This is a genomic window from Aminipila sp., assembly GCF_032051575.1.
Taxonomy (GTDB): Bacteria; Bacillota; Clostridia; order Peptostreptococcales; family Anaerovoracaceae; genus Aminipila.
Window position 1 is genome coordinate 115343 of sequence record NZ_DAMBYD010000008.1, and the last position, 94886, is coordinate 210228.

Here is a 94886-nt window from a genome sequence, read left to right on the forward strand (position 1 = left end):
ATGTTACTGCCAAGAAGTACGCCTATCGAAGAGGGTGTAGTTGAGGAAGACCCAAGGACAGAACTGGTTGAAAAAATTCTAGAATATAAGAAATTTAAGGCAGCAGCAGAACTTCTTGAAACTCATGAAAATGAAAAAACTTTATGCTTTGAAAAGCCAAAAGAAGATTTAGAACGATATACCAATGAAGCTGATGAGTATTTGTCACTGGATATTAAACAGTTTGTATCTGCTTTTAATCTTTTTCTGAGAAAGAAGCAGAGAATTGAAGAGGTTAGAAAACATTACACAAGAGTTGAAAGACAAAAACAAAGTATTGAAATGAAAGTAGAACATATTATAAATTTCTTTAAAAATCATGGATTCAGAAAACTTTTTTTTAAAGAATTATTAAATAAAGAAAGTGATAAGTATGATGTTGTACTTACGTTTACCTCAATGCTTCAAATGATTAGAGAAAGACTAATCAGGGTAGAGCAGCAAAGTGCTTTTAGTGAAATGGAAATAGAAATGGTGCAGCCTGGGGAAGAGGATACACCTGTAATAGGAGAATGGGATGACAACTAAAAAGACAATGAAATCGGCTTTTGAGTCTATGATGTTTGTTTGGGGAGAACCCTTAGATGTTAAAACTGCAGCAGAAGTTTTTAATATTAACTGGAAAGATGCCTACGACTATTTTTTGGAGTTAAAACAGGAATATGACCAGGAAGGCAGAGGTATAAAGATAATAGAAATCAATAAGAGCTTTCAGTTTGTAACGAATGCAGAAAATTCTTCTTATGTTGAAAGGCTATGTACTCCAGTAAAGGAGAAGAAACTGTCGCAGTCAGCATTAGAGGTTCTTGCCATTATTGCTTATAAACAGCCAATAACAAAGGGCGAAATTGATTCTATCAGAGGTATAAAGTGTGACAGGGTTATAGAGGGACTTGTAAAAAAAGAATTAATTCAGGAAAAAGGACGTTCTAGTGCAATTGGCAGACCTATACTTTATGGGACCACTGATGCTTTTCTAAAGCATTTTGGATTTGAGACGTTAAAAGATTTACCGGATATAGAAAACATTGAAAGCGCTGTTGTGGCAGACGATCCTGAGGATGAGGTGTATGCCCAACAAATCTCTCTAGAGTTTGATATGTAAATAAATTTTTAGTAGTGGAGGTAAAAATGAGAGAAAAATCTTATATGATGGCAGTACCTGAAAAAGATCAGGATTTAATGGATTTAGCGGGAATGCTCAATAGATTGTCGCAAGCGAGAGGTATTCAGGTTCTTTCTAAAAATATGGAAGATGATGTCATGAAGCTTGATTTACTAGTTGAAGAACATGAATATCAGATAGAAGTTTACCCTACTGGTTTTGAACTTCCTGAAATGTACCGCATACAGCATTTTTTCCCCGATGTAGATATAGAAGCTTTGAAACAGGCTGAGGCTGGCCTGGCTGTAGAGATGATTTATGGTGAAGATGCGTTGTTGTCATATCATGCCCAGCTTCGGATCATACAGGCACTGTTACCAGACAAGCTAGCTATATTTGATGATAGCTCAGAAAAGATACTTTCTGGACAGTGGGCAGCACTTGCTGCTTCATCGGAGATTCCCCCTGCCCCAAGATATATTTATACCGTTCAGGCAGTCAGTGGAGACGATGACATTGTGTGGCTTCACAGCCATGGACTGAATCGCTGCGGCTTGTCAGAATTGGAAATACTAAATTCTACAAAGGCTGTATATCAGGATCATTATGCAGTTATTGAAACCATGGCAAACCGCATGTTGGAAAGGGAAGAACCTTTGCAGGCAAAGGAGGCGCTTTATCTGGCACGTTTGACGGGGGAAATAAGTGTGGTAACTACATTGGTTCCATGGGAGGAAGCAATCAATCATTATGATAATGATATGTTAGGCGGAAAATTGGATAGGGAAGAAAGTCATAATGAAGATACTAGTGGAATATTTGTTTATCCAACCTCTGAGGATTATGAAAAAGGTCAATATGCTCCGATTTCAATCTATGATGAGTATTTACATGAGAATCCGATTTATATGATTACAACAAAAGAAACTGAAAGAATGAAGGCCTTGGCAAAGGAAAGAATCGAGTATATGAAAAAGGCTTTTGAATGCAAGGATAATCATATCATAGTCAAACTGGGGCTGGAAGTTGATGATGAATACAAAACAGAAGATAACTTCAGGGAACATATCTGGTTTGAATTACTGGATATTAAGGAAGATGGCCTGACAGCAAAGCTGACTCAAGAACCGTATTACATAGAGAATCTTCATGAAGGATATACAGGGGATTATGCTTTGCATGAAATAACAGATTGGATGATTTATACACCAGAGCGCAGAATTACACCAGATGATGTGTATCTGATGGAGGTTAAGGAACTACCAGAAAAGAATAAACTGAATTAATGAATAAGTTCTGATAAAGTGTAAATGACAGAATGCAACAAGCATCTATCATTTACATTTTTTTATGGAAGAATTATTTTATTTAAAGAGTTTCACAGACACTTGCACTTTTTATGTATTGTGCCGTCAGGGTCTACACAACTGCAGGCCCCACATATACCTTCTCCACAGCATATATTGGCATTATTGCTGTGAACGAATGCAGGAGGCTCAGGTAATTGCATAATTATTTTTCTCATTTCTTCTATATAATAGTCTGAAGCTAGAACCACAACAGCCGTATAGTTGCCTTCTGTAATTTTTTCAGTTAAAGGTAAACTTAAGCATTCTGGAAGGCTTTTTATTAAAACTTTATTTGCAGTAGAAGGCTGCAAATAATCCCAGATTACTTGAGTACAGATTTTATCCTCATCTATAATAATTTCGGTTTCTGTGTCGCTTCCCACCCAGTTGAGAAAATTTATTGCGGGGGCAAATCCCACGCCCTTAGTTAAAATAAGCACTTTTGAATCGGGGATAATTCTGCTGAAACGTCCTATTATTTTAGGCATTCCAGAGATACCCCCCCTATAAACGCCCCGAACTATAAGTTTATCTTCCTGTGCACAAATAGCTTTTGTTTTGGCAGATATGCTTTTTACAAGAACAGTAATGAAACCATTTTCTGTGTCAGCATGCATAATGGAAATTGGTGTTTGGTAATAGTTTTGAAAATCTGGTGATTTCAAAAAAACGTAGCTGCCAGGTATTGCTGCTTTTAAGGCAAAACCACGACCAACTTCCAGCGTTATAACATACAAATCGTCTAAGTATTGCTTTCTTGAGACTATTTTTGAGGCAAAATCTTTTCTTGGGTTATTTATCTTCTGATTGTTTTGAATAAATTCGTTATATATACAGACTCCTTTCCATAAGCAGTCGCAGTATTCTTTTCCCTGCAGTCTGCTACATATAAGACAATCTCCAGTGGCTGCCAAATAGCAGGGGCAGTTTTCCGTACCACTGTCAATGCAGTCGATATTATTAGTAGAATCCATGAGTTATCCTCCCCACCCAATTAATTAATTACTATTATTATATTTTTCAAGTGGAGAAGAGGTGATATTATTTTAGAGAAAATCCATAATCCATTAATTTATAAGAATCATTAAACCAATCAGGAGCTCCCATGACAACACATATTAACTGCTTTCCATTACGCTCAGCTGAGGCTACAAGAGTTCGGCCGGAAGCTTTAGTATAACCGATTTTTATACCATTGCCGCCTTCGTATTGGTGAACCACTTTATTTTTGTTGTAAAAATAATTATATTTGTCAGGATCTCTGCTTGCTTCCCAGGTTTCTGCAGCAGCAATTTTTTTAAAGGTTTCATTTTTCATGGCAGTTTGAGCAATTAACGCCATGTCAGCAGCGGTGGTATAATGCCCTTCATCAAAAAGCCCGCTGGGATTTAAAAAGTGTGTATTTGTGCAGCCTATTTCTTTGGCCCTTACATTCATCATATCAATAAAATTCTCCTGGTTACCGCCTATGATTATTGCTAAAGCTGTTGCTGCATCATTACCAGAGCGAAGCATTAATCCATAAAGCAGATCTTCAATGCTTACAGATTCCTCCGGTGCTAAATAAATCGAAGAACCTTCTACGCCAACTGCTTCAGCAGGGATTTTTACTTTCTGCGTGAGGTCACTGTCCAATTCCTCTACAGTTTCAATAGTAAGCAATGCAGTCATGATTTTTGTAGTACTTGCAGGGTAAGCCTTGCTGGTGGCGTTTCTTTCATAAAGAACTTCTCCTGTTGCTGCATCCATAAGGATGGCCTGCTTTGCAGAGATAGAAGGGCACGCTGCGGTGGAGGTTTTTTGAGCGGGGTTATGTATGAGAGGATATAAAATAAATAAACCTATAGCAGCAGCACAGATAATGCTTATAGGTATAAGGCCGGCAGAAAGTTTCGTTTCCCTTATTTTAAATGAGTTTTTAAATTTATTATTTTTTTTTGAATTCATCAGATAACCCTCCATTTTAATATATTTACGATAAAAACAAGAGCTTTATGCAATGAAATAAAAGATAATCATGTATTGGAGTATTATGGAACTAGACGATGTCTGTCGAAAATGGTAAAATAAAGTAAAAAAATAGTTTAGGCGATTGCTATTACGAACGTACATAGCAGAATGGGAGGTATAAGTTTCCGATGATTAATGTAAAAAATGGACAAATTGACCTAGTGAGCTTAGAAGTTGAAGATATCATTGATATTCGTGTATTACAAAACTTTTTAGATAATTTTGCAATAGGTATGAATTGTGCGGCAGTTTCAGTTAACAGACAGGGAGAAGAGATTACTAGACCTAGCCATTATAGAGCCTTTTGTAATGACTATATACATTCTAACAGAATAGGAGATCAGAGGTGCGCGGAGTGCCACAGCCAGATGGGAGATCAGGCTGTAAAGCAGGGGAAGCCTTATGTAGGAAAGTGTCATGCGGGATTAGTGGATTTTGCAGCACCTATTATAGTTAATGGAGAACATCTTGGAACAATTTTAGGCGGTCAGATACTTGATGTCACACCGAATGAAGGTAATATCCGTCAAGTTGCCAGAGAAATCGGCCTGGATGAAGATGGATTATGGGAAGCCGCAGAGAGGATTGATATAGTTAACAAAACTAATATTGATGCAGCTGCTGAAGTACTACATATTATTGCAAATACATTTGCACAGGATGGATATAAAAGGATTGAAACGGAATTTTTATCAACAGAATTGGCAAACAACTTTGTAGAAATTTCTAAAACAATAGAATCACTGGCAATATCCGCGGTAAATGTTACTTATAGCCAGCATGAACTTTCAGAAGAAATACATAGCATAGATAAAGTTACAAAGGAGATTGAATCCGTTTTAAAGGATATAACCAAAGTAGCAAATAACACAAAACTTATTGGGTTTAATGCAGCCATAGAGGCTGCCAGACTTGGAAATGATGGGAGAGGATTTGCAGTAGTGGCTAATGAAATTCAAGCATTGGCAGATAATTCAAAGGAAACAGCAGCTCATATTGCAGAACTAAATAAACAGATAAATGGGAAGCTTGATTCTACGGTACAGAATTCTGAGAAAACACTTAGTATCACGGAAGAGCAATCGGCGGCTATGGAGGAGTTATCTGCTACGGTTCAAGCTGTAACAGAGTTAGCAGGACGATTAAAAACATTATTTGATATAAAGTAGTCTGAAATTCCGAAAATCTTTTTAAGTACTTTATAGCTTGATAAAATGGCGTATCTGTGATAATATATTGAAGGTAATTTTAAAAATAATTATTCTTGGTGAAGTTTAGGCAGCAGCCTTACTAGCCGGGTTGGAGGTAGAAAAATGAAGAGAATACATACTATTGAAACAAGAAATCTTGTTGAATCAGCTAAAAAAGGTGGATGTGGTGAATGTCAGACATCTTGCCAGTCAGCAAGTAAGACTTCATGCAGCGTTGCTAATCAGCAGTGCGAACAGCTAAAGAAATAAGCTAAACTTTCAAATCGCTATAAGCTGTAAAGCTTATAGCGATTTTTAACATTCTGTCCAATTTCTGAAGGAAATTGTTTGACAGAATTTACACTAGAAAATCGCAAATCTTCGATTTGTAGATTTTTATCGTACCACCAATTTTCGTAGAAAATTAAATGGTGGAATTTACATATATTTATGACGAAGAAAGGATACCGGATATGGTACATACTTATAAAAGTAACGGCTATAACATCGTTTTAGATGTAAACAGTGGTGCTGTCCACTGTGTAGATGAAGTGGCTTATGATATTATTGAAATGCTTGCAGCTGGGATTGATAGAGATATGATTACAGCGGATATATTGCAAAAGTATAAAAACGTTCCTGAAGTAACAAAAGCAGAAATTAAAGATGTATTTGAAGATGTAGAAGAATTGAAAAAACAAGGGAAACTTTTTTCTGAAGATATTTATGCTAAGATGTCTCACGAATTTAAGGAACGTCAGTCCGTAATAAAGGCTATTTGTTTACATGTAGCCCATGATTGTAATCTTGCATGTAAGTACTGTTTTGCAGAAGAAGGCGAATATCAGCAGGGACACCGCGGGCTGATGTCTTATGAAGTGGGAAAAAAGGCATTGGACTTCCTAATTGAGAATTCGGGCACAAGAAAAAATTTAGAGGTAGATTTTTTTGGCGGTGAGCCTCTTATGAATTGGGAGGTTGTTAAAAGACTGGTAGCTTACGGCCGCGAACAAGAAAAAATTCATGATAAGAACTTTAGATTTACTTTAACCACTAATGGCATTTTGCTTGATGAAGAAGTGATGGAATTTGCCAATAAGGAAATGAGTAATGTAGTGCTTAGTCTTGATGGTCGAAAAGATGTGAATGATAAATTGAGAGTTTCCAGAAATGGCAAGGGATCCTATGATATCATTCTGCCTAAATTTTTAAAGATGGCAGAATCCAGAAATCAGGAAAACTATTATATCAGAGGGACGTATACACATTATAATACAGATTTTGCAAATGACATTTTACACATGGCAGACTTAGGCTTTAAGGAACTTTCCATGGAGCCGGTGGTTGCTCCGCCTACTGCGGATTATGCTTTAACTGAAGAGGATATCCCAAAACTTCTAGCAGAATATGACCGCCTTGCATGTGAAATGATTAAGAGAAAGAAGGCGGGCAAAGGGTTTAATTTCTATCACTATACCATAGACCTTACAGGGGGGCCATGTATTGTAAAACGTGTCTCTGGATGTGGTGTTGGCACAGAATATATGGCGGTTACTCCTGAGGGAGATTTATATCCATGCCATCAGTTTGTAGGGGATGAGCATTTCCTTCTTGGTAATGTCTTTGAAGGAGTGAAGAATGCCTCTGTATGTGATGAATTTAAGTCTTGTAATATTTATTCTCATGATGAATGTAAGGATTGCTTTGCACGAATGTATTGCAGTGGAGGTTGTGCAGCAAATGCTTATCACACAACGGGTATGATAACAGGGGTTTATGACTTTGGCTGTGAACTTCACAGAAAGAGAATCGAATGCGCCATTATGATTCAGGTGGCAGAAAGATTTGGAGAAAACTAGAGTGTAATTCTTGGGACTATAAGCTACAGAATGAGAAATTAATTGGAAATTAGTTGAGTTAAAATTATCTGCTCATAATTTCTTTGAAAAATACCTAAAGCTTGCAATTGTAGTAAAATACTGCATTGCAAGTTTTTTTATATAATTACAATATGAAATTAACGGATGTATGTAGCTGAAACGTCTAAATTAGCGTTATATTTTATTGTCTAAATTTAAAATACTCATTTGACAATTTAAGAAAATAGGCGTATCCTTATAAAATTGGTAGGACCAATTTAGAGGAGTGGATATGAAATATTTAAAACAGTTTGGAGTAATTTTACTCATCACATTTTTAGGAGAAATTTTAAAAAACATAATACCTTTGGCTATCCCGGCAAGCATTTATGGGCTTGTACTGATGCTTATAGCATTACAGACTAAACTTATTACACTGGAACATATTCAAGATGTGGGCGTGTTTCTTATAGAAATTATGCCTATTATGTTTATACCTGCTGCGGTAGGCCTTATGGATTCATGGGAAATACTGAAACCTATTTGCGTTCCGATAATTGTTATTACGGTAGTTACCACTATAATTGTTATGGTGGTAACAGGGAGAATAACGCAATTGGTAATAAACATGGAAAAGAGGGAGCAAGATGAGTAGTGTTTTAAGTGATTCCACTTTTTTTGGAGTGGTAGTGAGTCTTATAGGGTATGAGTTTGGAATAATTTTAAAAAAGAAATTTAAAAGTGCTATTTTTAATCCGTTGTTAATCTCTATTGTATTTGTGATGCTGATGCTGCTGATGTGCAATGTGGAATATAAGAATTACAACGAGGGTGCGAAATATATAAGTTATCTGCTGACCCCTGCTACCGTATGCCTAGCACTGCCTTTATATCAGCAAATGGAATTACTGAAGCGCAATGCTAAAGCGATTTCCATAGGGGTTGTGGCGGGGGTAATTTCTGCACTTGGCAGTGTTCTGATTTTAGCGAAACTATTTGGATTAGATCATAGGGAATATGTTACTTTACTTCCTAAATCAATAACAACAGCTATAGGGATGGGAGTTTCAGAGGAACTTGGCGGCATTGTTACGATTACCGTAGCAGTTATAATTATTACGGGAGTCCTAGGAAACATTGTTGGTGAAACGGTATGTAAAGTTTTTAGAATAAAACAACCTATAGCAAAAGGTCTGGCATTAGGAACGGCAGCACATGCCATAGGAACATCAAGGGCCATGGAAATGGGCGAAGTCGAAGGGGCTATGAGCAGTTTGGCTATAGCAGTTGCAGGATTACTGACAGTAGTTGGTGCAGCAATATTTTCACATTTTATGTAGTGGGGTGAAGAAGATGATAATTACCATAGGAAGAGAATATGGAAGTGGAGGACACGATGTTGGCGCAATGTTGTCTGGAAAACTGGGAATTGTATTGTATGATAAAGAAAATTTGGCTGAAAATGCAAAGAGGCTAGGGTATTACGATGAAATAAAATGTTTTTATGAAGAAAAGCCTGCAGATAGTCTTCTTTATGCCATAGCTAAGAGCGACGAGAATGGGAGAATGGGGGAAAAGCCTTTTAAACATATAAAAGAAGTAACGGAAGATCAGTCCTGTGTCATAATAGGCAGATGTGCAAACTATATTTTTAGAAATGAAGAGGATCATATAAGCGTTTTTATACATGCGGATATGGACAAGCGGATAAAGAGAATAGCGCAAAATAATAACATAAGTGAAAAACAAGCAAAAAATTTAATTTGTGAAACGGATAAAAAAAGAGCAGAGTTCCATAATCAATATACCAGAGAGAATTGGGGTGACTCCAGGGGGTATCAATTGTCAATTGACAGTGGTATGATAGGTATTGAACAGACAGTAGAATTAATATGTGGTTATATTGCAGCCAAAAGGCAGTGGGGACAAAGTGGAAAATAGAGAGTATAAAAAAGTAATAGAATACGTAAAAAGCGAAATCGCAAAGGGCACGTTACAACTGAAAAATAAGCTGCCTACGGAAAGAGTTTTGGCAGAAGAGCTTAGTATGAGCAGAAGCTCCATAAGGGAAGCTTTAAGGACTATGGAAAACATGGGTATGTTAGAGAGTACACAAGGGTCGGGAAACTATCTGACTGGGAATTTAAATAAAATGTTTGCTGAATCTATAGGGATGATGCTTTTGCTGAAGCAAGTAAGCTACAGTGAAGTAAATGCTGTGAGAAGAGCTTTGGAGACTGATGCCTATGTTTTAGCTATGGGTAATATAACCGAAGAGATGGAGGAAAAGCTTAAAGAACTTTATCAAGGAATGGAGAATTCAGAAGGTGATCAGAAGATTCTCAAAGATAAAGAATTTCATTACCTAATTATCAGAGCTTCAGGGAATAAGTTGATCATAAGCATTATGGAGGCATTAGAAGAAATCTATGAAGAATCAGTAGGGCATATCCTGAAAACTTCTTCCAAAGAAACAAAAGATCAACTTATGCGTTGCCATAAAAAAATGCTGGAATGTATCATAGGAAAAGACGAAATAAATGGCCGTAGGGCACTTGACGAGCATTATGGCATTATTGAAGGGCAATGCTAAATCTTATTAATAAAAGTCAAGTATATACATGTAAAATTGTTATAAATAAATATGTATGAATGAAAGCCAATAGATGAACTACTGGCTTATGCATCCTAGATTACATGCTTGCCATTTTTTTGCACTCTTCTGCGCACATATTACAGATATCTGAACACTTTTTGCAGTGCTCATCCTTAAACATAGCGCATTCTTGTGCACATTTTTCACAAATTTGCGCACATAATTGACAATGCTGTGCTGAAAATTGACCGTTCATAGACATCATTCCAACAGACATTTGGCACATCATAGCACATTCAATTAGCATGCTTACGCAATTTTTTCTTGCATTTAAATCAGGCTCATTCAGGCAAGCCGTGAAGCACTCGTAGCAAGCTTGTGCACATTTTGAACAAGCATCGATACATGCTTGATGCTTATCGGTTATATTTGTTACTATACCCATTTATACTACCTCCAAAAATATCTTTCTTACTAGGTAGTATTTGATTATATTCAAATACTATACAAATTTTGAATAATGTAAAAGAGTTTAATGTTTAGTTTGACATAGAACTCTTTATTTTTTTTATTTAATAGGAATGCAATATATGACTCATGAGGAGAGCGTTGATTTATGTATAAATAGATTTCAAAGAATTAATAATATAGTACAGCTCATTTAGATGAATTTTGTAAAAACACGAATAAATTAAAAAGACATCGCTTTTAAAGTTCGTGTTTTTAACAAATATTTTCAGACGAAGAAAGAAAATTCTTGTCTAAAATAAAAAAATATGCTAATGTTTAAGCATAAAGATAAACTGTAAAATAAAAAGACGAACAATGATAAGAAAAAATCCTATAATTATACGGAGAAAGGAACACTCATATGGTAAAACGTATATTTGTTGAAAAAAAGAAAGGGTTTGATGTTGAGGCTCAGGGGCTGGGAGAAGACATCCGACAGAACCTTCATCTGGAAGGATTAACGAACGTTCGAGTTTTAAATAGATATCATATAGATGGAATAGATGAAAATACTTATGAAGGTTCCAAATACACAGTATTTGCAGAACCTGCTATTGATTGTGTATATGAAGAAAATATACCGGAAGGCTTAGGTGAAAACATATTTGCAGTAGAGTTCTTGCCAGGACAGTATGATCAGAGGGCTGACTCAGCAGCACAGTGTATAAAAATGATGAATGCACAGGCTCAACCGCTTGTAAAATTTGCAAAAGTTATTATCTTGCAAGGAAACATTACAGAAGAACAATTTTTAGCGGTTAAGAATTACTGCATTAATCCAGTAGATTCTCAGGAGGCTTCTATGGAAAAGCCTGAAAATCTAAATATGGAAAGTGTGGTTCCTGAAGATGTGGCAGTGGTAAAAGGTTTTACAGACTTACAGGCAGAAGAACTAGAAGTCTACAGAAAAGAAAAAGGTTTCGCAATGAGTAATAAGGACATCCTGTTTATTCAGAATTATTTTAAGAATGATGAAAAACGTAATCCTAGTATTACAGAGTTAAAAGTGATTGATACTTACTGGTCTGATCATTGCAGACACACGACTTTTATGACGAAGCTGACTGACATTCAGTTTGAAGAGGGTGAATATGCTCATTTAATTGAAAAAGCTTTTGATGAATACCTTGCTATGAGAAATGAAGTTTATGGAGAAAGAGCGTACAAATCTTCGGAAGAAGGCGGCAAAGACATTTGCCTGATGGATCTTGCCTGCATCGGAGCAAAGTATCTAAAGAAAAAAGGTCTGGTTCATGACTTGGATGAGTCTGAGGAAATTAATGCATGCAGCATAAAGGTAAAGGCTAATATTGATGGCAAAGATGAAGATTGGCTGGTCATGTTTAAAAACGAAACCCATAACCATCCTACTGAAATTGAACCATTTGGTGGAGCTGCTACTTGTCTAGGGGGAGCTATCAGAGATCCGCTTTCAGGAAGAGTTTATGTTTATCAGGCTATGAGAGTGACTGGCTCAGCAGATCCTAGAAAACCGATTGAAGAAACATTACAGGGCAAGCTGCCTCAAAGAAAAATTACTCAGGGGGCAGCAGCAGGATATAGTTCTTATGGAAATCAAATTGGGCTTGCTACAGGCCAAGTATCGGAGATTTACGATGAAGATTATGTAGCAAAGCGTATGGAGATTGGGGCTGTTATTGGCGCTGCTCCAGCGTCACATGTTAGAAGAGAGACTCCTTTAGAAAGCGATGTTATAGTGCTCGTGGGTGGAAGAACTGGAAGAGACGGCTGTGGCGGTGCTACTGGTTCTTCTAAGGAGCACACGGAAGATTCTATTCTAAACTGTGGAGCAGAAGTTCAAAAAGGAAATCCTCCAGTAGAGAGAAATATCCAAAGAATGTTCAGAAGAAAAGAAGTTGCAACCTTAATCAAGAGATGTAATGACTTTGGAGCAGGCGGTGTTTCTGTGGCAATTGGAGAACTGGCAGACAGTCTTGATGTAAATCTTGATTTGGTCTTAAAAAAATATGAGGGCCTTGATGGAACAGAACTTGCTATTTCTGAGTCACAAGAAAGAATGGCAGTTGTAGTTTCCAAAGAGTATGCAGATCAATTTATTAACTACGCTCATGAAGAAAACCTTGAAGCAGTGGCTGTAGCGAAAGTTACAGATACAGGACGCTTCAGAATGTTCTGGAGAGAAAAATGCATTTTAGATTTAAGCAGGGCGTTCTTAAATACAAATGGGGCAACTCAGGAAGCAAAAGTATTCGTAAAAGATAATATAAATATTTCAGCTATAGATAACGAAAACCTTGAAACGGTTACACAGCATTTAGATGACCTGAACTGCTGTAGCCAGAAGGGCTTGATTGAACGATTTGACAGCACAATTGGGGCTTCCACTGTTCTGATGCCGCTGGGTGGTAAATATCAGCTTTCCCCAGCAGCCGGTATGGCTTGCAAACTTCCTGTTACTAAGGGAGAAACAACAACAGCTACACTTATGGCTTATGGATTTGATCCACAGATTGCTAAACTCTCTCCTTATCATGGGGCTTTGTATGCAGTTATTGATTCTGTAACAAAGATTGTTGCAATGGGAGGAGATTATAGAAAAGTCAGGCTTACTTTCCAGGAATATTTTGAAAGGATGACCGATAATCCTGAAAGCTGGAGCAAACCTTTTATGGCACTTTTAGGAGCATTAAAAGTACAGAAGGAATTGGGTATTCCTGCTATTGGTGGGAAGGATAGTATGTCTGGTACATTTATGGACATTAACGTTCCACCAACGCTAGTATCTTTCGCGGTGGCTGTAGCAGATGCATCAGAGGTCGTTTCTACAGAATTGAAGCAAAAGAACAGTAAGCTGGTATATCTTTCAACCAAGTACAATAAAGATAAAATCTTAGATTTTGATATGTATAGAAAAAATATGACAAGAGTTTGTGAGCTTACCAAAGAAGGCAGAATTCTTTCAGCAAACACGGTTGGAAGAGGGGGCATATTTATTTCTGTGGTTAAGATGGCCGTTGGAAATAAGATTGGTGTTACACTTAAGCATATCAGTAAAAAGGAACTGCACGAACAGGCTTACGGGTCATTGATTCTTGAAGTAACTGGTGATAGCAATGTAGAAGAGATGTTCGACGGGCTTAGTTACAAAGTTATTGGGCATACTGAGGAAAGACAAAGAATTACGGTTCAGGCAGCGGATGAAAAGAACAATACGGAATCAGTTGGCTTTGAAATGGAACTGGATGATATTATAATGCAGTGGACAAAACCATTGGAAGGTGTATTTCCTGTAAAAACTGCTGATTTTAAGAATTCACTGGATAAGACAGCGGTTCCAAGTATTGCTTATGAAGCCAAGAATAGAGTAGCACCTGCTATAAAGATTGCAAAGCCAAGGGTGTTAATACCTGCGTTCCCTGGAACTAATTGTGAAATGGATTCAAAGAGAGCGTTTGACAGAGCGGGAGCACAGGCAGATATCCATATCATGAGAAATATGACGCAGGCTCAGTTAATTGATTCTATAAATGAGCTTGAACAGAAGATTAGACAAAGTCAGATTATATTCATCCCTGGAGGTTTTTCAGGTGGAGATGAGCCAGATGGTTCTGCTAAATTTATTACTGCAGTATTTAGAAATCCTGCAGTCAAGGAGGCAGTAACGGATCTTCTGGAAAATAGAGATGGTCTGATGCTGGGCATTTGTAATGGATTTCAGGCTCTTATAAAGCTGGGTCTTGTACCGTATGGAAGGATTGTGGAGATGGATGAAAATGAACCAACTCTTACGTATAACAAGATCGGACGACATGCATCCTGCCTAGTGAACACGAGAATTGCTTCTACGAAGTCTCCTTGGCTTTCAGGAGTAGAGGTAAATGATATTCATACAATTGCCATTTCCCATGGTGAAGGTCGATTTATTGCGAAGGATGAAGTAGTTAAAAAACTAATTGAAAATGGTCAAGTTGCAACACAGTACGTTGATTTTACAGGACAGCCATCTATGGACATAACTTTTAATCCAAACTACTCAGCTTTGGCTATCGAAGGGATAACTTCCCCTGATGGCAGAGTATTTGGAAAGATGGGACATTCTGAACGAATTGGACAATATGTATATAAGAATGTTGAAGGAAATAAGGATCAAAAGATATTTCAATCTGGAGTTGAGTATTTTAAATAGGAGGACTGGATAAATGAAGGTAGCAATAGTAATGGGAAGTAAATCGGACTACCCTGTAGTACAAAAGGCAGAATGTATATTGAAGGAATTTGGTGTGGAGTATGAAACAAGAATTATTTCAGCGCACAGAACACCAAGAGTTGCCGAAGAGTTTGCAAGAACTGCAGAAGAAAAAGGAATAGAAGTAATTATTGCAGCAGCAGGAAAGGCAGCACATCTTGCAGGTGTGTTAGCAGCAACGACTCCTCTTCCTGTTATAGGTATTCCAATGAAATCAAGCACTATGGACGGTCTTGACTCTCTGCTTTCGGTAGTTCAGATGCCAAAAGGTGTGCCTGTTGCCACAGTGGCCATCGATGGAGCTGAAAATTCAGCACTATTGGCCATTCAGATGTTAAGTATTAAATACCCTGAACTCAGACAGAAAATAAAGGATTATAAAATAAAAATGGAAGAAGATATTATTGCACTTGATGCAGAATTTAATAAATAGGAACTTATTAATGGAGAATTTAATAAATAGAAATTTGAGGAAAGGTAATAAGGAGGAACGAAAATGAAGAAATTAGAAATGGTATATGAAGGAAAAGCTAAGAAGGTATATAAGACGGATGATTCAAAGCTGTTTATTGTTGATTATAAAGATGATGCGACTGCATTTAATGGACTTAAGAAAGGCCAGATTGCAGGTAAAGGCGTAGTAAACAATACTATGGCAAATATTATTTTTAAAATGTTAGAAGAAAAGGGAATTCCTACACACCTGGTAGAGCAGCTAAGTGAAAGAGAAACACTAGTTAAAGCTGTAAAGATTCTTCCGCTTGAAGTAATTATCAGAAATGTATCAGCAGGTTCCTTCTCAAAGAGATACGGTGTAGAAGAAGGTATTGTTTTCAAACAGCCCGTACTTGAATTCTCTTATAAGAATGATGAATTAGGAGACCCGCTGATTAATGATGACCACATTCTGGCACTGGAATTATCAACAGCTGAGCAGCTTGCCGATGTAAAGAAGTATGCCTATGCAGTAAATGAAGCATTAAAGGGATTTTTCTTAGAAAGAGATTTAAAGCTTATTGACTTTAAGATAGAATTTGGACTATATGATGGAACTGTAATTCTTGCAGATGAAATTTCTCCTGATACTTGCAGACTTTGGGACGTAAATACAAATGAAAAAATGGACAAGGACAGATTCAGAAGAGATCTTGGAAATGTTGAAGAGACTTACCAGGAAGTATTTAACAGAGTGCAGAAATAAGCATTGTCTAAGTTCTGGCACCTGAGATTTGGGCTTTATTTAGTAGAATAGAAAATTGGAGAAGATTAATGATTGATATTAACCAAGAATTAAGAACTTTTGAAGATGAAAAGTTTCACGATGAATGTGGAGTAGTAGGGGTTTATGAGCCTGGTAATAAGCATAATGCACGTTCCGTTTATTTTGGACTACATTCATTACAGCATAGAGGACAGGAGAGTGCAGGCATTGCAGTGAATCTTGGAGGAAAAATACAGTACTATAAGGAAATGGGACTAGTACAGGAGATTTTTAACGACGAGATTATTGAAAGACTGCAGGGAGATATTGCTATTGGTCATGTAAGATATAGTACTGCAGGGGAAAGCCATGCATCTAATGCAATGCCTTTGGTTGTTTATCATAAGGGAGGGGCTTTGGCACTGGCGCATAATGGAAATTTGGTAAATGCCAGAATACTAAGAGAAGAAATGCAGGACAACGGTGTTATCTTTCAAACTTCCATAGACTCTGAAGTCATTGCAGCGCTTATTGCAAAGCATTTGAAGAACAGCAGCATCGAAGAGGCGATAACCCAGACTTTACAGGTTGTAAAGGGAGCATACGCATTAGTGATAACCTCTGGAAATAAGCTCATTGGTGTGCGTGACCCAAATGGAATCAGACCTCTTTGCATAGGAAAGACGGCCAAAGGGTTTGTGCTATCTTCAGAAAGTTGTATTTTCTCACTTTTGGGAGCACAGATGATTCGTGACGTGGAACCTGGCGAAATGGTTGTCATTGAAAACAATGAAATTAAATCCTATACTTACGCCAAGGGGTGCAGAAGAGCTTCTTGCGCTTTTGAATACGTATACTTTTCAAGACCTGACAGCGATATAGATAAAAGAAATGTCTACACTGCAAGAAATCTTTGCGGCAAAATTCTTGCAAAGGAACATCCAGTGGAAGGCGATGTAGTCATATCAGTACCTGACTCCGGGACTGTAGCGGCAATTGGATATGCAAAAGAATCTGGTATACCTTATGGAGAAGGTTTTATAAAGAACAGATATGTGGGAAGAACCTTTATTCAGCCAGATCAGAGAATGAGAGAATTGAGTGTAAAATTAAAGCTGAATGTTCTAAAGGAAAATGTTGCTGGAAAAAGAGTAATCATGATTGATGATTCTATTGTCAGAGGAACCACAAGTGCTAAAATTGTAAAAATGCTAAAGGACGCGGGGGCTAAAGAGGTACACGTGAGAGTGGCTTCACCTCCAGTAACAGATCCTTGTTTCTTTGGAATAGACACACCAGACAAAAGCAAACTAATAGCGGCTACTCATACCATTGAAGAAATTAGAAAAGGTATGGGGGCGGATTCATTAGGATATATCAGTGTGGAAGGAATGATAGAAGCAATAGGCTTAGGCAGGGAAAATGTTTGTACAGCCTGTTTTACAGGTGATTATCCCATGGAACTGCCTGAATTAGGGCTGAGATTTGAAGATTAACGGAGGAAACTATGGATACCAAACTAACTTATAAAGATGCTGGAGTGGATACTAAAGAAGGCGAAAGAGCCGTAGATTTAATGAAACCTCATGTAAAGAAAACTTTTAATGAAAATGTGCTTACAGGACTTGGTGGATTTGGAAGTTTATTTAAGCTTGACACCTCCAGCATGACTGAGCCCGTTTTAGTTTCAGGAACAGATGGTGTTGGAACAAAGTTGAAGATTGCATTTCTAATGGATAAGCATGATACAGTTGGTATTGACTGCGTGGCCATGTGTGTAAATGATGTACTTTGCCAGGGTGCAAAGCCTCTATTCTTCTTAGATTATATAGCAACTGGAAAAGTGCAAGCTGAGAAAATTGCAGAAATAGTTAAGGGAATTGCAGATGGCTGTTCTCAGAGCGGAAGCGCACTGGTAGGAGGCGAAACTGCTGAAATGCCTGATTTCTATCAGGATGGTGAGTATGATATGGCGGGTTTCTCTGTAGGCGTTGTAGACAGAAATAAAATGATTACTGGAGCCAATATTACAAAGGGGAACAAAGTTATAGGTATAGCTTCTAGCGGCATTCACAGTAACGGTTATTCACTTGTAAGGAAAGTGTTTTTTGATAAGATGCAAATGAAAGTTACCGATTATGTTGAGGAGTTAGGTATGACTTTAGGAGAAGCATTGCTAACTCCTACAAAAATATATGCAAATGCTTGTAATGCTGTTTTAAGTAAGCATCAGGCAAATGGAATTATCCACATCACTGGAGGTGGCTTCTTTGAAAATATTCCAAGGATTATTCCAAAAGGGCTTGGGGTAAAGATAAATGTTGGAACATGGGAAGTTCCTGCTATTTTCTCTTATATCAAGCAGTGTGGAAATATTGAGCAAATGGATATGTTTTCAACGTACAACATGGGCGTAGGAATGATGATGATTGTTCCTGAATCGGATGCAGAAGCAGTAATTGAAACCCTTAGAAATGCAGGAGAAACGGCTGATCTTATCGGAGAAATCATTGAGGGTGAAGGGGTAACTTTATGCTAAGGATTTCTGTATTAGTTTCCGGTGGGGGTACGAACTTACAGGCGGTTATTGACTCAATAGAAGCCGGCAGAATTAAGGGTGCAGAGATTGCATGTATTATCTCCAGCAATTCAAAAGCCTTTGCTTTAGAAAGAGGAATAAACCATGGTATTAAGACCATGGTTATTGATAAAAGCCAGTACCCTGTCATGTCACTAAGAACGAAAGCAATTATTTCAGCATTACAGATGGAAAAAACAGATTTAGTAGTGCTTGCAGGGTATATGAGTGTTCTTGAACCAGAACTGGTAAAAGCATACAAAGGAAAGATAATAAACATTCATCCATCTCTTATTCCTAAATATTGCGGCAAAGGGTTTTATGGTCATCACGTACACGAGGCGGTTATTGCTGCAGGTGAGAAGGAAAGTGGTGCTACTGTTCATTTTGTAGATGAGGGAGTTGACACTGGTCCTATAATCATACAGAGAAAGGTGCCTGTTTTAGAAGGAGATACTCCTGAGAATTTAGGTACACGAATACTTAAGGTAGAACATGAGATTTTGACAGAGGCAATAAATAAAGTTATTTTGGAACTAAATGCTGGGTTGTAAAAAATAAAGTATTATTTAATTGACATATTTGGAGGATAAAAAATGAGAGCATTAATAAGCGTTTCTGATAAAACGGGTGTAGTTGATTTTGCTAAAGCATTATCAGAACTTGGAGTTGAGATTATATCTACAGGTGGAACTCACCAGAGACTGGCTGATAACGGTATAAAAGTTATGGGGATTTCTGAAGTTACAGGTTTCCCAGAATGCTTAGATGGCAGAGTGAAGACCCTGCATCCTGCAGTTCACGGCGGTATTCTTGCTATGAGGGATAAGCCTGAACATATGAAGCAGCTTGAGGATTTACAAATAGAAACCATTGATATTGTTGCAATTAACTTATATCCATTTAAAGAGACTATTTTAAAACCAGGGGTAACTCTGGAGGAAGCCATTGAGAATATTGATATAGGTGGACCTACCATGCTCCGCTCTGCAGCTAAGAATCACAGAGATGTGGTAGTTATTTGTGACCCTGCAGATTATAAAAGGGTTATTGAGGAGCTAAAGCAAAGCAATAGCGTTTCTATGGATACAAAGTATAGATTAGCTTTAAAAGTATTTCAACATACAGCTGCTTATGATGCCATGATCTCAGATTACTTAAGAAAGCAGATTGGGGCAGAACTTCCAGATAACTTAACCTTAACTTTTGAAAAAGTTCAGGATTTAAGATATGGTGAAAACCCTCATCAAAAGGCGTGTTATTACAAAGAAATACAGAGTGCTGAAGGTGTTCTTGTCAATGCGGTTCAGCTTCACGGAAAAGAATTATCGTTTAATAATATAAATGATACACAGGGTGCGCTTGCTACTCTTAAGGAGTTTGAAGAGCCTACAGTAGTTGCAGTAAAACATGCTAATCCATGTGGGGTTGGAACAGGATTTGATATTCTTTCGGCCTATAATAAAGCTTATGAATGTGATCCTACCTCAATTTACGGGGGCATAGTTGCAGCCAATAGAACGATTGATGCAGGTACTGCAGAACAAATAAGCAAGATTTTTCTTGAGATTATTATTGCTCCTGATTTTACAGAAGAGGCTATGGAAATTTTAACTCAGAAGAAGAATATCAGGTTGTTAAAGCTTGAAGGTATTTTAAAGAAGTCAGAAGGTCAGATTGACATCAAAAAGGTTTCAGGGGGATTACTGGTTCAGGACACAGATGATATTTTGTTCGATGAAGATGAAATGAAAGTTGTAACGGATAGGATCCCTACAGAACGTGAAATAGAAGATATGAAACTTGCCATGAAAGTGGTTAAGCACATAAAATCAAACGGTATCGTAATAGCAAAGGATAACAAGACTCTTGGAATTGGACCGGGACAGGTAAACAGAATCTGGGCAGTTGAAAATGCTATCAAGCAGTCCAACTTTCCACTTCAGGATTCTGTACTCGCTTCCGATGCGTTCTTCCCATTTGATGATTGTGTAACAGCGGCAGCCGCTGCAGGAGTAACCGCAATCATTCAGCCGGGGGGGTCCGTTAGAGATGAGGAATCGATTAAGAAGGCTAATGAGTTAGGTATAGCTATGGTCTTTACTGGTGTTCGTCACTTTAAACACTAAAAAGTTATAGCGCTAAGTAAATTGGATTTATGAGAGGGATTTGTTATGAAGGTACTTATAGTAGGCGGCGGCGGTCGTGAACATGCTATTGCATGGAAGCTGACACAAAGTCCTAAAGTAAATAAAATCTATTGTGCACCTGGTAATGCAGGTATAGCAGACGTTGCAGAATGTATAGCTGTAAAAGCAGAAGATATAGATGGAATATGTAAATTTGCAAAGGAATCCGAGATAGATTTGGCTGTTATAGGACCTGAAGTCCCTTTAGCCATGGGCATTGTGGATGAACTTGAAAAAGCGGGAGTCAAGACCTTTGGACCAAATAAAAAATGTGCTCAGTTAGAAGCCAGCAAGGCATTTACTAAAGCCTTCTTGGACAGACATAACATTCCAACAGCAGGATACAAGGAGTTTACGGACAAAGAGAAACTATTGAAATCAGTCGGAATCTATGGCTATCCTATGGTAATAAAAGCTGACGGGCTTGCGGCAGGAAAAGGTGTTGTTATAGCAGAGACTGAAGCAGAAGCTGTTAAAGCCATTGAAGAAATGATGGGAGAAAAGGTATTTGGTTCTGCAGGAGACAAGATTGTAGTTGAAGAATACCTTACTGGGATTGAGGCTTCCATGCTATGCTTTGTTGATGAACATACTATCATCCCTATGGAATCTGCACAGGATTATAAGAGAATTTTCGACGGGGACAAGGGACCAAATACAGGCGGTATGGGGACTTATTCACCAAGTCTTGTTTTTAATAAAGACCTGGAAGAAAGAATCCGTACTGAAATTTTAAACCCTACGCTGGAAGGTTTCCAGAAAGATGGTCTGGATTTTAGAGGAGTGTTGTTTATTGGTCTGATGATTGGTGAGGATGGGCCAAAGGTTATAGAATTCAACAATCGTTTTGGAGATCCTGAAACTCAGTCAGTATTGCTTCGATTAGAAACCGACTTATTCGACATTTTTGATGCTGTAGTTGACAATAAATTGGCTGATGTAAACATAAAGTGGAGTGATCAGAAAGCAGTATGTGTTGTCCTTGCTTCAGGAGGATATCCAGGGGATTATGAAAAAGGGAAAATCATTCACGGGCTTAACCGAGTGGATCAGGACGTGATGGTATTTCATGCTGGAACGAAGTCAGAAGAAAGAACGGTGCATATGGGCGACAACGGCTGCGGAATCATAGCTAAAACTGAAAGTGTTGTAGTTACTGATGGAGGCAGAGTTCTAGGTGTTGCTGTTTTAGGAGACACCCATGAAGAGGCTAGAGAGAAAGCTTTTGATAATGTAAAGAAACTTAGTTTCGATGGAATGCAATATAGAAACGATATTGGGCTGATTGTAAGAAAATAAAAATTAAATAATAGCAGAACTTGAAAATGGCTGCACACTAATATTTAGTGTGCAGTTTTTGTATACAAAGAAAAATCTTAATTATTATACCCATTCCCAGTCCGTTAGCCATTTATTATAAGTTTTAGACCATAAACGTTTTTGAACTTTGTCGTCAACTGTGCGATATTTCCAAACTGTCTGCTCAGATCGAGGGGAAAGGACGTTACTTTGATCTACAGAACTTATTTTCAAACTTCCGTTGGATGTTGCATATGTATAGCTGTCTTGATCTAATACAGATATAAAGGATGTAACAACTAAACATACAAGCAAAATAACTAAAACACTTTTCAATTTCATATAGTTTCCTCCTTTTTAGGTAAAAAAATTATTTTATAGGTAGTGATAAAAATGGCTCAATGCTAATATCTTCAACGACGGCTCTATATTTACCATCTGCATATAAATCATATGAGTTGTTATGATTTAGCTTTAAATAAGCGTTTTCAGGTGTAATATCATATAGTTCAGGTTCCGTATACGATGCTTGAGTTGGTTCATAGGAAGGTTGAAGTACAAACATATAGGAGGATAAAACCAGAAATAAGGTTAAAACACAAAAAGAAACAGTAACAATATTAAAGTTTTTTTTGTACTTTTTATTTAACACTATATAGAATCTTTGATAAATCTTATTTGTATTAGTAGTACTTATTAAGGCAGATATGCCGGCTATTCGAGTAAAGTCCCGAGTGGAACCAAGATTAAGATTATTTTTAGCAACTTTTAAAAGGGTTTCCAAATACTCTGTACGTTGTATATTACTCATGTTAGAGGTGACCCTTATGTCGCATCTTACCTCTAATATATGGTTTAAGCTTTCCGATAATATGTGTACAAACGGATTCCACCAGAATACAGAACTAATAAGACATGTAATCAGTTTAATCCAAGAATCTTTATTTAAGAAATGAGTCCATTCGTGTGATAGGATATGTTTTAATTCTTTTTCTGAAAACGGGATGTCAGGTAGATAAATTGCCGGGTTGAAATACCCTGTGATGAGCGGAGTATTTATATGTTCATTTTGTATAATCTTTACTTTGCCGTGTTTCCCACTAAGGTTCATAACTTCTGTAATACAAGCAAGGATTACAGGATTATTAGTACCTTCACAGTTGCAAACGCATTTGTTTATATTCATAGACAAAATAACGTAGTTAAACAAAAAAAATACAATTCCAATTATCCATATCGCAAGAAAAATATTAAGAAGAGAAATAGGAATATTAAACCATGGCACCTGTAAAAATGAAAATGTAAAGAAGTCTATGGTATTTGTGAAAACATACTTTGAAGGGAGTACCATTGTATAGGGCAATTCGAAAAAACAAAATAATCTTAAAAAGCATACAAGTATGAAAAAAAGTAATAAAGTAATGTTAAAATTCAGTATTACCATGGTGTATTTTCGTAGTAAGGTTATTATTATAATAAATATGTTAAACCAAAAAATAGACATTATAAAAGAAAATGCTGTAATAATCATTTATCGTGTTCCCTTCTAGCTTGTAAAATCTCTTCAAGTTCTCTTAAAGTATTGTTGTCAATATCTTCATCTTCAATCAATGTAGACACAAAATTAACGATTGCAGATGATTTGGAGTGCAAATAAGATTTACTGTTTTTGAAGTGTATAACTTGATATTCTTCAGGCGTAATGGCAGCGGAAAAAGTACGGCCGTAGTTTTTCCCTGTTTTAACAAATCCGTCCACTTTAATTGCTTTCTTTTTTAATAGTTGATTAATCAATATATGGATGGAACTGGCTTTCCAGGTTCGTTCAGTAGACAGTTCTATGATTTGAGAACGTGATAATGGTTGGTTCTCTGACCATAAAAGTTCCATTATTTCCTGCTCATTTTTTGTTAGCGTGAAAGTATTTGAATTCATAAAAGAGTCTCCTTAAAAAATAATATCATATAAAATACTATAAATTATGTCACTAATAATGTCAATATATATCATATCATAAAATGATGTGTTGACAAAGCGTATTGAATAATATTATTATATAGTTATGTTAAATATAAATGTATAATTTAAAAGATTACAATAGAAGGTATACAAAAATTCAAATGCAAATCTGGAGGTGAAAATATTTACATAATTTGAGTTTTAAGGAAAAAGTAAATATATGTGAGCTTATTCAATTAGAAAGTTGGTGAAAAATGTTTAAAATAAGCACGAAAAAATTAATGGTTATAACCATATTGTGCATTTTCATTCTACTGCTTTTATGTTTGACCTTTTTTAAAGTCAATGCAGATTTATCTCAAAAATATATTGACAAAAAGATTGAAGGAAATCGCGATTTAATAAACCAATTAATCTCTGATAAAGAAAAAGAAAGAGAAGATTATAAAAATAATTTAACATTTATAACAGAGGATGAAGATAAGACTATTATACCAAAAGCAACAGGTTCAAGTATTGGTGAGCCAACAACAGATACTTTTATTATAGAGGACAAGGTTTCATTACCTCACATATTAGATAATAATGATAAAGCATATTACTTGAATTCAAAATCGAAACCTTGGTATTTAAAAAAAGGGGACACCTTAGAAATTGAAATTTATGCGGATGAAGAGTATTTTAACAGTCCGGGGGGGCTGATATTTGGGTATTGTTTGGATAAACAAGAAACATCCATTGAGAAGTTTAAAATCAATAAATATAAAAAGATTACATTTAAAGCATCAACACCGGGGGATTATAGCTTTTATTTACATTGCGTATCCTCTGATCCAATTATAATAGAAGGTGTAGTTATAAAGTAATGTTATTTAGAAAGGAAGAGTTATGAAAATTAAAAAAAATCTTATTGCTATGTTAGCCATAGTTTTAACTATCACTTGTATGCCAATGGCATCTTTTGCAGACTCTGATTCTGAAATTGAAATGCAAAAAGGTAAAATAATAATGATTCACGATGGAAAAACTACAGCGATTGATATGGGTAGTGTAATCATTTTTGATGAAAAAGGAAAGATAGTTCCAAAGACGAGAGCAGATTGGCAGTTTAATACTAGTGTAACTCTAAAAAATGGTTATGGTGCATTAATCACTGCAAAGCCTGTTTATTATTCGGCTAGTCCAATTACTATGTATGCAAGCTGTTCTGCGGGAAAAGTGACTGGACTACAAGGGGAAGGACGACTCGATGTAGACAGTAATTCTGAAATAATGGGTAAATTTAAAGCCACAAAGGGAACATGGTATGGAACACTAAATTATAATTTAGGTTGGGTGGGAAATACACTCTTATATATAAGAAATGCAAGTTCTGAAACAATTACCGTAGATTCAGTAACTTATTATTTTTAGCCTAATGAGTTATAATTGGGTTAGCTATTAATTAGATAAAAATATGGTCATTCTTCTTTGGTGTTGGGACGTAATGGCGGAATAAAGTAATACTAAAAACAAACAAAAAATAGACTAGACTTAAAAGGCGAGAATGTAAGTCAGATATGTGTTTACAGTTTCGCCTTTTTTGTGCCTTGTTTTACAATTTATGATAACTTTGAAAGAAGTTCCAAATTAGCTGGAAAGTATTTTAATGCTTTAAATCTGTTGGTTAGTGAATTAATAAGTAATCTATGATAGAATGATAACCATTGACATATAATATAGTAAACAGACGGAGGATACGACTTTATGATTATAGGAACCATGATAATAGAACTACATGCTCCATGGGTACATTCCCTAAAGGAAAAACGCATGGTTGTAAAAAGTATATGTGCAAAGGCAGGAAACAAATTTAACATATCAATAGCAGAGGTGGATAAGCAGGATATGCATCAGGCAATTGTTATAGGAATATCCTGCGTAACAGATGAAACGGCTCATGCAAACAGTATTCTGGATAATGTCCTGAACTTTGTAGAGAGTAATACTGAGGCGGAAGTAGTTTCTGTTAACCGCGAAATTTTATAATTTGTCTATACGTTTTTTACCACCTTATAACCTAGTCCACGCACAGTTTCTATGGTAAATTCGGGATATTTTTCAAATCTTTTTCTTAACCGATTGATATGGACATTTACTGTATAATCTGTCGATTCTGATTCCATACCCCATATTTCATCCATCAGTTGAATACGGGTAAATATTTTATTAGGATAAGCTAGTAATTTATATAATAAATAAAATTCCTTTTGCGGTAATGTCTGATTCTCGCCGTCTCGTGATACAGTTAAAGCGTCATAGTCTAACACAACTTCTCCAATAATAAGTTTATGGTCATTTACAATCTGTGCCCGTCGCAGCAGGGCTTTAATTCTTAGAAGCATTTCCTCTTCGTCTACGGGCTTTGTCATATAGTCATCCGTACCTACAATAAAACCCTTTTTTTTGTCAGCAGGCATTTGTTTGGCCGTTACCATTAAAATAGGTAATTGATAGCCAGAAGCCCTCAGCTCTTCTGTAAGCTCATAACCATCCATATTAGGCATCATAACATCAAGAATAATTAAATCAATATGCTCTGTATCTAAAATTCCTAATGCTTCAAGTCCGTCAGAGGCGGTAAATGTCATATAACCATTAGTTGATAAAACAGCTTTCATTAACTTCCTTGTGTTTGTATCATCTTCTACTATTAATACTCGAAACATTATTCTACCTCCTGCTACAGTACAATTTTACAATAAAATATCTTTATTACCAATCAATATTATTAAAATACTTTTTTATTATCATAAATGTAAAAGATTAATTGAAGATAAACTTTTGGAAAATTTATCTTCAGTTAATCTTTCTTTTATACAATACTACATATTGAAAGTAGTTTAGTGGGCAAGCTTTTGCTCCTTTATCTAAAAATTCTAGAAATTAAAAGGAGAAATTAAGAATGAAGAAAAAGTATGTTATGTGGATTTTATCAGCATGTATGGTATCAACAATGTTTATCCCTATACTGTCTTCGGCTGAAACAGTGGATAGTGTAAAGGCAGACAGCTTAACTACACAAAGTGCGACGACAGGAAGTGCAATAACACAAGTTGAAACAACTCAGCCAGCAATCAAGCTGGAAAAAGTAAACTTGTCTTTAGACGATGCCTATAAAAAATTGGAAGGCAGTAAGACTATGGAATTGATAAAATTACAAAAACAGACGGATCAAAGTGTGGCTAAAGGCTACAGCGAAACGGCAAGTAGTTTTAGTAAAATGGAAAAGTCAGATGCTATTATTGCTGGATATGATTCTTCCAATAAATTAGTGGCTCAAGAAAGACGTGATTTTGCAAACTTAATGCTTGAGTCCAATAATCAAGCAAGGGTAAATGCAATGAAGCAGGAGGCTTTTCAGAAGTATTTTACATTAAAGAATACAGAAACTCAGGTTGGAATTGCGAAAGAAAGTTTACAACTGAAGAAAGACTTTTTAGAGACTACTAAGCGAAAATATCAGGTTGGAACGGTATCTAAAAGTGACGTAGATAATGCTGAAAGAGCTGTAAAAGATGCTCAAACTCAGTTAGAAGCAACTCAAAACGGCTTGCAGCAATTAAGCTTAAATTTTAATTCATACTTAGGATATGATATTTCTCAGGAGGTGGTTCTGACTGACCAAATTCAGGAGATTGAATTACCAAAAACAAGTTTGACAGACGCAATTGCATCTGCTTTAAAGAATAGACTTGAAATGAAAGAAGCAGCTTACAATGCTAAAATCTCCCAATTAAATCTCAACAGCTACAAGGCGTATCCTTCCAGTTCATCTAAATACATAAGTGCTAAAACACTACTTTTAAATGCTGAAATTGCTAATCAAAATAAACCTACAGATATAGAACTGGACGTAAGAAAGAAATATGACTCCATGATGGATGCCTATAATTCGGTTCAAACAGGGAAGAGTACGTTAAAGAGTGCGGAGGATACATTGAATACGACAACTAGAAAGTATAATTTGGGAATGGTAACTATTTCTGATGTTCAGCAGGCACAGCTTGCTTTAAATAATGCAAAACTAAATCAGGCAAATGCATTGCTTTCTTTTAAGCTTGCAGTAGAGACTTATAACTTATCCATGGGAGTTGGGACGGTAGCAGCAAATTTATAGAACAAAAAATATGATTGTAAAGCGATTTCCGCAAGTAAAATCAAGCAATGCTATTTTCATTACGTTATAATTCTTATAGGGTGATTGAAACGAGGTGAACAGACGAATGTACGAGTGGCACAAGAAAATTCAAATAATGGTTGATGAAATTGACGAGTGTATCAGACATCATCACGATGAAGCACTGACGCTACGGGTTCTTTCTCACAAGCTGGGTTATTCTGAATTTCATACTACCAGAAAATTTAAGGAAATATCGGGTATACAGTTTAGAGATTATTTGCGACTTAGAAAGTTAGCCTTTGCGCTAAAAGAGGTTCGGGATAGTGAAAAAAGCATTTTGGATATTGCTTTTGATTATGGTTTTTCATCACATGAAGCTTTTACCAGAGCTTTCAAGGGGTCATATGGTATAACTCCAAGTGAATATCGAAAAAAGCCTAAGCCTGTGGTCCTTCGTACAAAAATGAACCCTTTCGACCGCTACTTTTTAGGACTTGGAGAGATTGGCATGATGAAATCTACAGAGGATATTAAAATTTATTTTGTAACCATTCCCGCACACAAATTTTTGCACATTAAAAACTATGAGAGTAATGGTTATTGGGATTTTTGGCAAAAGCAAAGTTTTATTCCGGGACAGGACTGCGAAACAATTTGTGGCTTACTTGATAGTATCAAGGGCAAATTGGATGATGATGGTGGGAGTGAACCTAACAGCGGCAACGGTCAGATTATGGCATACAATAATGACCCGGACGGCAGACTCTGCGATTGGGGTATTCCCCGTACAGAGTGTTATGGTGTACGCCTTCCTTTTGATTATAAAGGCGAAGTACCATCACAAATGCTAATGATTGATGTTCCCGAAGCCGAGTATATTGTTTTTGAACATGGACCATTCAATTATGAGCAGGAAAATCGTAGTGTGGAGGAAAAGATGGAAAAGGCAATGGCAACTTTTGATTTTGCAGGCACCGGCTACTGCTTTGATACTTCCCCAGGCAGAATAATTTACTTTTCATTTAATCCGGAGCGGTTTTGGAAGTATATCAGACCGGTGCGGAAGTAGGCGCTGCTAAAGCTAATCTTCATTACTACGAAAGTGTGGGCAACCTCGCCGTTATTGGCTTGGCTGCCCACTTTCTATTCTCACCATCCTTGTTCAAGTATCGGCTATCCTTAAAGAGGAAGCGTTACCGTAAACACGGTGCCAACTCCAGCTTCACTTTCTATTATAATTTTGCCACCATGAAGTTTAACAATTTTATTTACAATAGCCAGGCCTAAACCATTACCCTCTGTTGAATGAGATTGATCACCTTGATAGAACTTGTCAAAAATATGTTTTTGCTTTTCCTCATCTATGCCATAGCCATTATCCATAACTTTGAAAATAATCTCCTTCTCGCATGTTTTAAGTTTGATTTTGATTTTTCCATTCCCAGGAGAAAACTTAATTGCATTGTCGATCAGATTAATCCATATTTGATTTAATAAATCTTCATTGCCAATATAAGAAATATCATCTAAATCTATAATTAGTTCTAGTTTTTTATCAGACCATTTAGATTCAAGCATTAATACGCTTCGACGAATTTGTTCTGATAAATCAAATTCTGATTTTGAAGAAATAATATTTAGATTTTCTATAGCCGTAAGCGTTAAAACATTAGTAGCAAGTTCGGATAAACGGTCGGATTCACTAATAATAATATCTAAGTATTCATTCCGTTCTTCTTCTGTTAAATTGGAATTTTTTAAAATCTTAGCAAATCCCCGGAGTGAAACAATGGGCGTTTTAAATTCATGAGAAAAATTGTTTACAAAATCAGAACGAAGCATTTCTAAGCTGCCCAGCTCTTCTACCATACGATTAAAGCTTTTTGCAAATACATTAAACTCTTCAATTGAAGAGATGGGAAGTCTGACAGTAAAGTCACCATTGGCGACTTTATTAAAAGCCTTTACTATGTTACGGATAGGCTTTAATGGAATTCTGCTTAACATTGCTGTTAATGTAGTGCCTACAATGGTACTACTTATTATGAGGACTATAATTGGTCCTAATATGCTTGGTTCAGATAGTTTATTTAAAAGACCGTGTTTAAACATAAAAAATATAGTAAAACCTACAATGGTCATGGTCAATAACAGTACTATAAAAACATGAAGTGACAGGACCAATGCCAGGGCCTTTTTGCCTATGTTAAAAAAAATCTTTGATCTCAGCCGCATCAAACGGTTTTCCATTCTATACACCATCCTTTAACTTTAAATTAAGACTATTTTAGCATAGCTTTATTACACCAATGTAAACAAAATTAAATGAACAATAAAATAATTATTAAAATTTACCATTTTGTTTATATTCAGTTTCTAATTATACTTTATTGTTGTATATGTGGCAGATCCAAGACCATTATTTGTAATAAAGTTTACCCGCTAAAATACAAAGCCCAATTTCGTTATAAGTTTTGGCTGCCACTCTAATAAACAAAAACTATGGAAAAAGAAAACGCAAATGTAATAATGAAGGGAGTATATATGAAAGGTAAATTAAAAGGCAAGATGAAAATAATAATTATTGCCGTAGTAATAATTGTGCTTGCTATAGCAATTGCGCCTAGAATACTTGAGGGAAGGCAGTCAACATATGAAGAAGCTACACCGCCAACAGTGGAGGTTGTAAAACCTAAGACAGGCAATATAGAACTCACAAGTTCTCTTATAGGAACGGTAGAACCTTCTAAGGTGGAGGAAGTTTACCCAGAGATATCAGGAGAAGTGACTAGTGTAAAGGTTAAAGCCGGTCAGACTGTTGCAGCAGGACAGGTGATATGCACTATTGAAAATAAACAGTTAGAATCAACGAGAATTAGTATGCAGACCCAGCAGGTAACCTTATCAGATGCAAAGACTGCCATGGAAAGAGCACAAGCACTTTATGCAAGTGGAGATATTTCTACTCAAAGTTATGAAGACGCTAAAAATGCATTATCAAGGGCACAATTATCCTATGAATCAGCGGTAAATGATTATAATAACCAGTCAGGTTACAGCACAATTACAGCTTCAACCAGTGGCTTGCTGGAATCATGTGATGTAGAGGTTTATGATAATGTTGGCCCACAGACAAAGCTTTGTGTTATATCAGGTGGCAGTGAAAAAGTTGTATCTTTTGATGCGACTGAAAGAATTATAAAAAAGATGCAGATTGGAGATAAGCTGGTATTAGAGAAGAGTGGCACTAAATATGAAGGGACTATCAGCGAAATCAGTACTATGGTAGATCAAGCTTCTGGTTTATTTAAAGTAAAAGCAACTCTTGATTCCAAGGCTCCTTTAGCAACAGGAACGTCAGCAAAGGTTTATGTGACATCAGATAAAGTAGAAAATGTAATGACTATACCTGCAGATGCTGTTTATTATGAAAATGGCAAGGCACTTGTTTATACATATGAGAAAGAAAAGGCACATAAAGTCTTTATTGAAGCTGGAATATCCGACGATAAAAATATAGAAGTTATTTCGGGTTTGAGTAATTCTGACAAGGTTATATCAACATGGAGTTCGGAACTTTATGAGGGGGCATCTGTAAATGGGGTTAACTAAATTTGTATTGAAAAGGCCTGTAACCGCAGTATTATGTGTACTTTGTCTGGTTGTATTCGGATTATCTTCAGTAGCCAGCAGCACTTTAGAGCAAATCCCTGAAATGAATATGCCCATTATGATTGTAAACACTGTTTATGCAGGAGCAAGTCCTGAAGATATAGATGAGCTGGTCACTCAGCCTATAGAAGATGCGGTTAATACTTTAAGTGGATTAGATAGTGTAACCTCTACTTCTAATGAAAATAGCTCTATTGTTATGATTCAGTACGAATATAGTACGGATATTGATGAGGCTTATATAGATTTAAAGAAAAAAATAGACGGGCTTACAGATGAACTGCCGGATGATGCAGGAACTCCTAATATTATGGAGCTTAACATCAATGATTCGCCGGTAGTAACCATGTCTGTAAGTAATAAAGCTCAAACTAATCTTTATGACTATGTAGATAAGAAAATTGTCCCTGAATTTGAAAAAATCAGCTCTGTAGCCAGTGTTGATGTTTCTGGAGGGCAGGGTTCATATATAAAAATTGAACTTAATTCAGAGAAATTAAATCAATTTGGAATTAAAATGAGTGATATATCTCAGGCAATTGCAAATGGGGATTTTTCATATCCAGCAGGAAGTACTAAGACTGGAGACATGAAATATTCTGTTACTACTGGTGCTGATTACGATGATTTGGAAAGTTTGAATGAGATTCCTATTAATGTACCAAACGGTAGTGTAGTGCAACTACAGGATGTAGCTACAGTTTATGAGGCATTGGATGATCAAAGCAGTATCAGCCGATATAATGGTGAAGATACGATTTCTGTATCCATTAAGAAACAGCAGAGCAACAGTGCAGTAGAAGTTTCTAATTCAGTAATGAAGGTAGTTGAGCAACTGGAAAATGCCGATAAAAATCTTGATATCATAGTGGTAAGTGATACAAAAGATGATATTATGAGTTCGTTGACTTCAGTACTTGAAACTTTAATTATGGCTGTTGTGGTTTCAATGTTTATTATATACCTTTTCTTTGGTGATATAAAAGCTTCAATGATAGTAGGAAGTTCAATTCCGGTTTCTATATTTGTTGCTTTGATTATGATGAATCGATTAGGCTTTTCATTAAATGTCATAACCATGGGAGCTCTGGTGCTTGGGGTTGGTATGATGGTAGATAACTCAATAGTAGTGCTGGAAAGCTGCTTTAGATCTATCACTTCAATTCCTGATGATGAGTATGATTCAGGGTATATAGATGCGGCCAACAAAGGGAGCTTGTTAAGCAGAAGTTATAAATCTGCAGCTATTGATGGAACAAAAACAGTAATGATGTCAATTCTTGGATCAACAGCTACAACTTGTGTTGTATTCCTTCCACTGGCATTTTTAGAAGGCATGACAGGTCAAATGTTTAAACCATTAGGGTTCACTATAGTATTTTGTATGTTAGCCTCATTCCTTTCTGCGGTTACTATAGTACCACTTTGTTATTACATGTACAGACCACAGGAAAAATTAAAAGCACCTGCTCAAAGACCAATTAGGATACTGCAGGCAAAATACAGAAGGATTATGAAAGCTATTTTGCCAAAACGTAAAACAGTAATGCTTGTATCTATATCACTTTTATTAATTGCATTTGTATTGGCTTCACAGTTAGGTATGGAATTGATGAGCACAACTGATGATGGATCAATTTCTGTATCGATAGAGACGAGACCAGGTCTAAGTATAGAAAATGTAGATAAAATATTAAAGCAAGCTGAAAAAGTAGTGGCGAAAGATAAAAATGTAGAATCATATATGGTTACATATGGAGGTGGAGGACTTTCCTTAGAAGGAACTTCAAAAGCAACCTTAAAAGCATATATAAAGGATAATGTTAAAGATCTGGAAGCTGTGAAGAATTCATGGAAAGCGCCTATGAATGCTATCAAGAATTGTAACATTACTTTAGAAGTAGGTTCCTCTATGTCAGGTATGAAAATGAGTGAAGGATATGAATTGATCATAAAAAGTACACAATATGATGACGTAAAACAGGCTTCAGACAAAATTGTTAAAGAACTGATGAAAAGATCAGAAGTGACAAAAGTTCATTCAAGTTTAGAAAACGCTGCACCAGTAGTGAAAATATCGGTAGACTCTGTACAGGCTAAAGCTGAAGGACTATCGCCAATACAGATTGGACAGTCCGTAAACAATATGTTAAGTGGAGTAAAAGCTACCAGTATGAAAGTTAACGGGGAAGATACAGATGTAAAAGTTGAGTTTGCAGAGGGTGAATATGATACCCTTGATAAGGTTCAGGGCATTGTACTTTCGGATGGAAAAGGCGGTGCCGTGGCTTTATCGGATGTAGCGGATATCCATTATCAGGACAGTCCTAGTTCAATCTCAAGGGAAGACAAACAGTATAAGGTAACTATAAGTGCAGATTATACAGATAAAGCAGGTAAAGATACTAAGATGATTCTTGATAAAGAAGTTGCCCAAAAATATATGACAGGAACTGTTTCTATGGGATTAAACTCTGTAAATAAGTCAATGAATAAAGAGTTTGCATCTTTAGGTACAGCTATAGCAACTGCAATATTCCTTATTTTTGTAGTAATGGCAGCTCAATTTGAATCCCCAAGATTTTCATTTATGGTTATGACCACCATCCCATTCGCATTAATAGGATCGTTCTTACTGCTGTTCCTATTTAATGTACCTATAAGTATGGTTTCTCTACTAGGGTTCTTGATGCTAGTGGGAACAGTAGTAAATAATGGAATACTATATGTGGACACAGTGAACCAGTATAGAGCAGAAATGCCTCTTGAAAAAGCACTTATAGAGGCAGCTGTAACGCGTATGAGACCAATTTTTATGACTACATTGACGACTATCGTATCTATGATGCCAATGGCTATGGCTATTGGTGACGGCGGGCAAATGATGCAGGGCCTAGCACTGGTAAATGTTGGGGGGCTAATAGCATCAACCATATTGTCTCTAATTATGCTGCCAGTATACTATTCAATCATGTATAGGAAAAAAGCGCGTAAACAAGATATTATTCGTGAACAGGATATGAAGGTAGGCATATAGAGGGCAATGTTTAAATATACAAGGAAAATTTAAGGATAAATAAAAAACTGCTAGGAAACTAGCAGTTTTTTAAGTATTCAATTTCTTTAGGTGCAAGTTTGCGGTAATGGCCTACCATCAGTCTGCCTAAATACAGTTCTCCGATTGCAATTCTTTCAAGTTCCTGAACTTTGTTGCCCACTGCGGCAAACATTTTTCTCACCTGTCGGTTTTTTCCTTCATAAATCTGAATTTCCACGATAGCAGAGCGGTCACCTTGTTTGATAACTTTGACATTTGCTTTTGAAGTAACAAAACCTCCAATATCAACACCATTTTTAAGTTTTGCAATCCTTTCGTTCGAAAGTACTCCAGATACTCTGGCACGATAAGTCTTATAAATGTGATGTTTAGGATGGGTTAGTTTATAGGCCATATCTCCGTCATTTGTCATAAGCAGCATACCAGAAGTATTATAATCCAGTCTGCCTATAGCAAAAAGTCTGGCATCCACATCAGAAACTAAGTCCTGAACCGTAAGACGGCCTTTTTCATCTTCCGAAGTGGTGATGTATCCAAGAGGCTTATTTAGCATAATGTAAACTGGCTTTTGTTTTAGAGTATCTATTTTTCGGCCATTTACTTCAACTACGTCACCATCCTTCACATCATATCCAAGTTCTTTGACTACTAATCCATTTATTTTAACGTTTCCGTTGGCAGTAAATTCGTCTGCCTTACGTCTGCTGGCCAAACCAGCCTGCGCAATGTATTTATTCAATCTCATGATATAAATTCTCCTACCTATTAGTATGGATGTAGTATATCAAAAAAATACACAAAAGTCCATCTATATGCTTATATGCTATCTGGTAGTTTCGCAATTTCTTCAATAGCTTCCTCTTTATAGGATGGCAGAATGGAGGCAATGACGGTGCCTATGATAATCAGTATTGCGCCTAATATTCCCTTTACAGATAATGTTTCCCCTAAAAGAGGGTAAGAAGCTATAGCAGTAAAAATGGGTTCCATACAAAAGGACAGGGATACAAAAACTGCAGAGACTTGTTTTAATGCATGATTCTGCAGCATATAGGCTATGCAGGTGCACCCTAAAGCTAAATAAATAAGCGTTCCCCAGCCTGAGGCTGGAATACTAAATAAAATAGTTGAGTCTTCAAAAAATAAAGCAAAAACTAATGAAATAAGCGCAGTAAGGCCCGCTTGTGCGGTGGAAAGAGCCATAGGACCTATGCTGCAGACGTACTTTGAGCTATATGTTAAAGTAACAGCCAATGATACAGAGCTAAGTAGTGCAAAGAACTCACCCATGCCAAATTGAAATCGACCGCTGTTTCCACAAAGAAAATACATTCCTACCACTACAATTGCAATAGCGCCGACGACATGAATATTCGTTTTTTTCTTAAGGACCACAGCAGACAAGAATGGAGTAAATACTACGGATAAAGCCATTAGAAAGCCGGAAATGTTAGCTGCAGTAGCTAGTAACGATAAAGTTGAAAAAATAAAAGATACAGCATTAAAAAGACAGATAATAAATAACCCTGGCAGGCTTTCTTTTGTAATATCTTTTATTATTTTTTTCCTGAATAACAGGATGAATACCAAAAAAGCAAGAGTAAATCGTATAGTAAGAGAATAAAAGGGAGTGACTGAGTTTAGGCAGATTTTCGTGATGGGGTTGCCTATTCCCCATATAAGACATTGTAATAGGATAAAACTTTTATACATATATAATTTTTGATTATTTTTCATAATAATTACCACCTTGTTTAATTTCAAAAAATAAAAAAGCTATCGGCTTATACTCCGATAGCAAATATTTGAAATCACAAGACGCAATCTTCTCTGCCAAAAGAGCACAAGCAAATTACGCAGTTATCCCCTTACGAAAATAAGAGTATAACTGCTTGGCTCTGTAGTGATATTTATTGTTCAAAATGTGCATTATAGATAACATCAAAAACTTTCTCCTTATTTGATTTACCATCCATTGTACCTATTGTAAACGAATATGTCAAATGAAATTATTTATTTACAGTACATTCTAGTGATAGCACCCAATAAAAGCAGGTTCTTGAATATCATTATTAGCCTGGCTGCAACCGCTAATAGTGTATAAATTATAAGCGCTTAATTCTTCTTTTGTAAAATTTTTTTCTAATACAACTTTCTTTGGGTTTTCTTTCATAACAGTTAACATAATTTTAATCCTCCTGTTTTTATTAATATGAAAAAGCATCACAGCAATTGTTTACTACGTTATTATAATAAAGCGATAAACCAAAAAAGTCAAGAGAAAATTATGATTTTATTAAAAATCTTATTAATCCAAAAAATAAAAATAGATTTATGTTATAATTTTATTACTGATCTTGATTGGAGGCTGTTACAAAAATGATTAAGCAAGTGCAGAAAAAAATAATCATACTGGCTTTATTCGCTGGGGAAATTATGATGAAAAGCGGTGCAGAAATCTATAGGGTAGAAGATACGATTACAAGAATATGCAGAGCTTGTAATATTCCATATGTGGAGGTTTTTGTTACTCCAACAGGAATTTTTTTGTCTTTAGATAAAGGCGATGATAGTGAAATGTTCACCTTTATTAAAAGGATAAAGGGAACGGGAACTGACTTGGGTAAAATATCTGAAATTAATCAGTTCTCAAGAGATTTTGTAAGTACGGATTTATCTATTGAAGCTGGCATGGAACGTCTGAAACAGATAGGACAAGGTAAACCGTATAATATTTGGATAAGAAGTCTGGGTGCGGCTTTCGCCTGCGCTTTTTTCTGTTTAATGTTTAAGGGGAGTCTTCAGGATTTTGCCTGTGCTTTTGTAATAGGGGCTTCTAGTTATTTATTGTCATTAGGTTTTGATCAGATTGAAACGAATTATTTTATAAAAGGTTTTTGTTGTACAGCATTTGCCGCATTTCTAGCATTGCTAAGTACCACAGTAGGACTGGGAAACAACTCTGGACCTATTACTATTGGGGCCCTTATGCTCTTTGTTCCAGGGGTAGCAATCACCAATGCAATAAGGGATTTTCTTGCAAGTGATATGTTATCTGGATTAGCAAGAGCTGCAGAAGCATTTTTTATAGCAGTTTCACTAGCTACGGGAGCCGGCGTTGTGCTTAGGCTATGGGTTCTATTCGGAGGTGATATCATATGACATACTTTTTACAATTTGTATTTGGATTTGTATCAACTGTAGGTTTCGCCATATTATTTCATGTTCCAAAGAGAAACATTCTTATGTCCAGTCTGGTTGGGGGAATAGGCTGGGTTGTATTTGCCTATTGTCGTAATGATTATGGAAGTGCCTTACTTGGGTGCTTTTTAGGAGCATGTATGGTAGGCTTACTAGCCGACATATTTTCCAGGGTATATAAGGAAACAGCTACGGTGTATATAATTCCAGGAATTATACCTTTGGTACCTGGTGCAGGTATGTATTACACCACTTTGTATCTTATAAATGGAGAGCTTGAAAAGGCTGCAACTACAGGCACAGAGACACTTCTTATGGCAGGAAGCATTTCTGTAGGCCTATTAGTAGTTGGTTCCTTTTTTAGAATGCATTATACAATAAAAGGAAAATTCAAAAGAATTATTAGAAAAACATAGAAAATATGCTATAATTAAATATTATCTTCAAACTTGGAGGAATGACTATGAAAAGTATTTTAGTTGTGGATGACAGCCAATTTAACTTAATGGTTGTACAGAAAGCATTAGAAAAAGATTATGAAGTTACTACAAAGCTAAATGGAAAAGAAGGCATTAAATTTGCTAAAAATAATGCGGTGGATTTGATTTTGCTTGATATAGAAATGGCGGAAATTAGCGGAATTGATACGATTAAGCTGTTAAAGAAGGATTCTAGACTTGCTAAAATACCTACTATATTTTTAACGGGCTTAACAGATCATGAAGTGGAAAGAACTTGTCTGGACTTAGGAGCAAGAGATTTTATTACAAAGCCTTTCAATGAACCGGTTATGTTACAAAGAATAAAAATGGTTCTGGAACTTGAAGATTTAAGAAAGAATCTTGAGAGGCAGGTTAGATATAAAACCGAGGAATTAGAAAAACTAACGGCTAAAATTATTACTACATTTGCAAATAGTATAGACCCTATTACTGATTTGTGGAGCAGGATGTATATTGAAGAAAAGACCAACTCTGCAATCAGCCAATTTTCTCTCACAGGGGCGCTAGCAGTTATAGACATAGATAATTTTAGACTGATTAATGATGCATTAGGATATGAACAAGGTAATATCTGTTTGAAAACGGTTGGTGAGACAATTAGAAGTATTATTAGGGAACCAGATGTTGCAGCAAGGGCTTCTGCTGATGAGTTCCTAATATATTTTCCTAAGGCTAATACCAGGGAAGAGGCTCTTGTCAAAGTTAAAGAGATTTTCCATCAAGCAGCAAACATGCTAGAAAAAAATAAATTCCATGGGATTACATTATCAGCAGGAATTGCGATGACAATTGAGGTGGGAGAAAGTTTTGACCTGCTTTATTATAGTGCAGAAAAAGTTTTACACGGAATAAAACTGAATGGCAAAAATAGTATTGGATTCTATAGTCAGAAAGAAGAATAAAATGGAACAAGTTAGACCATGGATATTTTGACGCACAGATTTTAAGGCCGTATAACGACAGAATATGGAAATATGGCGGCTCATGGGAAAATCGAAGCCGCTTATTTCATTGGGGAAACTACTGTATAGAAAGTGGATATTTTCATATGATTGCTTTAGGAAGACAGTTACTGGCACAGCAAAGACCTGTAGAGTGCATTATTTATAATAAGTAATGACCTGCTGAATGATAAATAATTAAATATGCTTTTCTATTTTAATTAGTATTTCAGTAACAAAGCAATCTGTATTTTGCGTTGTCCAATAATCGATAAGAAAACGCTCGTAGGATTCTTCATCGCAGATATAATTGTTCTCGGAAGCCCAATTATAAATCTTATCATAAGTGTTTTCAATGGTTTCATGAGCTCCAATGTGATAACAGCAAGCATAAACCTGCCCACCAAATGTTTTTGTCTGGGTTTCGGGCGTAACGTTTAAAACGGGTTGCTGCATAACAGTAACTTTAGTTTTTTCTCTACCTAATTTTGATTTAGACGAAGGAAAGTTTAATATGATGACACCAGCAACTTCATTTCCTATGGCTTCTATATAATTAGTAAATTCAATGTTTATGATAGCTTCTTTATAATTATAATTAAAATTCTGTTCCATACAGCAAAAAGTCGAAGGTTCAATATATTTTACAGCAACTTCATGAACATCATTTTTTCTTATAAGTTCCGCTTCTGTAATCAGTTGTAACCAGCCTTCTATGGCAGCATATTTCTGATATATGCCATTTTCCATTTCTTTTAGCCGTTCTAATTTTTCTTTAAACAGCTTTTCGTGAATGACAAATGAATTTTCATCCACAAGGTCTTTTATTACTTCAAGAGAGAACCCCATTTGCTTATAATATTTTATAACAGGAATATAAGCTAAGGTTTCTTTGCTGTAGAATCTGTAGTTGTTTTCTCCGAGTTTATCCGGGTGAATAAGGCCAATCTTATCGTAATATCTTAAAGTATTTGTAGGTATATTACAGATTTTACTAAATTCCCCGACAGAATAAAATTCTTTTATATCCTTCATAGTAAATCCTCAATATTATATAAATTTTAACTTATATTATAGCATACAAGGGTTTTAGACAGTTGAATTTTCTTGAAAATAAATTAAAAGCATACTATGAAGGTCGAATACATAGTATGCTTTTAATATGAACGAAGTTTTTTTTAGGTTAGTTTTATCATCTACTATAGTATAAGCTGTTCCCTAAGGTATAAGGTCAAGAGCTTTTTAAAATATATTTTGGATATGTTATTGGTAATATTTGAGGGATAAAATGAAACGATTTTATAATATAAGCTTACTTAATAGGATTAAATTCTATAAATTTACAGTAAAAATTCAGGATATATTATAATTATTACATAATGAGGTAAATCTAAAACATTACCCTAGGATTAAGGTTATAAAATATATTCCATGATTTTCTTGACAGATATATATTTGTTTATTATTATGTAAGTAAGTACTTACTTACATAGGAGGTTAATTATGTTTCAAGATATTCATCCCACTAAATTATCAATTCTTAAAGCAGCTGTGGAAGTGTTTGGGCAGAAGGGTTTTAATGGAGCAACCACAAAAGAAATTGCGCAGGCTGCAGGTATTTCGGAAGGAACCATTTTTAGACATTTTACTAATAAAACGGAAGTTCTATATGAGGTGGTTAACAGTATGGTACCGTCAATAGGTGTTGAGACACTGAAAAAAACCATTGAAGAAAGCAAGAGCCTTGATGCAAGGAAAGCTTTACAGCATATCATGCAAAACCGGTTTAAAACCATTAGTGAATCAAAAGTATTTATGCGTATTATTTTTACTGAGATACAGTATGATGCAGATTTACGTAATATCTATTTAAAGCGGGTGTATGAACCCATTTGCATGATCCTAAGGAGCTTTTTTGAAGAAAGGATGGAAAAAGGAGAGTTTAAAAAGCTGGATTCAGAGCTTATAATAAATGTCTTTATGTCTTATATCTTTTTTTCTATAGAAACTCAGGAGTTATTAGAAGATGCGCACAAACGTGAGTTTTTAGATCAGATTTCATCAATAGAATTCACTGATTTATTGTTAGATGGAATAAAAGGAAGTGAAAGAAATGAAGAAATTTAGAAGTTATATTTTGTTCCTCTTCGTCATGATTTTTCTTCTTAGTGGATGTGCATCTTTTCGAGAAGAAGCTAAAACTGTTAGCTCAGAACAAAAAGATGGAAATCAGGTAGTTCAGGATTCCAATACAGTTGAAGAAGGTGAATTGAGCGGTAAAGCAGAAGCGGGGGAAAGCGTCATAGTAATGAGCAAGTCAACTGGCAAAGCTGCAGAAATATTAGTAGACGTTGGTTCAGAAGTTAAAAAAGGTCAGGTTTTACTTCACTTGGATTCCCGGGATCTAGCTGCAAGTGTGGAGGTGGCTAAAGCAAACTTGCAAAATGCAAATATTGCTTATAAGTATGCTTTAGAAAATGAGCAGAGGGCAAGGCAGCTTAATCAGGAAGGCGCAATGAGCAACGCTGATTATGATAATGGCTATGCCAGTGTTTTAGAACGTGCAGAAAGTACAGTAGCCCTGGCTCAGGCGAATTTGGATAAAGCACAAATTGCGTATGATGATAGTATAGTTACTGCACCAATGGATGGGACTGTAACAAAAGCAAATGTCAAGGCTGGGGAATTAGTAAATCCTCAGACACAAGTTTTTACTATTGTTAATTTAAATCAAATTAAAATCGACCTTTTTGTTAATGAAAAGAAAATTAATTCTTTAAAAGTAGGTCAGAGTTACAAAGTTAACCTTGCTGCAATCCCAGACCAGACATTCAGTGGTATAATTGCAGATATTTCACAGGCAAAGGATACAGCTTCTAAAGCTTATCCAGTACGGATCACTGTTGAAAATCCTAATCATGTGATAAAGGATGGTATGTTCGCACAGGTATATTTATCCTCCACAGATGATGGCAAGATAAGCAGACCGGGAGGTGATGAGTAAAATGAAAAATAAAAAAGTAATCATTATTCTTAGTTCATTAGTTATTATATTAGTTGCAGTCTGGTTATATTTTGCTTATCAGGACAATCATTTTATTGTAACCGAGGATGCTAAGGTGGATGCTACCATTGTCAAGGTAAGCCCTCAGATCAGTGGTAAAATCACGGATGTTAATTTTGATGAAAATCAGCTTGTAGAAGAAAATCAAATGATTGCCAGACAGTCAGATGAGACTCTTGCATCAGGTGCCAATGTAGATATGACTGTCATAAGAACTCCCATCAGTGGCCAGATTATTAAAAAAATGGCTAGTGCGGGCGAAATGGGGTCCCCTTCTAATCCCATTGCATTAATGGTGAATCCAAATGAATTATACATAACTGCTAACATTGAAGAAGATAAAATTGAATTGGTGGAAGAGGGACAGGAAGTCCGTTTTACGGTGGATTCATTCCCAAAGGTATGGTTTAGAGGAAAAGTGGAATCTATTGGGAGTGCTTCTACTTCAGTTTCTTCACTGTTATCTACGCAGAGTAGTGGAAATTCATTTATAAAAGTGACCCAGCGAATACCAGTAAAAATTAGCTTTAGTGGTAAATATGAAGAAAAGCTGCTTCCAGGAATGAATGCTAAGATAAAAATCTATTTGTAGGGGGATATATTTATGAATTCATCTATTCCGTTGAAAGAAGAGGCTAAACTGCCTGTCCTCCCACTTACAGTGGTGGTTATTGGCGCTTTTATGTCCTTCCTAGATAGTAGTATCGTAAATGTTGCACTTCCACATATGATGTCTGTTTTCGGTGTATCAAGTAGTGATATGCAATGGGTTTTAACTGCCTACATGCTTACGTCGGGTATTGTTATTCCTACTAGTGCATTTCTATGTGAACGATTTGGACATCGTCGGGTTTATATTGTTTCATTGATTATTTTTACTATTGGTTCCGCTTTGTGTGGGATTTCATGGAGCCTTAACATGATTATTGCTTCCAGAATTATTCAGGCCATTGGAGGTGGATTGATTATTCCTGTCAGTATGGCAATTGTATATAATTTGGCACCCCGTGAAAAAATGGGAACAGCAATGGGAATTTGGGGCCTGGCCGCCATTTTGGGACCATCTGTGGGCCCTACATTAGGAGGGTATTTGCTGGATACCCTAAGCTGGGAATGGATATTCTTCGTTAATTTGCCTATTGGACTGATTACCATTCTGCTTTGCCCATTCTATTTAAAGGAAACAACGATTAATAAGAAAATAAACTTTGATATGTTAGGAACTCTGTTTATTGCAGTTTCGTGCTTTTCTCTACTACTGGCGCTGAGCAAAGGCACTGAATGGGGGTGGAAATCTCAAAGTATCATTTCTTTGCTGCTTGTATGCCTGTTTACATTAGCGGCATTTATTGTATGGGAGGGTTCCATAGCTAATCCACTTATTGATATCCGGGTTTTTAAAAATAAAGTGGTTGTTTCCAGCATGATATCCATGTCTTTGATAACGATAGGAATGATGGGAGTTATCTTTATTATTCCAATTTATGCTGAGAATCTGTTAGGCTATTCTCCTCTGAAAACTGGTATTATAATGATGCCTATGGCATTGGTTTCGGCATTCCTTATGCCAGTCAGTGGGAAAATATATGATAAGTATGGGGCATTTTATGTTGGGATTATTGGTGTGTTAATCGCTATAATAACCACGTATAACTTAAAGGCTCTGAGCTTGGACACATCATATAGTAATTTACAGATTATGCTGGCGGTACGTTCCATTGGATTTGGCTTGGCACTAATGCCAATTTCAAATGCTGCCATGGGTGCGGTACCTGAAGCTTTAGCGCCCACTGCGTCTGCAGTGGTGAACACAGTTCGTCAGGTTGCCAGTTCTCTGGGAATTGCCATTATGAATTATGTTCTTGTGGTGAAGCAAGCCTATCATCAGGATGTTTTACATGATCTTATTAATTATGGCTCATTTACTGCATGCCAAGCCATTAATCGATTACAGGCACTGCTGATGTCAATGGGAACAGATAGCCCTTCAGCCAATATTCAGGCTTTGGGTATTATAAAAGGTCTTATAGTTCGCCAGGGTGCCATGGACTCGATTATTGATAGTATCATGACCTTAGTATTCATGTTGCTAATAACCGTACCATTTATTTTCTTCTTAACACCAAAAAAAGTTGAAGGAGCGCGGCTTCGTCAACAAAAGCAGCTGGAGGAGGATATCTAAGGATTCCTTGTATATTTTTAGGATTGCTTATAGTATAATGAGCAAAAGAAAGTCTGAAAGGAAGGGGTATATGCTGACAAGATATTTGGAAAAAATGACATATATATATGATACCATGGATTCCGTTTTAATTACAAATGTCGACGGAATCATTGAATACTGTGCCATTTTTAATGAAAAAGATAATTCTATTAAGAATGAAGGGTACACTGGCAAATATCTTTTAGATGTTTACCCTGAATTAACGGAGCAAACCAGCACTCATTTTAGAGTTATGAGGAGTGGCGAGGCAATTATTGAAGAAATTCAAACTTTAACGGACTTCAATGGAAAAAAGCTGGCATTTGTAAGCAATACATATCCAATTGAGGTGGATGGAAAGATAGTAGGAGCCATAGAAGGAACCGTTATACTTTCCGAATCAGGACTTCCATACAGCAAAAGATTTAAAGAAAAAAGGGAAAATAGCGAAAAAAATCTTTATACAGTAGACAATCTAATAGGAGAAGACAACAGAATGCTTGTTGTAAGGGAAAAAATTTTGCGTGCAGCGGAGGGTGACTCTTCTGTAATGGTAACAGGAGAAACAGGAACGGGAAAAGAAATAGTAGCTCAAGCTATTCATAGCCACAGTAGAAGGAAAAAGCAAGCGTTTATTTCACAGAATTGTTCAGCTATACCAGCGAGTTTATTAGAAAGTACCTTGTTTGGAACTGTTAAAGGTAGCTATACTGGAGCAGAGGATCGAAAAGGTCTTTTTGAATTGGCAGATAAAGGCACTATGTTTCTTGATGAATTAAACTCTATGGATGTTGAATTGCAGGGGAAGATTTTAAAAGCAGTAGAGGAACAAAAAATTAGAAGACTGGGTTCAGAAAAAGAAAGAAAAATAGATGTAAGAATTATTTCTGCTATGAATGAAGAAGCTAATGAGGCCATAGAAAAAGGTAAAATAAGGAAAGATTTGTATTACAGATTGGGCGTATTTCAAATAAAATTACCCTTGTTAAAGGAACGAAAACAAGATATCCCTTTACTGATAAAGTACTATATTAATTTTTACAACGAAAAGGAAGGGCGCACTATTGAGGCTTGTAGTGAGCTGGCAGAAAGACTCCTTGTAGATTATGAATGGCCCGGAAATGTGAGAGAGTTAAAAAACGTTATTGAATACGCATTTAATATGACAAAAGCAAAGACTATAACAATAACAGATTTACCAGATTATCTTCTCTATGAGAAAAAAGAAGATACCCATTACGGGAATCAGTCAGACTGGGAAACAGCTTTGGAAGATGGAGAGCCTCTGGCCCTCATCATTGATAATTACGAATGTAAAATCATAAGGACAGTGCTTCGGGAAAGCGCTAATATCACAGAGGCTGCAAATAAGCTTGGCGTAAGCAGGCAGGCATTGAATTATAAGATCAAAAAATATAAATTAGAAATTAAAAAATAAAATAAGGCGATTACAAAAGAGAAAAAAATTTTGCAGGACATATGCAAAATTTTTTTCTTTTTTATTGGTTTTTAAAGAAATAGAGGCTCAAAGTTTAATGTGAGCAAAACATATATAACCGGAAAGGCTTGAAAACAACAGGATAATTAAGATATAGTATAAAATATAATGAAAATTCGCAATATTGGCATAACGCTTGCTTCATATAAAGGTAAAATATAAGACAAAATCTAAGGAGGAAAATTATGATGAAATATGGTTGTCAGTCAATGGTAGAAGAAATTGAAGCAATATTAATTAAAAGACCTCAGGAAGCATTTATTAATCAAGAAAATCTTAATAACACATGGGAAGAGTTTAAATATTTCGGATGTCCTGATTATGAAACCGTGTTAAAGGAATATGAGGTGTTTGAAAAAATCATCAGGGATAATGTAAAAGACGTTTATACACTTCCATATGATTCAAAGACCGGATTAGACTCTATTTATGCGCACGATCCACTAAAGATTACGAGAAAAGGGGCTATTTATTTTCCTATGGGTAAGGTATTAAGAGGTAAAGAATATCTTGCAACAAAAGAATATCTTGAGAAAATAGGTATACCTACATTAGGTGAGATTAAAGCTCCAGGAAAAATGGAAGGCGGAGATGTTCTTTGGATAGATGAAAAAACCGTTGCCATAGGAAGAGGATACAGAACCAATGATGAGGGAATCAGACAATTTAAAGAATTGACGAAGGAAGTCGTAGATGAATATATAATTGTGCCAATGCCTCATGGAGATGGTGTGGATGCTTGTCTGCATTTAATGAGTATTATCAGTTTTGTAGATTATGATAAGGCAGTTGTTTATTCTAAATACATGCCAGTTTTCTTTAGAGAATATTTAATGGAAAAAGGCATCACACTGGTTGAAGCTGATGATGACGAATATGATTATTTAGGAACAAACCTGCTAGCGTTAAAGCCTGGCAAGGTAGTATTAATTAAAGGCTGCCCTAAAATCCAGAAAAAGCTTGAGGAATTGGGAGTAGAAGTACTGACTTATGAGGGAAAAGAACTTTCTTACAGAGGAACAGGAGGTCCAACCTGCTTAACAGCTCCTTTGTTAAGGAAATAAGCGTATAAGAGGTATTTAGCATTTAATTCAGAAAGGCAGTGTCTGTGATGGAAAATAAAAATCATGTGTTAGAAGGAATCGGACCAAAAATTGAACATATACTTCTTAATTATATTGAGGCGCAAAGCTTTACTTTCACTGAAGGTGAGAAAGATGCTGAAAGATATTTAATGAAATTTTTTTCCAATATAAAATATTTTAAAGATTATCCTCAATATTATGGAACTTATAAAATTGAAGGAGACCCATTCAACAGAGCTGTTTCATATGCAATGGTAAAAGGTGAAGGGAATGACGCAGTTGTATTAGTACATCATAATGATGTTGTTGAAGTTGAGGACTATAAATTGCTTGAGCCTTTTGCTTTTTCACCTAAGCCTCTTGAAGAAGAACTTATGAAAATTAAGGACTCATTGCAAGATGAAGCCCAAATAGATCTAATGGAGGGAAGCTATTTATTTGGGAGAGGGACTTGTGATATGAAGGGTGGCGGCGCTATACAACTTGCCCTTTTGGAAAGATATAGTGAGATTAAAGGCTTTAGGGGGAATGTGATCGTTATTGCCGTTCCGGATGAAGAGAATTTGTCAGCAGGAATGCGTTCTGCAGTTAGCTTGTTAAAAGTTTTAAAGAATAAATATAATTTTAACTATAAGCTCATGATAAATTCTGAGCCGCATCAAAGAAAAGATAAAGAAAAAGGAGTGTTCTCACAAGGATCTGTAGGAAAAATAATGCCGTTTGTATATGTAAGAGGGTATTTATCACATATTGGAAAGGTTTTCGAAGGTTTTAATCCTCTAAACCTTATGAGCGAAATTGTAAGAAATACGGAACTCAATATAGACTTCAGTGATATAGTGGGCAGTGAAATGGCACCGCCTCCTACTTGGCTGTACCTTAAGGATAATAAAAAGCAGTATGATGTATCCATGCCGTTATCTGTAGCAGGCTGCTTCAGCATATTGACACTGAATCGCACACCACAAGAAATCATGGAAAAGGTTAAAGATATCTGCTTTAAATCATTTGAAGACATTCTTGAGCAAATGGGGCAGAGTTATAAAGCATTTGCCAAGGTGAAGAAGCTTCCCTCAGGGACTTTGCCATGGAAAGTAAATGTGGTGGCTTTTGCTGAGCTTTATGAAGAAGCATGTAAAAACTATGGAGAAAAATTTATTGAAAGCTATAAAGTTATTGCTAAAAGTATTGAAACAAAATTTAACAGAGGGCAATGCACCATAATAGAATGTAATTTTGAATTAGTTGAATTTGTTTACCAATATATTAATGATATCTCACCAAGAGTAGTATACGGATTGGTTCCACCATACTATCCAAATGTATCAAATGTATATTACAAAGGACTAAGTAAAGAAATTTCAAATTTATCTGAACAGCTATGTAACTATACTAAAAACGAGTTTGGACAGATATATGAAACCGAGGAGTTTTATACAGGAATTTCTGACCTTAGCTATACCAGTATCGGAGACGGAGAGGAAACGGTTAAAACTTTGGAAACGTATATGCCTTTATTTGGAGATTTTTACTCCATACCAGTCAGTGATATTGAAGAGATTTCAATGCCTTGTATAAATATCGGGCCGTGGGGAAAGGATTTCCACAAGCTTACGGAGAGAGTTTATAAAGATGATTTGTATAATCGCACACCCAAAATAATAAATAAAGCCATTGCCTTGCTGTTTAATATTCCTGAATTATTATAAGGAGGAACAATTATGGATAACAAACCAAGAGAAGCCCCGAGTGACAGTAAGCTTGAACGTAAATTAAAACCAAGACAAATGAACATGATTGCAATAGGAGGAGCAATCGGTACAGGGCTATTTGTCGCTACAGGGTCTTCCATTAGTACAGCCGGACCTGGAGGTACGATGATTGCCTATATGGTTATCGGTGTAGCTGTATATTTTATGATGACTGCTTTAGGAGAAATGGCAACGTATCTGCCTGTTGCAGGGGCCTTTGAATTGTATTCAAAAAAATACGTAGATCCAGCCTTTGGATTTGCCATGGGATGGAACTATTGGTATTGCAGCACAATGACTATAGCAACTGAATTGGTTGCATCTGCTATTGTAATGAAATTTTGGTTTCCTGACAGCCCTTCCGCTATGTGGAGTGCTATATTCATAGTGCTGCTATTAGCACTTAATATGGTTTCAGTCAGCATATTCGGTGAATCTGAATTTTGGTTTGCAGGTATAAAAGTTGTAACAATTATTATCTTTCTAGTTGTAGGCGTATTCATGATATTTGGTATTTTTACAAATGACAATCCTGGATTCTCAAATTGGACTACAGAGGAGGCACCATTTGTAGGAGGGCCTTTTGGTGTATTTGGCATTTTAATGGTAGCAGGATTTTCTTTTATAGGGGTTGAAGCCACAGCTATTGCTGCGGGAGAATGTGTAAATCCTGCAAAAACTGTTCCAAAAGCCATTAACAGTGTATTTTGGAGGATACTTATATTTTATATAGGAGCGATTTTTGTAGTGGCAACATTAATTCCTTATACGGATCCTAACTTATTAAGTGCGGATGTTGATAATGTGGCCGTTAGTCCATTTACGATTGTATTTGAAAAAAGTGGCATCGCTATGGCAGCTTCTGTAATGAATGCGGTAATACTTACGTCAATTCTTTCATGTGGAAATTCTACCTTATACTCGGCAAGTCGTTTGCTTTATTCAATGGCAGTTTCCAATCATGCACCTAAATTTTTCGCAAAGACAAGTGCCAAAGGAGTGCCAATTTATGCAGTATTTGGAACTATGATTATAGCTTGTTTGTGCTTTTTAACTTCTTTTGCTGGGGATAGTGTGGTTTACACATGGTTGTATAATGCAACGGGGCTTACAGGCTTCATGACATGGTTTGGTGTTTGTATCTGTCATTTAAGATTTAGGAAGGCCTTTACTAAACAAGGAAAAGATCTTTCCGTGCTTAAATATAAAACAAAATTTTATCCTTATGGAACCATACTTTCACTCATCATATCGGGGGCCGTAATTATCGGCCAAGGCTATTATGCATTTTCAGAATCAGGGGTTGACTGGTATGGTATTTTGGTAGCCTATATAGGCTTACCTGTTATGATTGCATTATATGTTTTAAGAAAGATTATAAAGAAAACTAAGATTGTGCCTCTTGAAGAAATGGATCTAACAAGGAATGATATACTACAAGAATAACTATAAGTATTAAGATAAAAAACTATGCAAACTTGTTAGATGGGCAGACTGACGGGTTTGCATTTTCTGCAATAAATACTTACAAAGGTTATTGTTGTATTATCTTGTCACTGCTATTTGTCAAATAAGAGAGAAATAAAACGAATTTTGACGTATAAAAGGATGTTACTTTAATAAATAATTAGGGTATTATTTTGTTAAAGAATTTTATCGATTTATTTATGTAATTTGCTGAATTCAAAAAGTGTAGTGAAATAAAAATTGCAGTTAAAGTAAAGAAAGGATGGGATTTTATGGGTAGTACAAATAAAATTTATGCAGCTTATGGAAGTAACATGTGTTTGCAACAAATGGCTCGAAAATGTCCTTTTGCAAGAGTAATAGGTGTTGGGGTATTAGAAAATTATAAACTTACTTTTAGAGGAATTCGCAAGGGAGTTGCCACCATAGAAAGATGTGAAGGTGCAAGTATACCAGTTGTATTATGGACTATTACAAAAAAGTGTGAGAAAGCCCTGGATTCTTATGAAGGTTTTCCTAAACTATTTATGAAAGAACAAGTGGAGGTTAAATTTGAGAATGCCAGTATAGAGGCAATGGCTTACGTTATGGTAGATAAGTATTGTAAAATACCTGTCAAGCCTAGTCTTTATTACATAGAAACAATACAACGAGGTTATGAAAATCACGGAATTATTATGGACGGGCTGTTTAATGCAGTCCAGGATGTATATAGAGAATTAGCAATTAGTAAATATTCTTAAAGAAGAGATTGTAATAAACATAAGCTTAGTTAATAATAAATACATAAAAGATTTACCTGATGATTTTGGACAAGCGGGTAAATCTTTTTTTATTAAAGCTACATCTTGTTTATAAGAAGTAAATATAGTAAAATTAAAAAATTATGGATAAAAAGAGAAAGTATATTGTAACAGTCCATTTTAGGAAAGGAAATTTATATGCAGAATCATGACTGCCAGATTAAAATTAGAAATATCAGCGTAAGAAAAGCATATTTCCTGATTTTCGCATATGCGCTTTCTGTAATAATAGCAATTATTGTTTATATTACAGGAGGTACAGCTAACGTATTTACTAATTTTATGTATATACCAATTGCTATTGTATCGGTTACTAACGGTATAAAACATGGAGTAATCAATGCAGTAACCAATGCCTTACTCATGGGTATTTTAATGTCTCTAGAAGTGTCTACTGATTTAATGCAGGACTTGTTTGATTGGGTCATCAGAATGTTGATATACTCAATGATAGCATTCATTATTGGCTATTTTGTAGAACAGAGGAATAAAGAGTTTCAAAAGAATATAGATAATGAAAAAGAGATAAATGAAGAGCAAATAGCCATGATTTTTGCTTTGGTTAAGTTGTCAGAATCAAGGGATAATTATTTGGATATGCACATAGAAAGGGTTGGGTCATTATGTGAATTTCTTGCATGTAAATTGGAGAACGTACCTCAATATTCTAATTATGTTAGCAGTAATGATTATGCAGAGGATATTCTTAAAGCCAGTCAGCTACATGACATTGGTAAAGTTGGCGTACCAGACAGGATTTTACTTAAGCCGGGGAAACTCTCTGCTGAAGAATTTGACATTATGAAGAAACATACAACAATCGGAGCAAATACTTTACAAGAGGTAAAAGAAAAATACCCACACAATAAATTTTTGGATATGGCAATTAATATTGCCCGCTTTCATCATGAAAAGTGGGATGGTACAGGCTATCCTCAGGGAGTATCTGGAGAAAATATCCCATTATCAGCAAGGGTTATGGCGCTTGTTGATGTTTATGACGCCCTCAGGACAAAGCGGGTTTACAAAGAAGCTTATTCACATGCTAAAAGTATAGAAATAATTAAAGAAGGTGAAGGCAGACATTTCGATCCTTTGATAACTAGAGTTTTTCTTGAAAACGAAAACGAATTTAGAAATATATATGAAAAATTGGTAGCAAATGAAGTAAATATACAGGTATCTTAGTACATTTCAAGGAGGCAGAATAAATGAATTACGTTACACATTCGTTAGGAGGGGTAGCTGCAGGATTAGTTATAGTATCCGCAGGAAACATAACTGATCCTGTTCAGCAGAGTACAATTATGACAGGAGCCATATTGGGATCATTGTTTCCCGATATAGATCATAGACAAAGTTGGATTGGACATAAGTTACCAATTGCAGCAGATATATTGGCAGGATTATTTAAACATAGGGGAGCTATACATACACCGGTATTTGTTCTGATTGTTAGTATAATTTTAGGAATGTTAAACTGGGGATGGCTGCATGATTTAAATTATCTTGCGACATATTTTATAAAAGGGTTTATACCTGGAATGGTATCTCATTTAATTTTAGACACCCTAAATGTACAGGGAATCATGTGGCTGTGGCCTATATCTACTAAGAGGGTTCATGTATTAAGCATTAGGACAAATAGCATGATGGAAGCTGTTGTCTGCATTGTGTTAGCAGCATGTTTATATGGGCAATATACAGCAATATTTTAAAAATTTTTTGCATACGAATAAAATATATCTGTTCAATAAAGACAAGTTAATCATTCTGGTGGCATAGAATGTTCTAATGTGATCTTTGGAGGACAGCATGAGAAAAAGAAGGAAACGTCCTAGAAGGAAAAATAAGAGAAAAAGAAGGGCATTGCGGCGGATAATGGTCATATTTGCCTTAATGGCAATCGTATTTATTAGCTGCATATTTACTATATTAGGAAGAAATATGCCTTCTGCGGATGCAAATGAATTGCCAGATTACGTTAAATCTTCAGAGGGGGCGTATTTTCAATGGCCAACCCCAGAACTGAATGAGATTACGTCTAACTTCGCAGCAGCAAGAAAACATCCGGTTTTCGGAATTACACGGGCGCATAACGGAGTGGATATCAGTGGAAATGAAGCAATGGGATCCCCAGTAGTTGCCATTGGTGATGGCGTTGTCATATCGGTAAGCTTAAATGGCGGGGAGCGGGGAATAAACATAAGAATACAGCATAACATTGGTGATGATGTATGGATTTCCAGATACCAGCATTTATCTGTTGCAAGTGCTGCGGTTGGACAGAAAGTTACAAAAGGTACATTAATTGGTAGCGTGGGAAACAGCGGCATATGTACAGGACCACATTTGCATCTTGAGCTTAGTTATAACGGGGTTTTAATTGATCCATTGCTGCTAATAAAAAAGTAGAGGCGGATGATTATACTTACTCTTTAATTTGACAAAAAATATAGATACATTTATACTGGTGCTAAAGGTTAGCATTGGCTGACTAGATTTTAAATGGGAGTATTGGTTATGAAAACAAGAGCAAATAATAAAATAGTAGCAGTTATAATTTGTATGTCTATTTTGCTTACTATTTTTTCTGCAACAGGTTATGCTCTTCTTTATGGCAATCATGAATGCAATGGAGTACACTGTACGGTTTGTGAACATTTAAATAATCTAGCTAATGCTACTAAAGCGTTAGGCGATGGAGTAGGTTTCTTCTTAGCAATTCTTTTCATAACAGCCATTTTTCAAAAAGGATTACCAAAGTTTATTGGTGAGAACCTTTCTGTAGTTTCTTTAATATCCCTAAAGGTTAGAATGAATAATTAAACCTCGAAGTTTTAATTTGTTAGATTAATAAGAACTTTGGGAGGATTTTATATGCGTAAATTTTTTACTGCCATCATGGTGATGGTATTATTTGTGTTACTTATAACGGGTTGCGGAACTGATAAGAACGTGTCTAAGGATAAAAATACGAAAGAGGCTTTAAATGTAGTAACTACTATTTTTCCGCCTTATGATTTTGCGTCACAGATTGTAGGAGATAAGGCTGCGGTTTCCATGCTGCTGCCTCCGGGTGCGGAAAGTCATTCTTATGAACCAACACCGCAGGACATCATAAAAATACAAAATAGTGATGTGTTCATTTATACGGGTGGTGATGCTGATGCCTGGGTTGATGATATTTTGGAATCAATGGATACAAGCAAGATGAAAATTGTAAAAATGATTGATTGTGTCCCAGCAGTGGAAGAAGACATGGTTGAGGGTATGCAGCCTGAGGAAGAGGAGAACAGTGCTTCAATAAAAGAAGAAGGACCGGAATATGATGAGCACGTCTGGACTTCCCCTAAAAATGCTATTAAGATTACACAGGATATTTCTGATGTTCTTTGTCAAATAGATAAAAAAAATGAAGGGTATTACCAAAAAAACACTGCAGATTATATTGCAGAGCTGAATATTTTGGATAAAGAATTCAAAGAAATTGTGACAAAGGCATCCAGAAAGGTGATTGTGTTTGGCGACAGATTTCCACTCAGGTATTTTGCAGATGAATTTGGATTGAAGTATTACGCAGCTTTTCCAGGCTGCAGCACCGAAACTGAGCCAAGTGTAGATACAATTAAGTTTCTAGTTGATAAAGTGAATTCAGAAAAAATACCAGTTGTTTTTTATATAGAATTTTCAAATCATAAGACGGCAGATAGTATATGTGAAGCTACAGGTGCAAAGCCACTACTGTTCCATTCTTGCCATAATGTTTCACAGGAAGATATAGATAAAGGAAAGAGTTATGTGGACATCATGAAGGAGAATGAGGTTAATCTCAAGGAGGCCCTAAGATAATGGCATTGATTAATTGTAAAAATTTGGTATTGGGCTATGATGGAAAGATGATTTTTGAAAATTTAAGTTTTAAAGTAAATACAGGAGACTATTTATGCATCATGGGTGAAAACGGAGTTGGTAAAACCACTTTGGTGAAGTGCATACTAGGTATCTGCAAGCCAATGGGCGGTATTATACAATTCGGTGAAGGTCTAAAGCAAAATGAAATTGGTTATATACCACAGCAGAGCAGTGCTCAACGAGAGTTTCCAGTTACTGTGCAAGAAGTGGTGCTGTCAGGATGTTTAAACAGTCATGGAAGTATAGCTGTTTACAATTCAAAAGACAAAAGAAGAGTAGAAGAAAATCTAGAACGGCTTAACATAAAAAATATGAAGAGAAAATGCTATAGGGAGTTGTCAGGAGGTCAGCAGCAGAGAGTACTGCTGGCCCGTGCTCTCTGCGCAACAAAAAAGCTATTATTTTTAGATGAGCCAGTAGCTGGCCTGGATCCAAAGGCTACAGAAGATTTTTATGATCTATTAAAAGAGATTAACTGTGAAGGTATAACTATTGTCATGATTACCCATGATTCACAAGGGATAAAGAAAAGCGCCAAACAAGTATTATATATGAGCCAAAGAGAACTTTTTTATGGGGATATAAAAGATTATCTTGGGGGTGAAGGAAATGCTTAGTACCGTTCAAGAATTATTTGCCTATCCATTTATACAGAGAGCTGTAATAGTTGGTATTTTGGTCTCGCTTTGTGCGGCTCTACTAGGAGTCAGTTTGGTATTAAAGAGATATTCCATGATTGGTGACGGACTCTCTCATGTGGGTTTCGGCGCGCTTGCACTGGCTATGGCAATGAACCTTGCGCCTTTAGAAGTAGCTATTCCAATTGTGGTGGCAGCAGCTTTCTTGCTGCTGAGAATTTCTGAAAGCAGTAAAATCAAGGGGGATGCAGCTATTGCACTTATTTCTACCAGTGCCCTTGCCATTGGAGTAATCGTTATTGCTATGACTACTGGAATGACCACAGATGTATGTAATTATATGTTTGGCAGTATTTTATCTATGAGTAAAAATGATGTAAGACTAAGTATTATTATCTCTGTTTTGGTAATCATCATGTACCTGCTCTTTTACAACAAAATATTTGCTATTACTTTTGACGAGTCTTTTGCACAGGCTACGGGAATAAATACTCGAAGGTATAACTCTTTAATTGCATTTCTCACAGCGGTTACAATTGTTTTAGGTATGAGAATGATGGGTGCGCTGCTTATTTCCAGTTTAATTGTTTTTCCTGCACTAACGTCGATGCGGTTAATAAAATCCTTTAAAGGTGTAGTAATCAGTTCTACTGTGATATCTGTAACGTGTTTTGTGATAGGCATTTTAATGTCTTATGTTTGTGCGACTCCAACTGGGGCAAGTATTGTTTCTGTTAATTTGCTCTTATTTATTACTTTTTCTCTTATTAGTAAAATAAGATTTAAGCAGAAGGGGTGAAAAATGACTCAGAAGAACAATATAAAAAGGTTGATGTCACTGCTGCTCATACTTGCCACGATTTTTACAATGTGTAGCTGCAGCTCTGGGAAAAAAGAACCGGTCAGCAAAGCTCAGGCAAAGGATGATAGTGTGGTGGAAATAACGGAAGACCTATTCCTCACACAGGTCAATGATATTTATACCAATGCAGATGATTATCTTGGCAGGAAGATAAAATATCAAGGGATTTTTGAAACTATGCCATATGAAGAAGGTGGAGAAAGCCAAGATATTCTATATGTATTCAGAAATAGTCCCGGCTGCTGTGGCAATGATGGCACAGCAGGCTTTGAAGTGGCATGGGATGGAGAAATGCCTACACAGGATTCATGGGTAGAGGTAGAAGGGACTTTAGCAGCTTTTAAGGATAAAGATGGAAATCAATATCTGCATTTAGAGTTAGATGCACTTAAGGTTTTAAAACAACGAGGTAAAGAGTTTGTTTCTCAATAGAGGTTGAATAAACGCTTTAGGCACCAGAACAAATTGGAGCCATTAAAAAGAATAGAACTGGCTCTTCTCACGGTTACAATTGCACTGTATAATTAGGATTACTAATAATTATTTAAGTGTAAAAGTTTGGAGGAGAAAAGGTCTATGGATACGAAATACGTAATGATTATTCAATGTGATATTGCAAGACAGAGATGCAGCGGGTTTGCATGTACAAACGGATTTTATAACCGAGATGATGTTTTTAAGGATTATGATGATAACGTAAGATACATTTCGTTAACCTGTGGAGGATGTTGTGGGGCAAGCCTTGCTTCTAAGCTAGAGCATTTTTCAAAAAGGCTGACCAAGAAAACCGCTGTAACAAAGGACGAAGTTGCAGTGCATTTGTCTTCTTGTATGGTAACAGATAATTACCATCACGATCGTTGCCCTCATGTGGATTACATAAAGGCCCTCATTGAAAAGAAAGGGTATAAAAGAGTTGTAGAGGGTACATACATAAGTAAAGTAGCAGAAAAGAAAAGGGAAAGTGGAGAATATAAGCGTTATTAGGAAGTGATGCAGTGAAAATCAGCAGCTTTCGATTGGTTTGTTTTAAAGAGAATATTAAAAAAGAAAAAAAGCTAGATATGGTTATTTCTAGCTTTTTTTAGTTAGTAGGTTGTCACTACTCTTGATACTTCTTCTTATGATAAGTTGAAATTCCTAATAAAGCACTAATGGGACAGTAACGGATCAATCCTGTTATTATCGTTAAAATACCAACAATTCCCCACCAGTTTTTGTAGTATAAACCTAGAATAATAATTATTAATCCAATTATAACTCGAAAAATTTGTTCGGTTTTTCCCACATTATATTTCATTTAAATCACCTCAGGAATATTTTGAAAATTATCGCTGGCTGCTATGGTGTGAATTTTCCATTTTATCGGTAGTGTGAGAATCCTTAGCATTCTTGTTAGAATTGTCATTTTTAACATCATTACTACAATTACTTGTCTTAACATACTTACCAGGCTTATTATTGGTATCTTTTTTTAATATATCCATGTCATCACCTCCAGTTTAAGTATGTGTAATTCCTTGAAAAATATCAGAAATAAAACATATTGACTTTAACAATTGCTATATGCTATATTAGCTTATACAAAAAGCAAGACCTTTAACATGAGTCACTGTTTAATGAGTTATGTTAAAGGTTTTTTTAATGAAGGAAGGAACGTTAAACGAATGGGATTCTTATCTACTGATTTTTGGTCAGTGCTATTGACTATTGTCATTACTGATTTGGTATTAGCGGGAGATAATGCGATTGTAATCGGATTAGCAGCTAGAAATTTACCACATAAAAACCAAAAGAAGGCTATCATATTAGGAACCGCAGGTGCTATTGTTGTTCGTTCAATATTAACCCTGGTAGTGGTATGGCTATTGAAAGTACCTGGCTTATTATTGTTAGGGGGTTTATTACTAATCAGGATAGCATATAAATTACTTGTTGATGAAAAAGATCATGACAATCTGAAGGCTGGAGAAAATTTAATTGGGGCTATTAAAACGATTATTGCTGCAGATGCAGTTATGGGGGTAGATAATGTCCTCGCCGTTGCAGGTGCAGCGCATGGAAGCTTTTTTATGGTTGCTTTAGGATTATTAATCAGTGTCCCAATCGTAGTTTGGGGCAGCACAATTATTTTAAAATGGATAGAATGTTTTCCAGTAATCATTTACATAGGGTCAGGTGTATTAGCATGGACTTCATCTAAAATGATTGCGGAAGAACCATTTTTAAAGGGATTCTTTGAAGGAAACTTATTATTGAGATTGGGATTAGGGTCGGTACTTATTGTTGGAGTTCTTTTAGCAGGTAAGCAAAAAAAACAAAACAGAAGCAGAAACATATAAAATGAGAATAAATTAGACCTTGGGTTACCCAAGGTCTAATTTTATTCTATGTAGCAATACTTGTTTTTTCCATTATTTTTGGCTTGATAAAGAGCGATATCAGCACGTTTTATAGCTTGTGCATAGTCCGCATCTCCGGTTGTAAGAAAAGTGCCACCCATAGATATTGACACACGAAAGGTTTCATCTCCACTTTCAAATGTAATAGAATTAATATTTTCAAGAATTTTATTTGCAAATTCATTCTGTGACGTTGGACGAATACCTTGCACACTTAATAGAAATTCTTCACCGCCCCAGCGGAAAAGATAATCTGTGGATCGGATACTTTTCAGTATAGTAGAGGATACTGTTTTTAAAACCATATCTCCTACATCATGACCATAAGCGTCATTAATTTTTTTGAAGTTATCAATATCTGCCATACACAATAAAGGCGCGAAACCTGTCTCTTCAAAATCAGACAACCCTTGTTGAAAAAAATTCTCCGCTGCTTTTCTGGTGAATGCACCAGTCAACGGATCAAGTTCTGTTTCGGCTTTTACAAATAAATCAATTTGTTTCTTGTACTGTTTTTGTAATTTTATTATTAAATATATTCCTCCACCTAAAGTCATTACCACAATGGCAATGCAAAAAAAGATGGTCAGATTAATTATATTTTTATTATAGTTATTTAATTTATTTGTGTAAGAAAACATATCTCGCAGTGGTGTCCCTGTGGCAATAATCCAATTATAGGGTTTGTAAAGCCTAGCATAAGATAGTTTCTCTGTTATTTTGCCATCAGATTTATTAACAAAATAGTAGGACTGAAACAGCTCTCCCTTTTCTTTTATTCCATTCAGTTCTTTTAAGTAAGGATAGTTACCTTTTATATCTTGCATGTTGGTAGATAGATAGGTGCCTTCTGTGTTAAGCAGATTAGGGTGTATTACACGTAAGGCGTAATTATCACCACCAGCATAATTTACAATCTCATTAACCCATACATATTCGTTTTCAGGGTATGCCGCATGATGTATTTCATTATAAACTTGATTTTTTACAATGACGTCAAGCTCAGTCTGATCTGCAATCAGGATAACAGTCCCTATACTAACAGGAATTTCACGGTAGACTGCAGCATTGGATTTTAGTTGGTTTAATTGCGCGTTGGATAAGGGGACAGATTTCCCTTTATTCTTTATAAGAATAAAATTTTCACTATCTTGATATTTAAGCACAATTTTAATTGCTTGTGCATAAAGAGTGTGTTGAAACGCACTTTTAAGTGTCGTAATACTTTCTAAGCTGTTGGTTGAGGTTACATTGGCAAGAGCAACCTCTATCAGTGATTCGGCTTGTATTTTTATATACGCTCGTTTGAGATCAATTCTAATGATTGTGTCGTCAATTATTTTTTTCATAGACTGTTCTGTATCGTCCACCGCCACCTTTTGAAAAATCTCATTATTGTGAATTGAGATTTCATTGGCAAGAAAGTTTAAGATTCCTATCATTGACAAACCAATCAATATCTGCATAATTATTAATATTTTTAAGTATTTTTTATTTTGCTTGTCCATGGGGAATCTCCTTATTACCTCTACTAAGCAATAGGTTGTGAATTATAATTATAGTATAAATTGTATCAAATTTCTATAATGATTATAGAATGAATATAATAATAACAGTTTTATAAGTACAGCTTAAAAAGAGTTTAATAATCATACTTAAATGAACGGAGGCCCTTTTCTAATTGACTAACAAAGAATCAACAAAGTGGTGGATTTTTGCCATTACAAGTATGGCTAATTTAAGTGCCACATTTGCTATTAATAGCGTGAATTTAGCCCTTCCAATACTTGCAGATGAATTTGGCGTTTCACAGGGAGACGTCAGTTGGCTGACCCTTGTTTACTCGTTAATTCCCTGCTGTATGTTATTGATCTGTGGTAAAATTGCAGATCTGTATGGGTATAAAAGACAGTATAAAATTGGATTTATTTTTTTCGCATTATCCTCCATTTTAGCGCCAATTTTTTCGCATACCCTTTTGACTCTGTTTTTTTTCAGAGCGCTACAAGGCCTTGGCTATAGTTTATTAATATCTATAACACAGGCAACTATTTCAAAAACATTTGATGATGAAGAACGGGGAAAAGCACTTGGAATTAACTCTGTCTTCGTATCCGTAGGATTTGCATCTGGTCCAACAATAGGAGGATTTCTGCTATTGCATTATTCATGGCATTCTATTTTTTATTTTTCAATACCGTTCTGCTTGATTGGTTTACTTGCAACGATGATAGTTATGCCAGAGGATGAAAGGGAGGTTCATGGAGAACAACTGAAATTAGATGTGCTAGGCGGAATGTTGTTTGCAATTTCTATTGGGACACTGGCTATTGGCTTAAATTTCAGTGATAGCTGGGGAGTAATATCCACTCCATTTATTTTATGTATTATGATATTTATGCTTGCGCTTAGTTTATTTATATGGAGAGAGAAAGTAACCAATATGCCAATGATGCCATTAAGTTTATTTCAAAACAAGACCTTTTCACTTGCAAATGCAACATGTGCTTTATCCTATATGACTCAACAGCTGACGGCATATTTATTTCCGTTTTTTCTTATAAATATTTTATCACTTAGCGCGGAAAAAGCGGGGATGGTGCTATTAGCTTCTCCTATAGCAATGATGATTGCATCCCCTTTTGGTGGAGATCTTTCTGATAAATATGGAACATGCAGACCAGCTATCGCAGGTTTGATATTAATTGCTTTAAATTGCTTTTTAGTTGGATTTTTTAAAGAGAATATGAGCATTTTATTAGTGATTCTTGTATTATTAATGGTAGGTGCAGGGAACGGATTGAGTGTATCAGCCATTAATTCTGCAATCCTGGGCTCTGTTTCAAAAGAGGATTCTGGTATAGCCTCTGGTATGCTGGCAACTATGAGGAATATAGGAAATACCTTTGGAACAGCAATTGGAAGTGCTATGCTTATAACAAGGCAAGCACATTATGCTGCAGACTCGGGATTAAGTAAAAATGCAATATACATATATGCTCAAAAGGATACTTTTTTAGTTGGATTAGGAATAGCTATACTGGCAATAATCCTTGTAATGAAAATACCTGATAAAAGATAGAAAATAACGAAATCAGAATCAATATATTAATATAGTTGAATTTATTTATGTTGACAATTGGGTGATTTGTATTGTATTATAAAGCAAGTTAAAAGGGAGTAGTTGGTATTACAAAGTCAACATACCGGTAGAAAATGCTACCTGGTTTTGTAAGCCTTTTAGGTAACGAGACTTTTGGCATAACTCTGTAAAGGGTTATGGTAGAAGTCTTTTTTTGTTTGTCACAATAATCATGAAGGAGATAAATCTATGTTAATTGATGTAATAATGCTAGTTATTAGTTTGGGTTTTATTTTATTTGCCTGCTTTGTTTTTACAAATGCCATTGAGTGGTTTGGAAAGAAATTAAACCTAGGACAGGGAGTTGTAGGAAGTGTATTTGCCGCCATAGGAACTGGGTTACCTGAAACTATTATACCAATCATTGCGATTGTTTTTTATACAGGGGGGGACGCACATGAAATAGGTATCGGGGCTATCGCCGGTGCTCCATTTATGTTAGGTACTTTAGCCTTCTTCGTGACAGGGCTGGCCGTATTAGTTTTTTCTAAACTCGGCAGAAGAAGCACACAAATGACGGCTGATGTAGATGTAATTTCAAGAGATTTGACATTCTTCATAATAATCTACGGAATTGCAGTTTTAACTAGTTTAATACATACGCATGTTACTATTAAAGCATGTATAGCAGTATTACTATTGTTATCTTATATTATTTACTTAAAAACTACATTTAGTGATGAGGCTGATCAAGTGGGTAATGTTGATGAATTGTATTTTACCAGGTTTTTTAAGGTGAAAACAAGTTTAGTATGGATTGTAGTACAATTAATCATAGCTTTACTTGGTATTATTTTGGGAGCGGATTTATTTGTAAAATATGTAGAAAATCTAGCCAATTCTATTGGTATAGCACCATTGATTTTATCAATGATTATTACACCAATAGCTACAGAACTTCCTGAAAAGTTAAACTCTGTGATTTGGATAGGACATAAAAAAGATACACTTGCATTGGGTAATATAACAGGAGCAATGGTATTTCAGAGCTGCTTTCCAGTCGTATTTGGTATCATTTTTACATCATGGAATTTAACAGGAATTACGATGTTATCTGCAATAATTGCGTTAACATCTGCGGCACTAAATCTTGCATGGATTAAAATAACAAAAACAATTAGTCCGTATGTTCTTTTGGCAAGTGGAGTTTTATATATTATATTTCTAATCAATGTCATTTAAAGACAAATTAACAAATCCCCGGACAATATTATATTGAACGGGGATTTGCTATTTCCTTAGCAGAAAATTATCTTTGAACGTTATTGCTTGAACTTTGGTCATTTTTTCTAGAATCAGCTTTCTGATCATTTTTTCTAGAATCAGAATTTTGATTATTTCTTCTAGAATCGTCATTTTTTGCATTGGTGCAAGAATCAGCTTTTTGAGCTTTCTTGTAAGCATCAGCGTTATTAGTTGTTTTCTTTAAATAATCCATATTAGTCACCTCCAAATTTAAGTATGTGTAATTAGTGGGGAATTATTATAAAATCTAAAATTAAGTTTGCTTTAGAATAAATTAGAAGCAGATTATAGCTTATATGGTTAAAATGGGGTACAACAAAATGCCATCTACAGCATATAATGAATAAGATCGAATCCGTTCACATGTTCTTGGGATAAGATCAATTACTGTCTATTACGATTTAAAAGTAAATTTTTACATTTTTGACAAGAATAGATGTAATTATATTTTATAAAGGAGGTATATTTATGGAGTTAAATTCTAAATATCCCTTGCATGAAGAAGTTTCTAATTCTAAACAACATCAAGATTGTGGCTGCCAATCCGCATTTGGAAATAAAGTGATTTTTGAAAATAGCTATGGAAATTTTGGGCCGTTGGATATTACTTTCGCTGCTGGTGAATTACTTCAAACTTTCAATCAGCCCATATCAAGTGTTACAATTGATACAACCTGTGTAGACGTCAAAAATCTTATAATTGATTTTACAGGTATTTTAAATGTAACTACTACTGTAGCAGCCACTTCTACGTTAACTTTTACACTGTATAGAATCTGTAAGGATAGAAGACCACGTCAAACTATATCTTCAGTTAATTTCTTTGTGGCAGATACAACTGGTGACGTTACGATTAGCCATACTCTAGCGTTTAAATTCCCAATTAGGGAGGATAACTGCAATGGCTGTTGTACCTATGTGTTGGACCTGATAAGTGTATCTAATGCTGATTTTGGAACGATAAACTACTCTATTAATGGAAACCTTAGCGCATTGGCCATAGTTGCCGCTGGTTAAACTTGTCTGTAGAGTCGCAGAACCCAGCTGGCATTTTAAGTGCAGGCTGGGTTTTAATTTTAATTAAATGCACATTTTAACACTTTCACCAACTCCTTCATATAATTATACTATACCTAGTTTAGGTGTATATTATATAAAAGGGTGATGAAAAATGTATAGAAATAGACAATGCAACTGTAGCTGCGAATGCAATCAAGTGGATGCTATTGAAGATATACAAAGGAGCATCTGCAAAATCAAAGCGGGTATTAAAGATATCCAGAATGGCCTTAATGACATCTGCTGTTGTAGAATTAGTGAAGGCATAAAATGTATCGAAAATGGACTGTGTAAAGCTAAAAAAGGCTTAGACGATGTGATTGAAGGGTTAAAAGATTTCGAATTTGAATGCGATTACAGAAGTAATACGGGCATTAAAGACGGTGTCTGTGGTATCAAAGACGGTGTCAAGGGTGTGCAGGAAGGACTGTGTGACCTTCAGAATGGCTGTCTCTGTGAGGGAATTGTAAACGTTCGTGAAGGTCTGCAAGACCTTGAAGAAGGATTATGCAACTTGATTAAGGGAGTAAGTGATATTAACGACCAAAGAGAAAAAAGAAGAAAGAACAAAGGCTGCGAAATATGTCCAGGAACAGCATGTGAAAATAGATATGATGAAATTTGCGGATGTTTTGGAACTGACTACAAAATTTAAATTATTATTCACGGCATAGTGGATAAGATTCGTTCGGATTTTACTTATAGCGGGAGTTGATTTTAATCATCTCTCAACGTAAGAAGATGAAGGTTAATGAAGTAAAATAAACGGTTTAACAGCTGTTCTAAGAACTGAATGGGGGCGGCTGTTAATGTGAAAAGAATATTAAGGATTATTAGAAGTAAACATAACCCCCTTTAGATTTGAATATCTTACATATGTGGATACTTGAATCAGAGGGGGGTTTTTAATGTATAGAGTTGTAGTAATTGGTGGCGGCTGGTCAGGTTGTGCTGCGGCTATAGCCGCACGAAAAGCAGGGGCATCCGTGGTGCTGATCGAAAAGACCGACTTGCTTTTGGGTCTAGGCAATGTGGGCGGCATTATGCGAAATAATGGCAGGTTTACTGCTGCTGAAGAAAACATTGCTCTGGGTGCAGCTGAGTTATTTCAAATAACGGACAGTTGTTCCAGACATAGAAATATTGATTTTCCAGGTCACAAACATGCCAGTCTGTATGATGTTATGAAAGTGGAACCGCAAGTCAGAAGAGTGCTGAAAGATATGGGTGTTGACATACGCATCATGTCAAGAGTTATCGACGTCGTTACTGAAATGGTAGAATTACCTGAGGAAAAGCCGAAAAAATACATAAAAAGTCTTGTTGTTACCAATGGGGTTGGGCTTGGTCAGAGGAATACGGAAGTGCAGACCATAGAGGGGGATGTTTTTATTGAATGCACAGGATCTACAGGACCTATGGGGAATTGCCTTGCTTACGGTAATGGATGCTGCATGTGTATACTCAGATGCCCTGCTTTTGGCCCTAGAGTTAGCATTTCGCAGAAAGCAGGAGTAACCGACATAATGGGAATGAGAAAGGACGGTGCATGGGGAGCCTTTAGCGGTTCTGGAAAATTAGAGAAAGGATCTTTGTCAGAAGAAATACAACAGGAGCTAAATGATATCGGAGTAGTTGTAATACCTTTAGAAAAGAAGGATATAGTCAAAGAAAAGTTGAATTTAAAAGTATGCCAACAGTATGCTTTAGATGAGTATGCAGAGAATATAGTACTTTTAGATACAGGCTATGCTAAGATTATGACACCTTTCTTCCCATTAGAAAAGTTAAGGGAAGTACCGGGCCTTGAAAATGCCAGATATGCTGACCCTTATGCAGGAGGAAAGGGGAACTCTATAAGGTATTTATCTGTAACCGAAAGAGACGACTATATGAAAGTTGCAGGTATTGAGAATTTACTTTGTGGGGGTGAGAAGTCAGGATTATTTGTGGGGCATACAGAGGCTATTACAACGGGAAGCCTGGCAGGCTATAATGGCGCAAGATATTTAAAGGGATTAAAGCCAATGGAATTGCCTAGACAGCTAGCTACAGGTGATCTGATAGCTTATGCGAATGAACGTCTGCAAACACGAGAAGGATTAATGACTCGATACACCTTTGCAGGGGCAGAGTATTTCCAAAGGATGCAGGAACGGCAGTTATATAGTACAAATCCAGAGGAGATTAGTGGGCGTGTGGCTCGAACTGGTTTGGAGGGAATATATAATGAAAAAATAATATAAACATAAATACAAATTAAATAGTAGTCGGGCAAGCAGGAAGAATGATTAAATTATCATTTATGTTCTGCTTGTCCAATTTTATTGCTTGTTCTTATCGTAAACGACTTGGCCATTGATTATAGTATAAATGGTATGGGTAAATACTTCCATGGGATTGCCATCAAATATAGCTATATCGGCATCTTTCCCAACCTTGATGCTGCCTACCCTGTTTGACACATTACAAATTTCTGCAGAATTAATTGTAATCGCTTTAAGACCTTCTTCCATAGGCAGACCTTCTTTTACCGCGTAACCAGCACAAACTGGCAAGTACTGAATCCTGCTAACCGGATGATCTGTTGTTATGGCAATTTTAATTCCTGCGTTACTAACAAGCCCAGCATTCTTAAAATCCATATTCTGTATTTCAATTTTATTTCTGGAAGTGAGACAAGGTCCTATTATTGCTGGAAATCCTGAGTGTTTAATTTCTTGTGTAATTAAATAACCTTCTGTACAATGATCTAAGGTTAAACGTAAGTCAAATTCTTTTGCAATTCTGATGGCTGTTAATATATCATCTGTCCGATGTACATGAGCCTTCAATGGGATTTCTCCGTTTAAAACAGGGAGCCAGCACTCCCGCCTGAAATTAAGTTCGAAAGGTTTTCTACGTTTTTTACTATCTATTTTTTCTTTTTGGTATTGTGCGGCTTTAAATAGCTCCTCACGTAATAATGCGGCTATAGACATTCGGGTAGTGGGAACTTTATTTAACTCGTTATAATTGCTTTTTGGATTTTCACCAAATGCTATTTTCATGGCTGCAGGCTCAAGAACAACCATTTCATCAATACATCGTCCCCAAGTCTTTATAAAGGCGAACTGGCCTCCCACAATATTTGAACTTCCGGGACCTGCCATAACAGAGGTGATGCCAGAGCAAATTGCATTATGAAAAGCAGAGTCCATTGGATTAATGGCATCAAGACCTCTGATATATGGAGTGATTGGATCTTTCATTTCATTACAATCCTCACCTTCAAATCCTTTTTTCTCTTCGGTGATTCCTATGTGACAGTGAGACTCTATAAGTCCGGGTAGCACCCAGAGACCTTCGGCATTTATTGTTTTAGATATTTTGTATTTTTTTTCATCTATTTTATTACCGACTTTATATATTTTTTTATCTCTAATTAATACATAGCCTGACTCAAAGGTTGTTCCCTCCATAGTTAATACTTTACCATTTTTTATTAATAACATAATTTGTCCCTTTATTTGCCCCTTTAAAAATTAAATTATAATTTTAAAATATCACATAAAGTATGCGTAATTTGCTAAGAATTATTATAACAAAATTGTATAAGGCATTGACGATAAGTGATTAAAATTGTTATACTGATTGCTAATATATAAATGAAGAAGAGAGAAAAGACAAAGGGGGAAGTCAATTGGATAAACCAGTTTATGTTATAGGGCACAAAAATCCGGATACGGATTCGATCTGCTCCGCTATTGCATATGCTCATCTGAAAAATCAGATTACAGATAAATGTTACGAAGCTAGACGCGCTGGACAAGTAAATAATGAGACAAAATATGTATTAGAAAAATTCGGTGCAGAGGCACCTGAACTCATTGCAGACGTAGGCACACAGATAAGAGATGTTTCTATTAAAAAAATTGATGGAATTAAGAGTGGTATTTCTCTGAAAAAAGCTTGGAACATGATGAGAGACACTTCAAATTCCACATTGCCAGTTACGTTAGATGGAAAACTAGAGGGGATAATTTCAGTTAATGATATTGCAACCGCGAATATGGATATTTTTGAAAATGGAATTTTAGCTTTATCAAAAACACCATACAGAAATATTCTAGATACCCTTGAAGGGACTATGATAGTTGGTGATGAAGAGGGATTTGTGGAAAATGGGAAAATTCTTATTGGAGCGGCAAATCCTGATTTAATGGAAGAATACATAGAAAAAGGGGATATTCTCATTACAGGAAATCGCTTTGAATCACACCTTTGTGCTATTGAAATGAATGCAGGATGCATTGTAGTATGTATGGGTGCTCCAGTGTCTAAAACCATAAAGAAGCTGGCTATGCAGAACAACTGTAGAATTATAAGTACACCTTATGAAACATATATGGCGGCCAGAATGATTAACCAGAGTACTCCAATCCGCTATTTTATGCGTCAAGAGAACATAGTCAGCTTTATGGAAGATGATTATGTCAGTGATATGAAGGAGTCTGTTACTAAAATCAGGCATAGAGATTTTCCTGTTTTGGACAAGTCAGGTAACTATTGCGGTATGCTTTCCAGAAGGTCTTTGATTAACATGAATAGAAAGAAAATTATTCTTGTGGACCATAATGAAAAATCTCAAGCGGTAGATGGTATTGAAGAAGCGGAAATAATGGAAATTATTGACCATCACAGAATTGGAAATCTGGAAACACTTGCTCCTGTGTACTTCAGAAATCAGCCTTTAGGCTGCACGGCAACGATTATCTATCAAATGTATGTAGAACAGGGCGTCAAGATGGATGAAAAAATTGCAGGATTATTATGTTCCGCTATTTTATCCGATACACTGATGTTCCGATCGCCAACCTGTACAAATATGGATAAAGCTGCTGCAGAAAGTCTCGCTAAAATTGCAGAAATTAATATTCAAGAATATGCAGAAAAAATGTTTAGGGCAGGCAGCTCCCTGCAGGATAAATCTACGGAAGAAATATTCTACCAGGATTACAAAAAATTTGCTAGTAATGGAATAAAATTCGGTGCAGGACAGCTTACTTCCATGGATGGAGATGAGCTGGCTTCATTGAAGCTTAAGATTCTTCCATTTATGGAGAATGCCTGTAAGACTTCTAGTTCAGATATGATGTTTTTTATGCTAACGGATGTTATTCATGAATCCACAGAATTGTTATTTGTAGGTGAAAAGGCTAAGGACATAGTTGAAAGGGCTTTTTGTGGAAAAGCCGAAGAATCTTCTATTATAATGAAAAATATAGTTTCAAGAAAGAAACAGCTGATTCCTAAACTAATTAATGCCATGCAGGAATAAGTAAATAATTAGAAAAGGGAAAAGCCGTATATGAATTCAACTGGGTTGGATTTATATACGGCTTCTTTTGTATATTATAAAAAACATTCCCGATACTTCTTGACGATATCTATTTAACGTGGTAAAGTACAAACGTAAACAAATTATGGAAAAGAGGTAGACAAAATGAAAGAGCAAAGGGAAAATAAAATAATAAAATCCATAAATCCTTTAATAATTCTTGCAGCGATTGTAGTTATAGCAGCGGTTGCTACTTATATAGTTCCTGCTGGGGTTTTTGACAGGGTTGAAAATACAGCAACCGGTTATGATATAGTAAATCCTAGTTCATTTCATTATGTGGAGAATACTCCTATAGGAATTTTTGATTTATTTAAGTCCATAACATTAGGATTGCAGGGAGCCGGAAATATTATATTTTTTTTACTTATCATTGGAGGCGTTTTTCAGATAGTTGAGGCAACAGGTGCATTACATGCAGGTATTTCAAACTTAGTTAAAAAAACTGCGGGAAAGCAACTTTTACTTATTCCATTATGCATGGCAGTTTTCTCATTAGTTTCGGCCACGGCAGCATGCAGTGAAGAATATCTGGCTTTTGTCCCATTGGTATATGTAGTTTGTGTAGCATGCGGATTTGATTCTATAACAGCCGTTGCTATACTTTTTTGTTCATCAGCAGTAGGTTATGCAGGTGGTATGACAAATGCTTTTACGGTAGGGGTTGCTCAAAATATTTCAGAAATTCCATTGTTCTCAGGCATAGGCATGCGTACAGCAATTTTTACAGTACTGGTAATTATTACTATAATATATGTTATGATTCATGCCAGAAATGTTAAAATAAATCCGCAGAAAAACGTAATGTATGAACTGGATCACAAGTACGCAGATCAGATTGATTTTTCGGAAATTGTAAAAATAACCAAGAGACAAAAAGGTGTCTTATTAATATTCGCCTTAGGGTTTATAGCTGTTGCGATTTCGGTTATTAAGCTGGGCTTTTACATAGATGAAATGTCTGCTATTTTTGTAATAATAGGAATGTTATGTGCAATAGTGGGGGGATTAAGTCTAAATGATACAGCAGATGCTTTTGTAGAGGGTTGTAAAAATTTAATATGGGCAGGATTAATCATTGGATTTTGTAAAGCAGCAACAAACATCATGTCGGATGCAAATATTATGGATACACTGATTAGTAGTATGGCTAGTGTACTGAAAGGATTGCCTTCACAGGTTAGTGCATGTGGGATGTTTATTATACAGGACCTATTTAATTTTATAGTGCCGTCAGGATCTGGTCAGGCAGCTATAACTATGCCGTTTATGGCGCCTCTTGCAGATTTACTGGGACTAACAAGACAGGTAGCTGTTTTGGCTTTCCAGCTGGGTGATGCGTTTACTAATGTAATAACACCTACAAGTGGCTCGCTTATGGCTGCTTTGGCAATCTGCCATATTCCATATAAAAGCTGGATAAAGTTCATGCTTCCTTTATGGGGAATGTGGTGTATCGTTGCATGTGCATTTCTTATTTATGCTTCAACTATAGGATACATGGGATATTAGATGGGGAAGGAGAAGAATTATGAATAAAAGAGTACTTAAAGGGGTAGAACCAGAGGGGGTAATGTATTACTTTGAGGAAATATCACAGATTCCCAGAGGGAGTGGTAACGAAAAACAAATAAGTCAATATATATACCAATGGGCTTGTGAAAAGGGGTATGAAGCCTATCAGGATAGGGCCCTAAACGTAATAATCAAGAAACCTGCAACACCGGGATATGAAAACTCTGAGGCTGTACTGCTTCAGGCACATATGGATATGGTTTGTGAAAAAAATAGTGATAGTAATCACGATTTCCTAAAGGATCCTATTCTTTTGAAAATAGAAGGTGATCTTATATTTTCAGCCGTCGGAACGACTCTTGGTGCAGATAATGGGATTGGTGTTGCTTATTGTATGGCAATTTTGGAAGAAAAAAATCTGAAGCACCCGCCCTTGGAAATACTGCTTACTACAGAGGAGGAATCTACATTTAATGGGGCCATGTGCGTTTCGCCAGAGTCTTTTAAAGCAAAAAAACTGATTAACCTTGACCAGGCAGAGGAAGACAGAATTTTAGCAGGAAGCTGCGGAGGATCAGGGGTAAAGGTAATGTGTCCCTTAAATTACGAGCTCATAACATCGTTAAGCGGATATAAAGGCTTTCATATAAAAGTAAGTGGGTTAACTGGTGGACATTCTGGAGAGGACATTAATAAGGGACATGGCAGTGCTATTAGTTTGCTAGTACGTCTACTTTATGAGATAAAAAGGAAATATAAAGTTAAATTAGCTGACATTTATGCAGGAACTTCGAGACTTGCCATATCAAGAGAAGCAGAGGCGGTAATTTTTGTAGGTACTGACAGAGTGCAAGAAGTAGAACATACAATAGCGGAAATGAAAGATATATTTACAACGGAATATAAAGGAATCTGCAATGATTTAAAGATTCAATTTAACGAAAGTGACAGCATAGATTCTAAGATTATTACAGAGGAAGACTTTGATAAAATTATGCAGCTTTTATATTTGTTTCCTGATGGTATAAAAAATATGAATGGATTAATGCCTGGGGTTGTAGAAAGTTCTATTAACTTGGGCATACTTAGATTTGAGAATGGTTACCTTAAAGCAGAGGCAGAACTTAGAGGTTCATTTGACTCAACGTGTCATCATATTAAAAATCAGCTGATAAATTTGAGTGAGGTATTTGGAGCTGAAATAAAGTTCTTTTCAGAATATCCAGCCTGGTCATACAACTCGGAGTCTATAGTCAGAGAAAAGGCTATTTCCGTTTTTAACAAAGAATTCGGAAAGGAGCTTAAGCCGATTGTAGTTCATGCGGGCATTGAGTGTGGCTGCCTACTAAAGAGTATGCCATGGTTAGATGCTATAGCCATAGGTCCAAACTGTTGGGGGTTCCATTCACCGTCAGAAAGAATGAGTGCATCTTCAGTTAAAGCTGTATGGCAGTTTTTAAAGAAATTGTTAGAAGAACTTAAGTAAATAATAACGCCTTCCGATATAATATATAGATGGAGGACGTAACGAATGTATATCAATGTGGGAAACAATTTATTCATGCCTGAGGGTGATGATTATAGTAAAACGGAGTTTTCTAAGGTTACAGAAGAAATAAACTTAGAAGGCAATGCAGTTCTACAGCAGCTTAGATTACAGCAGGCAGCCGAACAGCTATTAAGGCCTAAACCTATACAGAAGAAGGTAGATAAATCTGACAAGTCCCAAAATATAGAAAAGAAAAAATTAAGTTATAAAGAAATTCTGGATCAGGTGGTTGCGTCTAAATAGCAGCAACTTTATCCATAAAAGGGGGTGCTCGCAAATGAAATGAGCACCTTCTTTTTTCATTTTTTTATCTATGTTTTTTAATTCAAACTTTCCTAAAATTTGATTAAGATTATAGTAAATGACAGCTTGTTGTTGGCAAACCGCAAAAATGTGGTATTGATTTGTCAAATATGTTAAAATTAAAGGTAATGATTTTATAAAAAACAGTGAAGGAGAACTTTTAATGGCAAATTTATGGAGTGGTAGATTTGAAAAGGGTATGGACGAAATCGTTGAGAAGTTTAACGCTTCTATTGATGTTGATAAAAGACTATATGCTTGTGATATACAGGGCAGTATTGCCCATGTAACAATGCTTGCAAAGCAAGGTATTGTTGTTGAAGCTGAAAAGGATCAGATCATTGAAGGCCTTAAGAAAATAAAAGATAGGATTGATGCTGGTGAATTTGAATTTACGATTAAGCAAGAGGATATTCACATGGCCGTAGAAAGCGCTTTAATAGATGCTCTTGGAGATACTGGCAAGAGGCTTCATACAGCAAGGAGTAGAAATGATCAGGTAGCAGTAGATACAAGACTGTATTTGAAAGAACAAATAAAAGAAGTGTTAGAAAACTTGATTTATATGGAAAAGGTGCTGCTTGAAAAGGCAAGGCAATATGCAGATAGTATTATGATTGGATTTACGCATATACAACATGCACAGCCTGTAACCGTAGGGTTTCATTTAATGGCTTATTTTCAAATGTTTAAAAGAGATATTCAGAGATTACAGGATACTTATGAAAGAATGGATTACTGCCCATTAGGAGCTTGTGCTCTAGCTGGAACAACATTACCTACAGATAGGCATTTTACCGCTAAAATGCTTGGATTTAAAGCGCCTACAGAAAATGCCATGGATAGTGTCAGCGATAGAGACTATGTAATTGAATTTTTAAGTGATGCTTCAATTTCTATGATGCATATCAGCCGATTTGCAGAGGAATTTGTTTGGTGGAATTCACAAGAATTCAGTTACATTGCTATAGATGATAGTTTTTGCACAGGGAGCAGTATAATGCCTCAGAAAAAAAATCCAGATATGGCAGAACTTTTGAGAGGAAAAGTTGGTCGTGTATATGGACATCTGATGCAGATTCTGACTGTCATGAAGGGAACACCACTTGCATATAACAAGGATTTTCAAGAGGATAAAGAAGGCTTGTTTGACGCAATTGATACTTGGAAAGCTTCTTTAAGAATTTTCGCAAAGATGATAGAAAAAACAGAATTTAGGATGGATATGATTGAGAAACATCTTCATACAGGTTTTTTAAATGCTACTGATATAGCAGAGCACTTTGTTAAGCAGGGGATGCCGTTCAGAGAAGCTCACGAGGTTGTAGGTAAAATGGTAAAATTCTGTGAAAATCATAATAAAGACTTTATTGATTTGAGGGAAAGTGATTTGCAGCAAATAGATGAGTGGCTCTCTTTAGATAAGTTACCCGATTTAAGCATTAAAGGCTGTGTAGATGCTCGAGTTTCATTTGGAGGCACTGCGCCAGTAGAGGTTTGCAGACAGATTAAAGTTGGCGAAACTTGGCTTACAGAATTGGAGGAAATGTAGATTGTTTACTGCACAAAATTACCTGATGCCAGCAACTTTAGAAGAGGCATGGGTATTGAATCAGAGCAAAAGCAATAAAATTATAGGCGGAATGTTATGGCTTAAGATGGAGCATAAAAATATTTCTACTATAATAGATTTATCTGCACTTGAACTTGGGTCAATAGATGAAACGGATGAAGAATTTAAAATCGGGGCTACGTGTACATTAAGAGAATTGGAACAGCATCAGGGGATTGAAAAATTTTTTGCAGGTATGATTCGTCATTCGCTTGAATCAATTGTGGGTGTGCAATTTAGAAATCTTGCAACGGTTGGCGGCAGCATTTATTCCCGATTTGGTTTCTCTGATCTATTAACGGCTTTCATGGCATTAGAATCTTACGTGGAATTATATAAAGGCGGAATCATTTCTTTGCAGGATTATGTGAATATGCCTTATGACCGGGATATTTTAACGAGAGTCATTATTAAGAAAAGAAATTGTAAAACTGCATATATAAGCTTTAGAAATACAGCTACAGATTTTCCTGTCTTAGCTTGCGCTATATCGAAAATTGAAGAGGGAGCATGGAAGATTATATATGGAGCACGTCCGGGAAAGGCATTAGAATTTGAAAATAACCTGCCTGAAGAGCCTGATTTGGCTGATATTGATGGGGCAATAGAAAAGCTCAAGTCCTGGGAACATTTTGCAAGTAATATGCGTGGCAGTAAAGAGTATAGAAAAGCGTTAGCAGCATCATTGTTAAAAAAAGCTGTAAAACACATAATGGAAACGGCGGGAGCGTAATTTATGGAAATTAAAATGATGGTTAACGATAAAAGTATTACCGACAATATAGCGCCAGATCTTTTACTAATAGACTTTTTGAGAAAGCATGGTTTCTATAGTGTTAAACGTGGTTGTGATACGGCAAATTGCGGTCTGTGTACTGTGTTAATGGAGGATAAGCCTATTTTGTCATGCTCTTTTTTAGCAGTGAGGGCCAATGGTAAGCATGTGATCACGCTAGAGGGGATGCAGTTAGAAGCAGAGGTTTTTGGCCGCTTCATGGCAGGAGAGGGGGCAGAACAATGTGGCTTTTGCAGTCCTGGATTTATAATGAGCGTACTATCTATGGAAAAAGAATTTGCACAAAGAGGCATGATGGAACCAACAGAAGAAGAGATAAATAAATATTTATCAGGGAATTTATGCAGATGCACAGGATATATGAGCCATATCCGGGCTATTACAAAGTACCTTAAAAGGCAGGTGGACTAAATGAAAATTGTAAATACCAGTATAAATAAAAAAGATTCCATGTCATTAGTGACAGGAAAGCCCGTATATACTGATGATTTAGCGCCAATAAATGCCTTAGTTGTGAAACTGCTTAGAAGTCCTTATGCACACGCATTGATTAAATCTATAGATAAAGCCAAGGCAATGAAAGTGCCTGGTATTGAGTGTGTAGTAACCTGGGAAGACTTAGAGCAGAATCGATTCACCACAGCGGGCCAGTCTTTTCCTGAACCAAGTCCACAGGATAGACAGATTCTTGATAGAAGACTTCGATGTGTGGGAGATCCTGTTGCAATTGTAGCGGGAGTTGATGAAAAGACTGTTCTTCGAGCGGCATCTCTTATTAAAGTGGATTATGAAGCACTTGAGCCAGTTTTGGATTTTAGACAGGCCAAAGACAATAAGATTTTAGTACATCCTGAAGAAAATTGGGAAGCCCTTTGTGAGGTGGGTGCAGATAATCAGAGAAATCTATGTGCACACGAAGCCTTTGAACATGGGGATGTTGAGGCTGAACTGAAGAATTGTGAAATTGTTATAGAGGAAACCTATCATACAAAAGCGAATAGTCAGACTATGATGGAACCCTTTTGCTCCTTTACTCATTTAGATACATATGGCAGATTAAATATTGTATCGTCTACACAAGTGCCCTTTCATGTGAGGCGCATAGCGGCAAAGGCATTGGGCCTTCCTAAATCTAAGGTCAGGGTGATTAAACCAAGAATTGGCGGCGGCTTTGGAGCGAAACAGTCAGTAGTAAGTGAATTATTTCCTGCGGCGGTAACTATGGCTACGGGAAAACCTGCTAAAATTGTGTTTACTAGAAAAGAAAGTTTTGCAAATGGCAGCCCAAGACATGAGATGGAAGTGAAGGTCAGGCTGGGTGCAGATGGAGAGGGCAATATAAAAGCCATTCATATGTATGCTTTATCCAATGCGGGAGCATATGGGGATCACGGCCCTACCACTGTTGGTCTGGTAGGACATAAAGCTATGGCTATCTATAACCACGCAAATGCCTATAAGTTCGATTATGATGTGGTATATTCCAATAATCCTTGGGGAGGAGCATATAGAGGATATGGAGCGACTCAGGGATTCTTTGCTTTAGAATCAGCCATAAATGAACTTGCAGCAAAAATTAATATGGATCCTATTGAACTAAGATTGAAAAACCTAGTGAATGTGGGAGAAAAAATGACGGTTTACTATGGTGAGGTTCTGGAAAGTTGTGCTCTAAGGGAATGCATTGAAAAGGCCAAAACGATGATTGGCTGGGATAAAAAATATCCTTGTATAGACATGGGCAATGGCAGGGTAAGAGCTGTAGGAGCAGCAGTTGCCATGCAAGGCTCAGGTATTTCCAATCTTGATATTGCATCAGCAGAACTAAAGCTCAATGATGAAGGTTTTTACACTCTGATGCTTGGATCTGCAGATATGGGGACCGGATGTGACACCATACTAGCACAGATGGCTGCAGAATGCCTAGAATGTGATGTAGACAGAATTGTAGTTCATGGAGTTGATACGGATATATCTCCTTACGATACAGGGTCTTATGCTTCAAGTACAACGTATATAACAGGAAACGCAGTTATTAAGACTTGTGAAGCTTTTATAGAAAAAATGCTTCTGGAGTCTGCAAGAATCTTGGGTTGTAATCAGGAGGAATTAGAATTTGATGGAGATAAAATTTATCAAAGGGATGGAAATAAACAAATTACCATCAAAGAACTTGGCAATGCCTCTTATTTAGGCGGGCACAACTGCATCTCCGCATCTGAGTCTTTTTATTCGCCAGTTTCGCCTCCTCCATTTATGGCAGGAATAGTAGAAATAGAGTTGGATAAATCCACTGGTAAAGTGGACATCATTGACTACGTAGCTGTAGTAGACTGCGGAACGCCAATCAATCCTAATTTAGCAAGAATTCAAACTGAGGGAGGTATAGCTCAGGGGATAGGAATGGCATTATTTGAGGATGTGCTTTATGATGAATATGGAAGAATGATGACCAATTCGTTTATGCAGTATAAGATTCCAAGCAGGCTTGATGTGGGGAAAATCAGAGTTGAATTTGAAAGCAGTTATGAACCTACAGGACCTTTTGGAGCAAAATCGATTGGGGAGATTGTAATCAATACACCTGCACCTGCATTAGCAGCTGCAATTTATAATGCTTCAAAAGTTAAACTAACTGAGTTACCTATGACAAGTGAAAAAATCTTATTAGGGATGTTAGAAAATGAAAGATAGAGATAAGATAAATGTTATTTTATTGGCGGCTGGTAACAGCCGCCGTTTTGGCAGTAATAAACTGTTAACTGAATTTAGAGGAAAAACGTTATACAGATATACATTTGATATGGCAAAAAAGCTGGCTGAATGGCTGAAAAAAACTAATATTGACAGTAACATAGTTATTGTATCCCAATACGAAGAAATATTGACAGAGGCTGAAATATCAGGTTACATGACCATTAAAAACAATAAACCTGAGGAGGGAATTTCTTATTCAATAAAGCTGGCTTTAAGGGCATGCAGCCAACCTGGTGACAGAGAGAATAAGAAAATTAAAATCTATAATGGCCTGAAGTATCTGTTTTTTGTTTGTGATCAGCCTTTACTTCGTAGTGAAAGCGTAATAAATTTGATTTTCGCATATATGAATAGTGACAAAGCTATGGGCTGCCTCGTATATAAAAACAGGTTGGGAAACCCCTGTATTTTTGACAGCAAATGTGTACCAGATTTATTAGAGCTAGAAGGTGATGCGGGAGGCAAAAAGATTATCTTGCTTAATCCGGATAGCACTTTAATGGTGGAAAGCTGTGAAGAAAAAGAACTATTTGATATTGATAATATAGCAGATTTTTATGAATTAGAGAACGACCTGAAGTAATACAACTTTAGGTCGTTTTTTTACTAACGCTTTGCCTTGATAAATAGCAATAGCAACGCTTTGAGACTTTTATAATTTTCTGAAAAAAAGACTATCAACTTATAAAAATAAGTGGTAGAATGAAGAAAACAAGCAGAGAATTATTTAGGGGAGGAATTATAAAATGACACAAACAATGGATCCGAGTAAGGCTTATATTGCTGAGTATATCCAAAGAGCAAAAAAAGCTCAAATTGAGTTTGAAAGAATGAATCAGCAACAGGTGGATAACGCGGTTAAAACCTTGGCGAAGGTGATTGTAGACAATGCAGAAATGCTTGCAGAGATGGCTGTGGAAGAAACTGGTATGGGAAACTATCCTGATAAAGTTGCTAAAAATAAAAATAAGGCAAGAATTATTTGGAACAGCCTTAGAGGGAAAAAGTCAAGGGGCATTATTGAGCGTGATGATACAACAGGCATTACAAAGGTCGCTAAGCCAGTAGGTGTCGTTGCTGCTATTACTCCCTGCACAAACCCTATTGTAACTCCTATGAGTAATGCTATGTTTGCATTAAAGTGTGGTAATGCAATTATTATTACACCTCATCACAAAGCGATTCATTGCTCAACAAAAACGGTTGAGCTGATTAATGCAGAGCTGAAAAAGCAGGGTTATCCAGAAAACCTTATTCAGATTTTAGATCAGCAGTCGAGAGAAAATACTAGAAACTTAATTTCAATGGCTGACGTTGTTGTAGCAACTGGTGGTGAGGGTATGGTTAATGCAGCATATAGCAGCGGCCGTCCAGCCCTAGGCGTTGGTGCAGGAAATGTGCAGTGTATTATTGATGAGGGCTATGACTATAAGGCAGCTGTTCCCAAAATAATTGCAGGTAGAACTTTTGATTATGGGATTATTTGTTCAGGGGAACAGAGTGTAATTGCCCCCGAAGCTATATATGAAGATGTTTTGAAAGAATTTGGACTTAATGGTGCTTACATAGTCAGAGATAAAAAAGAAATACAAGCAGTTCGTGATGCGCTTTTCCAAGATGGAGGACCAAACAGACATTCTGTAGGGCAAAGTCCTGATGTGATTGCAAAGCTTGCAGGGATAGAAATCCCTGAGGATACAAAAATCATTGTTGTTGAAGCAGAGGGTACAGGAGAAACCGATTTATTAGGTAAAGAAAAAATGGCTCCGGTAATCAGTGCTTATAAATATACGGAATTCAGTGAGGCTATAGATATAGCAAGAAAAAATCTTGAAGCACAGGGGAAAGGACATTCGGTAGCTATTCATTCTGAGAATAAAGAACATATTGAAAAAGTTGGAGAAGAACTTTGTGTATCCCGATTTGTTGTGAATCAGATTTGTGCAAGCAGTGCTGGAGGAAGTTTCTTCAATGGGCTTGCACCTACTAATACCTTAGGATGCGGAACTTGGGGACATAACAGCATTTCGGAAAATCTTGACTTTAAACATCTTATGAATGTTTCGAGAATTGCATATAATATGCCTGAAAATCCAGTGCCTTCAGATGAGGAACTGTGGAAATAATAATTTGTAATTGTGATTTTAGGGGATTTGTCAACAAGTTCCCTCTTTTCTTGACAAAAAATCTCTATAAACTATTAAAAGCATGAGACTTTATAGGGAACACATTTTTTATTGTAAAAGTATGTCGATAAGCCTCGAAAACCTAATTTTGTCAGAAATGTCCAAATTATGATACACTAATTTTAATGAAAGCTTTCGTTAAAGTTAGAGATTGATGGGAGGCGTTTAAATGACCATTAATAAAAATGTTTAAAGGGGGAGGACGCAAATGTATTATTTTTCGGCAATAGTAATGACGATTATAATGGGGTGGATTGGTACTAGGCTAGGTTTTCCATTTGATTATGAGTGGTTAGGCTCGCATTTTGCCATTGCTACCATGGGGTGTTTTATTTTAAAAGAGATTCAAAATAACAATAAAAAGCAGTAATATTTTATTTTAAATACGCAAAAAAACCTCTGGAGGAACAGAGGTTTTTTGCATAAAATAAAAAAGATGATGAAGGATTGTCCGAAAAAATCCGGACATTTATGTTAAGTTGATATGTAATCTGAATATTGCATATCACACTTAAACCAAATTTAAATATCTATTGGTGTATAGTTTGTTGTAATTATTTTCTCTTTGATTCCTTTGGAGTTACGCAAACACCTTTAGCTCTTGCAACTACAATTGGTTCTTCTAGTGAATCAGCAGCTGATGGGCTGATGTCAGGTCTTGCAACAACTACTTTCTTAGCTTCGAAAGTCATAGTTCTTGAAGTGTTACCAACCTTAGTGATTTCTCCGTAAACTTCAATGTAATCTCCAGCATAAGTAGGTGCTAAGAATTCTACTTCGTCATATCTTAAGAAAAGACCTTCGTCTCCGTCTAATTTGATTAGTAATTCAGTAGCAAGGTCTCCGAAAAGGTGAACCATGTGAGCTCCATCTACAAGGCTTCCGCCGTAATGAGCGTCCTTATGTGACATTCTTAATCTTAATGTTGCTGAAATCTTTTCCATTATAATATTCTCCTTTGATAAAATAATTTAAATTAATAATAAGTATTTCGTTCAGTAAAAATGAACATAAATATTAATTGCAAATCTCGTGCCAATAGGTTATCATTGAAAATAGATAAAAACGAACCGATTTTGGTTCAGCAAGAAAGAGAGGTTACGACGGTATATGGAAAATTATGGAGTAAATCGTGTACTAGAACCGAAATATGTTTTGCCTACATCAGCATGGAAATTGGACAACTCTAGAGAAATTGCACCAGAAGAAATGAGAATTTCCATAAAGCGTTTGCATATTGAAACTACAAGCTTTAAGCAAATATGCCTAGAAGCGAATAACCACGATGAACAAATAAAAGAAAAAATAATGGATATTGTTCTGAAACGAGGGAAATTACATAATCCTGTGACGGATACGGGAGGGCTTCTTTACGGAGTAGTAGATGAAATCGGTGAGGAATATAGAAACAAGAAGCATCTGAAGGTAGGAGACGAAATGCTTTGTAACACGTCATTGGCAGGGGTACCTTTGTATATAAATAGAATTATCAGCGTAGATAAAGCTTATACACAGGTAGAAGTAGAAGGGTACGCTATTGTATTTGATAAAATACCTGTGGTTAAAAAGCCTGAAGGGGTTCCGCTGAACCTGCTATTATTTATTTTTAATGAATCCGGAACGCTGTATCGAGTAAGCAGAGAGATAGAAGGACGAAAAAGATTTCTTGTTTTAGGAAATAATATCATGACTAACTTAATATTTGGATATGTTATTCGAAAGAAAGCTGGAGCCGATGCAGAAATCATGTGCCTTTTTGATAAAAAAACAGACCTTGTAATCGTTGGGAAATCAATAGATAAGTTGCTTTCTGAAGTGTTTGATGAGGTACATTATGTGAATATATTACGACCTATGGAATGCTTAGAAAAATTAAATATAGAGTCCAGATTTGACATGACAATAAACTGCGCAGACCTTCCGGGGGCTGAAACCATTAATATTCTGGCAACAAAATCAGGTGGAACGGTTATATTTGCTAACCTTATAAATAACTATAACATTGCATTGTATATAACGGAGTCTATATCTAAGCACCTGGAGATAAAATGCGCGGATGGGTATTTGGAAAAGTATGATGAGTTTGATATAGAAGTAGTAGAAGAACTGGCCCCTTACATGGAGGGGGCTGTAACCTCTACAGCAGTATTTGAAGAAGATTTGGCATATCCACTAGTAAGGGAAGACCGGCTTTTGTCAAGCGAAGGCTATAGACGGAGTATGGCGGAAGATTTTATTTGTGAAAGCCGGGCAATGGCAATGGTTTTAGAAGAAATTTTGAAAGTATCAAAGTATGATTGTAATGTACTAATCACAGGGGAAACTGGTGTTGGTAAAGACAAGATTACAAATATTATTCAGAAAAACAGTGTAAGAAATATGCAGCCCTTTATTAAAATTAATTGTGCTGCAATAGCACCAAATCTTATGGAATCAGAGTTCTTTGGATATGAAAAAGGGGCCTTTACGGGTGCAAATGCATCAGGAAAAAAAGGGTATTTTGAGTCTGCAGATAATGGAATCATTTTCTTAGATGAAGTGGGAGAACTGCCGCTTGATATACAAGCAAAGCTGCTTAGAGTAACTCAGGATGGTGAATTGTATAGGGTTGGGGGCACTACGCCAATAAAAACTAACGTCAGAATTATATCTGCAACCAATAGAAACCTTATAGAGCAAATAGAAAAGAACCAATTTAGACAGGATTTGTATTACAGATTAAATGTATTCCCTATAAGAGTCCCGTCTTTGAAAGAGCGAAAGGCTGAAATTCCAGCATTGATAAGACATTTTGTAAGGACTTATAACGAAAAATATGGAATAAACCGGGGAATCGATGAGGAGGCAATTGAATACTTAAGAGAACGTCAGTGGGTGGGTAATATCAGGGAGCTAGACAATTCCATTCAACGTATTATGATTAGTGCAAAAGGCGAGAATATAACATTAATTGATGTTATCAAATGCCTGCATGATACAGCTTTTGGACAGGTGGATTTTGGTAGTCCAGATGATCTGACAGAACGTATCAATAGTGATTTTGCCTTAGAGCCGCTAGTGGAAAGTTTTGAAAAGAATCTATTGAGGTATGCATGTGACAAATACGGTTCTACAAGAAAAACGGCTCAAGCTATTGGAATTAGCCAGACACAGCTGGTAAGGAAAAAGAAAAAATATGGGATAGAGTAGAATAGAATAGGACTTAGAAATAATGCGAACCAAAAATGGTTCGCATTATTTTATGCTTGAACACAAAATGGTTCACATAGGAAGGGCCGATGGCAAGATAGTTATTACTGATAGAAGCAAAATAGTGAATAAATACAAAAATTGAATAAAAGTTTGTGGCTATATATATAATAAGTAGGTTCTTGCTTTTTTTTGATATTTTTAGAGATGTGGCATGGTTATTGCTATATATATTCCCGCAAGAATACTTATAGCCGGAAAATTAATTATGGTCTATTAAAAAAATTTTAAAAGAAAAAATTTTTAGGAGGTATTCATTATGAAAAAAGGATGTCCGTACGGAACACACAGAGTTATTTCTCCAAAAGGAGTATTACCACAACCCGCTGATGTTATTGATAACACCATGGAAATTTACGACAACGAAGTACTAATCGATGTAAAGACTTTAAACATTGACTCAGCATCATTCACAGAAATTGAGAAAAGAGCTGACGGAGACATTGAAGAAATTAAAAAGATTATGCTAGGCATTGTAGAGAAGGCTGGTAAACATAAGAACCCGTGGACTGGTTCGGGCGGCATGCTTATTGGTACCGTCAAAGAAATTGGACCTGCCTATATTGGCGATTTAAAAGTAGGCGATAAGATTGCGACTCTTGTTTCACTTTCACTTACTCCGCTTAGGATAGATGAAATCCTTGAAGTTAGACCTGCTATTGATCAGGTTGACATTAAGGGACAGGCAATCCTATTCCAGAGCGGTCTTTATGCAAAACTTCCACAGGATATGCCTGAGGGACTTGCGCTGTCAGCTTTAGATGTGGCTGGTGCTCCTGCACAAACTGCAAAGTTAGTTAAGTCAGGTAATACAGTAGTAGTAATTGGCGGCGGCGGTAAGTCTGGTCTTCTATGTTTATATGAAGCAAAGAAGAGAGCCGGTGTAACTGGTAAGGTTATTTGCATTGGCGGCTCGGAGAAGTCAACAACAAGAGCTAAGAATCTTAACCTGGCAGATGAATATGTAACAGCAAATGCAACAGATGCCGTTGATGTTTATAACAAAGTTATGGAATTAACAAAAGGCAAGCTTGCAGATGTAGTTATTAACTGCGTAAATATTGAGAATACGGAAATGGCTTCGATTCTTTCTTGCAAAGAACATGGAACAGTATATTTCTTTTCCATGGCAACAAGTTTTACAAAAGCAGCATTAGGAGCAGAAGGAGTGGGAAAAGATATCGAAATGATTGTAGGCAATGGATATTGCGTAGGTCATGCAGAAATCACACTTCAGGAACTTAGAGAATGTGAACCTCTTAGAAAACTGTTTCAAGAAATGTATGCTTAAATATTTAAATTGAAATAAAATTGCTGATTTTATTTTGAGTTAAAATTTAGGAGGAAAAAAATTATTATGAAAAAGGGATGCCCATACGGAACACACAGAGTTATTTCACCAAAGGGAGTATTACCACAGCCGGCTGACGTTATCGATAATACTATGGAAATTTACGACAATGAAGTACTTATCGATGTACAGACTTTAAACATTGACTCCGCTAGCTTTACTCAGATTGAAGAACAAGCTAAGCACGACATCGAAGAAATCAAGAAGATTATACTTGGCATCGTAGAAAAAGCGGGTAAGCACAAGAACCCTGTTACAGGTTCAGGTGGTATGTTAATCGGTACTGTAAAAGAAATCGGACCTGCATACGAAGGTGAATTAAAAGTAGGTGATAAGATTGCAACTCTTATTTCACTTTCACTTACTCCACTTAAAATTGATGAAATCATCGAAATCAGACCTGACATTGACCAGGTTGATATTAAGGGACAGGCTATCTTGTTCCAGAGTGGCTTATATGCTAAGCTTCCTACAGATATTCCAGAAGGACTTGCATTATCAGCATTAGACGTTGCTGGTGCTCCTGCTCAGACTGCAAAGTTTGTTAAGCCTGGAGACACAGTAGTAGTTATTGGTGGTGGTGGTAAGTCAGGTCTTCTTGTTGGATATGAAGCAAAGAAGAGAGCTGGCGTAACTGGTAACGTAATCGTTATCGATGGATTTGACAAGTCATTAGACAGAGCTAAGAAATTGGGCTATGCTGATCACTACGTACTTGCTGATGCTACAGACGCTGTAAGCATTTACAACAAGGTTTCGGAATTAACAGATGGAAAGCTTGCTGATTTAGTTATCAACTGTGTTAACATCGAAAATACTGAAATGTCATGTATCCTTGCATGTAAGGAACACGGACTAGTATATTTCTTCTCAATGGCTACAAGCTTCACTAAGGCTGCTCTTGGTGCTGAAGGTGTTGGTAAAGACATTGACATGATTGTAGGTAATGGATACTGCAACGGACACGCTGAAATAACTCTTCAGATATTAAGAGAAAGTGAACCAATCAGAAAGATGTTCCAGGAACTATACGCTTAATATTGGAAATGACATTAAAAACAAAATAATAACTATACACAAAACATGAAAAGAAAATTATAAAAGGCCTTGGGGAAGGCCAAAAAATTTGCTGATTTTTAAATATAAATTTTAAAGTTCGATTATAGTTTAAATTTTTTTATTAAAGGAGAGAGTCAAATGGCTGATAGAAGAAATTGGAAAGACATCCCTATGTGGAAAGATGTTACTGATGAACAGTGGAACGATTGGCACTGGCAGGTTGCAAACAGATTAGGTTCTGTTGAACAAATTAAGCAGATTGTTAAATTAACTGCAAAAGAAGAAGAAGACATCACAAAAGTAATGGCTGGATTCAGAGTAGGTATTACACCTTACTATGCTTCATTAATGGACCCAGAAAATGAACAATGTCCAATCAGAATGCAGGCTGTTCCTACATTAGCTGAAACTCATAGAGGTGAAGCAGACATGCTGGATCCACTACATGAAGACGAAGATTCCCCAGCTCCAGGATTAACTCACAGATACCCAGACAGAGTTTTATTCTTAGTTACAGACCAGTGCTCAATGTACTGCAGACACTGCACAAGAAGAAGACTTGCTGGTGAAACTGATGGAGCAAGATCAAGAGAAGATATCGATGCATGTATCGCATACATCAAGAAAACTCCGGTTGTAAGAGACGTACTTCTTTCAGGTGGAGATGCTCTTTGCATTGAAGATGATACTCTTGAATACATCATTAGCGAATTAAGAAAGATTCCGCATGTTGAAATCGTAAGACTTGGTTCAAGAACTCCTGTTGTTATGCCACAGAGAATTACTGACAAGTTAGTAAACATGTTAAAGAAGTATCACCCAATTTGGTTAAACACTCACTTTAACCACCCTAAGGAAATTACACCAGAAGCAATGGAAGCTTTAAGAAAATTAGCTGACGCTGGTATTCCTCTAGGTAACCAGTCAGTTCTTATGAGAGGTGTAAACGATGATGTACATGTAATGAGAAATCTTGTGCACCTATTAGTAAAGAACAGAGTAAGACCTTACTACATCTATCAGTGTGACCTTTCATTAGGTATTGAACACTTCAGAACTCCAGTATCAAAGGGTATTGAGATTATTGAAGGCTTAAGAGGACACACTTCAGGATATGCTGTTCCAACATTTGTAGTTGATGCTCCTGGTGGCGGCGGTAAGACTCCAGTAATGCCACAGTACATCATTTCTCAGACTCCTGACAAGGTAATCTTGAGAAACTACGAAGGTGTTATCACTACTTACACTGAACCACCAATGATGCCAGCTGTAAAGTGTAGCTATGAAAATTGCAAGAATGTAGCAGATTATCACTATGAAGGTGTTGCAGGTCTTGCACAGGGCGAAAGAATGTCAATGGAACCACAGGGACTTCTTCGTCACGAAAGAAATAAGCATGAATAAGCATAACGTTATGGACGATATGCAATAAAAAATGAGATGAATATATGCACCGAGCCGCTTGCTAAAGCAGCAAGGTGCATGTGTTTTCATGTTGTACAATAGAAATGAGAAAATTATGGGCTTACTAGATAAATTACAAGATGAATATAAAACGCTTTCCATTGTTGGGATGTCAAAAAACGCAGGAAAGACCACAGCTTTGAATTATATAATTGAAGAAGCTATGGACGAGGGCGTGGTTTTAGGCATTACTTCTACAGGAAGAGATGGCGAAACTGTGGATTTGGTAACAGGAACAGAGAAACCCAGAGTATTTTTGGATACGGGCACTATTGTTTCTATACCTAAGCAGCTTTATGATCTTGCAGAAGCAGGTCTTGAGATACTTAAAATGAGCAAATACTCTACAGCTCTTGGACAGTTACTTTTGTGCAGGGTTGTTGAAAGTGGATATGTTCAGATTGCAGGACCGGTTAGTACTGCGGATCATAGAGAATTGTGTAAAGAAATGCTTTCGTTGGGTGCAGAGCTTATACTTATTGATGGGGCCATAGACAGAAAGTCTATAGCAGCACCAGAAACCTCCGATGCGATTATTCTTTCTACAGGTGCAGTGCTTTCAAGAAGCATGAACAGGGTAGTTGATGAAACTGCTCATACTCTTGAATTATACAGCTTGCCTATAATCAAAAATCAATTTATCAGAGAGACTATTGAAGATAAAAATAAAAGAGAAAATGTTCTCATTTTCTCTGGGGAAAAAGTAAGACAACTTGATTTAAAAACTGGATTGGGTGCAAGCCGATTTATTGATGATGCTATTGATGAAAATACAGATTATATTTACATTCCAGGTGCATTAACTAACAGCGTTATTGTAGATATTCACCCTAAAAAGTTTAAAAAAGTAAAGTTTGTTTTAAAAGATCCTACAAAGATCTTTATTGATTCTATTAAATGGGGTCAATTGAAGAAACAGGGCTTTTGTGTTGAAGTACTAAAGAACATAAAGGTAGCAGCTATTACTGTAAATCCTTTTGCTCCTTTAGGGTATTCCTTTGAGCACAAAGCGCTGATAGAAGCCATGAAAGCGGCGGTAGGTGATGTTCCTGTGGTTGATGTAAAGTATAATGTTTAAGTAATTTAAGTGTTTAAGGAGGTATATTATAGATGAGACTGGCAAACGTTAAGACAAGAAAGGAAACTGGACTGAGTTATGTTATGCAGAGCGTTTATACTGCGACACCTTTTGGCACAAAGATTATGAAGGAACTAAATCCATATATGCCGGGACAGGAGGAAGCGCTTATAAGAGAGTTCTCCAAAATGGAGAAAATTTTTGAGATGCTTAACCAGAAGCCGAATTTGAAGGATGTTCTATATGAATGCTTTATGGAAACCAAGGATTGTACCTACACATTAGAAAGAAGCGAGAATAGCACTTTATCCATAGTAGAACTTTTTGAAATAAAAAGTTTACTGCTAATTATGGAAAAGATAAGAAAGCTTCAAATTGAAAACCAGGAATATGTTCTTGAGGAATTTATGCTTGCAGATATTGAGGAGCCCCTTAATACTCTAGATCCTGGAAAAGAAAGAATAAATACATTTTATATATATGATCAGTTTTCAGAAAAACTGGGACCTTTAAGAAAAGAAAAACGTGATTATGAAATTGCGGTAAGGAAGGCACAGAAGAAAACAAAATTGTATTTGGAAGAGAAATACGATCTGGATATAACGCCTAAATTTGAATGTATTATTTCGAAAGCTAAAGCAGAACTAGTAGAAAAGCTTAAAAATGTTCCTGAATTACTTATAAAAGATCAGGATTATGTGAATGTTACTTTTGGAGTTAGACCTTCAGAGGAAGCAGATGAATTAATTACGAAGATGAATCAGCTTACGGAATTAATTGAAGAAGAAGAACTAAAAGTTCGGGAGCAGTTATCTAGAAAAATCTCGTTTAGCAGAGATTTAATTTTAGAAAACTGTGATAAGCTTGGACAGCTGGATTTTACAATGGGTAAAACCGTATATGCTGAGGAGCATAAATGCGTAAAACCTGAGATTATTGAAGGTCATACAATTGAATTTATGGAAGGAAGACATCTGGAAGTTGAAGACATTTTGATTTCTAAGGGCAAAAAATATTGTCCTGTAAGTATGTCTCTTGAGGATGGCGTTTCCTGTATAACAGGAGCTAATATGGGAGGTAAAACTGTAAGTCTGAAATTAGCGGGGCTGGTTCAACTACTTACCCAATATGGTTTCTTTGTTCCTTGTGATTGGGCTAGAGTTGGTTTGTGCAATTTTATACAAATTCTGATTGGTGACAGTCAGAGTCTGGAAAGAGGACTTTCAAGCTTTGGCAGTGAGATGGAGGAATTAAAGGAAATATTAGATAACAGCAAATCCAAATCGTTGATTCTTATTGACGAAATTGCAAGCGGTACAAACCCTGTAGAAGGTTTGGCACTGACAAGAAGTTTAATCGAATATCTGCGGGAAAAACCATATATCACTTTGATAACTACACATTTTGATAATGTATCACAAAGGGGTATGGTTAAAACTATGCAGGTTGTAGGCCTTGAAAACGCAGATTTTAATAAACTGGATAAGGAAATTAAATATGCGAATAGGAAAGAACGTATTAACATTATTTCCAAATACATGGACTATAGATTAAAGACTGTAGAGCGAGAGGAAGAAATTCCAAAGGATGCTTTGAATATTGCAAAGATATTGGGACTTAATGATGAAATCATTAATAGGGCCAAAGAATATATTAAATAAGTTATTTTATTGCAAATGATTTTCCATATACGGAGGATACAGGCAAAGAGGAGGAATGAAAAGGATGGCAGCAAATAAGCTAAACTTAGATCCAAAAAAAATTGACAGTGCACGTTCATGCGCAGGAAGAATTGCACAGAGTATGCAGGAATTTATTGACAGACATACTACAGTAAGTACTGAAAGAACTATTTTACGTCTTTTAGGGGTTGATGGAATTGATGAAGTTGAAACTCCACTTCCAAACGTTGTAGTTGACCAGATTAAAGAAGCTGGTGGACTTCAAAGAGGTGTTGCTTACTGGATGGGAAATGCAATGATTCAGACTGGTTTAGAACCACAGGAAATTGCAGAAAAGATGGCAGCAGGTCAGCTTGAAATTACAAAGCTTGATACAGCATCAAAAGAAGAAGCTGAAGCAAAGATCATGCCTGCTGTTAAGAAGGCTCTAGAAAAGATTAAGGCTCAGACTGCAAAGAGAAATGAATATATTGAAAAGTTAGGCGAAGGCAGAAGACCTTATCTATATGTAATTGTAGCTACTGGTAACATCTATGAAGACGTTACTCAGGCTCAGGCTGCTGCAAGACAGGGTGCTGATATTATCGCCGTTATCAGAACAACTGCACAGAGCTTACTTGACTATGTTCCTTTTGGACCTACTACTGAAGGTTTCGGTGGTACTTATGCTACTCAGGAAAACTTCAGAATCATGAGAAGAGCTCTTGATGAAGTAGGTGAAGAAGTAGGAAGATACATTAGATTATGTAACTACTCATCAGGAATGTGTATGCCAGAAATCGCAGCTATGGGTGCATTAGAAAGACTTGACGTTATGTTAAATGACGCTATCTACGGTATATTATTTAGAGATATCAATATGCAGAGAACTCTAGTTGACCAGTTCTTCTCAAGAGTAATCATCGGTTACTGTGATATTATCTTCAACTCAGGAGAAGATAACTACCTAACTACTGATGATGCTTATGAAGCTGCTCACACAGTACTTGCATCACAGTTCATGAATGAACAGTTCGCAGTAATTGCAAACGTAAAAGAACATCAGATGGGTCTTGGACATGCATTTGAAATGGATCCAGACATTGAAAATGGTTTCTTATATGAATTAGCTCAGGCTGAAATGGCTAAGGAAATTTTCCCTGACGCTTCACTTAAGTACATGCCTCCTACAAAGTTTATGACAGGTAATATCTTCAAGGGTCATATTCAGGATGCATTATTTAACTTAATTTCTGTATGGACTGGACAGTCACTACAGCTTTTAGGTATGCCTACAGAAGCTATTCATACACCACATATGCACGATAGATATCTTTCCATTGAAAATGCTCAGTACATCTTCAACAATGCAAGAGATCTTGGCAAAGAAGTTGAATTTAAGCAGGATGGTGTTATCCAGAAGAGAGCTCAGGATGTTCTTGATAAGGCAGACAAGCTTCTTCACGAAGTTGAAGCAGAAAGCTTATTTACAACTATTGAAAAAGGTATATTCGGCGGAATTAAGAGACCTAGAGATGGAGGAAAGGGACTTGAAGGCGTATGCGTTAAGGATGCAGGATACTTCAATCCATTCATTCCACTAATGATGGGAGGTGCAAAATAATGACTTGTAATTGTAACACAGCTAATAATCAAATCGATTTAACTAAGGTTAAGCCTTATGGTGATACACTAAATGATGGACAGATGGAATTTGCATTTACATTACCAGTTCCTTATGGTGATGAAGCAAATGAAGCGGCTAAGAACTATGTAAAGCAGATGGGCGTTAATGAACCTGCATGCGTTTATTCAAAAGATATGGGTGGCGGATTTACTTTCTTCATAGTATACGGAAAAGCTCAGCACACAATTGACTACAGCACAATCAAAGTTCCAAAGGTTGATGTAGAAATCATGGACAGAGTTGAATGTGGTGAATATATTGCAGAAAACATCAAGAGAGACGTTGTAATGGTTGGAGCAAGTACTGGTACTGATGCTCATACTGTAGGTATCGATGCAATCATGAACATGAAGGGTTTCCACGGTCACTTCGGACTTGAAAGATTTAAGAATGTAACTGCTATTAACATGGGAAGCCAGGTTCCAAATGAAGAGCTTATTGCTAAAGCTATCGAAGTTAAAGCTGATGCAATTTTAGTTTCTCAGACTGTTACTCAGAAGGATATTCATATTCAGAACTTAACTAACATGGTTGAACTGATGGAAGCTGAAGGAATAAGAGACAAGATTCTTCTTATTTGCGGCGGACCTAGAATTTCTCATGAACTTGCTCAGGAACTGGGTTATGATGCAGGTTTTGGCCCTCATAATTATGCGGAACACGTAGCTTCATACGTAATAACAGAGATTGTTAAAAGAGGCAGAATCTAGTTAAAAACAAATATAAACATCAACTTCTCAAAAATTGAGAAATATTGACAATATAAAAGATGGGTGTATAATGAAGACGACAGAACACTAATAAAGTTACTGTATGCATACTTTGTTTGCATTAAAAAAAAGCAATTATACACTCATTATTTTACATAACTTGCAACTTGCATAAAGCTCTTTATATGTACCTGTCAGTAATTATCAATTATTTAACAGAAAAGAGAGGAGTTGTTTTTATGTTTAAAAAACTTTCTAATGGATGCGTGGCCTTAGTAAATCGTTTCCTTCCAGACCCATTTATTTTTTGTATAATCTTGACTATTATAGTATTTGTAGCCGCGATGCCTTTAACGGGTCAGGGGCCTATGGATATGATTAATGCTTGGGGCAATGGCGTTTGGGGGCTTTTAGCTTTTTCCATGCAGATGGCATTAGTTCTTGTACTAGGAAGTGCGTTTGCAAATGCACCTGCAATTAAGAAAATTGTATCTAGAATTGCGGCATTGGCTAAGAATCCTACACAAGGAATTATTGTTGTTACTTTCTTCTCACTCATTGCATGTTGGATTAATTGGGGATTTGGTCTTGTTGTTGGAGCTATTTTAGCCAAAGAAATAGCTAGACAGGTTGATGGTATTGACTATCGTCTGCTAATTGCTTCAGCTTATTCTGGATTTGTTATCTGGCATGCTGGATTCTCTGGTTCAATTCCGTTAGCACTGGCAACTCCTGGGGCAGAGGCACTAGCCGCAGCTACAGGTGGGGCTGTAACTGAGCCTATATCAACAAGTTTAACGATATTTGCTCCATATAATCTGATTATGTTACTTATAATATTGGTTTGTCTTCCATTTATTAATGCGAAGATGCATCCATCACCAGATCAGGTTGTAACAGTTGACAGGAATCTTCTTGTTGAGGAGGTTGAAGAACATAAAACCCCAGTAACACCTGCAGAAAAGATTGAAAACAGTGTTATTGTATCAGCAATAATCGCACTTGCAGGAATTGTTTATTTAGTATTTTATTTTGCAAACAATGGTTTTAATCTTTCATTAAATATTGTAAATCTAATATTTTTAACTTTGGGTATAATATTTCACAAGACACCAATAGGGTATGTAAATGCCATTTCAGCGGCTACAAAGGGTGCTGCGGGTATCATTCTTCAGTTCCCATTTTATGCAGGAATTATGGCGATGATGACTGCTCCAAGTGTAGCAACAGGTTTGTCTTTAGCGGCTGTTATTAGTAACTGGTTTGTAGCAATAGCAACTCCAATTACATTTCCGTTATTTACATTTTTATCGGCCGGTGTTGTAAACTTTTTTGTACCATCAGGTGGTGGACAGTGGGCAGTTCAAGGGCCTATCATGATGCCTGCAGGTGCAGAACTTGGTGTAAGTCCGGCTTTAACCGGTATGGGCATTGCATGGGGTGATGCGTGGACTAATATGGTTCAGCCATTCTGGGCTTTACCTGCTCTTGGTATAGCAGGATTGTCAGCGAGAGACATCATGGGATATTGTTTAATCACTCTGTTCTTTGTTGGCATCGTAGTATGTGGTGGTTTCTTAGTTGTAGGAATGCTGGGATTAGCATAAGTTTTGTTAATTAACAAATAGTTATATATAAAAGAAAAATAATCCCCCTGCTTGTGATACAAACAGGGGGAAACTTAAGTAATTTAAAGAAAGGTCGTGTTTTTCATGATTAATAAGATCAGAACAGCCGAAGAAGCAG

Annotated in this window: 90 protein-coding genes (1 of these 90 cut by a window edge); 72 read left to right on the top strand and 18 right to left on the bottom strand. The window is 36.2% G+C overall.

Annotation, left to right across the window (positions count from 1 at the left end):
• The 3 genes in view from RTW14_RS12290 to RTW14_RS12300 are tightly spaced (at most 26 nt apart) and all read left to right on the top strand, a layout consistent with a single transcriptional unit that may run on beyond the window.
• Positions 1 to 567 carry the 3' portion of a segregation and condensation protein A gene (locus RTW14_RS12290; RefSeq protein ID WP_312651794.1) on the top strand. It extends 213 nt beyond the left edge of the window, so 567 of the gene's 780 nt are visible here — the last part of the coding sequence; its start codon lies beyond the left edge, outside the window; its stop codon occupies positions 565 to 567.
• Positions 557 to 1144: an SMC-Scp complex subunit ScpB gene (scpB, locus tag RTW14_RS12295; RefSeq protein ID WP_312651796.1), complete on the top strand. Its 588-nt coding sequence runs from the start codon at positions 557 to 559 to the stop codon at positions 1142 to 1144. Before RTW14_RS12290 ends, scpB begins: the two co-directional genes overlap by 11 nt.
• Positions 1145 to 1170: 26 nt before the next feature.
• Positions 1171 to 2430: a DUF4026 domain-containing protein gene (locus RTW14_RS12300; protein ID WP_312651798.1), complete on the top strand. Its 1260-nt coding sequence runs from the start codon at positions 1171 to 1173 to the stop codon at positions 2428 to 2430.
• A 92-nt stretch (positions 2431 to 2522) separates the two neighbouring features.
• Here RTW14_RS12300 and RTW14_RS12305 read toward each other — a convergent pair whose 3' ends face one another.
• The gene (locus RTW14_RS12305) at positions 2523 to 3467 is read right to left on the bottom strand and encodes a hypothetical protein (RefSeq protein ID WP_312651800.1); all 945 of its coding nucleotides are present in this window, start codon (positions 3465 to 3467) and stop codon (positions 2523 to 2525) included.
• 67 nt (positions 3468 to 3534) lie between these two features.
• A complete protein-coding gene (locus RTW14_RS12310; protein ID WP_312651802.1) occupies positions 3535 to 4440 on the bottom strand; it encodes a D-alanyl-D-alanine carboxypeptidase family protein in 906 nt (301 codons plus the stop codon).
• Between the two features lie 191 nt (positions 4441 to 4631).
• Between RTW14_RS12310 and RTW14_RS12315 the strand changes: the two genes are divergently transcribed.
• The 7 genes from RTW14_RS12315 to RTW14_RS12345 all read left to right on the top strand — a co-directional run bounded on the left by RTW14_RS12315 (position 4632) and on the right by RTW14_RS12345 (position 10145).
• Complete coding sequence (locus tag RTW14_RS12315; protein WP_312651804.1) at positions 4632 to 5672, top strand: PocR ligand-binding domain-containing protein; 1041 nt, start codon at positions 4632 to 4634, stop codon at positions 5670 to 5672.
• Between the two features lie 144 nt (positions 5673 to 5816).
• The gene (scfA, locus tag RTW14_RS12320; protein WP_312651806.1) at positions 5817 to 5963 is read left to right on the top strand and encodes a six-cysteine ranthipeptide SCIFF; all 147 of its coding nucleotides are present in this window, start codon (positions 5817 to 5819) and stop codon (positions 5961 to 5963) included.
• A 158-nt stretch (positions 5964 to 6121) separates the two neighbouring features.
• The gene (gene scfB / locus RTW14_RS12325) at positions 6122 to 7552 is read left to right on the top strand and encodes a thioether cross-link-forming SCIFF peptide maturase (RefSeq protein WP_331654443.1); all 1431 of its coding nucleotides are present in this window, start codon (positions 6122 to 6124) and stop codon (positions 7550 to 7552) included.
• Between the two features lie 292 nt (positions 7553 to 7844).
• Entirely contained in the window at positions 7845 to 8207 is a 363-nt protein-coding gene (locus RTW14_RS12330) for a CidA/LrgA family protein (protein ID WP_312651808.1), read from the top strand.
• Positions 8200 to 8892, top strand: a complete 693-nt coding sequence (locus RTW14_RS12335; protein ID WP_312651810.1) for an LrgB family protein — start codon at positions 8200 to 8202, stop codon at positions 8890 to 8892. Before RTW14_RS12330 ends, RTW14_RS12335 begins: the two co-directional genes overlap by 8 nt.
• A 13-nt stretch (positions 8893 to 8905) precedes the next feature.
• Positions 8906 to 9493, top strand: coding sequence for a cytidylate kinase-like family protein (locus tag RTW14_RS12340; protein ID WP_312651812.1), 588 nt, complete (start codon positions 8906 to 8908; stop codon positions 9491 to 9493).
• Complete coding sequence (locus tag RTW14_RS12345) at positions 9483 to 10145, top strand: FadR/GntR family transcriptional regulator (RefSeq protein WP_312651814.1); 663 nt, start codon at positions 9483 to 9485, stop codon at positions 10143 to 10145. Before RTW14_RS12340 ends, RTW14_RS12345 begins: the two co-directional genes overlap by 11 nt.
• Positions 10146 to 10245: 100 nt before the next feature.
• Here RTW14_RS12345 and RTW14_RS12350 read toward each other — a convergent pair whose 3' ends face one another.
• Positions 10246 to 10593 carry a four-helix bundle copper-binding protein gene (locus RTW14_RS12350; protein ID WP_312651816.1) on the bottom strand — a complete coding sequence of 116 codons (348 nt, stop codon included), beginning with the start codon at positions 10591 to 10593 and terminating at the stop codon, positions 10246 to 10248.
• Between the two features lie 426 nt (positions 10594 to 11019).
• On the opposite strand from RTW14_RS12350, the gene RTW14_RS12355 reads away from it, so the two are divergent.
• The 8 genes from RTW14_RS12355 (at position 11020) to purD (ending at position 22153) form a co-directional block, all read left to right on the top strand.
• Entirely contained in the window at positions 11020 to 14826 is a 3807-nt protein-coding gene (locus RTW14_RS12355) for a phosphoribosylformylglycinamidine synthase (protein ID WP_312651818.1), read from the top strand.
• Positions 14827 to 14839: 13 nt separating this feature from the next.
• Positions 14840 to 15319, top strand: a complete 480-nt coding sequence (purE, locus tag RTW14_RS12360; RefSeq protein WP_312651821.1) for a 5-(carboxyamino)imidazole ribonucleotide mutase — start codon at positions 14840 to 14842, stop codon at positions 15317 to 15319.
• 63 nt (positions 15320 to 15382) lie between these two features.
• Positions 15383 to 16087: a phosphoribosylaminoimidazolesuccinocarboxamide synthase gene (gene purC, locus RTW14_RS12365; protein WP_312651823.1), complete on the top strand. Its 705-nt coding sequence runs from the start codon at positions 15383 to 15385 to the stop codon at positions 16085 to 16087.
• A 68-nt stretch (positions 16088 to 16155) separates the two neighbouring features.
• On the top strand, positions 16156 to 17583 hold the full coding sequence (gene purF / locus RTW14_RS12370) for an amidophosphoribosyltransferase (RefSeq protein WP_312651825.1): 1428 nt from the start codon (positions 16156 to 16158) through the stop codon (positions 17581 to 17583).
• Positions 17584 to 17594: 11 nt separating this feature from the next.
• Complete coding sequence (gene purM / locus RTW14_RS12375; protein WP_312651826.1) at positions 17595 to 18626, top strand: phosphoribosylformylglycinamidine cyclo-ligase; 1032 nt, start codon at positions 17595 to 17597, stop codon at positions 18624 to 18626.
• Positions 18620 to 19219 carry a phosphoribosylglycinamide formyltransferase gene (gene purN, locus RTW14_RS12380; protein ID WP_312651828.1) on the top strand — a complete coding sequence of 200 codons (600 nt, stop codon included), beginning with the start codon at positions 18620 to 18622 and terminating at the stop codon, positions 19217 to 19219. The genes purM and purN overlap by 7 nt, the downstream gene beginning before the upstream one ends.
• Positions 19220 to 19261: 42 nt before the next feature.
• Entirely contained in the window at positions 19262 to 20794 is a 1533-nt protein-coding gene (gene purH, locus RTW14_RS12385; RefSeq protein WP_312651830.1) for a bifunctional phosphoribosylaminoimidazolecarboxamide formyltransferase/IMP cyclohydrolase, read from the top strand.
• 45 nt (positions 20795 to 20839) lie between these two features.
• The gene (gene purD, locus RTW14_RS12390) at positions 20840 to 22153 is read left to right on the top strand and encodes a phosphoribosylamine--glycine ligase (protein WP_312651832.1); all 1314 of its coding nucleotides are present in this window, start codon (positions 20840 to 20842) and stop codon (positions 22151 to 22153) included.
• Positions 22154 to 22237: 84 nt separating this feature from the next.
• Here the strand turns inward: purD and RTW14_RS12395 are convergent, their stop codons facing one another.
• From RTW14_RS12395 to RTW14_RS12405, 3 genes are read right to left on the bottom strand one after another with little or no spacing between them, the layout of a single operon-like run.
• On the bottom strand, positions 22238 to 22495 hold the full coding sequence (locus RTW14_RS12395) for a hypothetical protein (protein ID WP_312651834.1): 258 nt from the start codon (positions 22493 to 22495) through the stop codon (positions 22238 to 22240).
• Between the two features lie 28 nt (positions 22496 to 22523).
• Positions 22524 to 23684, bottom strand: a complete 1161-nt coding sequence (locus RTW14_RS12400; protein ID WP_312651836.1) for a M56 family metallopeptidase — start codon at positions 23682 to 23684, stop codon at positions 22524 to 22526.
• On the bottom strand, positions 23681 to 24088 hold the full coding sequence (locus RTW14_RS12405; protein ID WP_312651838.1) for a BlaI/MecI/CopY family transcriptional regulator: 408 nt from the start codon (positions 24086 to 24088) through the stop codon (positions 23681 to 23683). The genes RTW14_RS12400 and RTW14_RS12405 overlap by 4 nt, the downstream gene beginning before the upstream one ends.
• A 278-nt stretch (positions 24089 to 24366) precedes the next feature.
• On the opposite strand from RTW14_RS12405, the gene RTW14_RS12410 reads away from it, so the two are divergent.
• The 3 genes from RTW14_RS12410 to RTW14_RS12420 all read left to right on the top strand — a co-directional run bounded on the left by RTW14_RS12410 (position 24367) and on the right by RTW14_RS12420 (position 26140).
• On the top strand, positions 24367 to 24978 hold the full coding sequence (locus RTW14_RS12410) for a hypothetical protein (protein ID WP_312651840.1): 612 nt from the start codon (positions 24367 to 24369) through the stop codon (positions 24976 to 24978).
• Positions 24979 to 25000: 22 nt separating this feature from the next.
• Complete coding sequence (locus tag RTW14_RS12415) at positions 25001 to 25525, top strand: hypothetical protein (RefSeq protein ID WP_312651842.1); 525 nt, start codon at positions 25001 to 25003, stop codon at positions 25523 to 25525.
• A gap of 333 nt (positions 25526 to 25858) precedes the next feature.
• Positions 25859 to 26140: a DUF503 domain-containing protein gene (locus tag RTW14_RS12420; protein ID WP_312651844.1), complete on the top strand. Its 282-nt coding sequence runs from the start codon at positions 25859 to 25861 to the stop codon at positions 26138 to 26140.
• Positions 26141 to 26145: 5 nt separating this feature from the next.
• On the opposite strand, the gene RTW14_RS12425 is transcribed toward RTW14_RS12420, so the two are convergent.
• Positions 26146 to 26820, bottom strand: coding sequence for a response regulator transcription factor (locus RTW14_RS12425; RefSeq protein ID WP_312651846.1), 675 nt, complete (start codon positions 26818 to 26820; stop codon positions 26146 to 26148).
• Positions 26821 to 27056: 236 nt separating this feature from the next.
• Here RTW14_RS12425 and RTW14_RS12430 point away from each other — a divergent pair, with 236 nt between their 5' ends.
• Positions 27057 to 28271, top strand: a complete 1215-nt coding sequence (locus RTW14_RS12430; RefSeq protein WP_312651848.1) for a TolC family protein — start codon at positions 27057 to 27059, stop codon at positions 28269 to 28271.
• Between the two features lie 106 nt (positions 28272 to 28377).
• The gene (locus RTW14_RS12435) at positions 28378 to 29343 is read left to right on the top strand and encodes a helix-turn-helix transcriptional regulator (protein ID WP_312651850.1); all 966 of its coding nucleotides are present in this window, start codon (positions 28378 to 28380) and stop codon (positions 29341 to 29343) included.
• Between the two features lie 110 nt (positions 29344 to 29453).
• On the opposite strand, the gene RTW14_RS12440 is transcribed toward RTW14_RS12435, so the two are convergent.
• Positions 29454 to 30524, bottom strand: a complete 1071-nt coding sequence (locus tag RTW14_RS12440) for a sensor histidine kinase (protein WP_331654444.1) — start codon at positions 30522 to 30524, stop codon at positions 29454 to 29456.
• Between the two features lie 294 nt (positions 30525 to 30818).
• Between RTW14_RS12440 and RTW14_RS12445 the strand changes: the two genes are divergently transcribed.
• The gene (locus RTW14_RS12445) at positions 30819 to 31886 is read left to right on the top strand and encodes an efflux RND transporter periplasmic adaptor subunit (RefSeq protein ID WP_312651852.1); all 1068 of its coding nucleotides are present in this window, start codon (positions 30819 to 30821) and stop codon (positions 31884 to 31886) included.
• Entirely contained in the window at positions 31873 to 34983 is a 3111-nt protein-coding gene (locus tag RTW14_RS12450) for an efflux RND transporter permease subunit (RefSeq protein WP_312651854.1), read from the top strand. Before RTW14_RS12445 ends, RTW14_RS12450 begins: the two co-directional genes overlap by 14 nt.
• A gap of 58 nt (positions 34984 to 35041) precedes the next feature.
• Here the strand turns inward: RTW14_RS12450 and RTW14_RS12455 are convergent, their stop codons facing one another.
• From RTW14_RS12455 to RTW14_RS12465, 3 genes are all read right to left on the bottom strand, one after another.
• Positions 35042 to 35749: a pseudouridine synthase gene (locus RTW14_RS12455; RefSeq protein ID WP_312651856.1), complete on the bottom strand. Its 708-nt coding sequence runs from the start codon at positions 35747 to 35749 to the stop codon at positions 35042 to 35044.
• Between the two features lie 71 nt (positions 35750 to 35820).
• Positions 35821 to 36741: a DMT family transporter gene (locus tag RTW14_RS12460; RefSeq protein WP_312651858.1), complete on the bottom strand. Its 921-nt coding sequence runs from the start codon at positions 36739 to 36741 to the stop codon at positions 35821 to 35823.
• 292 nt (positions 36742 to 37033) lie between these two features.
• Positions 37034 to 37189, bottom strand: coding sequence for a hypothetical protein (locus RTW14_RS12465; protein ID WP_312651860.1), 156 nt, complete (start codon positions 37187 to 37189; stop codon positions 37034 to 37036).
• 194 nt (positions 37190 to 37383) lie between these two features.
• Between RTW14_RS12465 and RTW14_RS12470 the strand changes: the two genes are divergently transcribed.
• Genes RTW14_RS12470 through RTW14_RS12480 form a run of 3 tightly spaced genes read left to right on the top strand, consistent with a single transcriptional unit; the run spans position 37384 to position 39610 of the window.
• Positions 37384 to 38166, top strand: coding sequence for a threonine/serine exporter family protein (locus RTW14_RS12470; protein WP_312651862.1), 783 nt, complete (start codon positions 37384 to 37386; stop codon positions 38164 to 38166).
• Positions 38163 to 38621 carry a threonine/serine exporter family protein gene (locus RTW14_RS12475; protein ID WP_312651864.1) on the top strand — a complete coding sequence of 153 codons (459 nt, stop codon included), beginning with the start codon at positions 38163 to 38165 and terminating at the stop codon, positions 38619 to 38621. The genes RTW14_RS12470 and RTW14_RS12475 overlap by 4 nt, the downstream gene beginning before the upstream one ends.
• 47 nt (positions 38622 to 38668) lie before the next feature.
• Positions 38669 to 39610 (top strand): GGDEF domain-containing response regulator, encoded by a 942-nt coding sequence (locus tag RTW14_RS12480; RefSeq protein WP_312651866.1) that lies wholly within the window; start codon positions 38669 to 38671, stop codon positions 39608 to 39610.
• A 237-nt stretch (positions 39611 to 39847) separates the two neighbouring features.
• Here the strand turns inward: RTW14_RS12480 and RTW14_RS12485 are convergent, their stop codons facing one another.
• Positions 39848 to 40684 (bottom strand): MerR family transcriptional regulator, encoded by an 837-nt coding sequence (locus RTW14_RS12485; protein ID WP_312651868.1) that lies wholly within the window; start codon positions 40682 to 40684, stop codon positions 39848 to 39850.
• Between the two features lie 468 nt (positions 40685 to 41152).
• Here RTW14_RS12485 and RTW14_RS12490 point away from each other — a divergent pair, with 468 nt between their 5' ends.
• From RTW14_RS12490 to RTW14_RS12575, 18 genes are all read left to right on the top strand, one after another.
• On the top strand, positions 41153 to 41776 hold the full coding sequence (locus tag RTW14_RS12490) for a TetR/AcrR family transcriptional regulator (protein ID WP_312651870.1): 624 nt from the start codon (positions 41153 to 41155) through the stop codon (positions 41774 to 41776).
• A complete protein-coding gene (locus tag RTW14_RS12495; RefSeq protein ID WP_312651873.1) occupies positions 41763 to 42653 on the top strand; it encodes an efflux RND transporter periplasmic adaptor subunit in 891 nt (296 codons plus the stop codon). The genes RTW14_RS12490 and RTW14_RS12495 overlap by 14 nt, the downstream gene beginning before the upstream one ends.
• A 1-nt stretch (position 42654) precedes the next feature.
• The gene (locus RTW14_RS12500; RefSeq protein ID WP_312651875.1) at positions 42655 to 43305 is read left to right on the top strand and encodes an HlyD family secretion protein; all 651 of its coding nucleotides are present in this window, start codon (positions 42655 to 42657) and stop codon (positions 43303 to 43305) included.
• A 12-nt stretch (positions 43306 to 43317) separates the two neighbouring features.
• Positions 43318 to 44895, top strand: a complete 1578-nt coding sequence (locus RTW14_RS12505; RefSeq protein ID WP_312651877.1) for a DHA2 family efflux MFS transporter permease subunit — start codon at positions 43318 to 43320, stop codon at positions 44893 to 44895.
• A gap of 70 nt (positions 44896 to 44965) precedes the next feature.
• Positions 44966 to 46354 carry a sigma-54 interaction domain-containing protein gene (locus RTW14_RS12510; protein ID WP_312651879.1) on the top strand — a complete coding sequence of 463 codons (1389 nt, stop codon included), beginning with the start codon at positions 44966 to 44968 and terminating at the stop codon, positions 46352 to 46354.
• A gap of 245 nt (positions 46355 to 46599) precedes the next feature.
• Entirely contained in the window at positions 46600 to 47478 is an 879-nt protein-coding gene (locus tag RTW14_RS12515) for a dimethylarginine dimethylaminohydrolase family protein (RefSeq protein ID WP_312651882.1), read from the top strand.
• A gap of 47 nt (positions 47479 to 47525) precedes the next feature.
• Positions 47526 to 49208: a M20/M25/M40 family metallo-hydrolase gene (locus tag RTW14_RS12520; RefSeq protein WP_312651884.1), complete on the top strand. Its 1683-nt coding sequence runs from the start codon at positions 47526 to 47528 to the stop codon at positions 49206 to 49208.
• 12 nt (positions 49209 to 49220) lie between these two features.
• The gene (locus tag RTW14_RS12525; protein WP_312651886.1) at positions 49221 to 50696 is read left to right on the top strand and encodes an amino acid permease; all 1476 of its coding nucleotides are present in this window, start codon (positions 49221 to 49223) and stop codon (positions 50694 to 50696) included.
• A gap of 293 nt (positions 50697 to 50989) precedes the next feature.
• Positions 50990 to 51460 (top strand): gamma-glutamylcyclotransferase family protein, encoded by a 471-nt coding sequence (locus RTW14_RS12530; RefSeq protein ID WP_312651888.1) that lies wholly within the window; start codon positions 50990 to 50992, stop codon positions 51458 to 51460.
• Between the two features lie 198 nt (positions 51461 to 51658).
• Positions 51659 to 52708 (top strand): HD-GYP domain-containing protein, encoded by a 1050-nt coding sequence (locus tag RTW14_RS12535; protein WP_312651890.1) that lies wholly within the window; start codon positions 51659 to 51661, stop codon positions 52706 to 52708.
• A 23-nt stretch (positions 52709 to 52731) separates the two neighbouring features.
• Complete coding sequence (locus RTW14_RS12540) at positions 52732 to 53238, top strand: metal-dependent hydrolase (protein WP_312651892.1); 507 nt, start codon at positions 52732 to 52734, stop codon at positions 53236 to 53238.
• A gap of 97 nt (positions 53239 to 53335) precedes the next feature.
• Positions 53336 to 53935, top strand: coding sequence for a M23 family metallopeptidase (locus tag RTW14_RS12545; RefSeq protein WP_312651894.1), 600 nt, complete (start codon positions 53336 to 53338; stop codon positions 53933 to 53935).
• Positions 53936 to 54043: 108 nt separating this feature from the next.
• Positions 54044 to 54349 carry a hypothetical protein gene (locus tag RTW14_RS12550; protein WP_312651895.1) on the top strand — a complete coding sequence of 102 codons (306 nt, stop codon included), beginning with the start codon at positions 54044 to 54046 and terminating at the stop codon, positions 54347 to 54349.
• Positions 54350 to 54400: 51 nt separating this feature from the next.
• On the top strand, positions 54401 to 55372 hold the full coding sequence (locus RTW14_RS12555) for a metal ABC transporter substrate-binding protein (RefSeq protein WP_312651897.1): 972 nt from the start codon (positions 54401 to 54403) through the stop codon (positions 55370 to 55372).
• Positions 55372 to 56052: a metal ABC transporter ATP-binding protein gene (locus RTW14_RS12560; RefSeq protein ID WP_312651900.1), complete on the top strand. Its 681-nt coding sequence runs from the start codon at positions 55372 to 55374 to the stop codon at positions 56050 to 56052. The genes RTW14_RS12555 and RTW14_RS12560 overlap by 1 nt, the downstream gene beginning before the upstream one ends.
• On the top strand, positions 56045 to 56872 hold the full coding sequence (locus RTW14_RS12565) for a metal ABC transporter permease (protein WP_312651903.1): 828 nt from the start codon (positions 56045 to 56047) through the stop codon (positions 56870 to 56872). Before RTW14_RS12560 ends, RTW14_RS12565 begins: the two co-directional genes overlap by 8 nt.
• A 3-nt stretch (positions 56873 to 56875) precedes the next feature.
• On the top strand, positions 56876 to 57367 hold the full coding sequence (locus tag RTW14_RS12570) for a TIGR03943 family putative permease subunit (RefSeq protein ID WP_312651905.1): 492 nt from the start codon (positions 56876 to 56878) through the stop codon (positions 57365 to 57367).
• Positions 57368 to 57511: 144 nt separating this feature from the next.
• Positions 57512 to 57922: a CGGC domain-containing protein gene (locus RTW14_RS12575; protein ID WP_312651907.1), complete on the top strand. Its 411-nt coding sequence runs from the start codon at positions 57512 to 57514 to the stop codon at positions 57920 to 57922.
• A gap of 115 nt (positions 57923 to 58037) precedes the next feature.
• On the opposite strand, the gene RTW14_RS12580 is transcribed toward RTW14_RS12575, so the two are convergent.
• Positions 58038 to 58235, bottom strand: a complete 198-nt coding sequence (locus tag RTW14_RS12580; protein ID WP_312651909.1) for a YgaP family membrane protein — start codon at positions 58233 to 58235, stop codon at positions 58038 to 58040.
• Between the two features lie 28 nt (positions 58236 to 58263).
• On the bottom strand, positions 58264 to 58422 hold the full coding sequence (locus RTW14_RS12585; RefSeq protein WP_312651911.1) for a hypothetical protein: 159 nt from the start codon (positions 58420 to 58422) through the stop codon (positions 58264 to 58266).
• Between the two features lie 132 nt (positions 58423 to 58554).
• Between RTW14_RS12585 and RTW14_RS12590 the strand changes: the two genes are divergently transcribed.
• Positions 58555 to 59277, top strand: a complete 723-nt coding sequence (locus tag RTW14_RS12590; RefSeq protein ID WP_331654445.1) for a TerC family protein — start codon at positions 58555 to 58557, stop codon at positions 59275 to 59277.
• Between the two features lie 41 nt (positions 59278 to 59318).
• On the opposite strand, the gene RTW14_RS12595 is transcribed toward RTW14_RS12590, so the two are convergent.
• The gene (locus RTW14_RS12595) at positions 59319 to 60845 is read right to left on the bottom strand and encodes a sensor domain-containing diguanylate cyclase (RefSeq protein ID WP_312651913.1); all 1527 of its coding nucleotides are present in this window, start codon (positions 60843 to 60845) and stop codon (positions 59319 to 59321) included.
• 173 nt (positions 60846 to 61018) lie between these two features.
• Here RTW14_RS12595 and RTW14_RS12600 point away from each other — a divergent pair, with 173 nt between their 5' ends.
• Positions 61019 to 62419 carry an MFS transporter gene (locus RTW14_RS12600; protein ID WP_312651915.1) on the top strand — a complete coding sequence of 467 codons (1401 nt, stop codon included), beginning with the start codon at positions 61019 to 61021 and terminating at the stop codon, positions 62417 to 62419.
• A 249-nt stretch (positions 62420 to 62668) separates the two neighbouring features.
• Positions 62669 to 63661 (top strand): sodium:calcium antiporter, encoded by a 993-nt coding sequence (locus tag RTW14_RS12605; RefSeq protein ID WP_312651917.1) that lies wholly within the window; start codon positions 62669 to 62671, stop codon positions 63659 to 63661.
• A 67-nt stretch (positions 63662 to 63728) separates the two neighbouring features.
• Here RTW14_RS12605 and RTW14_RS12610 read toward each other — a convergent pair whose 3' ends face one another.
• Positions 63729 to 63917, bottom strand: coding sequence for a hypothetical protein (locus tag RTW14_RS12610; RefSeq protein ID WP_312651919.1), 189 nt, complete (start codon positions 63915 to 63917; stop codon positions 63729 to 63731).
• 275 nt (positions 63918 to 64192) lie between these two features.
• Between RTW14_RS12610 and RTW14_RS12615 the strand changes: the two genes are divergently transcribed.
• From RTW14_RS12615 to RTW14_RS12625, 3 genes are all read left to right on the top strand, one after another.
• A complete protein-coding gene (locus tag RTW14_RS12615; protein ID WP_312651921.1) occupies positions 64193 to 64741 on the top strand; it encodes a DUF4489 domain-containing protein in 549 nt (182 codons plus the stop codon).
• 154 nt (positions 64742 to 64895) lie between these two features.
• A complete protein-coding gene (locus tag RTW14_RS12620) occupies positions 64896 to 65438 on the top strand; it encodes a hypothetical protein (protein ID WP_312651923.1) in 543 nt (180 codons plus the stop codon).
• A 253-nt stretch (positions 65439 to 65691) separates the two neighbouring features.
• Positions 65692 to 67029, top strand: a complete 1338-nt coding sequence (locus tag RTW14_RS12625) for an FAD-dependent oxidoreductase (RefSeq protein ID WP_312651925.1) — start codon at positions 65692 to 65694, stop codon at positions 67027 to 67029.
• Positions 67030 to 67107: 78 nt separating this feature from the next.
• Here RTW14_RS12625 and RTW14_RS12630 read toward each other — a convergent pair whose 3' ends face one another.
• Entirely contained in the window at positions 67108 to 68277 is a 1170-nt protein-coding gene (locus RTW14_RS12630) for an amidohydrolase (protein WP_312651927.1), read from the bottom strand.
• Between the two features lie 188 nt (positions 68278 to 68465).
• On the opposite strand from RTW14_RS12630, the gene RTW14_RS12635 reads away from it, so the two are divergent.
• The 11 genes from RTW14_RS12635 (at position 68466) to RTW14_RS12685 (ending at position 81251) form a co-directional block, all read left to right on the top strand.
• Positions 68466 to 70103 (top strand): putative manganese-dependent inorganic diphosphatase, encoded by a 1638-nt coding sequence (locus RTW14_RS12635; RefSeq protein WP_312651929.1) that lies wholly within the window; start codon positions 68466 to 68468, stop codon positions 70101 to 70103.
• A 165-nt stretch (positions 70104 to 70268) separates the two neighbouring features.
• Entirely contained in the window at positions 70269 to 71675 is a 1407-nt protein-coding gene (locus RTW14_RS12640) for a YfcC family protein (RefSeq protein WP_312651931.1), read from the top strand.
• 19 nt (positions 71676 to 71694) lie between these two features.
• The gene (gene pepD, locus RTW14_RS12645) at positions 71695 to 73164 is read left to right on the top strand and encodes a beta-Ala-His dipeptidase (protein WP_312651933.1); all 1470 of its coding nucleotides are present in this window, start codon (positions 71695 to 71697) and stop codon (positions 73162 to 73164) included.
• 45 nt (positions 73165 to 73209) lie between these two features.
• Positions 73210 to 73470, top strand: a complete 261-nt coding sequence (locus RTW14_RS12650) for a hypothetical protein (RefSeq protein WP_312651935.1) — start codon at positions 73210 to 73212, stop codon at positions 73468 to 73470.
• Positions 73471 to 73693: 223 nt separating this feature from the next.
• Complete coding sequence (gene argH, locus RTW14_RS12655) at positions 73694 to 75082, top strand: argininosuccinate lyase (RefSeq protein ID WP_312651937.1); 1389 nt, start codon at positions 73694 to 73696, stop codon at positions 75080 to 75082.
• Position 75083: 1 nt separating this feature from the next.
• Positions 75084 to 75875 carry an FAD binding domain-containing protein gene (locus RTW14_RS12660; protein ID WP_312651939.1) on the top strand — a complete coding sequence of 264 codons (792 nt, stop codon included), beginning with the start codon at positions 75084 to 75086 and terminating at the stop codon, positions 75873 to 75875.
• Positions 75876 to 75878: 3 nt separating this feature from the next.
• The gene (locus RTW14_RS12665) at positions 75879 to 76349 is read left to right on the top strand and encodes a (2Fe-2S)-binding protein (protein ID WP_312651941.1); all 471 of its coding nucleotides are present in this window, start codon (positions 75879 to 75881) and stop codon (positions 76347 to 76349) included.
• Positions 76350 to 78632, top strand: a complete 2283-nt coding sequence (locus tag RTW14_RS12670) for a xanthine dehydrogenase family protein molybdopterin-binding subunit (protein ID WP_312651943.1) — start codon at positions 76350 to 76352, stop codon at positions 78630 to 78632.
• Complete coding sequence (locus RTW14_RS12675) at positions 78622 to 79278, top strand: nucleotidyltransferase family protein (protein WP_312651945.1); 657 nt, start codon at positions 78622 to 78624, stop codon at positions 79276 to 79278. The genes RTW14_RS12670 and RTW14_RS12675 overlap by 11 nt, the downstream gene beginning before the upstream one ends.
• A 163-nt stretch (positions 79279 to 79441) precedes the next feature.
• The gene (locus RTW14_RS12680) at positions 79442 to 80821 is read left to right on the top strand and encodes an aldehyde dehydrogenase family protein (protein ID WP_312651947.1); all 1380 of its coding nucleotides are present in this window, start codon (positions 79442 to 79444) and stop codon (positions 80819 to 80821) included.
• Between the two features lie 268 nt (positions 80822 to 81089).
• Entirely contained in the window at positions 81090 to 81251 is a 162-nt protein-coding gene (locus RTW14_RS12685) for a hypothetical protein (RefSeq protein WP_312651949.1), read from the top strand.
• A 184-nt stretch (positions 81252 to 81435) separates the two neighbouring features.
• Here the strand turns inward: RTW14_RS12685 and RTW14_RS12690 are convergent, their stop codons facing one another.
• Positions 81436 to 81825, bottom strand: coding sequence for a hotdog domain-containing protein (locus RTW14_RS12690; protein ID WP_331654446.1), 390 nt, complete (start codon positions 81823 to 81825; stop codon positions 81436 to 81438).
• Between the two features lie 166 nt (positions 81826 to 81991).
• Here RTW14_RS12690 and RTW14_RS12695 point away from each other — a divergent pair, with 166 nt between their 5' ends.
• The 9 genes from RTW14_RS12695 to RTW14_RS12735 all read left to right on the top strand — a co-directional run bounded on the left by RTW14_RS12695 (position 81992) and on the right by RTW14_RS12735 (position 94747).
• Positions 81992 to 84070 carry a sigma-54 interaction domain-containing protein gene (locus tag RTW14_RS12695; protein ID WP_312651951.1) on the top strand — a complete coding sequence of 693 codons (2079 nt, stop codon included), beginning with the start codon at positions 81992 to 81994 and terminating at the stop codon, positions 84068 to 84070.
• 319 nt (positions 84071 to 84389) lie between these two features.
• The gene (locus RTW14_RS12700; RefSeq protein ID WP_312651953.1) at positions 84390 to 85421 is read left to right on the top strand and encodes a zinc-binding dehydrogenase; all 1032 of its coding nucleotides are present in this window, start codon (positions 84390 to 84392) and stop codon (positions 85419 to 85421) included.
• Between the two features lie 66 nt (positions 85422 to 85487).
• On the top strand, positions 85488 to 86519 hold the full coding sequence (locus RTW14_RS12705; protein ID WP_312651955.1) for a zinc-binding dehydrogenase: 1032 nt from the start codon (positions 85488 to 85490) through the stop codon (positions 86517 to 86519).
• Positions 86520 to 86678: 159 nt separating this feature from the next.
• Entirely contained in the window at positions 86679 to 87944 is a 1266-nt protein-coding gene (gene ablA, locus RTW14_RS12710) for a lysine 2,3-aminomutase (RefSeq protein ID WP_312651957.1), read from the top strand.
• A 115-nt stretch (positions 87945 to 88059) separates the two neighbouring features.
• The gene (locus tag RTW14_RS12715; protein ID WP_312651959.1) at positions 88060 to 89082 is read left to right on the top strand and encodes a hypothetical protein; all 1023 of its coding nucleotides are present in this window, start codon (positions 88060 to 88062) and stop codon (positions 89080 to 89082) included.
• Between the two features lie 32 nt (positions 89083 to 89114).
• The gene (locus RTW14_RS12720) at positions 89115 to 90743 is read left to right on the top strand and encodes a MutS-related protein (RefSeq protein WP_312651961.1); all 1629 of its coding nucleotides are present in this window, start codon (positions 89115 to 89117) and stop codon (positions 90741 to 90743) included.
• A 64-nt stretch (positions 90744 to 90807) separates the two neighbouring features.
• Positions 90808 to 92367: a lysine 5,6-aminomutase subunit alpha gene (locus RTW14_RS12725; protein ID WP_312651963.1), complete on the top strand. Its 1560-nt coding sequence runs from the start codon at positions 90808 to 90810 to the stop codon at positions 92365 to 92367.
• A complete protein-coding gene (locus tag RTW14_RS12730; RefSeq protein WP_312651965.1) occupies positions 92367 to 93140 on the top strand; it encodes an OAM dimerization domain-containing protein in 774 nt (257 codons plus the stop codon). Before RTW14_RS12725 ends, RTW14_RS12730 begins: the two co-directional genes overlap by 1 nt.
• 239 nt (positions 93141 to 93379) lie before the next feature.
• Positions 93380 to 94747, top strand: a complete 1368-nt coding sequence (locus RTW14_RS12735; RefSeq protein ID WP_312651967.1) for a short-chain fatty acid transporter — start codon at positions 93380 to 93382, stop codon at positions 94745 to 94747.
• Positions 94748 to 94886: the final 139 nt, after the last annotated feature.

What these genes read in the sequence shown, in the direction of transcription:
- scpB (WP_312651796.1), top strand. Translation starts at nt 557, where the DNA reads ATGACAACTAAAAAGACAATGAAATCGGCTTTTGAGTCTATGATGTTT.
- RTW14_RS12300 (WP_312651798.1), top strand. Translation starts at nt 1,171, where the DNA reads ATGAGAGAAAAATCTTATATGATGGCAGTACCTGAAAAAGATCAGGAT.
- RTW14_RS12305 (WP_312651800.1), bottom strand. Translation starts at nt 3,467, where the DNA reads ATGGATTCTACTAATAATATCGACTGCATTGACAGTGGTACGGAAAAC.
- RTW14_RS12310 (WP_312651802.1), bottom strand. Translation starts at nt 4,440, where the DNA reads ATGAATTCAAAAAAAAATAATAAATTTAAAAACTCATTTAAAATAAGG.
- RTW14_RS12315 (WP_312651804.1), top strand. Translation starts at nt 4,632, where the DNA reads ATGATTAATGTAAAAAATGGACAAATTGACCTAGTGAGCTTAGAAGTT.
- scfA (WP_312651806.1), top strand. Translation starts at nt 5,817, where the DNA reads ATGAAGAGAATACATACTATTGAAACAAGAAATCTTGTTGAATCAGCT.
- scfB (WP_331654443.1), top strand. Translation starts at nt 6,122, where the DNA reads ATGGTGGAATTTACATATATTTATGACGAAGAAAGGATACCGGATATG.
- RTW14_RS12330 (WP_312651808.1), top strand. Translation starts at nt 7,845, where the DNA reads ATGAAATATTTAAAACAGTTTGGAGTAATTTTACTCATCACATTTTTA.
- RTW14_RS12335 (WP_312651810.1), top strand. Translation starts at nt 8,200, where the DNA reads ATGAGTAGTGTTTTAAGTGATTCCACTTTTTTTGGAGTGGTAGTGAGT.
- RTW14_RS12340 (WP_312651812.1), top strand. Translation starts at nt 8,906, where the DNA reads ATGATAATTACCATAGGAAGAGAATATGGAAGTGGAGGACACGATGTT.
- RTW14_RS12350 (WP_312651816.1), bottom strand. Translation starts at nt 10,593, where the DNA reads ATGGGTATAGTAACAAATATAACCGATAAGCATCAAGCATGTATCGAT.
- RTW14_RS12355 (WP_312651818.1), top strand. Translation starts at nt 11,020, where the DNA reads ATGGTAAAACGTATATTTGTTGAAAAAAAGAAAGGGTTTGATGTTGAG.
- purE (WP_312651821.1), top strand. Translation starts at nt 14,840, where the DNA reads ATGAAGGTAGCAATAGTAATGGGAAGTAAATCGGACTACCCTGTAGTA.
- purC (WP_312651823.1), top strand. Translation starts at nt 15,383, where the DNA reads ATGAAGAAATTAGAAATGGTATATGAAGGAAAAGCTAAGAAGGTATAT.
- purF (WP_312651825.1), top strand. Translation starts at nt 16,156, where the DNA reads ATGATTGATATTAACCAAGAATTAAGAACTTTTGAAGATGAAAAGTTT.
- purM (WP_312651826.1), top strand. Translation starts at nt 17,595, where the DNA reads ATGGATACCAAACTAACTTATAAAGATGCTGGAGTGGATACTAAAGAA.
- purN (WP_312651828.1), top strand. Translation starts at nt 18,620, where the DNA reads ATGCTAAGGATTTCTGTATTAGTTTCCGGTGGGGGTACGAACTTACAG.
- purH (WP_312651830.1), top strand. Translation starts at nt 19,262, where the DNA reads ATGAGAGCATTAATAAGCGTTTCTGATAAAACGGGTGTAGTTGATTTT.
- purD (WP_312651832.1), top strand. Translation starts at nt 20,840, where the DNA reads ATGAAGGTACTTATAGTAGGCGGCGGCGGTCGTGAACATGCTATTGCA.
- RTW14_RS12395 (WP_312651834.1), bottom strand. Translation starts at nt 22,495, where the DNA reads ATGAAATTGAAAAGTGTTTTAGTTATTTTGCTTGTATGTTTAGTTGTT.
- RTW14_RS12400 (WP_312651836.1), bottom strand. Translation starts at nt 23,684, where the DNA reads ATGATTATTACAGCATTTTCTTTTATAATGTCTATTTTTTGGTTTAAC.
- RTW14_RS12405 (WP_312651838.1), bottom strand. Translation starts at nt 24,088, where the DNA reads ATGAATTCAAATACTTTCACGCTAACAAAAAATGAGCAGGAAATAATG.
- RTW14_RS12410 (WP_312651840.1), top strand. Translation starts at nt 24,367, where the DNA reads ATGTTTAAAATAAGCACGAAAAAATTAATGGTTATAACCATATTGTGC.
- RTW14_RS12415 (WP_312651842.1), top strand. Translation starts at nt 25,001, where the DNA reads ATGAAAATTAAAAAAAATCTTATTGCTATGTTAGCCATAGTTTTAACT.
- RTW14_RS12420 (WP_312651844.1), top strand. Translation starts at nt 25,859, where the DNA reads ATGATTATAGGAACCATGATAATAGAACTACATGCTCCATGGGTACAT.
- RTW14_RS12425 (WP_312651846.1), bottom strand. Translation starts at nt 26,820, where the DNA reads ATGTTTCGAGTATTAATAGTAGAAGATGATACAAACACAAGGAAGTTA.
- RTW14_RS12430 (WP_312651848.1), top strand. Translation starts at nt 27,057, where the DNA reads ATGAAGAAAAAGTATGTTATGTGGATTTTATCAGCATGTATGGTATCA.
- RTW14_RS12435 (WP_312651850.1), top strand. Translation starts at nt 28,378, where the DNA reads ATGTACGAGTGGCACAAGAAAATTCAAATAATGGTTGATGAAATTGAC.
- RTW14_RS12440 (WP_331654444.1), bottom strand. Translation starts at nt 30,524, where the DNA reads ATGGAAAACCGTTTGATGCGGCTGAGATCAAAGATTTTTTTTAACATA.
- RTW14_RS12445 (WP_312651852.1), top strand. Translation starts at nt 30,819, where the DNA reads ATGAAAGGTAAATTAAAAGGCAAGATGAAAATAATAATTATTGCCGTA.
- RTW14_RS12450 (WP_312651854.1), top strand. Translation starts at nt 31,873, where the DNA reads ATGGGGTTAACTAAATTTGTATTGAAAAGGCCTGTAACCGCAGTATTA.
- RTW14_RS12455 (WP_312651856.1), bottom strand. Translation starts at nt 35,749, where the DNA reads ATGAGATTGAATAAATACATTGCGCAGGCTGGTTTGGCCAGCAGACGT.
- RTW14_RS12460 (WP_312651858.1), bottom strand. Translation starts at nt 36,741, where the DNA reads ATGAAAAATAATCAAAAATTATATATGTATAAAAGTTTTATCCTATTA.
- RTW14_RS12465 (WP_312651860.1), bottom strand. Translation starts at nt 37,189, where the DNA reads ATGTTAACTGTTATGAAAGAAAACCCAAAGAAAGTTGTATTAGAAAAA.
- RTW14_RS12470 (WP_312651862.1), top strand. Translation starts at nt 37,384, where the DNA reads ATGATTAAGCAAGTGCAGAAAAAAATAATCATACTGGCTTTATTCGCT.
- RTW14_RS12475 (WP_312651864.1), top strand. Translation starts at nt 38,163, where the DNA reads ATGACATACTTTTTACAATTTGTATTTGGATTTGTATCAACTGTAGGT.
- RTW14_RS12480 (WP_312651866.1), top strand. Translation starts at nt 38,669, where the DNA reads ATGAAAAGTATTTTAGTTGTGGATGACAGCCAATTTAACTTAATGGTT.
- RTW14_RS12485 (WP_312651868.1), bottom strand. Translation starts at nt 40,684, where the DNA reads ATGAAGGATATAAAAGAATTTTATTCTGTCGGGGAATTTAGTAAAATC.
- RTW14_RS12490 (WP_312651870.1), top strand. Translation starts at nt 41,153, where the DNA reads ATGTTTCAAGATATTCATCCCACTAAATTATCAATTCTTAAAGCAGCT.
- RTW14_RS12495 (WP_312651873.1), top strand. Translation starts at nt 41,763, where the DNA reads ATGAAGAAATTTAGAAGTTATATTTTGTTCCTCTTCGTCATGATTTTT.
- RTW14_RS12500 (WP_312651875.1), top strand. Translation starts at nt 42,655, where the DNA reads ATGAAAAATAAAAAAGTAATCATTATTCTTAGTTCATTAGTTATTATA.
- RTW14_RS12505 (WP_312651877.1), top strand. Translation starts at nt 43,318, where the DNA reads ATGAATTCATCTATTCCGTTGAAAGAAGAGGCTAAACTGCCTGTCCTC.
- RTW14_RS12510 (WP_312651879.1), top strand. Translation starts at nt 44,966, where the DNA reads ATGCTGACAAGATATTTGGAAAAAATGACATATATATATGATACCATG.
- RTW14_RS12515 (WP_312651882.1), top strand. Translation starts at nt 46,600, where the DNA reads ATGATGAAATATGGTTGTCAGTCAATGGTAGAAGAAATTGAAGCAATA.
- RTW14_RS12520 (WP_312651884.1), top strand. Translation starts at nt 47,526, where the DNA reads ATGGAAAATAAAAATCATGTGTTAGAAGGAATCGGACCAAAAATTGAA.
- RTW14_RS12525 (WP_312651886.1), top strand. Translation starts at nt 49,221, where the DNA reads ATGGATAACAAACCAAGAGAAGCCCCGAGTGACAGTAAGCTTGAACGT.
- RTW14_RS12530 (WP_312651888.1), top strand. Translation starts at nt 50,990, where the DNA reads ATGGGTAGTACAAATAAAATTTATGCAGCTTATGGAAGTAACATGTGT.
- RTW14_RS12535 (WP_312651890.1), top strand. Translation starts at nt 51,659, where the DNA reads ATGCAGAATCATGACTGCCAGATTAAAATTAGAAATATCAGCGTAAGA.
- RTW14_RS12540 (WP_312651892.1), top strand. Translation starts at nt 52,732, where the DNA reads ATGAATTACGTTACACATTCGTTAGGAGGGGTAGCTGCAGGATTAGTT.
- RTW14_RS12545 (WP_312651894.1), top strand. Translation starts at nt 53,336, where the DNA reads ATGAGAAAAAGAAGGAAACGTCCTAGAAGGAAAAATAAGAGAAAAAGA.
- RTW14_RS12550 (WP_312651895.1), top strand. Translation starts at nt 54,044, where the DNA reads ATGAAAACAAGAGCAAATAATAAAATAGTAGCAGTTATAATTTGTATG.
- RTW14_RS12555 (WP_312651897.1), top strand. Translation starts at nt 54,401, where the DNA reads ATGCGTAAATTTTTTACTGCCATCATGGTGATGGTATTATTTGTGTTA.
- RTW14_RS12560 (WP_312651900.1), top strand. Translation starts at nt 55,372, where the DNA reads ATGGCATTGATTAATTGTAAAAATTTGGTATTGGGCTATGATGGAAAG.
- RTW14_RS12565 (WP_312651903.1), top strand. Translation starts at nt 56,045, where the DNA reads ATGCTTAGTACCGTTCAAGAATTATTTGCCTATCCATTTATACAGAGA.
- RTW14_RS12570 (WP_312651905.1), top strand. Translation starts at nt 56,876, where the DNA reads ATGACTCAGAAGAACAATATAAAAAGGTTGATGTCACTGCTGCTCATA.
- RTW14_RS12575 (WP_312651907.1), top strand. Translation starts at nt 57,512, where the DNA reads ATGGATACGAAATACGTAATGATTATTCAATGTGATATTGCAAGACAG.
- RTW14_RS12580 (WP_312651909.1), bottom strand. Translation starts at nt 58,235, where the DNA reads ATGAAATATAATGTGGGAAAAACCGAACAAATTTTTCGAGTTATAATT.
- RTW14_RS12585 (WP_312651911.1), bottom strand. Translation starts at nt 58,422, where the DNA reads ATGGATATATTAAAAAAAGATACCAATAATAAGCCTGGTAAGTATGTT.
- RTW14_RS12590 (WP_331654445.1), top strand. Translation starts at nt 58,555, where the DNA reads ATGAGTTATGTTAAAGGTTTTTTTAATGAAGGAAGGAACGTTAAACGA.
- RTW14_RS12595 (WP_312651913.1), bottom strand. Translation starts at nt 60,845, where the DNA reads ATGGACAAGCAAAATAAAAAATACTTAAAAATATTAATAATTATGCAG.
- RTW14_RS12605 (WP_312651917.1), top strand. Translation starts at nt 62,669, where the DNA reads ATGTTAATTGATGTAATAATGCTAGTTATTAGTTTGGGTTTTATTTTA.
- RTW14_RS12610 (WP_312651919.1), bottom strand. Translation starts at nt 63,917, where the DNA reads ATGGATTATTTAAAGAAAACAACTAATAACGCTGATGCTTACAAGAAA.
- RTW14_RS12615 (WP_312651921.1), top strand. Translation starts at nt 64,193, where the DNA reads ATGGAGTTAAATTCTAAATATCCCTTGCATGAAGAAGTTTCTAATTCT.
- RTW14_RS12620 (WP_312651923.1), top strand. Translation starts at nt 64,896, where the DNA reads ATGTATAGAAATAGACAATGCAACTGTAGCTGCGAATGCAATCAAGTG.
- RTW14_RS12625 (WP_312651925.1), top strand. Translation starts at nt 65,692, where the DNA reads ATGTATAGAGTTGTAGTAATTGGTGGCGGCTGGTCAGGTTGTGCTGCG.
- RTW14_RS12630 (WP_312651927.1), bottom strand. Translation starts at nt 68,277, where the DNA reads ATGTTATTAATAAAAAATGGTAAAGTATTAACTATGGAGGGAACAACC.
- RTW14_RS12640 (WP_312651931.1), top strand. Translation starts at nt 70,269, where the DNA reads ATGAAAGAGCAAAGGGAAAATAAAATAATAAAATCCATAAATCCTTTA.
- pepD (WP_312651933.1), top strand. Translation starts at nt 71,695, where the DNA reads ATGAATAAAAGAGTACTTAAAGGGGTAGAACCAGAGGGGGTAATGTAT.
- RTW14_RS12650 (WP_312651935.1), top strand. Translation starts at nt 73,210, where the DNA reads ATGTATATCAATGTGGGAAACAATTTATTCATGCCTGAGGGTGATGAT.
- argH (WP_312651937.1), top strand. Translation starts at nt 73,694, where the DNA reads ATGGCAAATTTATGGAGTGGTAGATTTGAAAAGGGTATGGACGAAATC.
- RTW14_RS12665 (WP_312651941.1), top strand. Translation starts at nt 75,879, where the DNA reads ATGGAAATTAAAATGATGGTTAACGATAAAAGTATTACCGACAATATA.
- RTW14_RS12670 (WP_312651943.1), top strand. Translation starts at nt 76,350, where the DNA reads ATGAAAATTGTAAATACCAGTATAAATAAAAAAGATTCCATGTCATTA.
- RTW14_RS12675 (WP_312651945.1), top strand. Translation starts at nt 78,622, where the DNA reads ATGAAAGATAGAGATAAGATAAATGTTATTTTATTGGCGGCTGGTAAC.
- RTW14_RS12680 (WP_312651947.1), top strand. Translation starts at nt 79,442, where the DNA reads ATGACACAAACAATGGATCCGAGTAAGGCTTATATTGCTGAGTATATC.
- RTW14_RS12685 (WP_312651949.1), top strand. Translation starts at nt 81,090, where the DNA reads ATGTATTATTTTTCGGCAATAGTAATGACGATTATAATGGGGTGGATT.
- RTW14_RS12690 (WP_331654446.1), bottom strand. Translation starts at nt 81,825, where the DNA reads ATGGAAAAGATTTCAGCAACATTAAGATTAAGAATGTCACATAAGGAC.
- RTW14_RS12695 (WP_312651951.1), top strand. Translation starts at nt 81,992, where the DNA reads ATGGAAAATTATGGAGTAAATCGTGTACTAGAACCGAAATATGTTTTG.
- RTW14_RS12700 (WP_312651953.1), top strand. Translation starts at nt 84,390, where the DNA reads ATGAAAAAAGGATGTCCGTACGGAACACACAGAGTTATTTCTCCAAAA.
- RTW14_RS12705 (WP_312651955.1), top strand. Translation starts at nt 85,488, where the DNA reads ATGAAAAAGGGATGCCCATACGGAACACACAGAGTTATTTCACCAAAG.
- ablA (WP_312651957.1), top strand. Translation starts at nt 86,679, where the DNA reads ATGGCTGATAGAAGAAATTGGAAAGACATCCCTATGTGGAAAGATGTT.
- RTW14_RS12715 (WP_312651959.1), top strand. Translation starts at nt 88,060, where the DNA reads ATGGGCTTACTAGATAAATTACAAGATGAATATAAAACGCTTTCCATT.
- RTW14_RS12720 (WP_312651961.1), top strand. Translation starts at nt 89,115, where the DNA reads ATGAGACTGGCAAACGTTAAGACAAGAAAGGAAACTGGACTGAGTTAT.
- RTW14_RS12725 (WP_312651963.1), top strand. Translation starts at nt 90,808, where the DNA reads ATGGCAGCAAATAAGCTAAACTTAGATCCAAAAAAAATTGACAGTGCA.
- RTW14_RS12730 (WP_312651965.1), top strand. Translation starts at nt 92,367, where the DNA reads ATGACTTGTAATTGTAACACAGCTAATAATCAAATCGATTTAACTAAG.
- RTW14_RS12735 (WP_312651967.1), top strand. Translation starts at nt 93,380, where the DNA reads ATGTTTAAAAAACTTTCTAATGGATGCGTGGCCTTAGTAAATCGTTTC.